This is a genomic window from Pseudonocardia nematodicida (assembly GCF_040105385.1).
Taxonomy (GTDB): domain Bacteria; phylum Actinomycetota; class Actinomycetes; order Mycobacteriales; family Pseudonocardiaceae; genus Pseudonocardia; species Pseudonocardia nematodicida.
The window spans coordinates 460,000-572,006 of record NZ_JBEDNQ010000002.1; the positions used below are offsets into that span (position 1 = coordinate 460,000).

114 protein-coding genes (2 of these 114 only partly in view) are annotated in these 112,007 nt (G+C 73.3%); 71 read left to right on the top strand and 43 right to left on the bottom strand.

The annotated features are described in order from the left end of the window. Both WIS52_RS06385 and recD read left to right on the top strand, forming a co-directional pair. On the top strand, positions 1-1,196 hold the end of the coding sequence (locus WIS52_RS06385; RefSeq protein WP_349297176.1) for a UvrD-helicase domain-containing protein. Its footprint begins 2,314 nt before the window's first position; the window shows 1,196 of its 3,510 coding nt (coding positions 2,315-3,510); the start codon falls outside the window, past its left edge; it ends in the stop codon at positions 1,194-1,196. Then, positions 1,193-3,190 (top strand): exodeoxyribonuclease V subunit alpha, encoded by a 1,998-nt coding sequence (recD, locus tag WIS52_RS06390; RefSeq protein WP_349297177.1) that lies wholly within the window; start codon positions 1,193-1,195, stop codon positions 3,188-3,190. Before WIS52_RS06385 ends, recD begins: the two co-directional genes overlap by 4 nt. A gap of 12 nt (positions 3,191-3,202) precedes the next feature. On the opposite strand, the gene WIS52_RS06395 is transcribed toward recD, so the two are convergent. Together WIS52_RS06395 and WIS52_RS06400 are read right to left on the bottom strand one after the other, a co-directional pair. Continuing rightward, positions 3,203-3,985, bottom strand: a complete 783-nt coding sequence (locus WIS52_RS06395; RefSeq protein WP_349297178.1) for an IclR family transcriptional regulator — start codon at positions 3,983-3,985, stop codon at positions 3,203-3,205. Then, positions 3,985-4,728 carry an IclR family transcriptional regulator gene (locus tag WIS52_RS06400; RefSeq protein ID WP_349297179.1) on the bottom strand — a complete coding sequence of 248 codons (744 nt, stop codon included), beginning with the start codon at positions 4,726-4,728 and terminating at the stop codon, positions 3,985-3,987. The genes WIS52_RS06395 and WIS52_RS06400 overlap by 1 nt, the downstream gene beginning before the upstream one ends. Before the next feature lie 78 nt (positions 4,729-4,806). Between WIS52_RS06400 and WIS52_RS06405 the strand changes: the two genes are divergently transcribed. From WIS52_RS06405 to WIS52_RS06415, 3 genes are read left to right on the top strand one after another with little or no spacing between them, the layout of a single operon-like run. Next, positions 4,807-6,114 (top strand): MFS transporter, encoded by a 1,308-nt coding sequence (locus tag WIS52_RS06405; protein ID WP_349297180.1) that lies wholly within the window; start codon positions 4,807-4,809, stop codon positions 6,112-6,114. Continuing rightward, complete coding sequence (locus WIS52_RS06410) at positions 6,111-6,812, top strand: SDR family NAD(P)-dependent oxidoreductase (RefSeq protein WP_349297181.1); 702 nt, start codon at positions 6,111-6,113, stop codon at positions 6,810-6,812. Before WIS52_RS06405 ends, WIS52_RS06410 begins: the two co-directional genes overlap by 4 nt. Next, entirely contained in the window at positions 6,809-7,804 is a 996-nt protein-coding gene (locus tag WIS52_RS06415; protein WP_349297182.1) for an amidohydrolase family protein, read from the top strand. Before WIS52_RS06410 ends, WIS52_RS06415 begins: the two co-directional genes overlap by 4 nt. Before the next feature lie 52 nt (positions 7,805-7,856). On the opposite strand, the gene WIS52_RS06420 is transcribed toward WIS52_RS06415, so the two are convergent. Genes WIS52_RS06420 through WIS52_RS06445 form a run of 6 tightly spaced genes read right to left on the bottom strand, consistent with a single transcriptional unit; the run spans position 7,857 to position 15,614 of the window. Next, entirely contained in the window at positions 7,857-8,966 is a 1,110-nt protein-coding gene (locus tag WIS52_RS06420) for an LLM class flavin-dependent oxidoreductase (RefSeq protein ID WP_349297183.1), read from the bottom strand. A gap of 3 nt (positions 8,967-8,969) precedes the next feature. Further along, positions 8,970-10,658 carry a thiamine pyrophosphate-binding protein gene (locus WIS52_RS06425; protein ID WP_349297184.1) on the bottom strand — a complete coding sequence of 563 codons (1,689 nt, stop codon included), beginning with the start codon at positions 10,656-10,658 and terminating at the stop codon, positions 8,970-8,972. Between the two features lie 14 nt (positions 10,659-10,672). Further along, on the bottom strand, positions 10,673-12,256 hold the full coding sequence (locus WIS52_RS06430; protein WP_349297185.1) for a carboxylesterase/lipase family protein: 1,584 nt from the start codon (positions 12,254-12,256) through the stop codon (positions 10,673-10,675). Then, on the bottom strand, positions 12,253-13,410 hold the full coding sequence (locus WIS52_RS06435) for an LLM class flavin-dependent oxidoreductase (protein WP_349297186.1): 1,158 nt from the start codon (positions 13,408-13,410) through the stop codon (positions 12,253-12,255). The genes WIS52_RS06430 and WIS52_RS06435 overlap by 4 nt, the downstream gene beginning before the upstream one ends. Positions 13,411-13,437: 27 nt before the next feature. Then, entirely contained in the window at positions 13,438-14,127 is a 690-nt protein-coding gene (locus WIS52_RS06440) for a class II aldolase/adducin family protein (RefSeq protein ID WP_349297187.1), read from the bottom strand. An 8-nt stretch (positions 14,128-14,135) separates the two neighbouring features. Beyond that, positions 14,136-15,614 (bottom strand): aldehyde dehydrogenase family protein, encoded by a 1,479-nt coding sequence (locus WIS52_RS06445; RefSeq protein ID WP_349297188.1) that lies wholly within the window; start codon positions 15,612-15,614, stop codon positions 14,136-14,138. Positions 15,615-15,800: 186 nt separating this feature from the next. On the opposite strand from WIS52_RS06445, the gene WIS52_RS06450 reads away from it, so the two are divergent. From WIS52_RS06450 to WIS52_RS06460, 3 genes are read left to right on the top strand one after another with little or no spacing between them, the layout of a single operon-like run. Then, positions 15,801-17,579, top strand: coding sequence for an FAD-dependent monooxygenase (locus tag WIS52_RS06450; protein WP_349297189.1), 1,779 nt, complete (start codon positions 15,801-15,803; stop codon positions 17,577-17,579). Between the two features lie 44 nt (positions 17,580-17,623). Continuing rightward, positions 17,624-18,052 (top strand): hypothetical protein, encoded by a 429-nt coding sequence (locus WIS52_RS06455; RefSeq protein WP_349297190.1) that lies wholly within the window; start codon positions 17,624-17,626, stop codon positions 18,050-18,052. Further along, positions 18,049-18,549: a flavin reductase family protein gene (locus tag WIS52_RS06460; RefSeq protein ID WP_349297191.1), complete on the top strand. Its 501-nt coding sequence runs from the start codon at positions 18,049-18,051 to the stop codon at positions 18,547-18,549. The genes WIS52_RS06455 and WIS52_RS06460 overlap by 4 nt, the downstream gene beginning before the upstream one ends. A gap of 7 nt (positions 18,550-18,556) precedes the next feature. Here the strand turns inward: WIS52_RS06460 and WIS52_RS06465 are convergent, their stop codons facing one another. After that, positions 18,557-19,426: a DedA family protein gene (locus WIS52_RS06465; protein ID WP_349297192.1), complete on the bottom strand. Its 870-nt coding sequence runs from the start codon at positions 19,424-19,426 to the stop codon at positions 18,557-18,559. Between the two features lie 259 nt (positions 19,427-19,685). On the opposite strand from WIS52_RS06465, the gene WIS52_RS06470 reads away from it, so the two are divergent. From WIS52_RS06470 to WIS52_RS06500, 7 genes are read left to right on the top strand one after another with little or no spacing between them, the layout of a single operon-like run. Continuing rightward, positions 19,686-20,276, top strand: a complete 591-nt coding sequence (locus tag WIS52_RS06470) for a GNAT family N-acetyltransferase (RefSeq protein ID WP_349297193.1) — start codon at positions 19,686-19,688, stop codon at positions 20,274-20,276. Continuing rightward, positions 20,273-20,749 carry an NUDIX domain-containing protein gene (locus tag WIS52_RS06475; protein WP_379611520.1) on the top strand — a complete coding sequence of 159 codons (477 nt, stop codon included), beginning with the start codon at positions 20,273-20,275 and terminating at the stop codon, positions 20,747-20,749. Before WIS52_RS06470 ends, WIS52_RS06475 begins: the two co-directional genes overlap by 4 nt. Before the next feature lie 9 nt (positions 20,750-20,758). Continuing rightward, a complete protein-coding gene (locus tag WIS52_RS06480) occupies positions 20,759-21,013 on the top strand; it encodes a DUF7218 family protein (RefSeq protein ID WP_349297195.1) in 255 nt (84 codons plus the stop codon). A 16-nt stretch (positions 21,014-21,029) separates the two neighbouring features. Next, positions 21,030-21,800 carry a 5-formyltetrahydrofolate cyclo-ligase gene (locus WIS52_RS06485; RefSeq protein ID WP_349297196.1) on the top strand — a complete coding sequence of 257 codons (771 nt, stop codon included), beginning with the start codon at positions 21,030-21,032 and terminating at the stop codon, positions 21,798-21,800. Continuing rightward, positions 21,797-22,312: an O-acetyl-ADP-ribose deacetylase gene (locus WIS52_RS06490; protein WP_349297197.1), complete on the top strand. Its 516-nt coding sequence runs from the start codon at positions 21,797-21,799 to the stop codon at positions 22,310-22,312. Before WIS52_RS06485 ends, WIS52_RS06490 begins: the two co-directional genes overlap by 4 nt. A 1-nt stretch (position 22,313) precedes the next feature. Further along, positions 22,314-23,282: a D-2-hydroxyacid dehydrogenase family protein gene (locus WIS52_RS06495; RefSeq protein ID WP_349297198.1), complete on the top strand. Its 969-nt coding sequence runs from the start codon at positions 22,314-22,316 to the stop codon at positions 23,280-23,282. Then, positions 23,279-23,815: a gamma carbonic anhydrase family protein gene (locus tag WIS52_RS06500; RefSeq protein ID WP_349297199.1), complete on the top strand. Its 537-nt coding sequence runs from the start codon at positions 23,279-23,281 to the stop codon at positions 23,813-23,815. The genes WIS52_RS06495 and WIS52_RS06500 overlap by 4 nt, the downstream gene beginning before the upstream one ends. Positions 23,816-23,827: 12 nt before the next feature. Here WIS52_RS06500 and WIS52_RS06505 read toward each other — a convergent pair whose 3' ends face one another. Both WIS52_RS06505 and WIS52_RS06510 read right to left on the bottom strand, forming a co-directional pair. Continuing rightward, entirely contained in the window at positions 23,828-24,481 is a 654-nt protein-coding gene (locus WIS52_RS06505; protein WP_349297200.1) for a maleylpyruvate isomerase family mycothiol-dependent enzyme, read from the bottom strand. Between the two features lie 83 nt (positions 24,482-24,564). Continuing rightward, positions 24,565-25,260: a FadR/GntR family transcriptional regulator gene (locus WIS52_RS06510; protein WP_349297201.1), complete on the bottom strand. Its 696-nt coding sequence runs from the start codon at positions 25,258-25,260 to the stop codon at positions 24,565-24,567. Between the two features lie 105 nt (positions 25,261-25,365). Here WIS52_RS06510 and WIS52_RS06515 point away from each other — a divergent pair, with 105 nt between their 5' ends. The 3 genes from WIS52_RS06515 to WIS52_RS06525 are packed head-to-tail and all read left to right on the top strand — an operon-like array spanning position 25,366 to position 28,306. Continuing rightward, positions 25,366-26,160, top strand: coding sequence for a (Fe-S)-binding protein (locus WIS52_RS06515; protein WP_349297202.1), 795 nt, complete (start codon positions 25,366-25,368; stop codon positions 26,158-26,160). Then, positions 26,157-27,644 carry a LutB/LldF family L-lactate oxidation iron-sulfur protein gene (locus WIS52_RS06520; protein WP_349297203.1) on the top strand — a complete coding sequence of 496 codons (1,488 nt, stop codon included), beginning with the start codon at positions 26,157-26,159 and terminating at the stop codon, positions 27,642-27,644. Before WIS52_RS06515 ends, WIS52_RS06520 begins: the two co-directional genes overlap by 4 nt. Then, entirely contained in the window at positions 27,641-28,306 is a 666-nt protein-coding gene (locus WIS52_RS06525) for a LutC/YkgG family protein (RefSeq protein WP_349297204.1), read from the top strand. The genes WIS52_RS06520 and WIS52_RS06525 overlap by 4 nt, the downstream gene beginning before the upstream one ends. Before the next feature lie 228 nt (positions 28,307-28,534). Here WIS52_RS06525 and WIS52_RS06530 read toward each other — a convergent pair whose 3' ends face one another. Next, on the bottom strand, positions 28,535-28,735 hold the full coding sequence (locus tag WIS52_RS06530) for a hypothetical protein (RefSeq protein WP_349297205.1): 201 nt from the start codon (positions 28,733-28,735) through the stop codon (positions 28,535-28,537). Positions 28,736-28,800: 65 nt separating this feature from the next. Between WIS52_RS06530 and WIS52_RS06535 the strand changes: the two genes are divergently transcribed. The 3 genes from WIS52_RS06535 to WIS52_RS06545 are packed head-to-tail and all read left to right on the top strand — an operon-like array spanning position 28,801 to position 31,336. Then, a complete protein-coding gene (locus WIS52_RS06535) occupies positions 28,801-30,201 on the top strand; it encodes a xylulokinase (RefSeq protein ID WP_349297206.1) in 1,401 nt (466 codons plus the stop codon). Next, complete coding sequence (locus WIS52_RS06540) at positions 30,198-30,971, top strand: IclR family transcriptional regulator (protein ID WP_349297207.1); 774 nt, start codon at positions 30,198-30,200, stop codon at positions 30,969-30,971. Before WIS52_RS06535 ends, WIS52_RS06540 begins: the two co-directional genes overlap by 4 nt. A 5-nt stretch (positions 30,972-30,976) precedes the next feature. Continuing rightward, positions 30,977-31,336: a hypothetical protein gene (locus WIS52_RS06545; RefSeq protein WP_349297208.1), complete on the top strand. Its 360-nt coding sequence runs from the start codon at positions 30,977-30,979 to the stop codon at positions 31,334-31,336. Here WIS52_RS06545 and WIS52_RS06550 read toward each other — a convergent pair. Beyond that, a complete protein-coding gene (locus WIS52_RS06550; RefSeq protein WP_349297209.1) occupies positions 31,333-32,349 on the bottom strand; it encodes an HNH endonuclease signature motif containing protein in 1,017 nt (338 codons plus the stop codon). The genes WIS52_RS06545 and WIS52_RS06550 overlap by 4 nt on opposite strands. 236 nt (positions 32,350-32,585) lie before the next feature. Here WIS52_RS06550 and WIS52_RS06555 point away from each other — a divergent pair, with 236 nt between their 5' ends. Together WIS52_RS06555 and WIS52_RS06560 are read left to right on the top strand one after the other, a co-directional pair. Then, positions 32,586-33,164 carry a hypothetical protein gene (locus tag WIS52_RS06555; protein ID WP_349297210.1) on the top strand — a complete coding sequence of 193 codons (579 nt, stop codon included), beginning with the start codon at positions 32,586-32,588 and terminating at the stop codon, positions 33,162-33,164. Then, the gene (locus WIS52_RS06560; RefSeq protein ID WP_349297211.1) at positions 33,157-34,119 is read left to right on the top strand and encodes a hypothetical protein; all 963 of its coding nucleotides are present in this window, start codon (positions 33,157-33,159) and stop codon (positions 34,117-34,119) included. Before WIS52_RS06555 ends, WIS52_RS06560 begins: the two co-directional genes overlap by 8 nt. 127 nt (positions 34,120-34,246) lie before the next feature. On the opposite strand, the gene WIS52_RS06565 is transcribed toward WIS52_RS06560, so the two are convergent. From WIS52_RS06565 to WIS52_RS06580, 4 genes are all read right to left on the bottom strand, one after another. Continuing rightward, positions 34,247-35,167: a beta/alpha barrel domain-containing protein gene (locus WIS52_RS06565; protein WP_349297212.1), complete on the bottom strand. Its 921-nt coding sequence runs from the start codon at positions 35,165-35,167 to the stop codon at positions 34,247-34,249. Beyond that, positions 35,164-36,384 carry a CaiB/BaiF CoA transferase family protein gene (locus WIS52_RS06570; protein WP_349297213.1) on the bottom strand — a complete coding sequence of 407 codons (1,221 nt, stop codon included), beginning with the start codon at positions 36,382-36,384 and terminating at the stop codon, positions 35,164-35,166. Before WIS52_RS06570 ends, WIS52_RS06565 begins: the two co-directional genes overlap by 4 nt. A 70-nt stretch (positions 36,385-36,454) precedes the next feature. Next, positions 36,455-37,255 (bottom strand): hypothetical protein, encoded by an 801-nt coding sequence (locus tag WIS52_RS06575; protein WP_349297214.1) that lies wholly within the window; start codon positions 37,253-37,255, stop codon positions 36,455-36,457. A 9-nt stretch (positions 37,256-37,264) separates the two neighbouring features. Then, complete coding sequence (locus WIS52_RS06580) at positions 37,265-37,888, bottom strand: LysE family translocator (RefSeq protein WP_349297215.1); 624 nt, start codon at positions 37,886-37,888, stop codon at positions 37,265-37,267. A 110-nt stretch (positions 37,889-37,998) separates the two neighbouring features. Here WIS52_RS06580 and WIS52_RS06585 point away from each other — a divergent pair, with 110 nt between their 5' ends. Next, positions 37,999-38,904: a pseudouridine synthase gene (locus tag WIS52_RS06585; RefSeq protein WP_349297378.1), complete on the top strand. Its 906-nt coding sequence runs from the start codon at positions 37,999-38,001 to the stop codon at positions 38,902-38,904. Here the strand turns inward: WIS52_RS06585 and WIS52_RS06590 are convergent. Then, positions 38,901-40,829 carry a hypothetical protein gene (locus tag WIS52_RS06590; RefSeq protein ID WP_349297216.1) on the bottom strand — a complete coding sequence of 643 codons (1,929 nt, stop codon included), beginning with the start codon at positions 40,827-40,829 and terminating at the stop codon, positions 38,901-38,903. The genes WIS52_RS06585 and WIS52_RS06590 overlap by 4 nt on opposite strands. Before the next feature lie 212 nt (positions 40,830-41,041). Further along, positions 41,042-41,662, bottom strand: a complete 621-nt coding sequence (locus WIS52_RS06595; RefSeq protein ID WP_349297217.1) for an L-threonylcarbamoyladenylate synthase — start codon at positions 41,660-41,662, stop codon at positions 41,042-41,044. A gap of 112 nt (positions 41,663-41,774) precedes the next feature. Here WIS52_RS06595 and WIS52_RS06600 point away from each other — a divergent pair, with 112 nt between their 5' ends. The 5 genes from WIS52_RS06600 to WIS52_RS06620 are packed head-to-tail and all read left to right on the top strand — an operon-like array spanning position 41,775 to position 45,840. After that, a complete protein-coding gene (locus WIS52_RS06600; protein WP_349297218.1) occupies positions 41,775-42,593 on the top strand; it encodes an N-acyl homoserine lactonase family protein in 819 nt (272 codons plus the stop codon). Between the two features lie 5 nt (positions 42,594-42,598). Continuing rightward, a complete protein-coding gene (locus WIS52_RS06605; protein ID WP_349297219.1) occupies positions 42,599-43,039 on the top strand; it encodes an FmdB family zinc ribbon protein in 441 nt (146 codons plus the stop codon). A gap of 58 nt (positions 43,040-43,097) precedes the next feature. Further along, a complete protein-coding gene (locus WIS52_RS06610; RefSeq protein ID WP_349297220.1) occupies positions 43,098-44,099 on the top strand; it encodes an acetamidase/formamidase family protein in 1,002 nt (333 codons plus the stop codon). Positions 44,100-44,123: 24 nt separating this feature from the next. After that, positions 44,124-44,870, top strand: a complete 747-nt coding sequence (locus WIS52_RS06615; RefSeq protein WP_349297379.1) for an SDR family NAD(P)-dependent oxidoreductase — start codon at positions 44,124-44,126, stop codon at positions 44,868-44,870. Between the two features lie 52 nt (positions 44,871-44,922). Beyond that, positions 44,923-45,840 carry an iron-siderophore ABC transporter substrate-binding protein gene (locus tag WIS52_RS06620; protein ID WP_349297221.1) on the top strand — a complete coding sequence of 306 codons (918 nt, stop codon included), beginning with the start codon at positions 44,923-44,925 and terminating at the stop codon, positions 45,838-45,840. 53 nt (positions 45,841-45,893) lie between these two features. On the opposite strand, the gene WIS52_RS06625 is transcribed toward WIS52_RS06620, so the two are convergent. Both WIS52_RS06625 and WIS52_RS06630 read right to left on the bottom strand, forming a co-directional pair. Continuing rightward, on the bottom strand, positions 45,894-46,112 hold the full coding sequence (locus tag WIS52_RS06625; RefSeq protein WP_349297222.1) for a DUF397 domain-containing protein: 219 nt from the start codon (positions 46,110-46,112) through the stop codon (positions 45,894-45,896). A gap of 133 nt (positions 46,113-46,245) precedes the next feature. Next, positions 46,246-47,139, bottom strand: a complete 894-nt coding sequence (locus WIS52_RS06630; RefSeq protein ID WP_349297223.1) for a helix-turn-helix domain-containing protein — start codon at positions 47,137-47,139, stop codon at positions 46,246-46,248. Between the two features lie 204 nt (positions 47,140-47,343). On the opposite strand from WIS52_RS06630, the gene WIS52_RS06635 reads away from it, so the two are divergent. From WIS52_RS06635 to WIS52_RS06645, 3 genes are read left to right on the top strand one after another with little or no spacing between them, the layout of a single operon-like run. Further along, the gene (locus tag WIS52_RS06635; RefSeq protein WP_349297224.1) at positions 47,344-48,168 is read left to right on the top strand and encodes an SAM-dependent methyltransferase; all 825 of its coding nucleotides are present in this window, start codon (positions 47,344-47,346) and stop codon (positions 48,166-48,168) included. 45 nt (positions 48,169-48,213) lie between these two features. Beyond that, positions 48,214-49,347 (top strand): serine hydrolase domain-containing protein, encoded by a 1,134-nt coding sequence (locus tag WIS52_RS06640; RefSeq protein ID WP_349297225.1) that lies wholly within the window; start codon positions 48,214-48,216, stop codon positions 49,345-49,347. A 30-nt stretch (positions 49,348-49,377) separates the two neighbouring features. Next, positions 49,378-50,628 (top strand): FAD-dependent oxidoreductase, encoded by a 1,251-nt coding sequence (locus WIS52_RS06645; RefSeq protein WP_349297226.1) that lies wholly within the window; start codon positions 49,378-49,380, stop codon positions 50,626-50,628. Here WIS52_RS06645 and WIS52_RS06650 read toward each other — a convergent pair. Then, the gene (locus WIS52_RS06650) at positions 50,618-51,571 is read right to left on the bottom strand and encodes a sugar kinase (RefSeq protein WP_349297227.1); all 954 of its coding nucleotides are present in this window, start codon (positions 51,569-51,571) and stop codon (positions 50,618-50,620) included. The genes WIS52_RS06645 and WIS52_RS06650 overlap by 11 nt on opposite strands. Positions 51,572-51,600: 29 nt before the next feature. Here WIS52_RS06650 and WIS52_RS06655 point away from each other — a divergent pair, with 29 nt between their 5' ends. Further along, a complete protein-coding gene (locus tag WIS52_RS06655; RefSeq protein ID WP_379611531.1) occupies positions 51,601-52,110 on the top strand; it encodes an Lrp/AsnC family transcriptional regulator in 510 nt (169 codons plus the stop codon). A gap of 10 nt (positions 52,111-52,120) precedes the next feature. Here the strand turns inward: WIS52_RS06655 and WIS52_RS06660 are convergent, their stop codons facing one another. Beyond that, entirely contained in the window at positions 52,121-53,260 is a 1,140-nt protein-coding gene (locus WIS52_RS06660; protein WP_349297229.1) for a DUF3500 domain-containing protein, read from the bottom strand. 16 nt (positions 53,261-53,276) lie between these two features. Further along, the gene (locus WIS52_RS06665) at positions 53,277-54,380 is read right to left on the bottom strand and encodes a DUF3500 domain-containing protein (protein WP_349297230.1); all 1,104 of its coding nucleotides are present in this window, start codon (positions 54,378-54,380) and stop codon (positions 53,277-53,279) included. A gap of 70 nt (positions 54,381-54,450) precedes the next feature. Here WIS52_RS06665 and WIS52_RS06670 point away from each other — a divergent pair, with 70 nt between their 5' ends. The 7 genes from WIS52_RS06670 to WIS52_RS06700 all read left to right on the top strand — a co-directional run bounded on the left by WIS52_RS06670 (position 54,451) and on the right by WIS52_RS06700 (position 61,605). Next, the gene (locus WIS52_RS06670; protein ID WP_349297231.1) at positions 54,451-55,167 is read left to right on the top strand and encodes a DUF3152 domain-containing protein; all 717 of its coding nucleotides are present in this window, start codon (positions 54,451-54,453) and stop codon (positions 55,165-55,167) included. 31 nt (positions 55,168-55,198) lie between these two features. Further along, a complete protein-coding gene (locus WIS52_RS06675) occupies positions 55,199-55,456 on the top strand; it encodes a hypothetical protein (RefSeq protein ID WP_349297232.1) in 258 nt (85 codons plus the stop codon). 85 nt (positions 55,457-55,541) lie between these two features. Next, a complete protein-coding gene (locus WIS52_RS06680) occupies positions 55,542-56,534 on the top strand; it encodes a phosphotransferase family protein (RefSeq protein WP_349297233.1) in 993 nt (330 codons plus the stop codon). Between the two features lie 70 nt (positions 56,535-56,604). Next, positions 56,605-58,287 carry a cytochrome bc1 complex cytochrome b subunit gene (gene qcrB, locus WIS52_RS06685; protein ID WP_349297234.1) on the top strand — a complete coding sequence of 561 codons (1,683 nt, stop codon included), beginning with the start codon at positions 56,605-56,607 and terminating at the stop codon, positions 58,285-58,287. A 130-nt stretch (positions 58,288-58,417) separates the two neighbouring features. Further along, positions 58,418-60,418 carry a DUF262 domain-containing protein gene (locus WIS52_RS06690; RefSeq protein WP_349297235.1) on the top strand — a complete coding sequence of 667 codons (2,001 nt, stop codon included), beginning with the start codon at positions 58,418-58,420 and terminating at the stop codon, positions 60,416-60,418. Next, positions 60,415-60,687, top strand: a complete 273-nt coding sequence (locus WIS52_RS06695) for a hypothetical protein (protein ID WP_349297236.1) — start codon at positions 60,415-60,417, stop codon at positions 60,685-60,687. Before WIS52_RS06690 ends, WIS52_RS06695 begins: the two co-directional genes overlap by 4 nt. A gap of 144 nt (positions 60,688-60,831) precedes the next feature. After that, on the top strand, positions 60,832-61,605 hold the full coding sequence (locus WIS52_RS06700; RefSeq protein ID WP_349297237.1) for a hypothetical protein: 774 nt from the start codon (positions 60,832-60,834) through the stop codon (positions 61,603-61,605). A gap of 6 nt (positions 61,606-61,611) precedes the next feature. On the opposite strand, the gene WIS52_RS06705 is transcribed toward WIS52_RS06700, so the two are convergent. From WIS52_RS06705 to WIS52_RS06730, 6 genes are all read right to left on the bottom strand, one after another. Next, entirely contained in the window at positions 61,612-62,037 is a 426-nt protein-coding gene (locus WIS52_RS06705; RefSeq protein ID WP_349297238.1) for a hypothetical protein, read from the bottom strand. Then, positions 62,034-62,915 carry a ParA family protein gene (locus tag WIS52_RS06710; protein WP_349297239.1) on the bottom strand — a complete coding sequence of 294 codons (882 nt, stop codon included), beginning with the start codon at positions 62,913-62,915 and terminating at the stop codon, positions 62,034-62,036. Before WIS52_RS06710 ends, WIS52_RS06705 begins: the two co-directional genes overlap by 4 nt. Positions 62,916-63,087: 172 nt before the next feature. Beyond that, positions 63,088-65,445, bottom strand: coding sequence for an excinuclease ABC subunit UvrA (locus tag WIS52_RS06715; RefSeq protein ID WP_349297240.1), 2,358 nt, complete (start codon positions 65,443-65,445; stop codon positions 63,088-63,090). Positions 65,446-65,500: 55 nt separating this feature from the next. Then, complete coding sequence (locus WIS52_RS06720; RefSeq protein WP_349297241.1) at positions 65,501-65,914, bottom strand: VOC family protein; 414 nt, start codon at positions 65,912-65,914, stop codon at positions 65,501-65,503. Between the two features lie 5 nt (positions 65,915-65,919). Then, positions 65,920-66,363: a helix-turn-helix transcriptional regulator gene (locus WIS52_RS06725; RefSeq protein WP_349297242.1), complete on the bottom strand. Its 444-nt coding sequence runs from the start codon at positions 66,361-66,363 to the stop codon at positions 65,920-65,922. A gap of 22 nt (positions 66,364-66,385) precedes the next feature. Continuing rightward, positions 66,386-67,108: an Rv1476 family membrane protein gene (locus WIS52_RS06730; RefSeq protein WP_349297243.1), complete on the bottom strand. Its 723-nt coding sequence runs from the start codon at positions 67,106-67,108 to the stop codon at positions 66,386-66,388. 54 nt (positions 67,109-67,162) lie between these two features. On the opposite strand from WIS52_RS06730, the gene WIS52_RS06735 reads away from it, so the two are divergent. Together WIS52_RS06735 and WIS52_RS06740 are read left to right on the top strand one after the other, a co-directional pair. Continuing rightward, positions 67,163-67,984: a hypothetical protein gene (locus tag WIS52_RS06735; protein WP_349297244.1), complete on the top strand. Its 822-nt coding sequence runs from the start codon at positions 67,163-67,165 to the stop codon at positions 67,982-67,984. A 115-nt stretch (positions 67,985-68,099) separates the two neighbouring features. Continuing rightward, entirely contained in the window at positions 68,100-69,401 is a 1,302-nt protein-coding gene (locus tag WIS52_RS06740; RefSeq protein WP_349297245.1) for a DUF222 domain-containing protein, read from the top strand. A gap of 15 nt (positions 69,402-69,416) precedes the next feature. Here the strand turns inward: WIS52_RS06740 and WIS52_RS06745 are convergent, their stop codons facing one another. The 4 genes from WIS52_RS06745 to WIS52_RS06760 all read right to left on the bottom strand — a co-directional run bounded on the left by WIS52_RS06745 (position 69,417) and on the right by WIS52_RS06760 (position 74,774). After that, the gene (locus WIS52_RS06745) at positions 69,417-70,166 is read right to left on the bottom strand and encodes an alpha/beta fold hydrolase (RefSeq protein WP_349297246.1); all 750 of its coding nucleotides are present in this window, start codon (positions 70,164-70,166) and stop codon (positions 69,417-69,419) included. A gap of 97 nt (positions 70,167-70,263) precedes the next feature. Then, entirely contained in the window at positions 70,264-70,509 is a 246-nt protein-coding gene (locus WIS52_RS06750; RefSeq protein WP_349297247.1) for a biotin/lipoyl-binding carrier protein, read from the bottom strand. After that, positions 70,506-71,858 (bottom strand): acyl-CoA carboxylase subunit beta, encoded by a 1,353-nt coding sequence (locus WIS52_RS06755; protein WP_379611844.1) that lies wholly within the window; start codon positions 71,856-71,858, stop codon positions 70,506-70,508. The genes WIS52_RS06750 and WIS52_RS06755 overlap by 4 nt, the downstream gene beginning before the upstream one ends. A gap of 156 nt (positions 71,859-72,014) precedes the next feature. Beyond that, entirely contained in the window at positions 72,015-74,774 is a 2,760-nt protein-coding gene (locus WIS52_RS06760) for an AAA family ATPase (protein ID WP_349297249.1), read from the bottom strand. 637 nt (positions 74,775-75,411) lie between these two features. On the opposite strand from WIS52_RS06760, the gene rfbA reads away from it, so the two are divergent. The 3 genes from rfbA to WIS52_RS06775 are packed head-to-tail and all read left to right on the top strand — an operon-like array spanning position 75,412 to position 78,323. Further along, the gene (gene rfbA / locus WIS52_RS06765; protein WP_349297250.1) at positions 75,412-76,311 is read left to right on the top strand and encodes a glucose-1-phosphate thymidylyltransferase RfbA; all 900 of its coding nucleotides are present in this window, start codon (positions 75,412-75,414) and stop codon (positions 76,309-76,311) included. Then, entirely contained in the window at positions 76,298-76,921 is a 624-nt protein-coding gene (locus WIS52_RS06770) for a dTDP-4-dehydrorhamnose 3,5-epimerase family protein (RefSeq protein WP_349297251.1), read from the top strand. The genes rfbA and WIS52_RS06770 overlap by 14 nt, the downstream gene beginning before the upstream one ends. Continuing rightward, entirely contained in the window at positions 76,896-78,323 is a 1,428-nt protein-coding gene (locus tag WIS52_RS06775) for an NDP-hexose 2,3-dehydratase family protein (protein ID WP_349297252.1), read from the top strand. Before WIS52_RS06770 ends, WIS52_RS06775 begins: the two co-directional genes overlap by 26 nt. 71 nt (positions 78,324-78,394) lie before the next feature. On the opposite strand, the gene WIS52_RS06780 is transcribed toward WIS52_RS06775, so the two are convergent. Further along, positions 78,395-79,504, bottom strand: coding sequence for a DegT/DnrJ/EryC1/StrS family aminotransferase (locus tag WIS52_RS06780; RefSeq protein ID WP_349297253.1), 1,110 nt, complete (start codon positions 79,502-79,504; stop codon positions 78,395-78,397). A gap of 138 nt (positions 79,505-79,642) precedes the next feature. On the opposite strand from WIS52_RS06780, the gene WIS52_RS06785 reads away from it, so the two are divergent. The 5 genes from WIS52_RS06785 (at position 79,643) to WIS52_RS06805 (ending at position 85,288) form a co-directional block, all read left to right on the top strand. Beyond that, positions 79,643-80,860 carry a class I SAM-dependent methyltransferase gene (locus WIS52_RS06785; RefSeq protein WP_349297254.1) on the top strand — a complete coding sequence of 406 codons (1,218 nt, stop codon included), beginning with the start codon at positions 79,643-79,645 and terminating at the stop codon, positions 80,858-80,860. Continuing rightward, positions 80,860-81,831: an NAD-dependent epimerase/dehydratase family protein gene (locus WIS52_RS06790; protein ID WP_349297255.1), complete on the top strand. Its 972-nt coding sequence runs from the start codon at positions 80,860-80,862 to the stop codon at positions 81,829-81,831. The genes WIS52_RS06785 and WIS52_RS06790 overlap by 1 nt, the downstream gene beginning before the upstream one ends. 8 nt (positions 81,832-81,839) lie before the next feature. Beyond that, the gene (locus tag WIS52_RS06795; protein ID WP_349297256.1) at positions 81,840-82,559 is read left to right on the top strand and encodes a class I SAM-dependent DNA methyltransferase; all 720 of its coding nucleotides are present in this window, start codon (positions 81,840-81,842) and stop codon (positions 82,557-82,559) included. Positions 82,560-82,637: 78 nt separating this feature from the next. After that, positions 82,638-83,825 (top strand): macrolide family glycosyltransferase, encoded by a 1,188-nt coding sequence (locus WIS52_RS06800; protein WP_349297257.1) that lies wholly within the window; start codon positions 82,638-82,640, stop codon positions 83,823-83,825. Beyond that, on the top strand, positions 83,822-85,288 hold the full coding sequence (locus WIS52_RS06805; RefSeq protein WP_349297258.1) for an AfsR/SARP family transcriptional regulator: 1,467 nt from the start codon (positions 83,822-83,824) through the stop codon (positions 85,286-85,288). Before WIS52_RS06800 ends, WIS52_RS06805 begins: the two co-directional genes overlap by 4 nt. 88 nt (positions 85,289-85,376) lie before the next feature. Here WIS52_RS06805 and WIS52_RS06810 read toward each other — a convergent pair whose 3' ends face one another. Continuing rightward, entirely contained in the window at positions 85,377-86,945 is a 1,569-nt protein-coding gene (locus WIS52_RS06810; RefSeq protein ID WP_349297259.1) for an FAD-dependent monooxygenase, read from the bottom strand. Positions 86,946-87,105: 160 nt separating this feature from the next. Between WIS52_RS06810 and fabG the strand changes: the two genes are divergently transcribed. From fabG to WIS52_RS06895, 17 genes are read left to right on the top strand one after another with little or no spacing between them, the layout of a single operon-like run. Next, a complete protein-coding gene (gene fabG / locus WIS52_RS06815) occupies positions 87,106-87,834 on the top strand; it encodes a 3-oxoacyl-ACP reductase FabG (RefSeq protein WP_349297260.1) in 729 nt (242 codons plus the stop codon). A gap of 30 nt (positions 87,835-87,864) precedes the next feature. Continuing rightward, on the top strand, positions 87,865-88,164 hold the full coding sequence (locus WIS52_RS06820) for an acyl carrier protein (protein ID WP_349297261.1): 300 nt from the start codon (positions 87,865-87,867) through the stop codon (positions 88,162-88,164). Next, positions 88,161-88,637 (top strand): 3-hydroxyacyl-ACP dehydratase FabZ, encoded by a 477-nt coding sequence (gene fabZ / locus WIS52_RS06825; RefSeq protein ID WP_349297262.1) that lies wholly within the window; start codon positions 88,161-88,163, stop codon positions 88,635-88,637. The genes WIS52_RS06820 and fabZ overlap by 4 nt, the downstream gene beginning before the upstream one ends. Position 88,638: 1 nt before the next feature. Next, positions 88,639-89,694 carry an aminomethyl transferase family protein gene (locus WIS52_RS06830; protein ID WP_349297263.1) on the top strand — a complete coding sequence of 352 codons (1,056 nt, stop codon included), beginning with the start codon at positions 88,639-88,641 and terminating at the stop codon, positions 89,692-89,694. A 29-nt stretch (positions 89,695-89,723) separates the two neighbouring features. Further along, positions 89,724-92,009 carry a beta-ketoacyl-[acyl-carrier-protein] synthase family protein gene (locus WIS52_RS06835; protein WP_349297264.1) on the top strand — a complete coding sequence of 762 codons (2,286 nt, stop codon included), beginning with the start codon at positions 89,724-89,726 and terminating at the stop codon, positions 92,007-92,009. Then, the gene (locus tag WIS52_RS06840; RefSeq protein ID WP_349297265.1) at positions 92,006-92,737 is read left to right on the top strand and encodes a nitroreductase family protein; all 732 of its coding nucleotides are present in this window, start codon (positions 92,006-92,008) and stop codon (positions 92,735-92,737) included. The genes WIS52_RS06835 and WIS52_RS06840 overlap by 4 nt, the downstream gene beginning before the upstream one ends. After that, positions 92,734-93,984 (top strand): FAD-dependent oxidoreductase, encoded by a 1,251-nt coding sequence (locus tag WIS52_RS06845; protein WP_349297266.1) that lies wholly within the window; start codon positions 92,734-92,736, stop codon positions 93,982-93,984. Before WIS52_RS06840 ends, WIS52_RS06845 begins: the two co-directional genes overlap by 4 nt. Further along, a complete protein-coding gene (locus tag WIS52_RS06850; RefSeq protein ID WP_349297267.1) occupies positions 93,981-94,856 on the top strand; it encodes an alpha/beta fold hydrolase in 876 nt (291 codons plus the stop codon). The genes WIS52_RS06845 and WIS52_RS06850 overlap by 4 nt, the downstream gene beginning before the upstream one ends. A gap of 9 nt (positions 94,857-94,865) precedes the next feature. Further along, the gene (locus WIS52_RS06855; protein ID WP_349297268.1) at positions 94,866-95,774 is read left to right on the top strand and encodes an ACP S-malonyltransferase; all 909 of its coding nucleotides are present in this window, start codon (positions 94,866-94,868) and stop codon (positions 95,772-95,774) included. Continuing rightward, a complete protein-coding gene (locus WIS52_RS06860) occupies positions 95,771-96,238 on the top strand; it encodes a holo-ACP synthase (protein ID WP_349297269.1) in 468 nt (155 codons plus the stop codon). The genes WIS52_RS06855 and WIS52_RS06860 overlap by 4 nt, the downstream gene beginning before the upstream one ends. Next, complete coding sequence (locus tag WIS52_RS06865) at positions 96,235-97,059, top strand: nuclear transport factor 2 family protein (RefSeq protein ID WP_349297270.1); 825 nt, start codon at positions 96,235-96,237, stop codon at positions 97,057-97,059. The genes WIS52_RS06860 and WIS52_RS06865 overlap by 4 nt, the downstream gene beginning before the upstream one ends. A gap of 17 nt (positions 97,060-97,076) precedes the next feature. Further along, complete coding sequence (locus WIS52_RS06870; protein WP_349297271.1) at positions 97,077-97,856, top strand: alpha/beta fold hydrolase; 780 nt, start codon at positions 97,077-97,079, stop codon at positions 97,854-97,856. Next, positions 97,853-98,422 (top strand): holo-ACP synthase, encoded by a 570-nt coding sequence (locus WIS52_RS06875; protein ID WP_349297272.1) that lies wholly within the window; start codon positions 97,853-97,855, stop codon positions 98,420-98,422. Before WIS52_RS06870 ends, WIS52_RS06875 begins: the two co-directional genes overlap by 4 nt. Continuing rightward, positions 98,419-99,426, top strand: coding sequence for a right-handed parallel beta-helix repeat-containing protein (locus tag WIS52_RS06880; protein WP_349297273.1), 1,008 nt, complete (start codon positions 98,419-98,421; stop codon positions 99,424-99,426). Before WIS52_RS06875 ends, WIS52_RS06880 begins: the two co-directional genes overlap by 4 nt. Then, positions 99,423-100,361, top strand: coding sequence for an ABC transporter ATP-binding protein (locus tag WIS52_RS06885; protein WP_349297274.1), 939 nt, complete (start codon positions 99,423-99,425; stop codon positions 100,359-100,361). Before WIS52_RS06880 ends, WIS52_RS06885 begins: the two co-directional genes overlap by 4 nt. Positions 100,362-100,366: 5 nt before the next feature. Then, entirely contained in the window at positions 100,367-101,542 is a 1,176-nt protein-coding gene (locus WIS52_RS06890; protein ID WP_349297275.1) for an ABC transporter permease, read from the top strand. Positions 101,543-101,556: 14 nt separating this feature from the next. Next, entirely contained in the window at positions 101,557-102,696 is a 1,140-nt protein-coding gene (locus tag WIS52_RS06895) for an ABC transporter permease (RefSeq protein WP_349297276.1), read from the top strand. Between the two features lie 68 nt (positions 102,697-102,764). Here WIS52_RS06895 and WIS52_RS06900 read toward each other — a convergent pair whose 3' ends face one another. The 4 genes from WIS52_RS06900 to WIS52_RS06915 form a co-directional block, all read right to left on the bottom strand. After that, positions 102,765-104,051, bottom strand: coding sequence for a chloride channel protein (locus WIS52_RS06900; protein ID WP_349297277.1), 1,287 nt, complete (start codon positions 104,049-104,051; stop codon positions 102,765-102,767). A gap of 4 nt (positions 104,052-104,055) precedes the next feature. Further along, positions 104,056-105,429 (bottom strand): MFS transporter, encoded by a 1,374-nt coding sequence (locus tag WIS52_RS06905; RefSeq protein ID WP_349297278.1) that lies wholly within the window; start codon positions 105,427-105,429, stop codon positions 104,056-104,058. Beyond that, entirely contained in the window at positions 105,429-106,790 is a 1,362-nt protein-coding gene (gene guaD, locus WIS52_RS06910) for a guanine deaminase (RefSeq protein WP_349297279.1), read from the bottom strand. The genes WIS52_RS06905 and guaD overlap by 1 nt, the downstream gene beginning before the upstream one ends. Before the next feature lie 227 nt (positions 106,791-107,017). Further along, complete coding sequence (locus WIS52_RS06915; protein WP_349297280.1) at positions 107,018-107,446, bottom strand: pyridoxamine 5'-phosphate oxidase family protein; 429 nt, start codon at positions 107,444-107,446, stop codon at positions 107,018-107,020. A gap of 81 nt (positions 107,447-107,527) precedes the next feature. Here WIS52_RS06915 and WIS52_RS06920 point away from each other — a divergent pair, with 81 nt between their 5' ends. The 3 genes from WIS52_RS06920 (at position 107,528) to WIS52_RS06930 (ending at position 109,714) form a co-directional block, all read left to right on the top strand. Next, positions 107,528-108,496: an AraC family transcriptional regulator gene (locus WIS52_RS06920; RefSeq protein WP_349297281.1), complete on the top strand. Its 969-nt coding sequence runs from the start codon at positions 107,528-107,530 to the stop codon at positions 108,494-108,496. 223 nt (positions 108,497-108,719) lie between these two features. Continuing rightward, the gene (locus WIS52_RS06925; RefSeq protein ID WP_349297282.1) at positions 108,720-109,064 is read left to right on the top strand and encodes an ArsR/SmtB family transcription factor; all 345 of its coding nucleotides are present in this window, start codon (positions 108,720-108,722) and stop codon (positions 109,062-109,064) included. After that, a complete protein-coding gene (locus WIS52_RS06930; protein WP_349297283.1) occupies positions 109,064-109,714 on the top strand; it encodes an SRPBCC family protein in 651 nt (216 codons plus the stop codon). Before WIS52_RS06925 ends, WIS52_RS06930 begins: the two co-directional genes overlap by 1 nt. Positions 109,715-109,744: 30 nt before the next feature. Here WIS52_RS06930 and WIS52_RS06935 read toward each other — a convergent pair whose 3' ends face one another. The 3 genes from WIS52_RS06935 to WIS52_RS06945 form a co-directional block, all read right to left on the bottom strand. After that, complete coding sequence (locus tag WIS52_RS06935; protein WP_349297284.1) at positions 109,745-111,064, bottom strand: glucuronyl esterase domain-containing protein; 1,320 nt, start codon at positions 111,062-111,064, stop codon at positions 109,745-109,747. Positions 111,065-111,202: 138 nt separating this feature from the next. After that, a complete protein-coding gene (locus WIS52_RS06940) occupies positions 111,203-111,586 on the bottom strand; it encodes a hypothetical protein (protein ID WP_349297285.1) in 384 nt (127 codons plus the stop codon). Positions 111,587-111,662: 76 nt separating this feature from the next. Further along, positions 111,663-111,980, bottom strand: coding sequence for a rhodanese-like domain-containing protein (locus WIS52_RS06945; protein ID WP_349297286.1), 318 nt, complete (start codon positions 111,978-111,980; stop codon positions 111,663-111,665). On the opposite strand from WIS52_RS06945, the gene WIS52_RS06950 reads away from it, so the two are divergent. Next, positions 111,954-112,007: the 5' portion of an Lrp/AsnC family transcriptional regulator gene (locus tag WIS52_RS06950; RefSeq protein WP_379611857.1), read on the top strand. It continues 441 nt past the right edge of the window; the window shows 54 of its 495 coding nt (coding positions 1-54); the start codon lies at positions 111,954-111,956; its stop codon lies off the right edge, out of view. The genes WIS52_RS06945 and WIS52_RS06950 overlap by 27 nt on opposite strands.

Sequence of the window (112,007 nt, forward strand, 5' to 3'; positions counted from 1 at the left end):
CGGTGTCCCGGCCCGCCGAGCCCGCGGGCGGGGTGCCGGTGGTCGCCGAGTTCCGGCGGAGCCTGGACACCGCCTGGCGGCGCACCTCCTACACCGCGCTGACCGCGTCCGCGCACGCCTCCCACCGGACCCCCACCGACGGCGCGGGCAGCGCCGACGTCGACGAGCAGCCCGCCAGGCCGCCCGGGGTGCTCAGCGAGCCCGAGGACGAGGGGATCACCGACGAGCCGGGCGCCGTCGCCTCCGGTGCCGCCCCCGGCGCCGGCGGCCCCGCCGGCCGCGGCGCCACGGCCGGGACCGGCGACGCCTCGCTCGGCGGCCCGGCGGTCGATCCGGCCCTGGTCCCGTCGCCGATGGCCGACCTGCCCGCCGGCGCGGGCTTCGGCACCCTGGTGCACGCCGTCCTCGAGAACCTCGACACCCGCGTCGCCGCGGACGGGGACACCGCGCTGCGGACCGAGCTCGTGGACCACGTGACCGCGGAGCTGCGCCGCCAGCCCGCCGACGTCGACCCCGAGCAGCTCGCCGACGCGCTGCTCCCGGTGCTGCGCACCCCGCTCGGCCCGCTGGGCGACGGACGGTCGCTGGCCGAGATCACCCCGGAGGACCGGCTCTCCGAGCTCGACTTCGAGCTGCCGCTGTGCGGGGGTGACACCCCGACCGGCCGGCTGACGCTGGCCGGGCTGTCCGCGGCGGTGCGCCGGCACCTGGGCCCCGGCGACCCGCTGCACGGCTACGCCGACCACCTCGACTCCCCCGACCTCGCCGGCCAGCAGCTGCGCGGCTACCTGACCGGGAGCATCGACTCCGTGCTGCGCATCGGGGACCGCTTCCTGGTCGTCGACTACAAGACCAACTGGCTCGGCCCGACCGGCCCGGCCGGGCGGGAACCGCTCACCGCCGCGCACTACACCGCGCCGCGGATGACCGACGCGATGATCGACTCCCACTACCCGCTGCAGGCGCTGCTCTACGCGGTCGCCCTGCACCGCTACCTGCGCTGGCGGCTGCCCGGCTACGACCCCGGGACCCACCTCGGCGGGGTCGGCTACCTGTTCCTGCGCGGGATGTGCGGGCCGGGCACCCCGGTCACCGGGGACGGCCTTCTCGCCTCGCCGTGCGGGGTGTTCGCCTGGCGGCCGCCGGCGGCGCTGGTGGAGGAGCTGTCGGATCTGCTGGACGGAGGTGCGGCATGACCGGCGCCGCTGCGGTGGACCGTGATCTCTTCGGACCCCTCGCCGCCCGCACCGCCACCGGCGTGCTGGCCGCGTTCAACGAGGCCGACGTGCTCGCGCCCGGCGACGTGCACGTCGCACGCCGGCTGGCCGCCCTCGGCGGCCGCGGCGACCCGACGGCGACCGCCGCTCCGTCCACATCGGAGCCGGAGGAGGTGGTGCTCGCCGCGGCGCTGGCCGTGCGCGCCATCCGCAACGGCTCGGTCTGCGTCGACCTCGGCACGGTCGCGACCACGACCGCCGGCGAGGGGGAGGTCGCCGTCGACGTCTCCGACCTGCCGTGGCCGGACCCCGCCCGCTGGCGGGACGCGTGCGCGGCGAGCCCGCTGGTCGCCGACGGGGCCTCGGCGCCCGCGGGGCGCCCCCTGCGGCTGCTCGGCCCGCTGCTCTACCTCGAGCGGTACTGGCAGGAGGAGGAGCTGGTCCGCCGCGAGTTCCTCACCCGGGCGGGCCCGGTCGCCCGGGTCGACCCGCAGCGGCTGTGCGCCGCGCTCGACCGGCTGCTCGGCGACCCCGGGGCGGAGCGCCAGCGTCTCGCCGCCGCCGTCGCCGCGTTGCGGCCGGTCAGCGTGATCGCCGGCGGGCCGGGCACCGGCAAGACGACGACGGTCGCCCGGCTGCTCGGCGTGCTGCACGACCTGCACGACGCCCGCCGCGCCCCCGGAGGCCCCGGCCTGCGGGTGGCGCTCGCCGCGCCGACCGGGAAGGCCGCCGCCCGGCTGACCCAGTCGGTGGCCGACGCGCGCGACCGGATGCCGCCCGGTGACCGGGACGCCGTGGCCGGGGCGACCGCCTCGACGTTGCACCGGCTGCTCGGCTCCCGGGGCGCGTCGGGCCGGTTCCGGCATCACCGCGGGAACCGGCTGCCGCACGACGTCGTGGTCGTCGACGAGACGTCGATGGTGTCGCTCACGATGATGGCCCGGCTGCTGGAGGCGGTCCGCCCGGACGCCCGGCTGGTGCTGGTCGGCGACCCGGAGCAGCTCGCCTCGGTGGAGGCCGGCGCCGTGCTCGGCGACCTCGCCGCGGCCGGCGGGCGGGCCGAGCCGGAGCTGCAGGCGGCGCTGGAGGCCGGCGGCGCGTTCCGAGCCCCGCGCCCGGTGCCCTCGACCGACGAGGCCGTCCGCGACACCGGTGCCGGCGAGCCCGGGGAGCCGGTCGTGGTCCGCAACGGTGTGGTGCGGCTGGAACGGAACTGGCGCTTCGGCGGCACGATCGCCGAGTTCGCGGCCGCGGTCCAGGCCGGTGACGCCGACGCCGCCACCGCGCTGCTCGACCGGGGCTCGGCCGACCTCGTCCTGGTCCGGGCCGATCCGGCGGAGGTCGCGGCCGCCGAGCTGGACACATTGCGGTCCGACGTCCTCATCGCCGCGACCGACCTGATCGGTGCCGCCGACGGCGGGGACGTCGACCGGGCGCTGCGGGTGCTCGACGACCACCGGGTGCTGTGCGGGCACCGCCGCGGCCCCTACGGCGTGGCCCGGTGGACCGCGGAGATCGAGCGGTGGCTCGCCGCGGCCCGGCCCGGGTACGACGCCGAGGCGCCCTGGTACCCGGGGCGGCCGCTGCTGGTGACCGCGAACGACTACGACCTGGGGCTGTTCAACGGCGACACCGGCGTCGTCGTCCGCACCGGATCCGGTCGCCGGGCCGTGTTCACCCGCGAGGGCAGGCCCACCGAGTTCGAGCCGGCCCGGCTCGGCGGGGTCGGCACCGTCTACGCGATGACCGTGCACCGCAGTCAGGGCAGCCAGTTCCGCCGGATCACCGTGGTGCTGCCGCCGGCCGACTCGCCGCTGATGACCCGCGAGCTGCTCTACACCGCCGTCACCCGGGCCCGGGAGGCCGTGCGGATCATCGGCACCGAGGACGCGGTGCGGGCGGCGATCGCCCGGCCCGCGGGGCGGGCCAGCGGGCTGAAGGAACGGCTGGGCGAGGGGCCGGACCGGCGGTAGCCGGCGGCGCGGTCAGGGGATCCCGTCGAGGATCTCGGCCGCGGCGCGCCGTAGTGCGGCCACGTGCTCCCGCTCGGTCGCGGCGCTCCAGCGCGCCTCCGGTGTCGCGACGCTGAGCCCGCCGAGCAGGCCCCGCGCCGGGTGCGCGATCGCGACCCCCACCGAGCACACCCCCGGCTCGACCTCGCCGCGGTTACGCGCGTACCCGCGTGAGCGGGAGCGGCGGAGCTCGGCGAGCAGCGCGTCGAGCTCGGTGACCGTGCGGGCGGTCTCGGCGGGGAGCCTCCCGCCGGGGTAGAGCGTCCGCACGGTGTCGGCGTCGAGGGCGGCGAGCATGGCCTTGCCGATGCTCGTGGCGTGAGCCGGCCGGGTCTGGCCCACCCGGCTCGCCACACGCAGCGTGGACGCGCTCTCCAGGACGTCGAGGTAGTGGACCTCGGTACGCACCAGGGCACCGAGATGGACGGTCTCCCCGGTCTCCCCGGCGAGCGCGGCGAGGACCGGGCGCGCCGTCCCGACGAGGTCGAGGGCCGCGTCGGCCGCCCGCCCGAGCTCGGCGAAGGCGGGTCCGGGCCGGTAGCGCCGCGTGCCGGGGTCCTGCACCGCGAACTCGCGGTAGACCAGCATGGCGAGCAGCCGGTGCGCCGTCGACTGGCCGACGCCGAGGTGGACGCGCACGTCGGCGAGGGTCACCTCGCGCCGGTCCGCCAGCTGCCGCAGCAGGGACAGGGTCCGGTCGACCGACTCCAGCGGATATCGCGGGGCGGGTGGCTCCGCCCGTTCCGGCCCGGCCATCAGTCCGCCTCCCCGGTACGACGCTCCTCGGCGATGCGGGCGGCGGTGGTGGTGAGCTCACGGACCCATTCACCGAGCCGGTGCCGGTCGTAGCGGACCGTGGGCATGGCGAGGGAGATGGCGGCGCTCGGGGCGCCGGGCGGGCCGTCGACCACGCAGCCGATCGCCGTCACCCCGGTCTCGGTCTTCTGGTCGTTCACCGCGAACCCCTGGCGGCGGATCCGCGCCAGGTCCCGCAGCAGCGCCTCCACGTCCACACCGGACTCATCGTAGAGCTCACGGACCGCATCGGGATCCCGCGCCGCCAGCGCGGCCCGCCCACCCGACGCCAGGTGCGCGGGCAGCGCCCGGCTCTCCCGGTCCCCGACCCGCAGCGTCTTGTCGCATTCCACGGTGGCGGCGAACCGGGCTTCGTCCGCGACGACCAGCACCAGGTTGCTGGTCTCACCGGTGCGCTCGGTGAGCCGCTGCAGATGGGGCAGGGCGGCCCGGCGCAGCAGGGCCGCCGGTTCGGGCACCGTGGCCCGGCGCAGGACGGCCCCGGCCACGTAGCGCCGGTCCGGTTGCTGCTCGGCGAAGTCCCGGTAGACGAGCATCGTCAGCAGCCGGTGTGCCGTGGACCGGGCGACGCCGAGCCGCTGGGCGGCGTCGGTGACCCGCAGCGCCCCCTCCTGCTGCAGCAGGAGGGCCAGGTGCAGCGCGTGATCGACCGAGTCGATCCCGTAGGCCGGCTTGTTCTTCACGTCAGAACTATAACTGCCGCGGTGCGGAATCGTCGTACCGTCGTTCCGGCTTTCAACGACACCCGCAGGAGACCCTCGATGACGAGTACGTCACCCGTGCACTCCCCCGCCGCCGATCCCGCCCGCACCCGCCGGCGCTCCGCGACGCTCGGCACCCTCGGCAATGTCATGGAGTGGTACGACTTCACGGTCTACGGCTTCCTGGCCGCGGCGATCGCCGCCAACTTCTTCCCGGGCACGGACCCGGTGGCCGCGCTGCTGGCCTCGTTCGCGGTGTTCGCCGTCGGGTTCGTCGCCCGACCGGTCGGCGCGATCGTCCTCGGGCCGATCGCCGACCGTCGCGGCCGTCGGTTCGTGATGCTGCTGTCCATGCTGCTGATGGCGGCGGGATCGCTCGTGATCGGGCTGAGCCCGACCCACGCGAGCATCGGGGTCCTCGCCCCGGCCCTGATCGTGTTCGGCCGGCTGCTGCAGGGCTTCTCGGCGGGCGGCGAGTTCGGCAGCGCCGCGGTGTTCCTCACCGAGTGGGCCAGCACGGGCCGGCGCGGGCTGTTCGGCAGCCTGCACCAGGTCGGCACCTACGGTGGCCTGCTGCTGGGCCTGCTCGTGGTGTCGGTGCTGACCTCGGTGGCCGGTTCCGACGCCGTGCGCGAGTGGGCCTGGCGCATCCCGTTCATCCTCGGCGGCCTGCTCGCGATCGTCGTGCTGTACCTGCGCCGCACGATCGGCGAGACCCCGGAGTTCGCGGAGCTGGACCAGGCCCGCCGGGCCGGCGACGCGTCCGCCGCGACCGACACCGGCCCGGGGATCGGCGCCGTGCGCGGCTTCGTCCTGGCCGTCGGTGTGGTGGCCCTGTGGGCGGTCACCTCCTTCGTGACGATCAACTACATGCCCACGTTCGCCTCCACCTTCGCCGGGGTCGAGGCCGGCTCCGCGCTGTGGGCGACCGCGATCGGCTGCGTGCTCGCCGTCGGGATGATCCCGGTCTTCGGACACGTCTCGGACCGGATCGGTCGCCGGCCCCTCATCATCGGCGCCGCGGTCGGCTACCTGGTGCTGCCGATCCCGCTCTTCGCCCTGCTGGTCGCGGTCCCCTCGTTCGGCACCCTCGTCGGGGTCCAGATCGTGTTCGCGGTACCGACCGCCATGATCGCGGGCGCGGGTACCGCGACGATCAGCGAGCTGTTCGACACGCAGCGCCGGGGCGCACTCGTGTCGATCGCCGCGGCGCTCTCGGTGTCTGTGTTCGGCGGCGCGGGCGCGTACATCGCCACGCTCCTGGTCAGCACGACCGGGCTCGCGATCTCACCCGCCTTCTACATCGTCGCCGTCGCCCTGATCACCCTGGTCGCGGGCATCGCGCTGCCACGGCGGGCGCACACGTGAGCGTCGCACTGGTGACGGGCGGCACCGGCTCCCTGGGTGCCGCCCTCGCCGTGCGTCTGCGGGCGGAGGGGTCCGTCGTGGTCGCCGCCGACCGCTCGGGCGCCGGCGCGGTCCCGGACGGCGTGCACCACCGTCGCCTCGACGTCACCGACCGGGCGAGCGTCGAGACCTGTCTGGACTCCGTCCTGGAGCTCGGTCCGCTGCACACGGTGGTCGTGGCGCACGGCGTGCTCGTGCCGGCCGCCGGCGTCGAGGCGGCCGGGGAGAAGATGGAGCAGACCCTGGAGGTCAATCTCGCGGGGGCGGCCCGGGTCGCCGCGCTGGCGGCCGACCGGATGCGGGCGGGCAGCATCGTGCTGCTCAGCAGCCACGCCTCCCGCTTCGGCCGGATGCCCGGAGCCGCCGCCTACTCGGCCAGCAAGGCCGGGGTGGAGGCGCTGGCCCGCGGGCTGGCCTGCGAGTACGCCCCCCGGATCCGGGTCAACGCGGTAGGCGTCGGGTTCGTGGAGACGCCGATGCGCGGCGCGGGCGCCGAGGCGCGGCGCAACGCCCCGGGCAACCTCCTCGACCAGGTGCCGATGGGCCGGTTCGCGACGCACGCCGACATCGCCGACGCCGTGGCGTTCCTGGCCTCGGACCGGGCCGGCTACATCACCGGGACCACCCTCATGGTCGACGGCGGGGTCACCGCCCGGTGAGCGGCGAGGCCCCGCTCGCGCCCGGCCTGAGGATCGTCGACGCCCACCACCACCTCTTCGCCGACGCCGACGACCGGCTGGCCGCGCTGTGGGGCCGGCGCAGCCTGACGGCCGCCGGGTACGCCGACCTGGTCGGCGGCGGCTACGACGTCGTCGCCACGGTGGCGGTCGAGGGCCACACGCGGTACCGCACCACCGGCCCCGAGCACCTGCGTCCCGTCGGCGAGACCGAGTTCCTCGCGGCCCAGTCGGACGGGCGGATCGCTGCGGCGATCGTCGGCGCGGCCGACCTGCGCCGTGGGGCCGCGGTCCGCGAGGTGCTGGAGGCACACCTCGCGGCGGCTCCCGGCCGGTTCCGCGGCATCCGTCAGGCCGCGCTCTGGGACGAGGATCCGGCCGTACTCGGTGGGCTGTTCGACATCCCCCGCCACCTCTACGCCGACCCCGGCTTCCGGGCCGGGTTCGCCCAGCTCGCGCCGCTGGGGCTGAGCTTCGACGCCTTCGTCCTCGCCCCGCAGCTCGGCGACGTCGTCGCGCTCGCCCGGGACTTCCCCGGTACCCGGATCGTGCTCGGCCACCTCGGCAACCCGGTCGGCATCGGCCGGCACGCGGGCCGGGCCGCACAGGACTTCCCGGCCTGGCGCGCGCACATGGCCGAGCTCGCCCGGTGCGACGACGTCGTGGTGAAGATGGGGGGCCTGGGTACGTTCCTGTCGGGCTCCCCGGCCTACCGCGCCGACCCGCCCGCGTCCTCCGAGGCACTCGCCGGGGAGTGGCGGCCCTACGCCGAGGAGACGATCGCCCTGTTCGGCGCGGACCGGGTGATGTTCGAGAGCAACGTGCCGACCGACGCCGTCGGCTCGTTCACCACCGTCTGCAACGCCTACCTCCGGATCACCGGCGGCTGCTCACGCTCCGAGCGCCACGCGGTGTTCGCCGGAACCGCGGCACGGGTCTACGCGCTCGACATCGGCGACACGGCATCCGGATGAGAGAAGGGCGGGGCCACCCGATCCGGTGGCCCCGCCCTTTCTCACACGCCTCTCACCAGGGGCGGCCGCTCGGGCGGGACCACACACCGGCGTCGGCGAGCAGGTCCAGCACCTTCCCGAACCCGCGCAGCTCGGCCGGGCTCCACAGCGGGAAGTTGACCAGGATGTTCCGGATGTCGATCTCGGACGTGAGCCGGGTCAGCCGCTCCGCGACCTGCTCCGGGGTCCCGACCAGCTGGATCATCGCCTCGCCACTGCCGAGCGCCCGCACGGCCTTGTCCTCGCCGAGCTTGTCGAACATCGCCCTGGCGGACTCGATGGAGCCGAGGATGTCGCCCGCGATCTCCCAGGCGGCGTCGTGGTTGAGCGACTCCAGCAGTCGCGCGTACTCCTCCTCCGCCTCGCCCTCGTTCTCGCGGACCAGGGCGATGGCGAACGGGGTGACCGAGACGTTCCGGCCGGTCCCGGCGGTGAGCCCGGCGAGCCGGGACTCCACGCCGCGCAGCCCGTCGTCGTCCTTGGCGAGGGTGACCAGCTCGTCGCAGTACCTCGCCGCGAACGCGGTCCCCGCCTCGGAGGCGCCCGCGCTGACCAGCCGCGGCCGGGCCGCCGGCCGGGGCGCCTTGATCCGCCCCTTCATGCGGTAGTAGCGGCCGTCGTGGTCGAACGGCTCCTGCTCGGTCCAGAGCCGGTCGACGACGTCCACGAACTCCGCGGCCATCTCGTAGCGCTCGTCGTGCGGGACGAACTCCTCGCCGAACAGGGCGGCCTCGGCGTCGGAGAACCCGGTGACGACGTTCCACCCCCACCGCCCGGAGCTGAAGTCCGCGAGGGTGGCGCCCATCCGGGCCACGTGCGCCGGCTTGTGGTGGGTGGTGTGGAAGGTGGAGACGACGCCGATCCGCTCGGTGACGGCGAAGATGCCCATGGCCAGCAGCGGGGCGTGGTAGGCGGGCGACTGGTGGCCGGCCAGCTCGGCGGCGCGCTGGTGGCCGGACCAGTTGTCCGCGATGAACAGCGAGTCGAAGCCGACGTCCTCGGCGGTGCGCGCGAGCTCGAGCAGGTTCTCCCGGTTGAGCCGCGGGGTGCGGCGGGCGGCCTCGTCCGACCAGACGTGGTTCGTCTGGCCCGCGGGGAAGAAGTACCCGATGGACAGTGACATGGTTCAGTCCTCCGACGACTGGGTGAAGACGCGGGAGAACTCGTGCGCGTCCTCGGGTGAGTTCATGACCTCGATCAACGTGGCGCGCCCCTGGGCGAACGCCTTGTCCAGTGCCTCGCGCAGCTCACCCGGTGTGGCGACCCGGCGGCTCTCCAGGCCGAGGCTGGCGGCGAACGCCGCATGGTCGATGGGTGGGTCGGCGAACGTCCAGCCCATCACGCCCTCGGCGTCGGCCAGCGGGCTCTTCGCGACCGTGGCCAGCGCGCCGATGTCGCGCCAGCCGCCGTTGTTCAGGATGACGAAAACGACGGGAAGGTCCTGCTGGGCGGCCGCGTAGATCGCCGTCGAGCTGAACATGAAGCCGCCGTCGCCGAGCAGCGCGACGACCCGTGCGTCGGGCCGGGCCAGCTGGATGCCGATGGAGGCGGGTCCACCCCAGCCCTGCGCGCTCGCCTTGCTGGAGATGCCGAAGAACCTGTCGGTGTCCGGATAGGGGATGAGGTCCTCGACGAACGGCTCACCGGACGCGCAGTGGTTGACGATGATCGTGCCCTCGGGCATGGCCGCTTCGAGCTCGGCGAGGATCCGGCCGATGGCCAGCTCGTCGGCGTCGTAGCGGATGGCGCGGATCCGGTCGTTGCGCGCGTCCCGCGTCGCGTGCAGCTCGGCCGCCGCGGCGGCGCGTGTCTCCCGCTGCGGTATCGGTCCGAGCGCCGCGGTCACCGCCTCCAGGGTGGGTCTCGGTGCGCCGAGGACGGCCAGGTCCGGCCGGATCTGCCGGGTCAGCAGCAGCGGATCCGGACTGAGCACGACGGTCGTCGCGTCCCCGAAGTCCATCGGCCTCGTGAGACCGGACTCGGTCAGTTCGACGCCGAGCAGCAGGACGAGATCCGCCCCCTCGACGACCGCGCGGTGCGCGCCGAGCTTGCCCGCGTACTGCGGGTGGGTGGTGGGGAAGCCGAGATCGGCGACCTTGTCCTCGTGCAGCACGGTGCACCCGAGCGCCTCGGCGAGGGCCACGGCGGCCCCGACCGCGCCGTAGCGCGCGACCTCGGCCCCGGTGACGATCACCGGGCGCTCGCTGCCACGCAGCAGCTGCGCCAGCCGCTCGACGGCGGCGGGCGCGGCGGCGAAGTCCGCCAGCACCTCGGTGGGGCTCACACCGGTGTCCTCGGCCTGTTCCAGCCAGACGTCCATCGGGAAGGCCAGGTGGACCGGCCCGTAGGGCGCGGTGTTCGCGATCTGGAAGGCCCGCTCCAGGAACTCCGGGATCCGGTCCGCGGACGGGACCTCCGCGCTCCACTTGGTGAACTGGTCGCTCATCTCGGTGACCGCGCGCGGGACGGCGGCGTACTGGTCGCGCCCTGCCAGGGCCCGGCTCGAGGTGGTGCTGGTGAAGACCAGCGGCACACCGTCCGCCCACGCGGTGGTCAGTGCCATCATCCCGAGCCCGGTGCCGGAGGCGTGGTAGACGTTCACGAACGCCGCCGACCGGTTCGCCCTGGCATAGCCCGCGGCCATCAGCCCGAGGTTGGTCTCGTTCAGCGCGGTCACGTACCGCAGCTCGTCCCGGTGCGCGTAGAACGCCTCGGCCAGCGGGAACAACCCCAGCCCGACGATGTTGAACGCGTCCCGCACGCCGAGGCGCACGAGCGTGCGGACCAGCAGTTCCGCGCCGTTGACCCGTGTCATGTCCGCTCCTCCCGTCATGCGAGCTCACCCGCCACTCCGTGGTATCTGTCCCAGAACGCCATCCGGGCCGGGTCCGGCGGGTCGGCCGGACCGGGCTCGGAGTCGATGCCGAGCACCCCGCCTGCGAGCGCCGGCCAGTCCACCGCGCCGGACGCCGTGGGGTCGCCCGTGCGGGCGAAGTCGATCCAGACCTGCTGCAGCCGGCGGGACAGCGCGCGGTCGGCGTCGGTCCAGTCCCAGTCCCACGCGTCGAGGGTCCCGAAGACGTAGGGCACCTCGCCGCCGTGGAAGGCCCCCGCGTAGTCCCGCTCGATCAGGTCCGAGGTCGCGGGGATCGGTGGCCTGCGCAGGAACCGGAAGTAGTGCACGGGCGTGGTCAGCCTGCGCTCGTGCAGCCGCGCGGCCGTCCACGTCGACCAGACGAAGACCTGGTCGCCCAGCAGCGCCCAGCTCGCGGTGCGGGCCTCGGCGTCCGTGCCGGCGGGGTAGAGCTCCAGCACCTCGGCGGCGTACTCGCCGAAGCCCTCCTCGACGGCCGCCCGGTACGCGGCCAGGCTCCCGACGTACGGCAGCCCGGACGCCTCGTTCTCCGCGTTCCCCGCGAGCATCGGCACGTCCGCGACCTCACCCGCGAGGAACGCGGCGAGCGGGTCCTTCGGCAGAACGTGCCCGTCGATCACGGGATAGCCGGTGTCGAACAGGGCCAGCCCGATCTCGGCGCCCGGGACGAGGTCGAACGACCAGCGACCCGCCGCCCGCGGCAGCTGCGCGGCCATGAGCTGCTCCACCGGCAGGGCCCGCAGCTCGGCCGGCGTCGATGCCCCGAGCAGCGCCGCGAGCTCGGTGCCTGCCTGCTCGGCGGCGGAGAGGGTGCTGGGGTTGGCGGGGTGGCCCGGCCCGTCGAGGGCGGGGGCGACGCCGGGCGCACTCTCGGCGATGACCTTGTGGAACAGCCCGGCCGCCAGCGGGGAACTGCGCAGGTTGTGCACGCTGTTGCCGCCTGCCGAGACCCCGAACAGGGTGACGTTGCCCGGATCGCCACCGAACGCGGAGATGTTGCGGCGCACCCACTCCAGTGCGGCGATCTGGTCCATCAGGCCGTAGTTGCCCGACCCGCCGTAGCCGGACTCGGCGGTGAGGCCGGGGTGTGCCAGGAACCCGAGCCTGCCCAGCCGGTGGTTGACCGACACGACCGTGACGCCCGACGCGGCGAGCGCCCCGCCGTCGTACATCGGGTTGCCGGCCGAGCCGAACTGGTAGGCGCCGAAGTGCAGCCACACCATGACCGGCCGGCCGGAGTCGCCCTCGGTCCCGGTCCAGACGTTGAGGTGCAGGCAGTCCTCGGAGAACCGCTGCTCCCCGCCGGAGTACAGCGAGTTCGCGGGCGGCGCGAACTGGGGCGCCGCGGGTCCGTGCTCCTGCGCCGTGCGGGTACCGGTCCAGGGCACGACGGGCTGCGGCGGCCGCCAGCGCAGGTCCCCGACCGGCGGGGCGGCATACGGCACGCCGAGGAAGGCCCGGACGCCGTCGGCGCGGGTCAGGCCGGCCAGCTCGCCGCTGTCGACCGCGACCACCGGAGTGGTCTGTTCGGTGCTCACCACGAGTAGCTCCGTTCGCTGGGCGGGAGCCAGATCCCGGCGTCCCGGCAGTGGTCGAGGACGCTGCGGAAGGACCGGACCTCGCCGGGGTTCCACAGCGGGAAGTTCACGAGCAGGTTCTGCGTCGCGGTCTCCTTCTTCAGCTCCACGAGCTGCTCGGTGACCTGCTCCGCGGTGCCGAGGAGCTTCAGGATTCCCCGGCCGCTCCCCCACGCCTTCGCGGCCTCGTGCGGGTCCTGCCCCGCGAAGGCAGCCTTGATCGACTCGACCCCGCCGAGGATGTCGGCGGCGAGCTCCCGGGTGGCTTCGACGTTGAGCGTCTCGGTGAGCCGCTCGTACTCCGCCTCCGCCTCGCCCTCCCCCTCGCGGACGATGACGATCGCGAACGGCGCCGTCGTCACCTCCCGCCGGGCGGGGGCGGCGCCGAGGAGCTCGTCGAGCCGGTGGTCGACCGCCTGGATCTTGTCGATCGTGTTGCCCGCCACCACCAGCTGGTCACAGTGCTCGGCGGCGAACGCCATGCCCGCAGGCGAGGCACCCGCGCTGACCAGCAGCGGTGTCGGCTGTTGCACCGGCCGTGGGGCCTTCATCCGGCCCTGGGCGGTGTGGAAACGACCCCGGTGGTCGATCGGCTCGTCCTCGGTCCAGAACCCCTTCACCACCTCGACGAACTCGGCAGCCGCGGCGTAACGGTCGTCGTGCCCGGCCAGCCCGGTCTCCCCGAACAGCCGAGCCTCGACGTCCCCGAAACCGGTGACGACGTTCCAGCCCCACCGGCCGCCGCTGAACGCGTCGAGCGTGGCGCCCGCCCGGGCCACATGGGCCGGCCGGTGGTGGCTGGTGTGCATCGTCGTGATCACACCGAGGTGCTCGGTGACCGCGAACAGCCCCATCGCGAGGTACGTGGCCAGGTACTTCGGGGACTGGTGCCCCGCCCGCTCGGCCTCCCGCTGGTGGCCGGACCAGGTGTCGGCGATGAACAGCGAGTCGAACCCGGCCTCCTCGGCGGCCCTGGCCATCTCGAGGAACACGCCCTTGTCCAGCAGCGGAGTGGCTGCGGCGGCCTCGTCCGACCAGATGTGGTCGGTCTGCCCGGTCGGGAAGAAGTAGGAGAAGCTGAGCAGGTCGGGGTCGTGCGCACGTGGCTTGGCCATGAACATCCTTGTTCTCTGTGCGGGGGCTCAGTGGGGCAGCTGTCGGACCAGGTAGTCCCAGGCGGTGTGGACCGCGGCGTCGTTGTAGATGCGCTCGCGCTTGACCAGCGCCTCGTCGTCGTCGGTCCAGACGGGGTCGCCGCGGTAGGCGATCGTCCGCAGCATCTGCTCGGCGGCGGTCTCGAGCAGGAGCGCGGCGAAGGCCGCGGTCTGCAGGTCCGGGCCGACGGTGACGATGCCGTGGTTGACCAGGAACACCCCGGACGAGTCACCGAGGGTCTTGGCGACCGACCGGCCCAGCTCGGGGGTGGTGATCAGGTCGGTGGTCTCGGTGAACCGGGGCACGCTCGGCGGCACGAAGTAGGTCGCCGCGTGGCTGACCGGGCGCAGCTCCACATCGGCCGCGGCGAGCGCGACGGCGTGCGGCGAGTGCGCGTGGACCACGCCGCCGACGTCCGGGCGGGCCAGCATGATCTCGGTGTGGATCGGGAACTCGAGATGGCGCGGGCCCTCCCCGGAGAGCACCTCGCCGTCGGGGGACACGAGGTGCACCTGGTCCGGCCCGACCTCGGACAGCCCGATGCCGCTGCGCTTGATCCACACGCCCCGGTCGTCGGGGTCGCGGGCCGAGGCGTGGCCCCAGATGAAGTCGCCCTGGTCGGCCTGGCCGAGGACGCGGGAGGCGAGCGACACGAGCTCGCGGATGTCGTCGGTCATGACGCCCTTCAGTAGGAGATGTTGATCGACTTGAGCTCGGTGTAGGAGAGGAGCTCCTCGAGGCTCTCCTCGCGACCGACCCCGGAGGCCTTCACCCCGCCGTAGGGAACGTTCGGGAAGTGCTTGGCCGAGTCGTTCACCCAGGTGAAGCCCGCTTCGAGCTCGTGGGCCATGCGCAGTGCCCGGCTGACGTCGCGGGTCCAGACCGCCGCCGTCAGGCCGTAGGGCGAGTCGTTGGCGATCCGGACCGCCTCGTCCTCGTCGGCGAACTCCAGGACCGACAGCACCGGTCCGAAGATCTCCTCGCGGGCGACGACGTGGTCCTCGCGCACGCCGGTCAGCACGGTCGGGGCGATGAACAGCCCGTGCGCGAACTCGGCGGGACGCCCGCCGCCGGTGACGACCGTGGCGCCCTCGCGCCGCGCGGTGTCCAGGTAACCGAGCACCGTGTCGTACTGCCGCTGGTCGATCATCGTGCCCTGCTGGGACGCCGGGTCCAGGGGATCCCCCATACGGTGCTCACGCAGCCGCGCGGCGATCCGCGCCACCACCTCGTCGTGCACGGAACGCTCGACGAGCAGCCGCGAGTTCGACCCGCAGGACTGGCCGGACCAGGTGAAGTTCATGCCCCGGATCGCGGCGTCCGCGGCGGCGTCGAGATCCGCGTCGGCGAACACGACCATCGCGTTCTTCCCGCCGAGCTCGAGACTGACCTCCTTGATCCCCGACTCGGCCGCGGCCCGCTGGATCGCCATTCCGGTGCGCTCGGAGCCGATGAACCCGATCCGGCGGACGTCCGGGTGCCGGACCAGGCGGTCCGGGACGGTGGGCCCGTTCCCGACGACGATGTTCAGCACGCCGGGTGGGAAGACGTCCCGGAGCAGCTCGCCGAGCCGCAGCGCCGACAGCGGCGCCACCTCCGGCGGCTTGAGGATCGTCGGGTTGCCGGCCACCAGCGGCGCGAACACCTTGCCCGCGAACATCAGCGGGTGGTTGAAGGGCACGATCCGCACGACCACGCCGACCGGCTGGCGCACGGTGAGGTGCAGGCCGGCGCTCGCGGGAATGGTGTCGCCCTTCATCTCCAGTGCCAGGCCCGCGAACAGCCTCGCCTGGCTCAGGGTGATCTGGACGTCCATCCGGGAGTTCGCCAGCGGCGAGCCCGCGTCGATGGTGTCCAGCAGCGCCAGCTCCTCGCCGTGCTGCTCGATGATCCGCGCGGCCTCGGTGACCGCGGCCGCCCGCTGCGGAGCCGGGGTGAGCCGCCACTCCCGGCGGGCGGCGTGCGCCGCGGCGACCGCGGCGTCGGCGTCCTCCGGCCCGGCGTCCGGGACGGTGGCGATCGGCTCCCCCAGGAACGGGCTGATCCGCTCGTAGGTCCGCCCGCTCGCCGCGGGCCGCAGCTCACCGCCGATCAGCAGGTTCCAGGTGCGGTCCCGCACGGCCAGGTGACCGCGCTCCTCCGCCGACGTGTCCACGGCGTTCATCAGGCTCGCTCCTCACGTCGTTGTCCCGGCGAGACTCACCATCCGCGGTCTCCGCGGACAAGAAAATTCTTGACAGAGGAACACCGGGTCCGCTCAGAGGTTGTTCCTCAGCGCAGAAAAACGTGTCCCTCCCCGCAGAAAGGCAACCAGGATGCGCGGAGCAGTCCGAGACGAGGAGCCGACCGCATGCAGTTCTACCTCGACGGCTACGAGCCCGGGGATCCGTTGATCGAGAAGCCCGTGCGCGACCACCCCTCCGAGCTGCCCGCGACCGCGGACGTGGTGATCATCGGCAGCGGGCCGGCCGGGCTCGTCCTCGCGGCCCAGCTCGCGGCCTTCCCCGAACTGCACACCGTCGTCGTCGAGCGGCGGGAGGGACCGCTCGCGGTCGGCCAGGCCGACGGCGTCGCGTGCCGGACCGTCGAGATGTTCGAGGCGTTCGGCCTGGCCGACCGGCTGATCGGCGAGGGCTACCAGGTCAACGAGGTCACCTTCTGGCGACCGGATCCGGAGGATCCGGCGTCGATCGTGCGTACCGGCCGGGTGGACGACGTGGAGGAGGGCATCTCGGAGATGCCCCACATGATCGTCAACCAGGCGCGGATGCTCGCCTACCTGCGCGAGCACATGGCGCGTTCCGCCACCCGCGCCGAGCCCTACTACGGCCTGCACGTCACCGACGTGCGGGTCGAGGCCGGCGAGTACCCGGTCGTCGTCGAGCTGGACGGGAGGACGATCCGGGCGAAGTACGTCGTGGGATGCGACGGCTCGCGCAGCGTCACCCGGGAGGCCATGGGCCTGCGCCTGCGCGGCGACGCCACCCACCAGTCCTGGGGCGTGCTCGACGTGCTCGCCGTGACCGACTTCCCCGACATCCGGCTGAAGTCCGCCATCGCCTCCGAGCAGGGCAGCATCCTGGTCATCCCCCGCGAGGGCGGCTACCTCGTCCGCCTCTACATCGAGCTCGAGCCCGGGGTGAGCCGCGGCGACGTCACACCCGAGCATCTCGCCGCCGTCGCGAACCGGATCCTGCACCCCTACGAGATCGACGTGCGATCCGTCGGCTGGTGGGCGGTGTACGAGATCGCCCAGCGCGTCTGCGACCGGTTCGACGACGGCGACGATCCGCGGGTCTTCATCGCCGGGGACGCCTGCCACACCCACAGCGCCAAGGCGGGCCAGGGCATGAACGTGTCCATGGCGGACGCCTGGAACCTCGGCTGGAAGCTCGGGACCGTGCTGCGCGGCACCGCACGCCCGGAGATCCTCCGCACCTACTCCACCGAGCGGCAGGCGGTGGCGCGGCGGCTGATCGAGTTCGACAAGGAGTTCGCCGCGCTGTTCAGCGACCGGGACGCCGAGCCGGAGAAGTTCCAGCACTACTTCCGCGAACAGGGTCGCTACACCGCCGGCGTCGCGGTCCGGTACGGGCCGTCGCTGCTGACCGGCGAGCCCACGTACCAGGAGCTCGCCGAGGGCTTCCCGGTCGGGATGCGGTTCCAGTCCGCCCCGGTGGTCCGGCTCGCCGACGCCAAGCCGATGCATCTCGGGCACGCGGCCCGCGCCGACGGCGCGTGGCGGCTCTACGTCTTCGCCGACCGCTCCCGGGCCGGGCTGGAGTCGCTGTGCGCCACGCTCCCCGACCTGCTGGCGCGGTTCACCCCGGACGGCGCCGAACCCGACTCGGTGATCGACGTCCGGGCGATCCTCCAGCAGGGCCACCGGGACCTGAGCGTGCCCGACGTGCCATCGGTCCTGTTGCCGCGCAAGGGCCGCTTCGGCCTGACCGACTACGAGAAGGTGTTCTGCCCGGAGCCCGGGCAGGACGTCTTCGACCTCCGGGGGGTCGACCGCACGCGGGGCGCCGTCGTGGTGGTCCGGCCGGACCAGTACGTGGCACAGGTCCTTCCGCTCGACGGCGACGTCGCCGGGTTCCTCGCCGACGTCCTCGTGCCCCTGCGGTGACGCCCGTCCGATACCAGAACCTCCGACACCAGAATCGAGGAAGCGTGTCCGCAGCCATCGCATCGTGTGCACCCGACGACCGCCTCGCCACCCGGGCCGGTCAGCTCGCCGCCGGTCTGCGCCGGTTCCGGATCGGCCGGAACCAGCGGGTCACCGTGTTCGTGTCCGACCTCTCCGGCGAGACGGAGATCGCGGTCCGCTCGCTGCGATCACTGGAGTGCGAGGTCACCATCGTTGGGGTACCGGCGGCCGACGCCGAGGTGGCCGCCGCGGCGGCCACGATCGTCGCCGGACGTCCGGACGCCGTGTTCACCTGTGCACAGGGCGCCGCGGCGCTGCGTGCCGCCGGAGTGCGGGCTCCGCTCTTCGGGGACTGTCCGGGCGTCCTGTGGACCCGCGCGATCGAGCTGCACGAGGCGCACGCCGCACGGTCCGGCCCGTCCGTCGCCCAGCCGTGGGAGAACGTGTCATGACCGGGCAGAACCCACCGGACGCCCGGCTCCAGGACAGCTTCGTCGAGGTGATGGGAGGTGTGTGCACGCCGGTCGCGGTGGTGACCACCCTGAACGGGGGGCGTCCGCACGGGACGACCGTCAGTGCCTTCAGCTCCCTGTCCCGCCGGCCCCCGATGATCATCGTCGCGCTCGACGAGACGTCGGAGCTCCTCCGCATCGTGCGCGACACCGGAATCCTGGGTGTCAATGTGCTCACCGACCGGCAGAGCGGGCTGGCGACCCGGTTCGCCGGCAAGGGCGCGGACAAGTTCGACGGCATCGACTGGGACGAGTGCGACCGGCTGCCGCGGCTGGCGGCGGCGTCCGGCTGGCTCGCCTGTGAGGCGACCGACCTCGTGCCGGGCGGGGACCACACGATCGTGCTGGGGCGTGTGCTCAGCGCCGACGGCGGTCCCGGGAACCCGCTCGTCTACCACCGCCGGACGTTCGGCACCCACCAACCCCTGCGCCTCTGAGCGTCGGCTACCCGGCCGGAGCTCCACCGGGCCCGGCCTGCGTGGGGTTCCGCCGGCCGGACTTCCAGGCGACGAACACGATCAGCGCCAGGCTGATCCACAACGCGTACCGGTCGATGGTGAGCACGACGTCGACCGCGTTCTGCCCGAGACCGAAACCCAGCCCGGCGACCAGCCCGGTGATCAGCGCGGCGCCGATCGCGTCGACGAGCAGGAACGTCGCGAGCCGCATCCGGCCGAGGCCGGCGACCGCGAAGACCGCGGCCGACGGGATGCCGGGCAGGGCGGCCGCGACGACCGCGAGCGGCAGCGCCCACGGCGGCCAGGACCGGACCCGGGAGACGAACCCCTGCGCCCGCTCCCCCGGCGCGAACAGCGTCACGATCTTCTCGCCCCAGCGCCGGCCGGCGAGCCAGAACAGCCAGTCGAACTTGATCATCCCGAACACGCCGGCCAGGACGACCAGCCACAGCTCGGTCTCGCCGATCCGGGCGAAGGCCGCACCGGCACCGATCGCCGAGAGGCTGCCGGTCACCGCGCTGAGCGCCACCGGGTGCGACGCCAGCAGGAACGGCCGCAACGGCAGCGACACCAGCATCAGCACGAGCACGCCCAGCGTGCTGAACACGAGGATCTTGTCGCCCCGGGTCATCGGGCCGTCCCAGGGACGGACGTCGCGCCAGGCCTGCTTGGCGGCCTCGACCTCCTCCGGGCTGTACTCCCGGCGCCGGAACGGTCCGCGCCGGCGCGGGTGCTCCGCCTCGCGCGACGGCTCCCCGGTCGGTGCGCCGGCCTCGTTCCCAGCGCTCGGGTCCCCAGCGCTCGGGTCCGGTCGCGGCGTGCCGGTGTCGTCGCCGGTCGTGGTCTCCCCGGTCATCGCTCTCCCCCAGCGGCGATCGGTGTTCCACCGCGACATCGAGGCTATGCCGCGCGTTCCTGGCCCGCGTCGGCGCCGCGGACGAGATCACCCCGCCGCTCGCCTCGTCCGCAGGGACGATGCGGGTCCGGCTGCCGCGACCCGCCGCACCCACCGCGGCGGTCGGGGCGGGTGGTCACGGGTCGCGGCAGGGCCCGGTCCGGCGGGTGGCGCCGAACTCGCTCGCTCCCCGGCGGCGTCGCTCGCTACCGTTCCGGCCGTGCCCGACCCGCAGGACGTCCCGGACGGGCCGATCACATTCCGTCCGCTCACCCCCACCGACCTCCCGATGCTGCGCGACTGGCTCGCCGAGCCGCACGTGGCGCGCTGGTGGAACCACGAGACCACCCTCGACGCCGTCGAGCGCGACTTCGGCCCCGCGATGCGCGGCGAGGACCCGTCCGAGGACCTGGTGGTGTCGGCCGGCGGCGTCCCGGTCGGTCTGCTGCAGCGCTGCCGCTGGCACGACTTCCCCGAGTACGTGGTGGAGATCGCGCCGATCCTCACCGTCCCGGACGGCGCGGTCACGATCGACTACCTGATCGGCCCACCCGGGCTCACCGGCCGCGGCCTCGGGACGAGGATCCTCGCCGCCGCGGCAGCAGGGGTCTGGGAGCGCTACCCCGACGCACCCGCCATCATCGTCCCGGTGAGCGCGGGCAACCGGGCGTCCTGGCGGGCGCTGGAGAAGGCGGGGTTCCGGCGGGTCGCGTCCGGCGACCTGCCACCGGACAACCCGATCGACCCGCCGCTGAGCCACGTCCACCGGCTCGACCGACCGACGACCGAGGAGCCCGCGTGCCGCCCGTGACCAGCGCCGGACTGCTGCTGTACCGCTCGGGTACCGACGGCGTCGAGGTCCTGCTCGGACACATGGGCGGCCCGTTCTGGGCCCGCAAGGACGCCCACGCCTGGTCGGTGCCGAAGGGCGAGCACGGCCCGGAAGAGACCCCGCTGGACGCCGCGCGCCGGGAGTTCACCGAGGAGATCGGCGTCCCGCCCCCGGACGGCGATCCGGTCGACCTCGGCTCGGTCCGGCAGTCCCGCAAGGTCGTCACCGCGTTCGCGCTGGACGGCTCCGGCTTCACCGGCGCCGAGGGGGTCGCCGCCCGGACCGACGACGGCAGCTGGGTCGAGCTGGAGTGGCCGCCCCGCTCCGGGCGGACCGTCCGGTTCCCGGAGATCGACCGTGCGGAGTGGTTCGACCTCGCCACCGCCCGGGAGAAGATCGTGAAGGGGCAGCTGCCGCTGCTCAACAGGTTGGAGGCCCTGGTCGGCGGGTAGTCGCCTCCCATGGCGAGCAGCATCAAGGACGAGGAGATGTACGAGCGGCTCCGCGAGGAGGGCAACTCGAAGGAGAAGTCCGCGCGGATCGCGAACGCCGCCGCGGCGGAGGGCCGGAAGACCGTCGGCAGGCGCGGCGGCGAGTCCGGCGACTACGAGGACATGACCAAGGACGACCTGTACGCGCAGGCGCAGAAGGTCGGCATCACGGGTCGCTCGGACATGAGCAAGGACGAGCTGATCGAGGCCCTCCGGAACCACTAGGGCAGAGTCGGCGCCCATGAGCCGCCGTCACGACCACGACGCCGGGGGCGACCCCGAGATCCTGGCCCGCAAGGCCGCACTGCGCGACGAGGTGTGGACGGCGCTGACCGAACAGAAGGCGTCCCGGTTCCCCGGCGCACGCAACCGGATCTCCAACTTCATCGGCGCCGAGGCCGCCGCGCGCCGGCTGCGCGAGCTCGACGTCTGGCGCACCGCCCGCACCGTGAAGTCCAATCCGGACTCCGCGCAGCTGCCGGTGCGCCGGTACGCGTTGGAGGACGGCAAGACCGTCTACATGGCCGTCCCGAAGCTGGCCGAGGACGACCCGTTCTTCCTGCTCGACCCCGATCATCTGGCCGACCCGCCGCGCAAGGCCGTGTCCATCGCGAACGCGACCCGCTCGGCCCGCCGGGTCGCCGTCGACGACCTGGAGCCGGTCGACCTGGTGGTGACCGGCTGCGTCGCCGTCGGGGCCGACGGGGCCCGGCTCGGCAAGGGTGGCGGGTTCGCCGACCTCGAGTTCGCCCTGGCCCGCGAGGCCGGACTGATCTCCGACGACACCCTGGTCGTCACCACCGTGCATGAGCTGCAGCTGCACGACGCCGGCGTCATCCCGTGGGCCGGGCACGACGCCCCCGTCGATCTGGTCGTCACCCCGGATCGTGTGGTCGACTGTCGGGAGCACCGCCGCACCCGTCCCGACGGCGGCATCGTGTGGGACTCGCTGACCGACGAGAAGATCGACGCCATCCCGCTGCTCGGGAGGTTGCGGAAGGAGAAGCGGTGAGCACCGAGATCGTCATCGAGCGCGGCGACATCACCGGATCGACCGTCGACGCGGTGGTCAACGCGGCGAACTCGTCGCTGCTGGGCGGCGGGGGCGTCGACGGCGCGATCCACCGCCGGGGCGGGCCCGAGATCCTCGCCGAGTGCCGGGCACTACGGGAGAGCCGGTACCCGGACGGTCTGCCGACCGGCCGGGCCGTCGCCACCACCGCCGGAGACCTCCCGGCCCGCTGGGTGATCCACACCGTCGGCCCGGTGTACGCGACGTCCGAGGACCGCGCGCACCTGCTGGCGAGCTGCTACCGCGAGTCGCTACGGGTCGCCGACGAGCTCGGCGCCCGGTCGGTCGCCTTCCCCGCCGTCTCCGCCGGCGTCTACGGCTGGCCGGTCCCGGACGCCGCGCGGATCGCCGTCGGGACCGTCCGAGACACCGGCACCGCCGTCGAGCAGGTCCGGTTCGTCCTGTTCAGCGACGACGTGCTGCAGGCCTTCGAGACCGCCGCGGGGACGTGACGTGCCCTTCCGCGTCGCCCTGCTCGACGACTACCAGGACGTGGCGCTCCCGCTGACAGCCTTCGGCGACGACGTCGAGGCCGTCGCCTTCGCCGACCACGTCGCCGACCCGGCCCGGCTGGTCGCGCGGCTACGGGGGTTCGACGCCGTCGTCTGCATGCGGGAGCGCACCCCGATCACCGCCGGGATCCTCGACGGGCTCCCTGATCTGCGGCTGGTGGTCACCACCGGCATGCGCAACGCCTCGATCGACCTCGCGGCCGCCGCGGCCCGCGGGGTGACGGTGTGCGGCACCGGGGGTGCCGGCGGGCGGGCGAGCACCACCGAGCACACCTGGGCGCTGCTGCTGGCGCTGGCCCGCAACCTGCCCGCGCAGGACGCCGCGGTCCGCGCCGGGGGCTGGCAGCTCGGTCTCGGTACCGTCCTGGCCGGGTCGACGCTGGGCCTGCTCGGGCTGGGCAACCTGGGCGCGGCGATGGTGCCGGTCGCCCGCGCGCTCGGCATGCACGTCACCGCATGGAGCCCGAACCTGACTTCCGAGCGGGCGGCCGAGATCGGGGTCGAGGCCCCCGACCGGGAGACGTTCTTCCGGACCGCCGACGTGCTCAGCGTCCACCTGGTGCTGTCCCCGCGGTCGGTCGGCACCATCGGCGCCGGCGAGTTCTCGCTGATGAAGCCGACCGCGCTGCTGGTCAACACCTCGCGCGGCCCGATCGTCGACGAGGCCGCACTCGTCATGGCGCTCCACTCGGGACGCATCGCCGGCGCCGCCCTCGACGTGTTCGACACCGAGCCGCTCCCCGCCGACCATCCACTGCGGACGGCGCCGCGCACCGTGCTCGCGCCGCACACCGGCTACGTCGCCCGGCAGTCCTACGCCGAGTACTTCGCCGACGTCACCGACGACGTCGCCGCGTTCCGGGCCGGCCGCCCGGTGCGCGTCCTCACCTCCCCGGAAGGAACCCCGTGAGCGCAGCGTCGCACCTCCACACCGCCATCGAGATCGACGGCAGCCGACCGGACGTCCACCCGACCGCCTGGATCGCCCCCGGCGCGATCCTGGCCGGCGCCGTCACCATCGGCGCGGACACCGGGATCTGGTACACCGCCGTGCTCCGCGGCGACTTCTCCACGATCACCGTCGGGGCGGGCTCGAACGTGCAGGACGGCAGCGTGATGCACGCCGATCCGGGCTTCCCGCTGGTCGTCGGTGACAACGTGACGATCGGCCACCGCGCCGTCGTCCACGGGTGCACCGTCGAGAACGACGTGCTGATCGGCATGGGCGCGGTGCTGATGAACGGCGTACACGTGGGCGCCGGCTCGCTCATCGCGGCCGGCGCCGTGCTGACCCAGGGCACCGTCGTCCCGCCCGGCTCACTGGTCGCGGGCCTGCCCGGAAAGGTACGCCGCGAGCTCACCGACGACGAGCGGGCCACGATCACCGCGTCGTCGGCGGCCTACGTGCACCTGATGGGCCAGCACCGGGACGCGACGGCCTGAGACCTCCGCGGGTCAGCCGATCCGGCTGCGCAGCACCGCGACGCCGTCACCGGTCAGCCGGTCCAGCACCGCGGGCCGCCCGCACGCGGCCATCAGCACGTCGATCCCCCGGCCCCGGACCTCCGTGCCCTCTCCGTCGGCGAACCCCGCGTCGTCGGCGACCAGCCGAAGCCCGTCCAGCCGGCCCTTCGCCACGAACGCCGTGGGCCGGGCGCCGGCCACGAAGTCCAGCGCGAGCCGGACGTCGGCGGGGTCGGGCTCGTGCGGCAGCCCGAGCGGGACGGCGATGTCGCCGGTGTGCACCAGCGCGTCGGTCATCGGCCCGCGCGGCCCGACGCCCGGTGGCGAGGCCCGGTGCCCGGCGTGCTCCCGCAGGTCGGAGACCAGCTCGGCCACCGGTCGTCGCGCGGACTCCCGGGAGCTGCGGTCGATCATCGCGGTGATGTCGCCGCGCGCCTTCACCAGCTCGAACAGCAGCCGGGGCGTCGACGGCATCGTCGCGCCGGCGGCGAGGTGCCCGGCGACGACCCGCACCGGCCACTCGGTGCACAGGCTCGGCGCGTCGAGCTGCGCCTCGTCGAGCGACTCGATCAGGTCCGCGGCCGCCCGCCGCCCCCGCGCCGTCGCCGCATGTACGGCCTCGACATCGACCCCCGGTTTCGCCACGACGCGCAGCGTACGAACGCGCGCCGTTCCCGGCAACGCTCACGCGATCGCACGAGCAGCGCCGGAACCGGTGAGCGTCGGCCTCAGGTGAGGCGGCCGTGGAAGGCGCGGATGTGGGCCTCGATGCGGTCGGCGGCCAGCTCGCCGTCGCCGTCGGACAGCGCGGCGTGGATCGCCCGGTGCTCGGCCCGCAGCCGGTCCCGCAGCGCGATCCAGTCGCCCTGGTCGTGCATCGCGCCGAGCAGCACCCCGCGCACCGACTCCCGGATCGCCACGGTCAGCTCGTTGACGAGCTTGTTCCCGGCGGCAGCCGCGATCGCGACGTGGAAGGCGATGTCGGCGTCGCTGAACGCCTCCGGCCCCAGGTCGGCGTCCATCGCGTCCAGCTCGGCGGTCATCGCGAGCAGCTCCGCCGCCGTCGCGCGGCCGGCCGCCAGCCCCGCGGAGAACCGCTCCAGCATCACCCGGGCCTCGGTGACGTCGTCGACCGGGAACGAGTCGACGGCCAGGTGCAGCTGCAGCACCCGGCCCAGCGCCCGCGCCGGGGCAGCGACGACGACGGTGCCCGACCCGTCCCCCGTCCCCACCTGGGAGCGGATCACGCCCTGGGCCTGCAGCACCCGTAGCGCCTCCCGGACCGCCTGCCGGGACGCGCCGAGCTGCGCCGCCAGCTCCCGTTCCGGGGGCAGCCGGTCCCCGGGCCGCAGCTCACCGGACGTCAGGCGCTTCTCGACGTGAGCGAGCACCATCTCGTAGGTGAGGCCACGGGTGGACGTCATCGGGCCTCCTCTGTCGGCTCCGCCGCACTTGCTCTTGGTCCGACCATACCGCTAGCTTGGTCGGACCACACGCTTCCGCCCACCACAGCGATTCTCGGAGGCATCATGACCCGGGTCGGCCTGATGGTCACCTGCATCAACGACGCCCTGTTCCCGGATACCGGCAAGGCAGTGGTCACGCTGCTGCGCCGGCTGGGCGTCGACGTCGAGTTCCCGGCCGCGCAGACCTGCTGCGGGCAGCCGATGGTCAACACCGGCTACTTCGCCGAGGCCGTCCCGCTGGTGCGCAACCACCTGGAGGCGTTCGCCGGCTGTGACGCGATCATCGCGCCGTCCGGGTCCTGCGCCGGTTCGGTGCGCCACCAGCACGGACTGGTCGCCGAGCGCTCCGGCGATCCCGGCCTGGTCCGCGCCGTCGAGGGCGCGCCGCCGGTGTACGAGCTGACCGAGTACCTGGTCGACGTGCTGGGCGTGACCGACGTCGGCGCCTACTTCCCGCACCGGGTCACCTACCACCCGACGTGCCACTCGCTGCGGATGCTCGGCGTCGGCGACCGGCCGACCCGGCTGCTGCGGGCCGTCCGCGGGCTCACCCTGCTCGACCTGCCGGGCGCGGCCGAGTGCTGCGGCTTCGGCGGCACGTTCGCGATGAAGAACTCCGAGACCTCGATCGCGATGGGCAACGACAAGGCCCGCCACGTCCGCGGGACCGGGGCCGAGGTGCTGGTCGCGGGCGACAACTCGTGCCTGATGCACGTCGGCGGGCTGCTGTCGCGGCAGCGCTCCGGGGTGCGGGTCATGCACCTCGCCGAGATCCTCGCCCAGACCGAGCCGGTGATCGAGGGACCGGGCCGGGCCGCCGATGAGCGCAGCGTGGGGACCGCGGAGGTGGCCCGGTGAGCGGCACGTTCCTCGGCACCCCGAAGTTCCCCGACGCCGCGCGCGCCGCGCTGGAGGACTCCCAGCTGCGCCGCAACCTCGCCCACGCCACGTCCACGATCCGCACCAAGCGGGGCACCGTCGTCGGCGAGGTCGAGGAGTGGGAGCAGCTCCGGCTGGCCGGTGAGGCGATCAAGGACCGGGTGCTGCGGCATCTGCCGGACTACCTCGAGCAGCTGGAGCGCTCGCTGACCGCAGCGGGGGCGACGGTGCACTGGGCCCGCGACGCCGCGGAGGCGAACGCGATCGTCGTCGACATCGCCCGCCGCCACGAGGCCGACGAGGTCGTCAAGGTCAAGTCGATGGCGACCCAGGAGATCGACCTCAACGGCGCGCTCGAGGCGGCCGGGATCCACGCCTGGGAGACCGACCTGGCCGAGCTGATCGTCCAGCTCGGCGACGACCTGCCCAGCCACATCCTCGTCCCGGCCATCCACCGCAACCGCGCGGAGATCCGGGAGATCTTCCTGCGCGAGATGGGCAAGGCCGGCAAGGCGGCGCCGGCCGACCTCACCGACGAGCCGCGCCGGCTCGCCGCGGCGGCGCGGGAGCACCTGCGGGAGAAGTTCCTGCGGGCCAAGGTCGCGATCTCCGGGGCCAACTTCGCCGTCGCCGAGACCGGGACGCTGACCGTCGTCGAGTCCGAGGGCAACGGCCGGATGTGCCTGACCCTGCCCGAGGTGCTGGTGTCGGTCGTCGGCATCGAGAAGGTGCTGCCGACCTTCGCCGACCTCGACGTGATGCTGCAACTGCTCCCCCGCTCCTCCACCGGCGAGCGGATGAACCCCTACACCTCCACCTGGACCGGGGTCACCCCCGGCGACGGGCCGCAGGAGGTGCACGTGGTGCTGCTCGACAACGGGCGCACCGACGTGCTCGCCGACCCGACCGGACGGCAGGCGCTGCGCTGCATCCGCTGCTCGGCCTGCCTCAACGTCTGCCCGGTCTACGAGCGCACCGGCGGGCACTCCTACGGCTCGGTCTACCCGGGCCCGATCGGCGCGATCCTCACCCCGCAGCTGCGCGGCGTCGGCTCGGACCCGCAGTCGGACTCGCTGCCCTACGCCTCGAGCCTGTGCGGGGCCTGCTTCGAGGTGTGCCCGGTCCGGATCGACATCCCCGAGGTGCTGGTGCACCTGCGCGGCGAGGTCGTGGAGGCGCACAAGCAGGCGTCGCGGATCCCGTCGGTGCAGGACATGGCGATGAAGGCCGCCTCGTGGACGCTGTCGTCGTCGGCCCGCACCGGCGCGGCCGAGAAGGCCGCCGGGATCGGCGGGCGGCTCGCCTCGAAGCTCACCCGGACCGCGCCCGGCGGGCACAGCGTGCTCGGCGCGGTGCCCGGCCCGGCGAGTGGCTGGTCGGACTCCCGCGACGTGCCGGTACCGGCACCGGAGTCGTTCCGGCAGTGGTGGGCACGAACCAACGGTGGAAGGGACGAGGCGTGAGCGCGCGCGAGGCGATCCTGAACAGGGCCCGCCGGGCCCTGGCCGACGTACCCGATGTCGAACCGGTGATCGACGTGCCGGTGGTCCGTCCGGCCCCGGCCCACGACCGCCCGCACGACGAGGTGGTGGACCTCTTCCACGAGCGGGTCGCCGACTACCGGGCGGTGGTCACACGGGCGGCACCGCCCGGCGCCGCGGCGGCGGTCACCGCCGCACTCGAGGGCCGCACCCCGATCGCCGGCGACGGCCCGCTGCGGATCCTCGTCCCCCCGGGCTTCCCGGACGCGCTGGTCCCGGCCGACGTCGAGATCGTCCACGACGGACCGGACGTCGCACTGTCCGAACTGGATCGCTGCGACGGCGTGCTGTCGACGGCGACGGTCGGCGTCGCCGAGACCGGCACGATCATCCTCGACCACGGTGCGGGCCAGGGGCGCCGGGCGGCGACGCTGGTGCCGGACCTGCACGTGTGCGTCGTGCGGGCCGACCAGGTCGTGCCCGGGGTTCCGGAGGCGGTCGCCGCGCTGGACCCGGCCCGTCCGTGCACCTGGATCAGCGGGCCGAGCGCGACGAGTGACATCGAGCTGGACCGGGTCGAGGGGGTGCACGGTCCGCGGACCCTGCACGTGGTGATCGTGGGGGCCGAGCCGGACCCGCGCTGACCGCGGCGCCGCCGGCGCCGGCATCGGTCGCGCCGGCGGACACGAGCCGGCGGGTCGGACCGGTCCGGAGCAACGCCCGAGCCCGGTGATCATCAGCCGGGATCCTGCCGGTGCCATCCGTGACACCATCCGGAACCCGGACAATGATCACGGGTGCGCGGGTCGCCGCCACGGCCGACGTCGGGCAGGTGGCGCACGACGTGCTGCGCGGAACACCCCCGTGACGCCTCAGCCGTCCTCGTCGTCGTCGAACTTGTTCCAGTCCTTGTCCTTGCGGTCCTCGGCCTCGGTCCGCTCGCGCGCGATCTCCAGCGCCCGCGCCGCGGTCTCCCGGTCCGGGTAGGGGCCGAGCCGGTCGGCCGAGCGGCACCCGGCCTCGGGCTCCACGGTGTTGTGGAGCAGGCAGAAATACCATTGCTCGTCGCTCATGGGTCCACCCTGGCACGCGGGCGGACGGGGTGGGTGGATGGACACCGCATGGCAGGGTAGGGGCCATGGCACTGGTGCTCGGGGTGGACTCCTCCACCCAGTCGTGCAAGGTCGTCGTCCGGGACGCCGACACCGGCGAGCTGGTCCGGTCCGGCCGGGCGTCCCATCCGGACGGTACGGAGATCGATCCGCGGCACTGGTGGGACGCGCTGCAGCAGGCCCTGGAGGACGCCGGCGGGCTCGACGGCGTCGAGGCGCTCGCCGTCGGCGGCCAGCAGCACGGCATGGTCTGCCTCGACGGGTCCGGGGCGGTGGTGCGCGACGCGCTGTTGTGGAACGACACCCGGTCCGCGCAGGCCGCCGCCGAGATGGTCGACGAGCTGGGCGCCGAGGGCTGGGCGGAGGCGACCGGCGTCGTCCCGGTCGCGTCGATCACGCTGACCAAGCTGCGCTGGCTGGCGCAGAACGAACCGGAGAACGCCCGCAGGACGGCGGCGGTGTGCCTGCCGCACGACTGGCTGACCTGGCGGCTGCGCGGCGGCCCGGACTCGCTGGGGTTCGACGAGCTGGTCACCGACCGGTCCGACGCGTCCGGCACCGGCTACTTCGACGGCGCGACATACCGGCTCGACCTGCTCGAACGCTTCTTCGGCGCGACCCCGGCGGTCCCGCGGGTGCTCGGCCCGGCCGAGTGGGTCGACGGTCCGGACGGGATCCGGGTCGGCGCCGGGGCCGGCGACAACGCCGCGGCGGGGCTGGGCGTGGACGCCGGTGACGACGTCGTCGTCTCGCTGGGCACATCGGGGACGGTGTTCGCGCGGGCCGGGCAGCGCTCGCAGGACGCGAGCGGGCTCGTCGCCGGATTCTCCGACGCGACCGGCGCCTACCTGCCGCTGACGGCCACCCTGAACGCGTCACGGGTGCTCGACGCGACCCGACGGCTGCTCGGCGTGGACCACGACGAGCTGGGCCGCCTCGCCCTGGCGGCGGAGCCGGGCGCGGGCGGCCTGGTCGTCGTCCCGTACCTGGAGGGCGAGCGGACGCCGAACCTGCCGGATGCGACCGGCGCGCTGCACGGCTGGACGCTCAGGTCCGGCACCCGGGAGAACCTGGCCCGGGCCGCGGTCGAGGGGATGCTCTACGCCCAGCGGTTCGCGCTGGAGGCGATGCGCGCCCAGGGCGTGTCCGCGACCGGGGTGACGCTGATCGGCGGCGCGGCGCAGTCCGAGGCGGTGTGCCGGATCGCGGCGCAGGTGTTCGAGGTGCCGGTGAGCGTGCCCGAGCCGGGCGAGTACGTCGCCGACGGCGCCGCCCGGCAGGCGGCGTGGGCGCTGCGCGGTGGCGACACCCCGCCGTCGTGGACGCACGCCGGTGCACCCGAGCGGTACGAGGCGGAGCCGGCGCCGGCGGCGTGGGAACGGTTCCAGGAGGCGGCGCAGCGGCATCTGGACCGGGTACCGGAGTGAGCGCCGGGGCGGCGGGACCGACACCGCTGCTCGTCCTGGGGAAGATCACCGCGATCCTGGACGCCTTCACCCTGCAGCGACCGGTGCTCGGCCTCGGCGAGCTCCAGCGGCAGACCGGCCTGCCGGCGTCCACCGTGCAGCGGCTGGTGTCCAACATGGTCGCCGAGGGGCTGCTGGACCGGGCCGGGGACGGTGTCCGGATCGGGGTGCGGATGGCCTACTGGGCGGGCGCCGCCGCCCGCGGGGTGGACCTGCTGGACCTGGCCGGCCCGGTGCTGCGCGAGCTGCGCGACGTCACCGGGGAGACCGCGGCACTGTTCCGGGCCGAGAGCGGGTTCCGGGTGTGCGTCGCCGTGGCCGAGACCGCGCACGCGCTGCGCCGGGAGATGCACGTCGGCAAGATCGCCCCGTTGCACACCGGCTCGGCGGGACGGGTGCTGCTGGCCTGGGACCCGGCGCTGGCCGAGCGGGTGCTCGCGGGTCCGCTGGAGCCGGTCACCGATCACACCGTGACCGATCCCGATCGGCTGCGCGGGCTGCTGGAACAGACCCACCGGGACGGCTTCGCGATCACCGCCGCCGAGCGGGACGACGGCGGGTCGGGCCTGGCCGCGCCGGTCTTCGACCACGCCGGCGAGGTGGCCGCGGCGCTGACGGTCAGCGGACCGACGATCCGGTTGTCCCGGCAGCGGTGCGAGCAGTGGGTGGACGTCCTCGTGGACCAGGCCGACCGGCTCACCCGCACGCTCGGGGGCCGGCCACCGGAATGATCACCATGAACCTTCCCGCCGGGACCCTGCCCTCGCTCGACGGCCGCACCCTCGTCGGGGTCACCAACAGCCCCGACGGCGAGGTCGACGACAGCACCGAGTTCACCTACCACGAGGACGACGGCGTGCTCTGGGCCGAGTACTCCGGCGGAGCCATCGTCCGCGGGCGGCTCGTGGGCACCCGTCGTGGTGACTCGCTCGACTTCCGCTACGTGCACGTCTCGCAGGACGGGTCGACGAGCTCCGGGCACTGCCAGGCACAGCTCGAGCAGCTCCCGGACGGGCGGCTGCGCTCGCACGAGGCGTGGCGGTGGGAGTCACGCCCAGGCGAGGGGCAGAGCATCGTCGAGGAGCGACCCCGCTAGGCGACGTCGACGGGCCGGGGTCTGCGGCGTGGCAGCTGTTGCGGGTCGATCCACTTCGGAGGAATGAACTCCGGGATCCCGTCGCGGATGCGGACGGTCCAGGCGGAGTGGTGCAGCAGCCGGTGATGGACCTTGCACAACATCACGCAGTTGCTCAACTTCGTCTCACCGTCGAGTTCCCACGGGTCGATGTGGTGGACCTCGCACCACGACGGGGGCCGGTCGCAGCCCGGGTGCGCACAGCCACGGTCGCGGACGGCGACGGCCCGGCGGATCCCGTCGGGGATGGTGCGCTTGACCCGGCCGACATCGAGGGGCTGACCGGCGCCGTTCATCACGATCGGCACGACCGCGGCATCACAGGCCAGCATCCGCAGGCTCTCGGGGGTGCACTGGCCGCCGAAGTCCAGCAGCGCCCCGCGGGCGCGGTTCTGTAGATCCTCGAGCCCGATGACTACGTGGATGACCGGGCGGCGTCCGCCGACCTCCGGGGTGAGTGAGGTGGGTCCGTGGTCGAGGGTGTGGGAGCAGATCTCGGCCAACGCGTCGGCGGTGCGTTCGTCCCAGGACCGGTCGTCGAGGTTGTCCTTGGGCGTACTCAGCGCATCCAACGCGGTGGCGATGGCGTCGACGTGGCGCAGACTGAGCCGGCCGTCGGCGAACCGCTCCGCGGTCGCGGGGAGCGTGGCCGGCAACTCGGTGCCGTCGAGCTGGGTCCGGGCGTGCACGTGCTCGGCGGCCCGGGCCCGGCGCTTGGCGTCGGCGCGGTCGAAGTTCAGCAGATCGGCCAGCGCGAGCGCGGGATTCCGGTAGCCGCGATCGGCGAACGCCCCACGCCGATCCAGGTCGGCCACCGTCGCGACGGTGGTGCGGTCCAGTTTCCGGATCGCGCCCTCGCACAGCGGGAGCAGTGACATCAGGTCGGTGTCGGTGCCGGTCTCGCGGATCTCGTCCAGCGCGGCGAAGGCCTCCGTGAGGAGGCGGTGCGCGGTGGCGACCGGGCCGGCGGGCATGACTTTATGATACCCGAACGCTAGTTCGAGCGACGGTCCTTCGTCGCAGGTCAGCGACCACTCGGCGCCGAGACAGGGTGCGAGATCCGGAGACGGAGTGCGAGGCCGACGCGCCGGCATCGACCGGGCATGATCGGCCTTCCGTGCCCCGACCGATCAAACGATACCGGCGTTCCTGAACCCGACAGGCTGTAGCAAACCACCATGCGGTGGACGCACTCGGTCATCATGTGCGGATGGAACCGCCCATCGGGGACGAGACGGAAGGTTCGGCCGGTGCCGAGCCTGATGACCTGGATGCACGCGCGGCACGTCAACGCCTCGAGCTACTGGCGATCCACACAGGACTGACAGCCGATGCCGAGGTGTCCGCGGAACTGGTGGAGCAGGTCGTCTCGATGACCGACGAGGTCCTCGATCTCGAACACTCCGCAGCCGATCATCGCGAAGAACTGGCCCACCGACGAAGCACCCGAATGATCTACCTTTCCGCGACGGTGCTGACCGCCGGATCCGCTGTCGTCCTCGTGGCCGGCTTGCTCCTCGGCTGGCTCGGAGGCTGGGGAATTGCGCTGCTGGTCAGCAATGTCCTGCTCGGACTCGGCCTGCCCCTGGCCCACCGCTACGCGACTCGGGCCGGACATTCGCGAAGGCGTCACCAGATGGCCGTCGCCCTGGTCGTCGGTGCCGTAGCGACCCTCGCGGCCGTCGGGTGGATGCCCTGGTGGGTCGGGCTACTCACGCTCGTCGCATCGGGAAGCACGGTGCTGGCCTCCATCTACACGGTGACCGAGGAGACCACTCACAATGGATGACCGCGCAGAGGAGCGGCTTCGCGGCGAGATCGCCGGCCTCCGGGCTCGAGTCGAAGATCTCCCCGAGAATCATGAAGTCGGTCAGCTCACCCGCAAGGTCGACGCGGTCACCCGTGACCTGGAAGCGACCACCGAAACACTCGACGCGCTCCGCATCCGCACCGACGAACTCGATGACGATCTCGCCGACGGCCTCCGCGACATCCGCGACGAGCACACCCGCGCGCTCGACTCCATACGCCGGCAGATGCAGCATCTCGAGCGCCACATCCGAAGCTCTGCGGGAGCAGTCGCTGCGGAGCTGGTCACGAGCCCGGAACTCCGTGACCTCGCCGAGCGGGCCGAGCGTGGGAAGGGCCTCGAGTCCCAGCAACTCGGACCGGCAGGCCGCGCGACCAGGCAGCGAACGGTCCAGGCCTGGACAGACTGGCAGGACCGTCGTGATCAGACGCGCCAGAAGATCCTCGCTGCGAGCCGCCGGATCGCCGAGACCTCGCCGCTGGCTTCGGACCGCCGAGGCGCTCTGCACAGCTACCGGACCGCGCACTCCGAGCTCGCGGAACTGCAGGATCGCCGGGACCGGACGCGGGCCGCGGCGGACATCGCCCGATCCGAACTGGACGACGACGCGGACCAGGCCGACCGGGCATCGGCCGACATCATGCGCGGCCAGCAGGCCGAGACCGCACTGAGGGCCGAACTTCGCACCCAACTCGTTGACGCCATCGAGCGCGGCCACCTGCTGCCGGTTTGGTTCACCACCGTTCTCGGGCTGGGCCCGCCGGCGGATGGCGAGCACTGGCTGCAGACCGGCGTCGAACTGCTCGCCTACCGCGTGACCCACGCGATCACCGACCCCGTGGTCGCGCTCGGAGCGGCCCCTGGGCCGAAGGCCTCCGGCCGGCGCCGGGAGCGGCACAGGGCGCTCGCGATCCGGTTGCAGCGCTATCAGTGACCGGGGCCGGCCGCCGCTACGGCTCCCGGAGCCAGACCTCTACTCCCCCGTGGCCGACCCGCCGAGTTCACGTCAGAGCTGCCATCGGAGCATCTGCGTGACACTCGGCGATCCGGGCCGGGACCGGTCAGCAGCGCGGCCGCGCCGTCCACGGGAACGCCCCGGCCCTGGACCGCACCCCCTGCGCCGCCCGGGACCGGTTCGGCTCCCCCAGCTCCGCGAGCAGGTCCTCCGACGACTCGACCAGCCCCGCGAGCACGTCCGGCGTCAACCACGACGGCCGCAACGCGAACAGCAGGTCCTCCGACGCGGTGTTCCCGCTCGCCCCCGGCGCGAACGGGCACCCGCCGAGCCCGCCCAGCGCGCCGTCGAGCAGCGTCGCCCCGGCCGCGACCGCGGCGAGCGCGTTCGCCACGCCCTGCCCCCAGGTGTCGTGCCCGTGGAAGGCGACCCGGCGATCGTCCAGATCGGACACCGCGCGCACCAGGGATCCGACCTCGGACGGCACGGCCTGCCCGAGCGTGTCGCAGACGACGACGTCGCACGAGCCCGCGGTGCGCGGGTCGGCGACGATCTCCAGCACGCGCCCGGGGTCCACCGGCCCGTCGAACGGGCAGGTGAACGACGTCGCCAGGCACAGCTGGATCCGTCCGCCGGCCTCGCGCGCGTAACCGACCGCCTCGGGCATCGCGTCCAGCGAGACCGCGGTGTCCCGGCCGATGTTGGCGTTGTTGTGCGCGTCGGAGACCGAGAAGCAGTACTGGACGTTGCGCGCGCCGGCCGCGACGGCCTTCTGCACGTGCCGCGGCGTCGCCACCCACACCCAGCACCGCTCCAGCTCGTCGGGGGTGAGCGCGGCGACGACGTCGAGGGTGTCGGCCAGCGGCGGCACCAGGTCCCCGCGGGCCAGCGACCCGATCTCCAGCTCCGGCACCCCGGCCGCGAGCAGCGACCGCACCAGCGCGACTTTCTGCTCCGTCGGCAGCGGCTTGCCGGTGAGCTGCAGTCCGTCCCGCAGCGTCACGTCCCGCAGCAGTACCTCGGTCATGACGTCTCCTCCCCCGCCGCGGCGGCGATCTTCCCGGCCGGGTAGCCCAGCAGGCCGCCCAGTACGTCGTGGGTGTCGGCGCCCAGGTCGGGACCGACGTGGCGGACCGGCACCGACCGGCCGTCCAGCACCGGGACGACGCCCGGGAACCCGACCCGTGCCGGCTCGTCGCCGCCGGTGTCGACGTCGAAGAACTGCACCATGTCCCGGGCCGCGAACTGCGGGTCGGCGACGATGTCGGCCGCGGAGTGGATCGGCCCGGCCGGCACGCCCGCCTCCTCCAGCTGCGCAAGCGCCTCGTCACGGGGCAGCGAACGGGTCCACTCCTCGATCGCGCCGTCCAGCTCGTCGCGCCGCGCCCAGCGGCCCGCGTTGGACGCGAGGTCGGGCTCCGACGCCAGCTCCGGACGCCCGATGACCTGCATGAACCGCCCGTAGATCGAGTCGCCGTTCCCGGCGATGACGACGCTGCCGCCGTCGCCGCACACGTACGCGTTCGACGGGGCGATGCCCTCCATCCGCCCGCCGACCCGGCGCCTCTCGACGCCGTAGGCGAGGTGGTCGGGCACCAGCGACTCCATCATCGAGAACACCGCCTCGTTCAGTGCGATGTCCATCGACCGCCGGTCCAGCGGGACCCGCCCGGCGACCGCGCCGCGCTGGTAGAGCCCCATCACCGCGGAGAACGCGCCGTAGAGCCCGGCGATCGAGTCACCGATCGACACCCCGGTCCGCGACGGCGGCCGGTCCTCCTCCCCCACCAGCGCGCGCAGCCCGCCCATCGCCTCGGCGACGGCGGCGAACCCCGGCCGGCCTGCCAGCGGCCCGGTCTGTCCGAACGCCGAGATCCGCACCAGCACGACGTCCGGGTTCACCGCGTCCAGTTCGGATGGACCGAGCCCCCACTTCTCCAGCGTGCCGGGACGGAAGTTCTCCAGCACGACGTCCGACGCGGCGGTCAGGTCGAGCACCGCCTGCTTCCCGGCGTCGGTCTTCATGTCCAGGGTGATCGAACGTTTGCTGCGGTTCAGCGTCCGGTAGAGCATCGAGGTGTCCCCGGCGTAGAGCCGCCAGCTCCGCAGCTCGTCACCGGTGCCCGGGCGCTCCACCTTGATCACGTCGGCGCCGAAGTCGGCGAGCAGCCGGCCCGCGGTCGGAGCCGCGATGTAGTTCCCGAGCTCGAGCACACGGACGCCGGACAGCGGCAGGTCGCTCACGGGTCGTCCCTCCATCGAAGACGAGCGGCAGATGCACCCCGACCCTGCCACATCCTCATATCCTGAGCACTCACCCACCATGCGAGCAGACGTCGGTGGCGAAGTCGAGGAGCGCCCCGCGATCCGCGTCGTCGGGTGCGACGGTCAACCGGGTGGGTGGGCCGGACCCGACCGCGGCCACGGCGACGAACGCCGTCGCCCGCTTGCTCTCGGCGAGCGCGTGCGGGTCACACCGGGTCGCCTCGACGACGACGGGCAGCGCGGCGTCGGCCGCCCCGGCCGGCAGGACGAGCGGGAGGGCCGTACCCGCCGCCGGGTTCAGCCCGAAGATCGTCGTTCCGCCGAGCTCGCCGACCGTGACCGGATCGGCGCCACCGGTCCGTCGCAGGTGCAGCATGCCGCGGAGCAGGTCGCCGTCGCGTTCCCAGGTCCGGTCGAACCCGATCACGGCCACGGCGCGGATCGCCCGCTCGGCGCACTCGGCCCGGTGCAGGGCGCCGATCGCGTCGTGGTCGTCGGCGAGCGTGACGACCTGATCGGCACCGGACACCGTGGTCACGACCGCGGTGCTCGGACCGGCCGCGGTCCCGTCGCAGCGCGGCGGGCCGAAGCCGACCCGGACGTCGGCGGTCCGCCCGGCCCCGAGATCCCGGCCCACCGGCACCGGCGCCACCGGGTCGAACCCGCCGGGCCGCAGTTCCAGCCGGTCGATCCGTACGTCGCCGGAGGCCCGCAGCCGGACCGTCAGGATGCGGGAGGCGATGTCGGAGCGGTACTGCATCACCGCGCCGGAGAGCCCCGCACCGTCGTCCGGAGTGGATCCACAGCCGGCGGCCAGGAGCACCACCACCAGGACGAGTGCGCGACGCATCGCACGATGCTAGGCCCCCGCGGCCAGCGCCCCGCCGAACCCGAGCAGCGCCACCCCGGCCACCGCGTCGCCGGTCCGGCGCACCCGGCGCCGGGAGAACCAGGCGCGCGCCCGGTGCACCGCGACCACCATCCCGACCTGCCAGAACCCGCCCAGCACGGCCACGGTGAGCGCGAGCAGCAGCGCGTCGGCCGTCGTCGTCACCCCGGGCACCAGGAACTGCGGCAGGACCGACAGGTACATGATCAGAATCTTCGGGTTGGTCACGTTGGACAGGAACCCGAGCCCGATCGCCCGGTGCGCGCGGGGGCGCGGACCGCCGCCCACGACCTCCGGGTAGTCACCGCGGCGCGCGGCCCGCAGCGCCTGCACCCCGAGCACGCAGAGATACACCACCCCGGCCCAGCGGATCACGGTGAAGGCGGTGTGCGACTGCGCGATCAGCACGCCGAGCCCGAACGCGGCCGCGGAACCCTGCAGCGCGTTCCCGGCGAACACCCCGCTCGCGGTGAGCATCCCGGAACGGCGGCCGCCGGCCAGCGAGGACCGCAGCAGCACGAAGGTGTCCGGGCCGGGCATCAGCACCAGCCCGACGACGATCAGCAGGTACGCACCGTACGACGCCCAGGTCACGGCCGGGCACGCTACCCGTCCCCGTACCGTGATGGCCCGTGAGTTCCCGCACCCGGTCCGGCCGGGGCCGCGGCGCCCGCCGGCGGGCCGCGTCCCGCGAGGTCCCGCCGCTGCCGCCGCGCGACGGGCTGGCGCCCGCCCGGCTGCGCACTCCGTCGTCCGGGGACTGGACGACGATGCGCGCGCACCTGCTCGACCGCATCCCGCGGGCCACCCCGGAGCGGCTGGACGCGATGCTGGCCGCCGGGGAGATCGTCACCGCCGCCGGCCCGCTGACCGCGGACACCCCGTTCACCCCGTCGACGACGCTGTGGCTCCACCGCTCCGAGCCCGACGAGGCGCGGGTCCCGTTCCCGATCGAGGTGCTGCACGCCGACGACGACCTGGTGGTCGTCGACAAGCCGCACTTCCTGGCGACCATCCCGCGCGGCAGCCACATCCGGCAGACGGTGCTGGTGCGGCTGCGGCACGAGCTGGGTCTGCCCGAGCTCAGCCCCGCGCACCGGCTGGACCGCGCGACGGCCGGGGTGCTGCTGCTGGTCGCGCGACCCGAGCTGCGCGGGGCGTACCAGACCCTGTTCGCCGACGGTCTGGTCGCCAAGACCTACGAGGCGATCGCGCGGCACGACCCGGACCTGGAACTGCCCCGCACGATCCGGTCGCGCATCGTCAAGCGGCCCGGGGTGTTCGCCGCCGTCACCGAGCCCGGGGAACCGAACGCCGAGACCCGGGTCGAGCTCGACACCCACCGCGACGGCCTCGCCCGCTACCGGCTGTTCCCGCGCACCGGCCGCACCCACCAGCTGCGGGTGCACCTGCACGGGCTGGGCGTGCCGATCCTGGGCGACGACGTGTACCCCGAGCTGCGGCAGCGGCCGGACGGCGACTTCACCCGCCCGCTGCAGCTGCTCTCCCGCTCGCTGGAGTTCGACGACCCGGTCACCGGCGCGCGACGGCGCTTCACGAGCGGGCGCACGCTGCAGGCGTGGGACGACCCGGACGGCTGGGCCGGCTAACCGGCGTTGCGCCCGCCCTCGCCGTGCATGCCGTGCCCGTTGACGCCGTGCGCCGGGCTCCCGTTCACCGGGCTGCCGTTCACCGGAGCCCCGTTCGCCGGCGGCGGGTCCTCGTTGGCGCGGTGCCGGCCCTCCCGCAGGCCGCGCTGGTAGCTCGCGAGCCGGCTGCGGACCCGGTCCGGCTGCCGCTCCCGGGAGCCGCTCGGCGCGGAGCCGTTCGTGGTCTCCCGCCACGACGGCGGCACCATCGCCTGCCCGGGGAGGCGCTGTGGCAGGCCCTGCGCGGTCGTCGGGAGGTCGACGACGCGGTCGGCGCGGATCCGGGCGGCGTCGAACTCCTCGTCGCCGGGCGTGCGCCAGTTGTCGGACTGCGGTGCGGGAGCCGAGCCGTCCGAGACCGGCAGCGCCGTCGTCTCCGGGGTGGCGACGGGATCGCGGAACCATGCCGACGCGACCGCGGCGAAGATCGGTGTGTCGTGCACGTCGTCCACCGGCACCGGAACCTCCGAGTCGAACGGGCCGAAGAGCTCGACCGGCGGGGTGGTGCCGGCGGCGGGGAGCGCCTCGGTCACCGGGTGGACGTCACCGGGCCGCGGTCCGGGCGGAACCGGCTGCGGGCCGGGGCGCGGCGTCCGCGGTCCGGGACCGGCGCCGTTCGGCGAACGGGTCGGCAGCGGGCCGGGAGGCGGTCCGCCGGGTCGGGGGCCGGGCGGGATCGCACCAGAACCGTTCCCGTTCCCGTTGCTGTGGAGCGGGTCCTCGGCCGCGCCGAACGGGACGGCCGCCGCGATCCCGTGCGCCCGGCCGCGCTGCGGCAGGTCACCGCCACGCTGGGGCAGCTCGCCGTTGCGCTGGGGTAGATCGCCGCCCCGCTGCGGCAGCTCGCCGTTGCGGCGCGCGTCCGGTGCACCGTGCGCGGCCGGTGCCGAGGGCGGCCAGCTGCGGGCGGGATCCTCCGCGGGCTCCCGGGCCTCCGGCTGCTGCGCGGGCTGCGCAGCCTGCGAGAGCGGCGACGGCGGGAACTGCGGCTGCGGCGGCGGCCACGGCGCGTCCCCTGCGGGATCGAGGGTGTCGGCGGGCCGGTTCAGCCCGGCGGTCGATCCGGGCTCCTCCGACGCGGACGCCGCCGGGGCGACCTGCTCCGGCTGCCTCCCCCCGCCGATCAGCGAGGACGGCAGGTGCAGCACCGCGATCGGCGCGACCCCGGTGTTCCCGGCCGGCCCGCGCACGCCGAGGCGGGCACCAATGGCGCTCGCCAGCCGCGCCGCGACGTGCAGGCCGATCTCCTGCGGCGCGACCGGGCCGCCGGGACGGGCGCTGGTCAGCGCGCGGTCGAGCTCGTCGAGTGGGGTCTGGTGCCGGGGCGGCTGGGCGCACTGCAGCTCGACGACGACGCCGCCGTCCGGCCCCCAGCGGGTGTGCAGCTCGAGCCGCTCCCCCGGCGGGGTCGCGCCGGCGGCGTGCGCGAGCAGCTCGGCGAGGATCTGGCCGAAGACCGGTTCGGCGACGGCGTCGAGCGAGACGCTCGGCGTGGGCGGCACGACGGTCCGCGACGCGGCCTCGCTGGCGGCCACCACGGTCGACAGCGCCTGGCCGAGCGGCGTCGGCGGGGCGGCCAGCCGGGGTCCGCGCGGGGCACCGGCGAGCACCAGGATGTGGTCGCCGTCCCGGGCGCCGCGGCGGGCGGCGGCGGCCAGCTCGGCGAGGTCGGCCAGCGCGCCCGGGCGCAGCTCGCCGGTGCGCAGACGTTCGGTCAGCAGCTGCTGGCGCTCGGACCGCGCGCGCAGCCGGTGCGCGATGGCGGCGAGCACGGCGTCGCCGGATCCGGCACCGCCGTCACCGCCGTCGTCACCACCCGGCCCACCGGTCCGTGCGCCGGCGGCGCCCGGCCCGGGCGGGCTGTGCGGCGGGTCGTCTCGCGCCACGCGATCGTCCTCCGAACGGCTGGGTCGGTGCCGGGTAGCGGCGAACCGGGCAGGGTCGGACACGAAGACTACTCAACGGTTGCGCCTTCGCCCGACGTGATGCGGTGGGCGGTGGACCTCGGAGGGGCGGGCGGCGCCGGGCCGGTCACGGACCCCCGGGATGCGCGATCTGCAACGACCGGCGGGCATCGTGCCGCGGTGAACCGCCCAGGTCATTCGAAACGGGAAGGATCCCCCGCCCCGGTCCGGATGATCTCCGCTTCGTCGCCGGACAGATCGACCACCGTCGTCGGCTCGGTCCCGCAGTCCCCGGAGTCGATCACCGCGTCGACCTGGTTCTCCAGCTCCTCCTTGATCTCCCAGCCCTGCGTCATCGGCTCGTCGTGGTCGGGCAGCAGCAGGGTCGACGACAGCAGCGGCTCGCCCAGCTCGGCGAGCAGCGCCTGGGTGGTGGCGTGGTCCGGGATCCGGACGCCGACCGTCTTCTTCTTCGGGTGCAGCAGCTGGCGGGGCACCTCCTTGGTCGCCGGGAGGATGAACGTGTAGCTGCCCGGGGTGGACGCCTTCACCGCCCGGAACACCGAGTTGGAGATCTGCACGAACTGTCCGAGCTGCGCGAACTCGGCGCAGACCAGGGTGAAGTGGTGCTTGTCGTCGAGCTTGCGGATCTGCCGGATCCGCTCGAGCCCCTCCCGGTTGCCCAGCGAGCAGCCCAGCGCGAAGCACGAGTCGGTCGGGTACGCGATCAGGCCGCCGTCGCGGACGAGATCGACGACCTGCCGGATGCTGCGCGGCTGCGGGTTCTGCGGATGCACGTCGTAGTACCTCGCCATTCCGGCAGCCTGCCACTCCGGTCACCGGTTGTCCCGCTCCCGGGGGTGGGGCACGCTGACCCGTGGCCGATGTGATCGCCGTCACCTGCGCCCGCACTCGACGAGGAGAGCGATGTCCGACACAGACAAGATCAAGGTCACCATCCTCCCGACCGGCACCATGCACGCCGACCTCACCTGGCTGCTGATCGACCCGTCCCGGATGGCGACGTACCAGCAGCCGGAGAAGCAGCGCGAGTGGGTGGAGGTGCCCACCCACGTCGTCTACCTGGAGCACCCGAACGGCCAGAAGCTGATGTGGGACGCCGGCGTCCCCCGGGACTGGGAGACCCGCTGGGCCCCGTCCGGGCTCGGGCAGTTCTTCCCGGTCGACGCGGCCACCGAGGACGACTGGCTGGACTCCCGGCTGAAGCAGCTGAACCTGGAGCCGAACGACATCGACTACCTGGTCCTCTCGCACCTGCACCTGGACCACGCGGCGAACGCGAAGCTCTGGGAGAAGGCCGACACGACGATCATTGTCGACGAGAAGGAGAAGGAGGGCGCGTTCTCCTTCGACGGCCACAACAAGGGCGCGCACATCAAGTCGGACTACGACACGCTGGCGCTGGACACGATCTCGGAGGACACCGAGCTGATGCCCGGAGTGACGATCCTGCGGACCCCCGGCCACACCTGGGGGACGATGAGCCTGCAGGTCGACCTGGCCGACTCCGGAACGATGATCTTCGCGTCGGACTCGCTGTACCTGAAGGAGTCCTACGGCCCGCCGCCGATCGCCGCCGGGATCGTCTACGACACCGTCGCCTGGTTCGAGTCCGTGGAGAAGATCCGCGGCATCCAGGAGCGGACCGACGCGACGGTGGTGTTCGGGCACGACGCGAACCAGATCCGGGAGCTCCGCACCGGCCCCGGCAACTCCTACACCTGATCACGATGCCGGTCTACGACTACGCGTGTTCCTGCGGGACACGGTTCGAGCTGATGGTCCCGTCCTGGTCCTCCCCCGCGCCTGCCTGCCCGGACTGCGGTGCGACGACGGCGCGTCGCCCACCGTCGCCGGCGATGCGCGGCCGGGCCGCGCCGCCGCCGTCGATGTCGGCGGCGCCGAAGTCCTGGGAGGGGGTGAACCGCGGGGACCGGGACACGATCACGCACTGGCGGCGGACGGTGGAGGCGCGCCGCGACTTCGAGGAGCGCCACCCCGAGCACCGTGAGCAGCGCGACGCCGTCGCCGCGCACGAGGGCCGGTTCGAGCGGAAGCCGCTGACCTACCGCGAGCTGGCGGCGCGGGCGGGGACGGGCGGGGACGCGACGCAGGCCGCCGCGGAGGCGAGCCGGGAGCGGCGCACCGGAGCTCCCCAGGCCCCGTCGTAGCGGACGCTGCGCACCGCAACCGTTGCCGTGCCCGGGCGGGACCGACAGGATCGGCTCGGTGCAGATCGTCGAGTACCGCCCCGAACGGCACGAGTTCGCGTGGACCTTCGGCGGCGCCGCGCCCGCCCGGCGGGTCGTCCCCGGTACCTGCCTGCGGCTCTGGACCGAGGACGCGTTCTCCGGGCGGATCACCTCGACCGCCGACCGGCCGACCGACGTGCTCGACATGACCGAGGTCAACCCGCAGACCGGGCCCTTCTTCGTCGAGGGCGCCGAGCCCGGTGACACGCTCGCGATCCACCTCGTCGAGCTGACCCCGGCCCGGGACTGGGGCGCGTCGACGACGATCCCGTTCTTCGGCGCGTTGTCGGTGACCGACCGGACGGCGCTGCTGCACGAGCCACTGCCCGAGCGGACCTGGATCTACCAGCTCGACCGGGCCGCCGGCACCGTGCTGTTCGAGGCGACCAGCACGGACCTGCGCCTGGAGCTGCCGTGCAACCCGATGCTGGGCACCGTCGGTGTCGCCCCGCCGGGCCGCGAGGTCCGCAGCTCGCTGGTGCCCGACGTGTTCGGCGGCAACATGGACACCCCCGAGATGCGCGCCGGCGCCACCTGCTACCTGCAGGTCAACCAGCCCGGGGCGCTCTTCTCGGTCGGCGACGGGCACTACCGCCAGGGCGAGGGTGAGAGCTGCGGGACCGCCGTCGAGGGTGCGATGGACGTGGTGCTGATCGTCGAGCTGATCAAGAACGCTCCGCCGCCGGCGTGGCCGCGGATCGAGACCGACACGCACTACGTCGTCGTCGGGTCGTCCCGCCCGCTGGAGGACGCCTGGCGGGCCAGCCAGATCGGGATGATCGCCTGGCTGGGCGAGCTGTACGGGCTCGATCGCCTGGACGCCTACCAGCTGCTCACCCAGGTCGCGGAGTCGCCGCTGGCCAACGTCGTCGACACCAACTACAGCGCCGTCACCAAGATCGCGAAGGCGCTGCTGCCGGACGCGGCGGCCTACGACGGCGTGCACCGTCACCTCCGGGAGCAGGCCCGGACCCTCTGACGACAACGGGAGACCACCGTGGACATGCTGTTGCAGGACCGGGTCGTGCTGGTCACCGGCGGCTCGCGCGGGATCGGCCGCGCGGTCGTCGAGGCCCTGGTGACGGAGGGCGCGCGGGTCGCGTTCTGCGCCCGCGACGCCGACGGGGTCCGGGCCGTCGCCGGCGAGCTCGGGAACGCCGTGGCGGGCACGGCGGTCGACGTCGCGGACGGTGACGCGCTCGCGGCCTGGGTGGCGGCGACCGCGGAACGGTTCGGGGCCATCGACGCCGTCGTCGCGAACGTGAGCGCGCTGGCGATCGGGCCCGGCGACCAGAACTGGCGGTCCAGCTTCGACGTCGACCTGATGCACACCGTCCGGCTGGTCGAGGCGGCCCTGCCGCACCTGGAGCGCAGCGACGCGGCGTCGATCACCGCCGTCTCCAGCGTGTCCGGCCGGGAGATCGACTTCGCGCACGGGTCGTACGGCGTGATGAAGGCCGCCCTGGTCCACTACGTCTCCGGACTCGCGGTCGACCTGGCGGGAAAGGGGATCCGCGCGAACGCCGTCTCCCCGGGCAACGTGTACTTCCCGGGCGGGGTCTGGGCGAACACCGAGCGGGACCGCCCGGAGTTCTTCGCGGAGAAGGTGGCCCTCAACCCGACCGGCCGGATGGGGACGCCGGAGGAGACCGCCTATGCGGTCGTCACCCTGGTCAGTCCGCGCGCGAGCCGGATCAGCGGGGCGAACCTGGTCGTCGACGGGGCGCTCACCCGCGGCGTGCAACTGTAGAGAGGTTAGGCTCACCTCCTTCCGAGAGAACCGACGAAGGAGAGAGCTGAACGTGTCCGCTCCCCGGGCCGTGCTCCCCGCACTGGCCACCCTGGCCGCCCTGCTCCTCACCGCCTGCGGCGGAACGGCCGGGGGCGACGGCGGCGACGGCGGCGACGCCGCCGAGACCCGCACCGTCCCGACAGCGCGCGGGGACGTGGAGGTCCCGGCCGACCCGCAGCGGGTCGTCGTGCTGGAGCCGGTCCAGCTCGACACCGCGGTCGCGCTCGGCGCGGTGCCCGCCGGCGCGGCGGTGCTCACCGAGGCGAGCGGCGTGCCGGACTATCTCGGCGCCATGGCGCAGGACGTGTCGGTCGTCGGCACGGTCACCGAGCCGGATCTGGAGCGGATCGCCGCGCTCTCCCCGGACCTGGTGCTGGGCACCGACTCCCGGCACGCCGAGCTGTACGACCGCCTCTCCGCCATCGCCCCGACCGCGTTCATGACTACCCAGACCGACCCGTGGCGGGACAACGCCGCGTTCGTCGGGCGGGTGCTGGGCCGCGAGGACGAGACCGCGACCCTCCTGGCCGACCTCGACGCGCGGTGCGCCGAGGTCGCCGGCACGCACGACTCCGGGACCGCCCAGATGATCCGGCCGCGGGACGGCCTGCTCACCCTCTACGGGCCGACGTCGTTCGCCGGCAGCGTGATGGAGTGCGCCGGGTTCACCATCCCGGAGCGCGACTGGGAGGACTCGATCTCGGTCGACCTCTCCCCCGAGCTCGTCCTGGAGGCCCGCGCCGACGAGGTGTTCGTGACCGCGGCCGACCCGTCGTCGCCGGACGCGGTCCCGCCGGCGCTCACCGACGTCCGGGACGAGGCCTTCCCGCGGCTGCACGTCGTCGACCAGTCGTACTGGATCTCCGGCGTCGGGCCGCTGGGCGGGCAGCGGGTGCTCGACGATGTCGAGCGGGTCCTGTCCGGCTGACGGACAGGGGTCACCGCGGGCGGCCGAGGTCGGGCCGGCCGCCCGCGGGAGTCTCAGGCGAGGTCGTCGAGCTCGCCGCTCTTGATCGCACCGAGGAACGCCGCCATCTCCGGGGAGGAGAAGGCCAGCACGGTGCCGTGCGGGTCGCGCGAGTTGCGGACCGCGATCGCGCCGGCGGTCACCGCCAGCTCCACACAGTTGCCCTGGTAGCCGCTACGGACGCTCTTCCGCCAGTCCAGCGCGTCGATCTCCGCGGGACCGTGAACAGGCATCTGATCCATGCGAACGCTCACCTCATCTGCACGTGCATTTTCCCTTGCGCAGAAGGTAACAGGATCCGGACAGACCGGTCGTGCAACACCGTTCTTCGGCGCCCGGCGGTCGCTCCGGCGCGCCCGGGGGCCGTCAGAGCTCGGCGAGCAGTTTGGAGAGGTGTTGGCGGGACCGCTCCGGGTCCATCGCGTCGACCGTGAGCCGGTCCATCGACTGGCCGTACCGCTCGACGTCGGCCCGCTTGTCCAGGTAGGTCGCCCCGGTCATCTCCTCGAGGTAGACCAGGTCGGGCAGCTCCGGCTCGGCGAAACGCAGCATCGCGAAGGCGTGCTCCGCGGCGTAGCCGGAGAGCCCGAACGGCAGGATCTGCACGATCACGTTGGGCAGCGCGGACAGCTCGAGGAGGTGGTCGATCTGCTCCCGGAGCACCGCCGGGCCACCGACCGGGCGGCGCAGGACCGACTCGTCGAGGACCACCCAGAATGTCGGCGCGTCCCTGCGGTGCAGGATCCGCTGACGCCGCAGCCGGACCTCGAGCTTCTTGTTGACCTGCTCGCGGTCGGCGGGAGGCAGGTCCGCACGGCCCCCGGAGAGCACCGCCCGCGCGTAGCGCTCGGTCTGCAGCAGGCCGGGGACGAAGAGCAGCTCGTAGGACAGGATCCGGGACGCCGAGGCCTCCAGCCCGACGAAGTCCTCGAACCAGCCGGGAAGCACGTCGTTGAACCGGGCCCACCAGCCGCTCTCGTTGCTGTCCGCGGCCATGGCGAGGACCTGGTCACGCTCCGGCCCCTGACCGATGCCGTACATCGTCAGCAGGTCGGCGACGTCGCGCTCCTTGAACCCGACCTTGCCCGACTCCAGGCGGCTCATCTTCGAGTCCGAGCCGCGGATGTTGTACGCCGCGTCGGCCCGCTTGACCCCGGCCCGCTCGCGCAGGCGCTTGAGATGCGCGCCGAGGACGATCCGCCGGGCGGTCGGCCCGCGGTCGGCACCGGGCGGGGTGGGGGTGTTCGGACTCGAGACCACCGGAGCGGCTCCTGCGGGTTCGACGGGCAGACGGTGATCCAGCGTACACACACGGCCACGACCGGTCTGCGACGGCGATCACTACCGCCTGGTGGGACCCGGTGCCGCGATGTACACCGTGTGACCGACCGGCCCGCTAGGGTGGCCGCACCGGTGATCGAGAACACCGGAGCCGATCGACCACGACGCCTGTGAGGACCGCCGATGAACCGGCCGACCGAGGAAAGCGCTCCCGCCTACATCGACACGTCGAAGGCGAGCATCGCGCGGGTCTATGACTACGCCATCGGCGGCAAGGACAACTACGAGATCGACCGGGAGATCGTCGAGCTCGTCCGCAAGCTCGCACCGGAGGCCTCCCAGGCCGCGCTGGACAACCGCGCCTTCCTCATCCGGGTGGCCCGGTACCTGGCCACCCGGACCCCGATCACCCAGTTCCTCGACTGCGGCTCCGGCCTGCCGACGGCCGAGAACACCCACCAGGTCGTGCAGCGGCTGCGTCCCGAGGCCAAGGTCGTCTACGTCGACAACGACCCGACCGTGATCGCCCACGGTCAGGCGCTGCTCGAGGACAGCGAGCGGACGATCTTCTCCTCGGCCGACATCCGCAAGCCCGACGCGGTTCTCGGCGACCCCGCCACCGCCGCGTTCCTCGACCTCGACCAACCGGTCGCGCTGTTCCACGTCAGCACGCTGCACCACTTCGCCGACTCCGACGAGCCGGCCCGGGTGATGGCGGAGTACATCGACCGGCTCCCGGTGGGCAGCGCCGTGGTGATCGCGCACTTCTTCGACCCGGAGAACGAGGACACCGCGCTCGCCCGCCGGCTGGAGGAGATCCTCTCCAGGAGCCCGATGGGCAGCGGGTACTTCCGGACGCTGGCGCAGCTCGAGAGCTTCTTCGCCGGCCTGGAGATGCTCGAGCCGGGCATCGTGCCGTGCTACCGGTGGTGGCCGGACGGCCCGCAGCTCGACCCCGAACAGCCCATGCAGCGCTGCGTGGCGGGTGGCGTGGGCTTCAAGCGCTGACGGATCCGGCGATCAGTTCCGGGCGGCCGCCCGGTCGACCGTCGTGTGAACACAACCGAGGTCCTGGCCGGCGCCGTCCGGAAGGGCGCCGTTCCCGGCCTGATCGCCGCTGTCGACCGTCCGGGACGTGATCCGGAGCTGCACGTCCTGGGCGACGACGGCGCGACCGGGACGCCCTTGCGCCGGGACACGATCGTCCGGATCGCCTCGATCACCAAACCGGTCGTCGCGGTCGCCGCGCTGAGCCTGGTCGAGGAGGGACTGCTCGACCTCGACTCCCCGGTCACCCGCTGGCTGCCCGAGCTCGCCGGGCCCCGGGTGCTCCGGGACGAGGCTGCGGAGCTCACCGACACCGTCCCGGCCCGGCGCGCGATCACGGTCGCCGACCTCCTCACCTTCCGCACCGGCGTCGGGATGCTCCCCCGGCCGTCGTTCGACCTGCCGGTCCAGCGTGCCCACGCCGACGCCCTGCTGGGCAGCGACGGGCCGCCCGGCCGCTACCCGCTGCCCGCCCCCGACGAGTGGCTGCGCCGCCTCGCGGCCATCCCGCTGATCGCCCAGCCGGGCGGGCGCTGGCTCTACCAGACCTCGGCGGACCTGCTCGGCGTGCTGCTGGCCCGCGCCGCCGGCCACGACCTCCCCGCCCTGCTCGACGAGCGCGTGTTCGGCCCGCTCGGCATGCGCGACACCGGCTTCTGCGTCCCGCCGGGGTCCCGGGACCGGTTCGTCCCCCAGCTCGTGGCGGCCTCCGGCGACGGCGTCGAGGTGTTCGACCCGGTGGACGGCGCCTGGGCCACCCCGCCGGAGTTCCCGTCCGGCGCGGCCGGCCTGGTCTCCACCCTCGACGACCTGGTGGCCTTCACCCGCATGCTGCGCGACGGCGGCGGACCGGTCCTGTCCGCCGGCACGGTCGCCGAGCTGACCACCGACCACTTGACCGCCGCGCAGCGCACCGACGCCCGGATGTTCCTCGACGGCGCCGGATGGGGACTCGGTCTCTGCGTCGGTCCGGACGGCCGCTACGGCTGGGACGGCGGCCTGGGCACCGGGTGGCGGTCCGACCCGCGGACCGGGGTGACCAGCCTGCTGCTGACCCAGGTCATGTGGACCGGCCCGGAGGGCCCCGGCCTGCTGCACGCGTTCCGGGCTGCGGCCCACGGCGGGACGGGAGTACGCTAATTCAACACCAGTTGAAATGAGGTGGTCGCGATGGAGCGGACGACGTGCTGTGTGGTCGGGGGCGGACCGGCCGGGATGATGCTCGGGCTGCTGCTCGCCCGGGCCGGCGTCGAGGTGACGGTGCTGGAGAAGCACGGTGACTTCCTGCGCGACTTCCGCGGGGACACCGTGCACCCGACGACGCTGCAACTGCTCGACGACCTCGGGCTCGGCCCGCGGTTCGCCGCGCTGCCGCAGAGCCGGATCACCCAGGTCCAGATCCCTGTCGGCGACGGCCGGAACTACGGGACCGTCGGCGAGTTCTCCCGGCTGGCCCGCCTCGGCGTGCGCCACCCGTACATCGCGATGGTCCCGCAGTGGGACCTGCTCGACCTGCTCGCCGACGCCGGCCGCGCGGAACCCACGCTCACCGTCCGGATGGACACCGAGGTGACCGGCGCGCTGCACGACGGGCTTCGGGTCGTCGGGGTCCGCTACCGGACCGCCGACGGGACCGAGGGCGAGCTGCGGGCCGACCTCACCGTGGCCTGCGACGGCCGGCACTCGGTGCTGCGCGCGGCCTCCGGGCTGCCGATGACCGAGTACGAGGTCCCGATCGACACCTGGTGGTTCCGGCTGCCCCGGCACGCGCACGAGACCTCCGAGGCGCTCACCCCGCGGATCGGGAAGGGCCGGTTCGCCGTCGTCATCCCGCGCGAGGGCTACTTCCAGATCGCCTACCTGGGCCGCAAGGGCACCGACGCCGAGCTGCGCGCCCGCGGCCTGGACGCCTTCCGGGCCGACGTCGCCGAGCTGATCCCGCAGTTCGCCGACCGGATGGACGCGCTGGAGTCGATGGACGAGGTCAAGCATCTCGACGTGCGGCTGAACCGGCTCCGCCGCTGGAACATCGACGGGCTGCTGTGCATCGGCGACGCCGCGCACGCCATGTCCCCGATCGGCGGGGTCGGTATCAACCTGGCCGTGCAGGACGCCGTCGCCACCGCGACCCTGCTCGCCGCGCCGCTGGCCCGCGGCTCGGTCTCGGCCGACGACCTGGCGGGGGTGCGCCGCCGCCGGCTGCTGCCGACCCTGGTGGTGCAGGGGCTGCAGCGGCTCATGCACCGCGCCGTCGCGGCCCCCGCGCTGGCCGGGGAGGGCGGCCCTCCGACGACGATCCTGCGGCTCACCACGCGGTTCCCGGCGCTGCGGATCGTGCCGGCCTACATCGTCGGCGTCGGGGTCCGCCCGGAGCGCGCGCCCGGGTTCGCCCGGCGCGAGCCGGTGCCGGTCAGCGGGTGACGTCCGGCCCGCCGAAGGCCGCCAGGTCGTCGGGGAAGGGCAGCGCCTCCCAGTCGCCGGGCACCGTGCACAGCAGTGCCCCGGCGGTGACGGCGGCCCGCAGCCGGGCGGCCGGCCCGTCGCCGGCCAGCCGCCCGGCCAGGTGCGCGCCGACGAAGGCGTCCCCGGCACCGACCGGGTCGACCACCTCCACCGGCACGGCCGGCTCGGCCAGGACGGTGCCGCCGTGCAGCGCCAGCGCACCCTCGGCACCCTGCTTGATCACGACCTCGGACGGCCCCAGCTCGGCCAGCCCGCGGGCGAGGCGCTCCGGGTCGGTCCAGGCCACACCCAGGGTCAGGCGTGCCTCGTCGTCGCCGGCGTAGAGCAGGTCGGCCGAGGCGGCCAGCGCGCGCAGCGCGGGCGCGGCGGCCTCGTCGGACCACAGCGCGGAGCGGTGGTTGACGTCCACCGAGACCAGCGTGCCGGCCTCGTGGGCGAGCGCGACGGCGTGCCGCGCGGCGGCACCGGGCCCCTCCCCCAGCGCCGGGGAGATCCCGGTGACGTGCAGCAGCTCGGCACCTGCGACCAGCTCGGCGTCCACATCGGACGGAACGAGCCGGGCCCCGGAGGCGTGCTTCCGGTGGTACCAGACGCGGACCCGCCCGCCCGGCAGCCGCTCCTTGAGCATCAGCCCGGTGGGCGCGTCCGGGTCGCGGACGGCGTGCACCACGATCCCCTCGGCGGTCAGCTCGCGCACCACCCGGTCGCCGATCGCGTCGGCGCCGAGCCGGCCGGTCCAGGCCGTCGGCACCCCGAGCCGGGACAGCGCGACCGCCACGTTGCTCTCCGCGCCGCCGATGCCCAGGGCCATCTCGCCGACGTGCGAGAGCCGGCCGACCGAGGTCGCGGCGAGCAGGCCCATGGTCTCGCCGAGGCAGACGGCGCGCGCAGAGGTGATCACGGTGGGCCATGCTCCTACACTCGCCCACCGTGGCCGAGCAGATCGCGCTGGACGCCCTCGACGTCGACCTGCTCGGCGCCGTCGCCGACCATCCGCGGGCCGGGGTGCTGGAGCTCTCCCGCCGGCTGCGGGTCGCCCGGGGCACGGTGCAGGCGCGGCTGGACCGGCTGGAGCGGGCCGGCGTCGTCACCGGCTACGGCCCGGACGTCGACCTCCCGGCGGCCGGCTTCGGGGTGCAGGCGTTCGTGACCCTGGAGATCGCCCAGGGCGAGCTCGACGACGTCGCCGAGGCGCTGGCCGCGCTGCCGGCGGTCATCGAGGCGTACGCGACGACCGGGTCGTCGGACGTGCTGTGCCGGCTGGCCGCGTCGTCGCACGAGGACCTGCAGGCGACCCTGCTCGCGCTCGGACGCTCCCCGCTGGTGGCCCGCTCGACCAGCGTCGTCGTGCTGTCCACCCTGGTCGCGCCGCGGTGGCGTCCGCTGCTGGCGGACCGCCGGCGGGAGACACCGAGCCGGGCACCGGCCTACCGGGACTGACCGGCACGACTCACCGCAGGTGGTGCGCCCTCCGGTGCGCGCCCAGCAGGTCGAGCCCGAAGTCCCGCGACGGGTCCCGCCAGACCGAGTGCGCGTGGTTCGCGTCGCGCTGGGTGTTGTCCCACTCGATCAGCAGTTCCGGGCCCTGCAGGCGGTAGTAGTGCCCGGCACCGGGCTCGGTGGGCCCGGCCCAGGCCAGGTGGACGGCGTCGAGCGCGGCATCGTCGTCGTAGCGGGCGATCGGCGAGAGCGCGTCCGGGACCCGCCGCAGGTAGCTGCCGAGCAGGGCGCGCAGCAGCTCGCGCTGCCCGGTGTCCAGATCGGACCCCGGCACACCCCGCGGACGGTGGCTGAGCAGCACGGCGTCCTTCTCGGTGCCGGTGAACCCGGCCTGCTCCTCGATGCCGTCGCTCGTCGCCTCGAGCGCCGCCTGTTGCTCGTCGCTCGAGAACCTCCCCCGCCAGATCCCGTCGAGCGGGACCCAGCTGTCCCCCTCCGCCGGATCGGTGCGGTTGCCGGCGATCAGGTCCGGGGGTGCCTTGCCGAGCAGCACCGCCCGGTCGCGCAGCTCGGCGGGCAGCGAGCGGACGAGCTCACGGGCCAGGTCCTCGGCCCGGCCCAGCGGGCGCAGCGTGGCGTCCCCCAGCAGCTCGGAGGTGGCCGGGTCGGCGCCGAGGAAGGACGGCGTCGTCGCGACCACCTCGCCGTCGAGGACCAGCACGTTGACCGACACGTGGTGCCCGCCGAACCGCCAGCCCCAGGTCCCCGACCCCGGGTCGCCGAACACCCGCAGGTAGTACATCTGCGGGTCCCTGCCCCGGGTGCGGTCGAACATCACCGCGAAGCCCTCGGTGTGGTCGAGGACGTTCTCCAGGCCCATCACGGTCGCGACCGTGACGTAGCCGGCCCGGGACAGGCCGGTCGAGAGCAGCCGCATCGCGGCCCGCTGCTGCGGCGGCAACTGCTCGTGGAAGGACAGTCCACCGTGGTCGGTCGGGGTGTAGAACCAGCGGCGGCGTTCGGCGTCGGTGCCGGCGTCGGCCGCCGGGACGTGCCCGGTGGCGGTCTCCAGCTGGCCGGCGGTCAGCGTGTCGAGCCAGGCGGCGGCCGCCTCGGCCATCGCGTTCGCGGTCTCCCGGGAGTCCACCATGGTGCAGAAGGGTAGGTCAGCGGTGCGCGAAGGCCACGTGCTCGCCGAGCGAGTCCAGCCCGAAGTCCGACTCCGGGTCCCGCCACACCGAGTGCGCGTGGTTCGCGTCGGACTGGGTGTTGTCCCACTCGATCAGCAGCCGCGGGCCCTGCAGCCGGTAGTAGTGCGGGGCACCGGGTTCGGTCGACCCGGCCCAGGCCAGGTGCACCTCGTCGAGGGCGGCGTCGTCGTCGTAGCGGGCCGACGGCGACACCCCGGCGGGGACGCGGTCCAGGTAGGCGGACAGCAGCAGCCGCAGCCGCTCGCGTCCGGCGTCGTCGAGTGCGCTGGCCGGGACGCCCTGCGGGGTCGCGGTCAGCGCGACGGCGTCGGCGACCGGACCCTCGGCCGGGGGCCGCTGCTCGGCGGTGCTCTCCCGCCGGCCGGGCACCGGGATCGGCCGGTCGCCGGGGGCCACCAGCGTCCGGTTCGAGGTCACCAGGTCCGACGGTGCCCGTTCCAGCAGCACGGCACGCTCGGCCAGCTCCGCGGGCAGCCCCCGGACGATGTCGCGGGCGAGGTCCTCGGCGGTGCCGAGCGGGCGTTGCACACCACCACCGAGCAGCGGGGACGTCGCCGGGTTGGCGCCGAGGAAACACGGCGTCGTCGCGACCACCTCGCCGTCGACGACGAGATTGTTCAGCGACACGTGGTGCCCGCCGAACCGCCAGCCCCAGACCCGCGATCCGGGGTCGCCGAACACCCGCAGGTGGTAGAGCCCCGGGTCGCGGAACCGCTCCCGGTACGGCCGCGAGCCGAAGCCCTCGGCCAGGTCGAGCACGTTCTCCAGCCCCATGATCCCGGCGACGGTGACGTAGCCGGCGGTGGACAGCCCGCTCGCGACCAGCCGCATGGCGCGCTGCTGCTGGGCCGGGGCCTGGTCGTGCAGCGTCAGCCCGCCGTGGTCGGTCGGGGTGTAGAACCAGCGCCGCCGCTCGGCGTCGGTCGCGGTGTCGGCGCCGGGACCGGCGGCGTGCGCGGTGCCGAGCAGGTCCGGGCCCAGGGCACCCAGCCAGTCCGTCGCGGCCTCGGCCATCGCCCCGGCCGCCGTGGCGCGCCCCGCCCCCACCTCCGTCGTCACCCGCCCGACGGTAGTCGCCCGTTCGGCGTCAGCGGTCGAGCAGGGCGGCGATCTCTGCGACTCTGGCGCGATGGGACGGCGGGGGGCCGTGCGGTACGCGGTGGCGACGGCGGTGGCCGGGATGCTGTGCGCCTGCGGCCCCCCGGCACCGGTGCCCGCCCCGGGACCGCCCGCCGGTGAGGCGACCGCCGCACCCGAGCCTCCCCCGCCGCCGCCGGTCGCCGAGGCCGACCGCACCGCGGGCCTGCGCGGGCACGACGTCCCGCAGTCCGGCGCCGGGGAGACCGTGCCGGTGCCCGAGCCCGAGCAGGCCCCCACGCCACCGGACCGGGAGCGCACGGTGCCGATGCGGGTCGAGATCGAGCAGGGGATCGACGTCGACGGAGCGGCCTTCGCGAGCTACGTCGCCGCCGTGCTGAACGACCCACGGTCCTGGGGCGGCGACGGCTCGATGGGGTTCGTCCACACCGAGGGGCCCGCGCCGCTGCAGGTCCTGCTGGTCACACCGGCGCTGGCGGACGAGCTGTGCGCCCCGCTGGACACGGCGGGGAGGCTGTCCTGCCGCAACGGTGAGAAGGTCGTGGTCAACCTGGAGCGCTGGGTGACCGGCACCCCGGACTACGCCGACGACCTCACCGGCTACCGGCGCTACCTGGTCAACCACGAGGTCGGGCACTGGCTGGGGCACCGCCACGAGCCCTGCCCCGGACCGGGTGAGCCGGCGCCGGTGATGCAGCAGCAGACCCTCGGTCTGGACGGGTGCACGCCGTACTCCTGGCCACGCTGACCGTTCACCCGAAATGGGTACGATCGCCCGCATGCCCGAACCGCAGAGTCACCGCGAGAGCGGTCAGCACGTCATCGAGCACGCTCTCGACCTGCTCACCGCGGCCGACCGGGCGAAGGACTACCCCGAGGCGACCGACGGGCACACCGCCGCGACCGCCTACGCCGTCAGCGCGCTGTACCAGGAGATGCGGCACGGCGACGACCAGATCACCGCGCTGATCGGTGCGGTGCGCGACCAGACCGTGGTGCTCGAGCAGATCCGGGACGCGCTGCGCGGCGGGGCCTGAGCCGGTACAGGACCTGACCCGGTACATCGCCCGACCCGGTAATCGGCTGGGTGCCGGCCTCCCGGCTCTGCCAGCATGCCCGGCCATGGAGAACCGCCCGGCCGGCTTCACCGACGACGACCTGCGCGCCGGCCTGCGCCGGCACCACGGCATCGAGGCCTCCGCCCTGCGGTACCGCGCCGTCGGCTTCGGCGACTACCACTGGGAGGCGACCGGCACCGACGGCCGGCAGTGGTTCGTGAAGGTGTCCGACCTCGCGGACAAACCGCAGTGCGGCGACACCCCGGCGACGGCGCTGGCCGGCTACCGGGCCGCGCTGCGGACCGCGACCGAGCTGCGCGACGCCGGCGGGCTGGAGTTCGTCGTCGCGCCGCGGCCGTCGCTCGACGGGGAACCGGTCGCCGACCTGGACGGGCGCTGGGCGCTCACCGTGTTCGACCGGATCGACGCCGCGACGTTCGACTTCTACACGGAACTGCCGGCCACCGACCGCGACGACGTGCTCACCCTGCTCGCCCGGCTGCACGAGGCGCCCCCGCCCGCGTCGACGCCGTCGCACTCGCCCGAGGTCGGAGACCGCAAGGAGATCGAGGACGCGCTGGCCGAGCTCGGCACCCCGTGGACCGCCGGACGGTTCTCCGAACCGGCCCGGGAGGCGCTGACCACCTACGTGGCGGCCGTCCGCGCCCGGCTGGCGGAGGCCGACGAGCTCATCGGCCGGGTGCACGCGGCCGGGCGGCCCCGGGTCGTCACGCACGGGGAGCCGCACCCGGGGAACCTGCTGCGCCGCGACGACGGGTTCGCGCTGGTCGACTGGGACACCGTCGGGCTCGGCGTGCCCGAACGGGACCTGGCGGTGGTCGGCAGCGACCCGGACGTGGTCGAGGGCTACGCCGGACTCACCGGCGTCGTACCCGACCCGGCCGCGCTGCGGCTCTACCGGCTGCGCTGGCGGCTGACCGACCTCGGGGAGTTCCTGCTCTGGTTCCGCGGCCCGCACGCCGACGACGGCGACAGCGTCACCGCCTGGGACGGGCTCCGGCAGACCCTCGCCGACCTGGAGGACTTCCCGGGCTGAGTTGCGATCTACCCCCGGTAGAAGGACCATCGGCGGTGCAACCTGCAACGTTGCACCGTGAGGGGGCAGGATGAGTCCGGCCACGAACTCCACCCCGGGCCATCGACCGGGGCGCCTCGCCGGTGCGCTGGACGAGCTCGACCAGCGCGTCCACCCCGCGGCCGGGCTGCGCAAGCAGTTCAACAAGGTCTTCCCGACGCACTGGTCGTTCATGCTGGGCGAGGTCGCCCTGTACAGCTTCATCATCCTGCTGCTGTCGGGGACCTACCTGGCGCTGTTCTTCGACCCGTCGATGGCCGAGGTCGTCTACAACGGGCCGTACGACCCGCTGCGGGGCGTGTCGATGTCCCGGGCGTACGAGTCCGCGCTGCAGATCTCGTTCGAGGTCCGCGGCGGGCTGTTCATGCGGCAACTGCACCACTGGTCGGCGCTGCTGTTCATGGCCGCGATGGTCGTGCACATGTTCCGGGTGTTCTTCACCGGGGCCTTCCGCAAGCCGCGGGAGACGAACTGGCTGATCGGGATCGCGCTGATCCTGCTCGGGACGTTCGAGGGGTTCAGCGGCTACTCGCTGCCCGACGACCTGCTCTCCGGCGTGGGGCTCCGCATCGCCTCGGGCATCACGATGTCCGTGCCGATCATGGGCACCTGGGTGCAGTGGGCGCTGTTCGGCGGCGAGTTCCCCGGGACGGAGATCATCCCGCGGTTCTACATCATCCACGTGCTGATCCTGCCCGGGCTGATCCTGGCGCTGATCGCCGTGCACCTCGGGCTGGTCTGGTACCAGAAGCACACCCAGTTCCCGGCGGCCGGCCGGACCGAGCGCAACGTCGTCGGGGTGCGGATCATGCCGCAGTTCGCGGCGAAGGGCGGCGCGTTCTTCGCCGTCGTCGCCGGTGTGCTGGCGGTGATCTCGGGGCTGTTCCAGATCAACCCGATCTGGCACCTCGGCCCCTACGACGCCTCCCAGGTCTCGGCCGGCTCCCAGCCGGACTTCTACATGATGTGGTCCGACGGCATGGCGCGGATCTTCCCGCCGTGGGAGTTCTACCTGTTCGGCACCTACACGATCCCCTCGCCGTTCCTGCCGACGGCGGCCTTCCTGCTGGTGCTGTTCGTGCTGGCCGCGTCGTACCCGTCCATCGAGCGACGGTTCACCGGGGACGACGCACTGCACAACCTGCTCCAGCGGCCCCGCGACGTGCCCGTCCGGACCAGCTTCGGCGCGATGGCGATCGCCTTCTACCTGGTCCTGGTGATCTCGAGCTTCAACGACTGGGTCGCCTACTTCTTCCACGTCTCGCTCAACGCCACCACCTGGGCCGGACGCCTGCTGCTGCTCCTGCTGCCGCCGATCGTCTACTTCGTGGCCTACCGCTGGTGCCTGAGCCTGCAGAAGTCGGACCGTGCGGTGCTGGAGCACGGCATGGAGACCGGCATCATCCGGCGGCTGCCGCACGGCGAGTTCATCGAGGTGCACCAGCCGCTGGCCGGGATCGACGAGCACGGCCACGCCATCCCGCTGGAGTACCAGGGCACCTCGGTGCCGAAGCGGATGAACCAGCTGGGGCTGGCCGGCACGTCGGTGCCGGGGTCGCTGTTCCGCCCGGACCCGGCCGAGGAGACCCGGGCGCTGGACGAGGCGCGGCACGAGGCGTACGACCAGGAGCTCGCCGAGAGCGAGGAGCGGCACGCCGCGCCCCGGGAGCTGGCCGGTCGGCCCGACGACGGCGGGCGGCCGCAGCAGCCCTGACGGTGACGCGGCGGCCCGACACTTGATCGAGCTACTCCGGACGGGTCCACTGTGCGCGCGCCGGTGACGTCAGGTTCATACACGACCGTAAAGTGCGCGACGACGTTCGCCGACGTCACGCTCACGAGTCGTGGAGTTGCCCGCTGTCATGCACGTCGAGAAGACCGAGCGCCAGATCAGCGAGTTGATGTCTCAGATCTCGGCTGGGGAAATCCGGCTGCCCGAACTCCAGCGGGACTATGTCTGGAAGCCACCGCACGTGGCGAAGCTCGTCGACTCGCTCTACCGCGGGTACCCGCTGGGTTCACTGCTGTTCTGGCAGACCGACAGCGATCCCGCGCGCCGGAGCATGGCGGTGAAGGCACCTCAACATGCTGCGATGCGCGCCCCGCTGTATCTGCTCGACGGCCAGCAACGCCTAACGTCCCTACACCGGGTGTTCACCGACCAGCGGGACGCACAGGTCGTCTTCCACGTCGGCGAGCAGCGATTTCAGAACCAGTCCGCAACCACGCGTGCTGATGCTCGCTGGGTGAAGGTCTACGACCTCGTCAGCCCCGACTCGAGCATGCTCGGCATCCTGAGAGGGCTGCTGGACGCCGGCCTTGAGCTCGACGAGCGTGAGATCGAGCGACGCATCACCCGGGTCCGCAATCTCGGTGAGCGCTCGTTCCATCTGGAGATCCTCAAGGACTTTCCCTACGAAGAGATCGCCGAGATCTTCGTCCGGGTCAATAGCGCCGGGCGGCGCCTGAACACCCTGGACCTCGCGACCGCCACGTTGTCGTCGCGGCGGCGGGGCACACTGCGTCAGTTGGAGGCGGAGGCCGACCGCTGGCGGGAGATGGGGTTCGGCGGGATCGACGTGAACTTCCTTTCCCGGGCCTTTACCGGAGCTGTACTGGGCCGGGGACTGTCGGCCTGGTCGCACGGCAAGCTCGCAGGGGCGACCGATGCCCAGCTCGACGACGGGTGGGAGACCGTCCGGACCGGATTGGCCCGGCTCATCCCGTTACTGCGCGACACGCTCGGGGTGACCCGCTCGGACGTGCTGCCTTCGATGATCGCTCTGATACCGCTGGTCGTACTGCTCGGCGAGCGGCCTGCGGACCGCCTCGACGAGCAGACCACGGACGGCATCCTCTACTGGCTGTTGGTCGCGATGGCGACCTCGCGCTACAGCGGTTCGACCGACACCCTGCTCGGACGCGACATCCAGGCGGCACGCGAAGCCGATCCGGTCCGGGCACTACTCGGCCGGCTCCTAATACACCAGGGGCGCCCTCGCGTGACCGCCGAGACACTGAGCGGCCGGACCAAGGATGGTCGGCACGCTTTCCTCGCCCTGCTGGCGGTACGCCGTCGGGGAGCCCGCGACTGGTGGCACGGGACCGAGCTGTTGTCGCCGAACCTGCCGCACGCCATGGCCCAGCACCGACTTCATCCCACCCGGGCCCTGGCCTCACGGCACCGACCGCTGGCCGCAGAGCTCGCCAATCACGTCTTCGTCTCCATGGAATCGGCGGCAGCGCTCTCCGCCGCCGCCTCCACCGCCGATCATCTTGCCGAGCTGGGCACCCCAGCCCTCTCGGCACACTGCATCCCGACCGACCCGGAACTGCACGGACCGGAGCGGGTCGAGGACTTCCTCGCCGCCCGCCGGGCCGAGCTCGCGGGGGCGATCAACGACCTTCTCGACCACTTCGAACCGGAATGGGTGGGACGGTTCCCCGATGCGGGAGGTTCCGGTGGCCCCACGCTGACGGCGGTCCACTACGGCAGTGCGTGGGATCCCGGTGTGCTGCGGTTCGTGGCGGCCGGTCCCGGACTCGAGTGGAGCGGCGTGACCGACGCCGGCGAGCTCGACGCCGCGATCTCGGCCGTCGTGGACACGCGGGTGGCCAGCGACATCGAGATCGCCGGCCAGAGCGTCCCGGTCGACGTGGCCGTCGAGGGCGACGCCGTCACCGTCGCCATCGGACCCTACGACGTGACCGGTCCCGCCGATCTGTGGCGCCGGGTACTGGAGGACCGGCGCCGGAGCGCCCGAGCTCCGGGCCGGATGCCCGACACGGTGCACACGCCGTGGAACGGTGAGCGTGCGCCGCTCGACCTGGCGGTGTGCCGGTGAGCGCCCCGCACGAGCCCACCGCGTGGGCGCTCCGTGCCGGGGCCGGCGACGCCTTCTTCACCGCCGAGATGCGCCGTGGTCTCGTCGGTCTGGGCTGGCGGCGGATCGGCGACCTCGGCGAGGTGAGCGGGGAGAAGGAGATCCGCGCCGTTGTCGACCGTGTATACCCCGACCAGTCTCCCCGTACCCGCAAGGCGACGGCTGTACAGCTACGCGCGTTCCGCGACCTGGTACGCCCCGGTGACGTGATCGCCCTGCACCGCGAATAGTCGCAGGACATCGCGATCGGAGTCGTCACCGGCGATTACCGGCACGAGGCCGGCGCGGGTCCGGGTACTCCACCACATTCCCGGACCGTCCAGTGGCTGTCGGGAGGGGTCCCACGGCGCGCGGTCGACGACGACCTGCTCCCCATGCCTGCGTTCTCGGTGATCGCGAAGATCGGCGCGCCTGGATCCGCCGACCGCCTGCGGGAGATCGGTCGGGCTCCCGCCACACGCCGTGAGCCGGACAACGTCGCCCATGCGTTCGCCACGACCGGCGATGGGCCGGCCGACAACCTCCGTCGCAACCTCGAGTACGCGCGCAGTCTCGCCGAAGCGGGAAACCTTCTGAACAGGCTGCAGGCCGGCTCGTTCGATCCCGACGACATGTTCCGCGCGGCGTGGACGCAGGCCGTCACCGCCCTGGACTGGTGGGTGGCCCAGGAGGTCCGGGCCCGCATCTTGGACCTCGTCGCAGAGGACGGCACGGCAGTGCCGGACCGATTGCGCAGGAAGGAGATACCGTTCGCCGTCCTCGACGACGTGCGGTCCGGAACCCGGTCGGTGGCTGAGGCCGTCGCGGAGCACTTCCTGGACGGCAAGTTCAGCCGGCAGTCCTACCAGGGGCACGAGGCGATCGGTGAGGGCTTCGGCCTCGTGCTGCCCTCCACGACGAAGCTGTGGCCGAGTGTGGTCAAGGTTCTCAACGAGCAGGCACCGGGGGGCACGGACTCCACCCTCGCGAGCGTGAAGGACCGGCTGACGGAGGTCGCGCAGCGCCGCCACAAGATCGTCCACGAGTACGACAGTGCCCCGGACCAGCCCAGCGGGCGGAACCCGATCAACTATAAGGAAACTCTCGACGCGATCCAGTGGATCGATACGCTGACCAGCGCGATCAACGAGGTGATCACCCGATCCTGACGGCGGTCAGGCCCAGGAGTCCCCCGCCATCGCAGCGACCCGATGACGGTGCCCCGCCGTACCCTCGGCGATATTGCGGAGGATCTGCTCCTTGGTGCGGCCGGAGCTCGACACCCGCGGCCCGATCGCCGTCGCGATCCGGCGTAGCACCGGCACGGTGAATTTGCGGCCGACGAGGTGGTCGTACACCTGATCGGCGGTGTCGAGGGCCTCGATCGCCGCGAGCTCGACCGGGAGGTCCAGTTCCGGCGTCGGCTTCGACCGGGCCCCGGTCTGCCGCGTCCGGCCGGACGCCACGACCTTGTCGCCTGACTGGAAGACCAGCCGGCCGCGGCCTTCGACGAGATCGACGAGCTGCTCCACGGTCAGCGCGGCCAGCAGTTCCGACGCCTTCTTCAGGGCGGAGGAGGCCAGGAGTACGGGGGACGTCACGGGACCAGGTTCTCCAGTCGTTCGGTGAGCTCGGTGACGATCTCACGGAGTTCACGGGTCTGCGCACGGCCGAGCCCACCGAGGACCACGGGAACCCCGTGGTTCGGAGCTGGGCCGTACACCGACTTGCTGTCACTCATCATGCTCTCGAAGGCGGGCAGGTTTGGTGTCACCACCTGGGCCATGTACGGACGCTGGTCGGCGATCGGCCGTCCCCCGTACATCTGCACCATGGTGAACACGATGGACGGCGCCGGGCGACGTACCGGAGACAGCTTCCCGCGGTGGCTGTTGAAGGTGGCGACGAAATCGACGATCTTCTTTCCGAGGGACTGGATCCCGTTGGTCGACAGGTAGTCGGGCCGGGTCGGGATCAGCAGCAGATCGCACGCGGCGACGGCGGACCGTCCGAGCGCGTCGAACCCCGGCGAGCAATCGAGCAGAACGATGTCGTATTCCGCCATCGCCGGCATCGACAGACCGTGCCGCAACCGGTCGTGGACCTCGGCGAACGTCGACGGGTCAGCCGCTGTGCGCGCGATTGCCCGTTCGTTGAACTGATCGAGATCATTATCGGCAACGATCATGTCGAGGTACCCGGACGAGAAGCCGAGGCGATCGTTGACCCGCGGCGGACTGGAGATAAGGGGCTTCATGTCGTCCAGGCCGCTGTCGGGGACGAGCCAGTCCTTGATCGTGCGGCCGGCAAGAACCGACCACTCCTCACTGGTGAAGAACGAGAGGCTCAGGCTGGCCTGGGGGTCGAGGTCGATCAGGAGGACCTTCTTACCGCGTGCAGCCAGACCTGCCCCGAGATTCGCCGTCAAGGTGGTCTTTCCGACGCCCCCCTTGTGGTTGAGCACCGAGACGATCTGCACTGCTGCTCCTCCAGGGTACGGACGGGGCGGTGCCACGATGATCTCCGCCGTGCGGATCACCGCGGCACCGCTGACCGAGGGACTGCGCGAACCGACTCCCGGCCCGGCAACCTCCCTGTCGTCCTGTCCCGGATCGGCGTTTCGTCGTCTCCTCAGTAATGAGGAACGGAGATCACGCCCCCACGTACTCGGCCAGGTGCTGCCCGGTCAGCGTCGACCGGTCGGCCACGAGCTCGGCCGGGGTGCCCTCGAAGACCAGCTTCCCGCCGTCGTGCCCGGCCCCGGGTCCGAGGTCGATGATCCGGTCGGCGTGCGCCATGACAGCCTGGTGGTGCTCGATCACGATCACCGACTTGCCGGAGTCGACGAGCCGGTCCAGCAGCGCGAGGAGCTGCTCGACGTCGGCCAGGTGCAGCCCCGTCGTCGGCTCGTCGAGGACGTAGACCCCGCCCTTCTCCCCCATGTGCACGGCGAGCTTGAGCCGCTGCCGCTCCCCGCCGGACAGCGTGGTCAGCGGCTGGCCGAGCTTGAGGTAGCCGAGCCCGACGTCGGCGAGCCGCTCGAGGATCTTGTGCGCGGCCGGGGTACGGGCCTCCCCCGCACCGAAGAACTTCTCGGCCTCGGCGACCGACATGCCGAGCACCTCCGAGATGTCCCTCCCGCCGAACTTGTACTCCAGCACCGAGGCGTCGAACCGCTTGCCCTCGCACACCTCGCACGGGGTGGCGACGCCGGCCATCATCGCCAGGTCCGTGTAGACGACGCCGGCGCCGTTGCAGTTCGGGCAGGCACCCTCGGAGTTCGCGCTGAACAGCGCGGGCTTGACCCCGTTGGCCTTGGCGAACGCCTTGCGGATCGGCTCCAGCAGCCCGGTGTAGGTGGCCGGGTTGCTGCGCCGGGACCCCTTGATCGCGCCCTGGTCGACCACCACGACGCCGTCCCGGCCGGCCACCGAGCCGTGGATCAACGAGCTCTTGCCCGACCCGGCCACCCCGGTGACGACGCACAGCACGCCGAGCGGGACGTCGACGTCGACGCCGGTCAGGTTGTGCAGGTCCGCGCCGCGGATCTCCATCGCCTCGCTCGGGGTCCGCACCGTCTCCTTGAGCGCGGCGCGGTCGTCGTAGTGCCGGCCGGTGAGCGTTCCCGAGGACCGCAGCCCCTCGACGGTGCCCTCGAACACGACGTGGCCACCGTCGGAACCGGCCCGCGGGCCGAGGTCGACGACGTGGTCGGCGATCGCGATCGTCTCCGGCTTGTGCTCGACGACGAGCACGGTGTTGCCCTTGTCCCGCAGCCGCAGCAGCAGGTCGTTCATCCGGGCGATGTCGTGCGGGTGCAGCCCGATGGTGGGCTCGTCGAAGACGTAGGTGACGTCGGTGAGCGACGACCCGAGGTGCCGGATCATCTTGGTGCGCTGGGCCTCGCCGCCGGACAGCGTGCCCGACGGCCGGTCCAGGCTCAGGTAGCCGAGCCCGATCTCGACGAACGAGTCGAGGGTGTCCCGCAACGACGTGAGCAGCGGCGCCACGGACGGTTCCTCCAGGTCCCGCACCCAGTCCGCGAGGTCCGAGATCTGCATCGCGCAGGCGTCGGCGATGGAGATGCCGTTGATCTTCGACGACCGGGCCAGCTCGGACAGCCGGGTGCCGTCGCAGTCGGGGCAGGTCCGGAACACGATCGCCCGGTCGACGAAGGCCCGGATGTGCGGCTGCATCGCCTCCCGGTCCTTGGACAGGAACGACTTCTCGATCCGCGGGATCAGGCCCTCGAAGGTGACGTTGATGCCGTCGACCTTGATCCGGGTCTGCTCCTTGTGGAGCAGGGCGTCCAGCTGCGGCTTGGTGAAGGTGTTGATCGGCTTGTCGCCGGGGAAGAAGCCGGAGTTGGCGAAGATCCGGCCGTACCAGCCGTCGACCGAGTAGTTCGGGATCGTCAGCGCGCCCTCGGAGATCGACTTGGTGTCGTCGTACAGGGCGGTGAGGTCGAAGTCGGAGACGTTGCCCCGGCCCTCGCAGCGCGGGCAGGCACCGCCGATGATCTCGAACGACCGGCGTTCCTTGGTCTGCCGGCCGCCCTTCTCGATCGTCACCGCGCCGGACCCGCTGATCGAGGCGACGTTGAACGAGAACGCCTTCGCCGAGCCGACGTAGGGCTGCCCGACCCGGCTGAACAGGATCCGCAGCAGCGCGCCGACGTCGGTCGCGGTGCCGACCGTGGAGCGGACGTCGCCGCCCATCCGCTCCTGGTCGACGATGATCGCGGTGGTCAGGCCGTCGAGCAGGTCGACGTCCGGCCGGGCCAGCGTCGGCATGAAGCCCTGGACGAAGGTGCTGTAGGTCTCGTTGATCATCCGCTGGGACTCGGCGGCGATCGTGGCGAAGACCAGCGAGCTCTTTCCGGAGCCGGAGACACCGGTGAACACCGTCAGCCGCCGCTTCGGCAGCTCGACGCTCACGTCGGCGAGGTTGTTCTCCCGCGCTCCGTGCACGCGGATGAGGTCGTGGCTGTCGGCGGCGTGACTGGTCATCGGCTCTCCCTGGGGTCGCGACGCATCATCGTACGGCGTACTGAGAACGTTACCGTCACCGCTGCTCGTTGATCCGGACGTGGTTGCCCGAGGGGTCCCGGAACGCGCAGTCCCGCACCCCCCAGGGCTGGTCGGTCGGCTCCTGGACCACCTCGACGCCGTCGGCCGCCTGCATCCGGTCGAACACCGCGTCGAGGTCCGGGGTGGCCAGTACGACGGTGGCGTAGGTCCCCTTGGCCATCATCTCGCTGATCGTGCGCCGCTCGTCGTCGGTGATGCCGGGGTCGGCGCCGGGCGGGGCGAGCACGATCGACGTCCCCGGCTGCCCGGCCGGGCCGACGGTGATCCAGTGCAGGCCGCCGTACTCGACGTCGTTGCGGACCTCGAACCCGAGGGCGTCGCGGTAGAAGGCGAGTGCGGCGGCCGGGTCGTCGTGCGGGAGGAACGTGGTGTGGATGCTGATGTCCATGGCGTTCACGCTAGGACCGATCCGCCGCCCCGGACTTCTCGATTCCTGACCGGTCGGGCGATCTTCTTGGCCACGCAGGCCGGGATGCCCTCGGTCGCTCCGCCCGGTCGCCGGGCGAACACGCTCGGTGGGACGCCGACCAGCTCGGAGAACCGGGTGCTGAATGTCCCGAGCGACGAGCAGCCGACGGCGAAGCACACCTCGGTGACCGACAGCTCGCCGCGCTGCAGCAACGCCATCGCCCGCTCGATCCGCCGCGTCATGAGGTAGCTGTAGGGCGACTCGCCGTAGGCCCGCCGGAACTCCCGGGACAGGTGCCCGGCCGACATGTGCTCGCCGCGGGCCAGCGACTCGACATCCAGCGGGTGCGCGTACTCGCGGTCGATCCGGTCCCGCACCCGGCGCAGGCGTGCCAGATCACGCAGGCGCACGTCATCCCTGCTGGTCACGCGGGTGATGGTGCCACACGGGTCAGGTGCGGGTCGCGACGTCCAGTGCCCGGACCCGCTCGTGCGCCGCACGCACCCGGGCCGCCAGCGCGTCGGCGGCCCGCCGGGTCGCCGGGTCGCGCTCGACCGCGTGGATCAGGTCGCGGTACTCGACGGCCAGCGAGCTGTACTCGGTCCCCAGCCTCTCGTCCTGCAGCAGGGCGGTCCGCGACTCGATGTCGAGCATCTCGTCGGCCATGTCGGCGACCTCGTCGCGCATGACCGCGCCCTCCTCGGCGAGCGCCGCGGCGTCCCGGCGACGCCGGCGGCGCTGCTCCCACCAGCGGCCGGCGACCAACGCGACCCCGAGCAGGAGCACGACGGTGACGGTGATCCCGAGGATCGGCGGACCGGGGTCGGTCAGCTCGGCGACGAACGTCTCGGCCGCCGCCACGTCCCCGAGGGGCAGTCCCTCGACCGCGTCCCCCGCGTCGGGGTAGCTGTCGCTCGCGGCGGCGCTGTTCTCCGGGCCGAGCACCAGCACGGTGCCGCCGCGTTCCTCGAGCAGCGACCTGGCCATCGCGAACAGCTCGTCCCCGCCGGCCGGCTCCGGCACGACCACCACCGACAGCGCCAGATCGTGATCGGCCGCGGCGGAGTCGACGACGGCGGCGAGTCCACTCTGGTCACCCGGCGCGGCGACACCGTTGTCGGCGAGGTCGGTCACGATCGCGTCGACGTCGGGCCCGGGCTGCAGGGTCGGCATGAGATCCTCTCCGACGGTCGGCGAAGCGGAGGTCGGGCGATGCGGGAACGGTACGTGAGGGACCCGGACGGCATGCAGTGGGTCATCGGCCGGAAATTCCTCTTCGGACCGCCGCGGTACCGGGGGTTCCGGTTCGGCATGGGTGGGGGCGAGCAGTTCTACGAACCCGCCGTGCGCCGGCCCGTCGCCGCATCCGAGCCACCGAGCGAGACCGAGCGGCACCGCGTCGTCCGTGATCGCCCGGTGCCCGACCGGACGGTCCTGCGCGAGCCACCAGCCCGCTACCGCGACGTCGACAGCCACTGGCACCGTCCCCGCAGCCGGTACAGCGGGCCGATCGTGCTGCCGACCGGCGGACGCGGCTGGAGCGGCGGCTCGTGGGGTTCCGGCGGCTCGGGCTCGGGCGGGTCCGGCGGCTCCGTGTTCGGCGGGAGCGGTGCGCGCTCCGGCGGCGGGAGCGGCACCCGCGGCGGGGGCGGCAGCGGAAGCCGCGGCGGGGGTGGCGGTGGCGCGGCGGGCGGTCTGCTGGCCGGCGTCGGCGCCGGTGGGTCACTGCTGGTCAAGGTGTTCTGGTGGGTCCTGATCGCCATCGCGATCGGCGTCGCCGTGTTCCTCACCGTGTTCGTCGTCCTCCCCGGGCTGCTGCTGGCGCTGCAGTTCGTCGTCATCGGCGTCGTGATCGGCTGGCGGGCGATGACCGGACGGCCGTGGGTGGTGGAGGCGCGGCAGAACCGCGCGGCCCCACTGGTGCACGCCTGGGAGGTGACCGGCTGGTCGGAGAGCGGCCGGGTGCGCGACGACGTCGCCGAGGCGTTGCGGCGTGGGAACGAGCCCGAGCCCACCGGCGCGGAGCGGGTCGACGTCGAGGGAGCCTGAGGGGCGCGCTCCGGACGCCGATGGCTTTCGAGACACCGAATAGAGCGGCGCTAAGAAATTTGCACGTGCAAATAATTCTGTGACAACGAACACGTGTTCGAGTAGGATGGGGCGTATGACCGCGGTCCTCGAACCCCCGATCTGGGCACTCGACCCGGACGACGAGGAGCTGCCCACCTTCCCCGACGACGACCTCGACCTGGTCTTCGTCGAAGCAGCCCTCGATCGGCTCCTGGCCTCGACCGGCACCGGGCGCACCGCCCCCGAGAGCATCGACCGGATCCGCCGGATCAAGACCCAGCTCAACCGCCTCGACGCCGCCCTGCACGACACCGCCCACGACTTCGCCCGCACCCACGTCGCCGCGCGCCTCGACACACCCGGCGCCCAGGCCGCCGAAACACTCGACCCGGACAAGCTCGAACGCAGTGTCGCCGCCCAGATCGCCCTCGCCTGCCGCACCTCGGTCCACCAGGGCCGCACCCGGATGCGCGTCGCCCGCGACCTGCACAACGGGTTCGACCACCTCCACGCCCTGTTCCTCGCCGGCGAACTCGACGCCGACAAGATCGCGGCCATCGTCACCGCCGCCGACACCTTGACCCCCGACCAGCGCGCCGAACTCGACCGGCGCCTGGCCGAACACGACCTGACCCGGCTCGGGATCGGGCGGCTGCGGGATCTGGCCCGGCGGTTGGTCGCCGAGATCGCCCCGGCCGACTTCGCCCAGCGCTGCGAGGCCGCGAAGAACACGCGCCGGGTCACCGTGCGCCCCGCCGCCGACGGGATGGCGTTCCTGACCGCCCACCTGCCCGTCGAGCAGGCCGTCGGCTGCGTGGCCGCGTTGGACAAGGCTCACCGCGACCTCTCGGCCAGCCCCGAGCCGCTGCCCCGCACCCGGGGGCAGGTCATGGCCGACACCCTCGTCGAACGCCTCACCGGCAAGACCCACGCCACCGACATCGACCTGCACGTCCAGGTCATCGTGCCGGTCGAGGCACTGATCGACCCGGACAGCCCACTTCCCGCCGAGATCCCCGGCTACGGGCCCGTCCCGGCCGACCTGCTCGCCACCAACAAAGGCCGCACGACGCTACGCCGGCTCATCACCCGCAAGGGCGTCGTCATCGGCGGAGACACCCGGCAACGCCGCTTCACCCGCTTCCTCGACGAACTCATCCGCGCCCGAACCCGCAACCGCTGCACCGAGGCCTACTGCGACGCCCCCATCCGCCACATCGACCACATCACCCGCGCCGCCGACCACGGCACCACCACCCTCGACCAGGGCCGCGGAACCTGCGAGTTCCACAACTACCTGCGCGAACAACCCGGATGGACCGTCGAACACACCCCCGACGGCGTCCAGACCACCACGCCCACCGGACACACCTACCCGAACGCACCGCCCGGATAGCCGGTCGTGCGGCGTTCAGCCGAGGAACTCCTTCAGCAGCGCGGCCACCTCGTCCGGACGCTCCAGGTACACCATGTGCCCGGTGTCCATCGGCGACACGGTCAGCTCCTCCCCCAGTTCCGCACGGCAGGCGGCGAGCCAGTCGTCGGAGACGAAGTCCGCTCTCGTCGCCGGAATGATCAACATCGGCACTCCCGGGACGACGGCCGGGCGCGCCATCTCCGACCAGGCCGCGACCACCGAGGCGCGGGAATAGCGCCAGCGCCACTTGTCGCCGGAGGCCTCGAGGTGGGCCTCGACCTCGGCGTCGACCAGCGCGCCGTCCACCCCGGCCCAGTCACCGGCCTTGGCCGCGCGGGCGTCGTCCGGCGTGGTCCAGACCTCGTCGCGGCGGGTGTCCTCGGCCCGGTCGAGCATGTCGTGAGGGTCCAGGCCGAGGGCGGGGTCGAGCAGGACCAGCCGGCGGACCCTGCCCGTCCCCGCCAGGTGCGCCGCGATCGCACCACCGAAGGAGTGCGCGACCACGTCGGCCCGCTCGATCCCCTCCCGGTCGAGGACCTCCACGGCGTCGGCGACGTGCTGTTCCAGGCTCCACGGCGGCGTCCACGGCGAGTGGCCGTGTCCGCGCAGGTCGGGCGCGATCCAGCGCCGGTGACCGAGAGCATCGACCAGTGGACGGAAGCGGGCGCCATGACCGGTGACACCGTGCAGCGCGAGAACGGGCGCACCGTCGGGCGCGCCACCCCGATGGACGTGCAGAGGCATGAAGAGATCGTCGCAAGCGCCCCATGGAGCCGCGAGGGGTACCTGAGGGTCGTCGCCGCATGATCGAACTACCCCCACGTGCCCCTCGAGGCCGCCCCTAGAGCTGCACCACGACCGCACCCGTCGCGACCGCGTCACCGGGACGCACGAGCACCCGGGTCACCGTCCCCGCCGCCGGCGCCAGCACCGGGATCTCCATCTTCATCGACTCCAGCAGGCACACCTCGTCGCCGGCGTCGACCCGGTCGCCGGGTGCGACGGCGACCGTCAGCACCGTTCCGGGCAGCTCGGACCGCACGACGGCGGCGGCGGTCTGCGGGCCGCTCCCGTTCGTCGTGCTCACAACGGGATGTTCCGCTGGTCGGAGCGGCCGCCGCCGGCCTGCTCGAGGGCGCGGAAGAGCACTGCCGGGGTCTCCTCGGGTTCGATCACGCCGTCCAGCACCCCGTGCGCGGCCAGCCGCTCCAGGGTCCCGGTGTCGCGCTGCTCGGCGACCAGCCCGGCCCGCAGCCCGGGCCGATCCTCGTCGGTCGCCGCCGCGAGCTTGCGCCGGTGCAGGATGTCCACCGCCGCCTCCGCGCCCATCACGGCGACCTCGGCCGTCGGCCAGGCGTAGACCGCGGTCGCCCCCATCGAGCGGGCGTTCATCGCCAGGTAGGCCCCGCCGAACGCCTTGCGGGTCACCAGCGTCACCCGCGGCACCCGGGCACCGGCGAACGCGTGCAGCAGCTTGGCGCCGTGCCGCAGCACGCCGGTGTGCTCCTCGGCGACGCCGGGCAGGTAGCCGGGCACGTCCACGACGACCACCAGCGGGATCCCGAGCGCGTCGCACATCCGCACGAACCGGGCGCCCTTCTCCGAGGCGGCCGCATTGAGGCAGCCGCCCAGCCGGATCGGATTGTTCGCGACGACGCCGACCGGGCGGCCGCCGAGGCGGCCGAGGCGGGTCACCAGGTTCGGCGCCCGGCCTGGCTGCAGCTCCACGCCCGGGTCGTCGAGCAGGCCGTCCAGCAGGGGTCCGACGTCGTAGGCCCGCACGGCGCGTTCCGGCAGGGCCGTACGCAGCGCGGGGCGCGGACCAGGCTCGGCGGTGCGGCCGGGGGTCCCGGCGAGCAGCGTCGTCAGCTCCCGGGCCACCGACAGGGCCTCCAGCGACGACCCGGTCGTCACGTGCGCGACGCCGGAGCGCTCGTCGTGGACCTCCGGTCCGCCGAGGTCGCGCATCCCGACCACCTCGCCGGTCACCTGCCGGATGACGTCCGGTCCGGTGACGAACATCCGGCCGGCGTCGGCCTGGATCACGACGTCGGTCAGCGCCGCCCCGTAGGCCGCGCCGCCCGCGGCCGGCCCGAGGATCACCGAGATCTGCGGCACCCGGCCCGAGGCGCGCACCATAGCCGAGAAGATCGACCCGACGCCCTCCAGTGACCGGACGCCCTCGTCGAGCCGGGCACCGCCGGAGTGCCAGAGCCCGATCACCGGAGCGCCGGCGTCGCACGCGTCGTCGATCGCGCCGGCGATCACCGCGCACTCCGCGCTGCCGACGGCGCCGCCGCGCCGGGCGGGTTCGGTGCCGAACGCGTACGCCGGCGTCCCGGCCACGAGACCGCGGGCGGCACGGGCGCCGACGCCGTCGTCGGGGGTCAGCAGCTCGCAGCTACCCGGATCGAAGAAGAGCTCCAGACGGTGCACGGCATCGGTGGGCGCGACCCCGGTAGCTTCACGGGACGCAGTAGCGTCCGGGGACGCGGTGGCTTCCGGAGACGCAGGGGCTTCCAGGGACATGTGACGAGCCTCCCAGTGCGGCGGGCCCCGGCCATCCCCTGCCCGGCCCCTGAAAACCGCCCCCTATACCTCCGCGACCAGCGCCGCCGGACCGTGCCCGGGCTCCATGGCGATCACCTCGCGCAGCCCCACCCGGCCGCGGACCTCGAGCTTGCGGTACACCCGGGTCAGGTGCTGCTCGACGGTGCTCACCGTGATGTAGAGGGCCCGGCTGATCTCCCGGTTACTCTTGCCCTGAGCCGCCAGCAGGGCGACCCGTTGCTCGGCGTCGCTCAGCGCGTCCGGGGAGGACAGGGGAGCGATGTCGATCGCGTCCGCGGGAACCGGGGCCGCCCCGGCCCGGTCCTCGACCGCGCCGGCGGGGAGCCGGGCCAGGCAGGCCCGCTCCGCCCGGCACTCCCGCGCCGCGTCCATCGCGCGCCGGGCCGTCGACCGCGACCGCTCGGGATCCCCGAGGTCGTGGTGTGCCGAGCTCAGCGCGGCCAGCGCGAGCATCTCGTCGAACCGGGCTCCGACCCGGTGGGCCAGGCCGGCCGACTCCCGCAACAGCTCCGGACGGGCTCCCGGCTCGCGGGCGCCGGCCAGCACCCGCAGGGCGACCGCGCGCACCATCGGGGCCTCCCCGGTGGGCCGGGCCTGCTGGGCGGCGATCAGGTCCACGGCGACGTCGTGCCGCCCGAGCTCGAGCTGGGTCCGGGCGAGGTCGCCCCGCCAGGGCAGCCAGGCCGGCAGGTCGAGGTCCCACCGCGCGGCCAGCTCACCGCAGGCGTTGAAGTCGGCCTCGGCGGCTGCCGGGCGGCCCGCCGCGAGGCGCGCCTGACCGCGGGCACGCAGGTAGCCGAGCCAGTGCGAGGTCCGCCGGGTCTCCCTCGGCACCGGGATCTCCAGCAGCGACTCCGCGGTGTCCACCCGGCCGAGGGCGGCCGCGGATCCGACCGCGACCGACAGCGGAGTCGCGAGCGCCACCCCCCAGTGCTGCTCGGGCATCTCCTCGAGGGCCCGCGTGGCGATCTCGCCGGCCTCGACCAGGTGTCCGCGATGGACCGCGATCTCGGCCTTCACGGTGTGCAGCACGGCCAGCGTCCGCTGTGCACCGGCCTCACGGGCGTGCGCGATCAGCACGGCGCACCAGTGCTCGGCGCGGTTGAGCCGCCCCAGGCGCACCAGCGAGACCAGGCTCATCGCCAGCAGCTCCGGCGGGGTCGGCGTGAGCAGCGCCGCGCGCAGCGGACGCTCGGCGGCCAGGCCGGGGACCATGTCCGGCACGGCACCCTGCGCGGACCGCCCGGCGGCCCCCGCCGCCGCCAGCCGTCCGATCGCGACGTCGGACGTGACGGCCTCGGAGCCGGGCAGGTCCGGGTGCACGACCCGGATCCAGCCGCGCAGCGCACGGCGGTCGGCCCGGCGGGCGTCGGCGAGCTCCTGCTCGTCGAGCAACCGGCGGGTCCGCGCGGCGGCGCTCTCCCTGCCGTGCCACAGCTGGCACCACAGCAGGGTGAGCAGGTCGCCCGGCCGCAGCCGGTCGGCGACGGCCTCGAGCTCGGGGAGCAGCGGCAGGACGCAGGCCGGCGAGGTGCTGAACCGCACCGTGGCGAGCTCCGCGAGCACCGCGGCCCGCTCCGGGTCGCCCGGCGCCAGCGCGGAGAGGGCGAGGTCGAGCGCCTCGGCCGCGCGATGGCGCTCCCCCTGGGAGACCAGCTGGACGGCCGCCTCCCGGAGCAGGTGCACCGCGTCCTCCGGGCACGGCTCGCCCGCCTCGACCAGGAGCTCGGCCACCCGGGAGACCGGGATGCCGTCGCGGTAGAGCAGCATCGCGCTGGCCTGCCGCCCCTCGGCCAGCTCGTCGTGCGGGGCCTGCTCGAGCACGGCGTCGCGCGCGTCGGGATGACGGAACCGCAGGTCGACGAGCAGGCCGGCCTGCCCCAGCGCGACCAGCGCCCGCTGCACGACGGTCGGGCGCTCGTCGAGCAGCCGGATCACGCGTTCGCAGGTCGCTTCCTCGCCGAGCAGGGCGACCGCGCGGGCCACCGCCGGCAGCGTGGGGTCGCCGCGGTGCAGGCAGGACAGGACGGCGTCGTGGAAGGCCTCGCCCGTCGTCACGCCCTCCCCCGGGCTGTGCAGGTGGTCGGCGACGAGCGCCCGCACCAGCCTGGGGTTGCCGCCGGTCGTCTGGTGGTAGCTGGGGGCCTGCTCACGGGCGTAGGCGTCGCCCAGGTCCGTCGCGACGAGCTCGCGCACGCCGCCCAGCGTCAGCGGTGAGAGCCGGATCCGGGCGAAGCCCACCTGCCGGCTGACCTCGGTACGCAGCAGGTCCTGGGCCGGCGGTGACGGATCGGTGACCGCGAGCACGATCATGATCGGGACGGCGTCGGCGCGACGCTGCAGGTAGAGCAGCGCCCGGGTGCTGAAGTCGTCCGCGAGCTCCAGGTCGTCGACCACGAGCACGATCGGCCGGCGCGCGGCCAGCTCGACGAGACCGACGCAGAGCCGGCGGATCTCCGGCAGTCGCTCCGGCCCGTGCGGGTCGGACCGGTCGGTCAGCACGAGGTCGTCGACGACCCCGGCGATACCCGGCGGCAGCGTCGCGCCGGTCACCAGCTGGCAGAGCAGACCGCCGCTGACGTCCTGTTCCATCCGCGAGCCGGTCGCGGTCAGGACCAGCGCACCCTTCTCCTCGACCTGCTCGGCGAAACGGCGCACGACCGTGGTCCGCCCGCTCGACCGTGGGCCACTGACGAGCACGAGCCGGCCTCGGCCGGCCAGGACGTCGTCGTAGGCCGAGTGCAGCGCACGGAACTCCGCTGCGCGCTCGACGACCGCCATGATCCTCTCCCCCCGGAGACCTCATGAATTCGACACCCCGGCGCAGTGCACAGAGAAGAATCGGAATCACGAATTCCGGGGCCGTGTCTCGTCACGAGACTAACCGGGTCAATGGGGACGATCAACTCCACGACGGACATTCCGGCCGATCTCACCAGGGATTCCACCGGTCGTCGCAGGTCCCTGATGGACAGACACCTGCCGTGGGGGCGCGATTTCACCAGGAATTCACCCGTCTGCACTTGAGCGCCCCTCTTTGCAACCTCCTATCAAGTGAGACGTAGATCATAGTAAACGCTTGCCGAGTGGCGGTTGCTCACGGCCGTGGCGGACAGTGTCACCCGATCCAGGGTGGGATCACACGCATCGTGACCGGCTCGGAGACCGTCCGACGCCTTCCGTCACCCACACCCGGCCGATCCGTCCGGGTCGCCGGCGTGCCATTTTTCCAGCATTTTCGGCACGACGGAGAAAATGGCGGCGAATCGCTCCGGCGGCAATGCCGGCATGCCGCCGGCGCCGGGCCCCTAGCATTCGCGATCCCCTATCCCGTTCGGGCGACGAACCCCTGTCGGGCCCCTGAAGGGCCGTCTCCGGGGGTCCGCGCGGGGCGAGGGGGTTCCTAGGCTTCACTCTCGTGAAGGGGATCGTGCTCGCCGGCGGTGCCGGGACGCGGCTGCACCCGGTGACCTTGTCCGTGTCCAAGCAGCTGCTGCCGGTCTACGACAAGCCGATGGTCTACTACCCGCTGTCGGTGCTGATGCTCGCCGGGGTCCGGGAGATCCTGCTGATCTCCACCCCGGACCACCTGCCGCAGTTCCGCAGCCTGCTCGGCGACGGGAGCCGGCTCGGCCTCGAGCTGACCTACGCCGAGCAGCCAGAGCCCCGCGGCCTGGCCGACGCCTTCGTCATCGGCGCGGACCACGTCGGAGACGACACCGCGGCGCTGGTGCTCGGCGACAACATCTTCCACGGACCGCGGTTCGCCGAGATCCTCGAGCGCACCGCCGCCGACGTCGAGGGCTGCGTCCTGTTCGGCTACCCGGTCGGTGACCCGGAGCGCTACGGCGTCGCCGTCACCGACGCCGGCGGCCGGCTGGTCGACATCGAGGAGAAGCCGGCCCGTCCGAGGTCCAACCGGGCCATCACCGGGCTGTACTTCTACGACAACGACGTCGTCGACATCGCCAAGAACATCCGCCCGTCCCCCCGGGGCGAGCTGGAGATCACCGACGTCAACCGGGTCTACCTGGAGCGCGGCGACGCGCAGCTGGTGGACCTGGGGCGGGGGTTCGCCTGGCTGGACACCGGCACGCACGACTCGCTGCTGGCGGCCGGCCAGTACCTGCAGACCCTCGAGCACCGGCAAGGGGTGCGGATCGCGTGCCTGGAGGAGGTGGCGCTGCGGATGGGCTTCATCGACGCCGCGCACTGCTACACGCTCGGGGAGCAGCTCGGCGACACCGGTTACGGGCGCTACGTGCGGGCGATCGCGGTCGAGCACGGCCATCCGGGGGTGTCCGATGACCTCTTCTGAGATCGAGCTGCCCGGTGGCGTCCGGGGCCGCCCACTGGCCGTCGAGGGGGCGTGGGAGTTCGCGCCGCCGGTGCACGGCGACGCCCGCGGGGTGTTCGTCTCCCCGTACCAGGAGCCGGCCTTCGTCGAGGCCGTCGGCCACCCACTGCCGGTGGTCCAGACCAACCAGAACCGGTCCGCCGCCGGGGTGATCCGGGGCGTCCACTTCGTACTCGGCCAGGAGAAGCTGGTGCACTGCTCGCGCGGCCGGGCCCTGGACCTGGTCGTCGACCTGCGCGTCGGGTCGCCGACCTTCGGGGCCTGGGACGCCGTCGAGATGGACGACGAGTCCTTCCGCGCCCTCTACTTCCCCCCGGGCACCGGCCACGCGTTCGCGGCCCGCGCCGACGACACCGTCATGTCCTATCTGGTCTCGACGAGCTACGACCCGGAGGCCGAACGGACGGTGCACCCGCTCGACGCCGAGCTCGCGCTGCCCTGGCCGGCCGGCGCCGACCCGATCCTGTCCGCCCGCGACCGCGATGCCCCGACGCTGCGCGGCGCCGCCGAGCGCGGGCTGCTGCCCCACTACCCGGAGGTGCCGCATGTCGCTCGCCCTGCCCGCCAGTAGCGATCTCCGGATCGCACGGTCGGCCTCCGCCGGCTCCGGGCTCACCTCCGACGCGGAGTACCGGCGCTGGTACGACGACTGCGCGCAGCGCAACCACACCGTCGTCGAGCGGGTGCCGCTGGACGACCTGGACGGCTGGACGGTGCACCGCGGCACCGGCAACATCGGCCACGTCTCCGGCAAGTTCTTCACCGTCGAGGGCCTCGACGTGCAGTACCCGGCCGGACCAGTCCCGCACTGGTCGCAGCCGATCATCAACCAGCCCGAGGTCGGGATCCTGGGCCTGCTGGTGCGCGAGTTCGACGGCGTCCTGCACTGCCTGGTGCAGGGCAAGGTCGAGCCGGGCAACTGCAACGGCGTGCAGCTCTCCCCGACCGTCCAGGCCACCCGGAGCAACTACACCCAGGTCCACAAGGGACGCTCGGTGCCCTATCTGGAGTTCTTCCGGGACCTGGACGGGCGCCGGGTCGTGGCCGACGTCCGGCAGTCCGAGCAGGGCGCCTGGTTCCTGCAGAAGCGCAACCGGAACATGATCGTCGACGTGACCGGCGAGCCGGTCCCGGAACCGCACGAGGACTTCTGCTGGCTGACCCTGGCCCAGGTGCACGCGCTGCTCGCCGAGACCGACACGGTGAACATGGACCTGCGGACCGTACTGTCCTGCCTGCCGATCGCGGGCCCGGGCGCGGCGGACCTGCTCGGATCCGGCGCCGACCCCTTCACCGCCGCGGTCGCACGGTCCTGTGACTCCGGCGCCACGACACGGCACGAACCCGCCGAGATCCTCAGCTGGATCACCGACGCGCGCACCCGGCACGAGATCGTCGCGACCCCGGTGCCGCTCAACCAGCTCGAGCGCTGGGTGCGCCGCGACGGCGAGATCTCCCACGAGCAGGGCCGGCACTTCCGGGTCGTCGGGATCGACGTCCGCGCCGGCGGACGGGAGGTGAAGCGCTGGGCCCAGCCGATGTTCGAACCGGTGGGCGACGGGCTCGCCGCGCTGCTGGTCAAGCGGATCGACGGCGTCCTGCACGCGCTGGTGCACGCCCGGGTGGAGCCGGGCCTGCTCGACGTCGTGGAGCTCGCCCCGACCGTGCAGTGCACGGTGGACAACTACCTGCCCGGCCCGCCGGAGCGACGCCCGCGTTTCCTGGACCGGGTGCTCGCCGCCGGCCCCGAGGAGGTCCGGTTCGACACCGTGCTGTCCGAGGAGGGCGGGCGCTTCCAGGAGGCCCGGGTGCGCTACCTGATCGTCGAGGAGCCGGAGACGACCCCCGACGGCGCGCACCCCGACCACCGGTGGCTGGCGCTGCACCAGCTGGTGGGCCTGCTCCAGCACAGCCACTACGTCAACGTGCAGGCCCGCACCCTGGTGGCCTGCCTGCACAGCCTGGCCGTCTAGTCACCCCAGCACACGGAAGGGCCCCTCACCGAGGATCGGTGAGGGGCCCTTCCGCGGTCGGGGGACCGTTCTCAACCCGCGCCGAGGACCTCGCGCAGCGCCGCGATCACGCGGTCCTGCACCGAGGTCGGCAGGCTCGGGTACATCGGCAGCGAGAAGATCTCGCCGGCCAGCTTCTCGGTGACCGGCAGGTCGCCGGCGCCGTAGCCGAGGTGGGCGAAGCCCTTCATCGTGTGCACCGGCCACGGGTAGCTGATGTTCAACGCGATGTCGTGGGCCTTGAGTGCGGTGAGGATCCGGTCCCGTTCCGGGTGCCGGACGACGTAGACGTAGTGCACGTGCTCGTTGCCCGGGTTCACCGTGGGGAGCACCAGCTCGGTGTCCCCGAGCGCCTCGGCGTAGCGGGCGGCGACGGCGCGCCGGCCCTCGGTGTAGGAGTCGAGCCGGGTCAGCTTGCGCCGCAGGATCTCCGCCTGCACCGCGTCGAGCCGCGCGTTGTACCCGGGAGTCTCGACGACGTAGTAGACGTCCTCCATGCCGTAGAAGCGCAGCCGGCGCAGCGCGGCGTCGGTCTCCGGCCGCGCCGAGATCGTGGCGCCGCCGTCGCCGTAGGCCCCCAGCACCTTCGTCGGGTAGAAGGAGAACGCCGCGGCGTCGCCGAACGTGCCGGCCAGCCGGCCGTCCTGCCGGGCGCCGTGTGCCTGGGCGCAGTCCTCGAACACCGGGATCCCGGCCTCGTCGGCGACCGCGCGCAGCGGCGCCATGTCGACGCACTGGCCGTAGAGGTGCACCGGCAGCAGGCACTTCGTGCGCTCGGTGATGGCGTCGCGGACGGCGCCGACGTCCATCAAGTAGTCGTCCTCGCGCACGTCGACGAACCGCGGGACGGCGCCGATCTGGTCGATCGCGATGACGGTCGGCGCCGCGGTGTTGGACACCGTCACGACCTCGTCACCGGGGCCGACGCCGAGCGCGCGCAGGCCCAGCACGATCGCGTTCGTGCCGTTGTCCACGCCCACGCAGTGCGGCATGCCGTGGTAGGCCGCGAACTCCTCCTCGAAGCCGGCCACACTCGGTCCGAGGATCAGCTGACCGGACTCGAACACCGTGCGGACCGCGTCCAGGATGTCCTCGGACTCCTCTGCGTACTCGGGCAGGTAGTCCCATACGCGCGTCGTCACGTGCCAATCCTCCTCGTCCGGGAAGATCCAGCACAGGCCATCGGCGCGGGGCCCGACAACCCCTAGCACTCCCCTGCTGCGGTGCGGGCGACGTTCAGGGGTTGGCCCGCGCGCGGGGTCTCCCTAGCGTCGGCGCCCATGACCGGATGCCGAACGTGCGGTGGCGCCGTGACCGAGCTCGTCGACTTCGGACGGCAGCCGCTGTCCGACGCGTTCCGCCTGCCGGACGACGGGTCGGAGGAGTTCTTCTTCCGGCTCGCCGTCGGCATGTGCGGGAGCTGCACCATGACGCAGCTCGTCGAAGAGGTGCCGCGCGAGGCGATGTTCCACGAGGACTACCCGTACTTCTCCTCGGGGTCGGCGGTGATGCGCAAGCACTTCGAGCTCACCGCCCGGCACTTCCTGGAGACCGAGCTGACCGGCGACGACCCGTTCGTCGTCGAGATCGGCTGCAACGACGGCATCATGCTGTCCACCATCGGCGACGCCGGTGTCCGCCACCTCGGCGTCGACCCCTCCGGCGGGGTCGCCGACGTCGCCCGCTCGAAGGGTGTCCGGGTCCGGACCGCGTTCTTCGAGGAGGCCACCGCGGCCGAGATCGCCGAGGCGGACGGGCCGGCCGACGTCGTCTACGCGGCGAACACGATCTGCCACATCCCCTACCTCGACTCGATCTTCCGCGGGCTCGACGCGCTGCTCGGCCCGAACGGGATCTTCGTCTTCGAGGACCCCTACCTCGGCGACATCGTCGAGCGCACCTCGTTCGACCAGATCTACGACGAGCACTTCTACCTGTTCACCGCCCGCTCGGTCCGCGCGCTGGCCCGGAAGTTCGGCTTCGACCTGGTCGACGTCGAGCGGCTGCCGGTGCACGGCGGCGAGGTCCGCTACACCGTCGCCCGCGCCGGGTCCCGCCCGGTGTCCCCGGCCGTCGGCGCGCTGCTGGCCGAGGAGGAGCAGCGCCGGCTCGGCGAGCCGGAGACGGTGCGCGAGTTCGGCGAGGCCGTCGGGCGGATCCGGGACGACCTGCGGAGTCTGCTCACCGAGCTGAAGGCCGACGGCAAGCGGGTGGTCGGCTACGGCGCGACCGCGAAGAGCGCCACCGTGGCGAACTTCTGCGGGCTGGGCCCGGACCTGGTCGAGTTCGTGTCCGACACGACCCCGGCCAAGCAGGACCGGCTCACCCCCGGATCGCACATCCCGGTGCGCGCCCCGGAGGCGTTCCGCGCCGACTACCCGGACTACGCGCTGCTGTTCGCCTGGAACCACGCCGAGGAGATCATGGCGAACGAGCGGGAGTTCCGGGACGCCGGCGGCCGCTGGATCCTCTACGTCCCCGACGTGCACGTGGTCTGATGCACGCCCCGGTCGTGGTGCTGGGTGCCTCCGGCTTCCTGGGCTCGCACCTGGTGCGGGCGCTGCGGGCCGGCGGGCACCCGGTCCGTGCGGTGTCCCGCACCCCCGCCCGCGTTCCCGAGGACTGCGGCGTCGAGGTCGTGCTCGCCGATCTGAGCGTGCCCGGCGCCGCCGCGGTCGCGCTCGAGGGCGCCTCTGCGGTGGTCCACCTGGTGGCCGACATCGACACCGTCGGCGGCCGCGGCTGGCGCACCGCGGAGGGCGCGGCGGGGGCCGCCACCCCACCGGACCGGGTCCTGACCGAGGTCGTCGAGGCGCTGGCCGCCGCACCCGACCCGCTGCCGGTGGTGTGGACGGGCTCGGTCGCCCAGGTCGGTGAGCGCGAGTCCACACTGGTCACCGGCACCGAGCCGGACCATCCGGAGACCGCCTACGACCGCGGCAAGTGCGCCGCCGAGGCGATCCTGCTCGACGCCGGCCGCCGGGGCGTGCTGCGGCCGGTGCCGGTCCGGCTCCCGACGCTCTACGGGCCGCCCGCCGCCCCCGGCTGCTCGGCCGGCGGCGGCGTGGTCACCGCGATGGTGCGCCGCGCGCTCGCCGGTGACCCGCTGACCATGTGGAACGACGGCCGGATCGACCGCGACCTGCTGCACGTCGCCGACACCGCGGCGGCTCTGGTGCACGCGCTGTCCCTGCCCGGCCCGCGCGACGGCCGCGCGTGGCTGGTCGGCGGGGACGCGCCCGTCGAGCTGGGCACGCTGTTCGAGCGGATCTCCGCGACCTGCGCGGCCGTCACCGGGAAACCCCCCGTCCCGGTGCAGCGGGTGCCCGCCCCCGACTACGCGACCGCGGCCGACCTGCGCGGGATCGCGGTGGACTCGACGCCCTTCCGCCTGGCCACCGGCTGGACCCCGCGCGTGGGGCTGGCGGACGGCCTGCGGGAGACCGTCGCCCACGTCGCCCGGAACTAGGAGAGCGCTTGTTCACCCGCAACCACGCCGACGTCTACGAGACGATCTACCGCAGCCGCGGCAAGGACTGGGAGGCCGAGGCCCGCGAGGTGCTCGGCCACATCCACGCCGCGCGGCCGGACACCCGCTCGCTGCTCGACGTCGCCTGCGGCACCGGCATCCACCTGCAGCAGTTCGGGAAGTTCGTCGAGCACTGCGAGGGCGTGGAGATCGCCGAGCCGATGATCGAGATGGCCGCCGAGCGGGTCCCCGGGGTCCCGCTGCACCGCGGCGACATGCGCTCCTTCGACCTGGGCCGCACCTTCGACGCGGTCACCTGCATGTTCTGCTCGATCGGCTATCTCGACACGGTCGACGACATGCGCGACGCCGTCGCGACGATGGCGGCCCACCTCTCCCCGGGAGGCGTGCTGGCGATCGAGCCGTGGTGGTTCCCGGAGAAGTTCATCGACGGCTACGTCGCCGGCGACGTCAGCCGTGCGCCCGACCGCACGATCACCCGGCTCTCGCACTCCACACTGGTCGGCGGGAAGACCCGGATGGAGCTGCGGTTCGTGATCGGCGAGGCGAGCGGGATCACCGAGTTCACCGAGATCGAACTGCTGAGCCTGTGGACCGAACAGGACTACCTCACGGCCTTCGACGACGCCGGCTGCCCGGCCCGCTACCTGCCCGGGGGCCCTACCGGACGCGGCCTGTTCGTCGGGGTCCGGGCAGGGGTCCGTTAGGGGTGTCCGGGGGGTTCGCGGCGGTCATACCGTCCCCGTGACCAGTCCACCACCGAGGCATCCCCGGGGACGTCACTCATGCCGCGCCACATCCTGTTCCTCTGCCACCCGGACCACGGCCACGTGATCCCGAGCCTGGCCGTGGTCACCGAGCTCGCCGGTCGGGGGCACCGCGTCAGCTACCTCACCGCGCCGAGCATGGTCGAGATCGTGAGCGGCGCCGGCGCCACCGCCGCCACCTACCCCTCGCGCTACCGCGAGACCGTGCAGGGCTCGGCCGCCGAGGACCCCGGCTTCCTGATCGACCTGCTGCTCTCGGAGAGCGCGGCGATGGTGTCCGCGGCACTGGAGCTGCCGGAGCCACCCGACGTCGTCGTCTACGACACCTCGGTCCTGTTCGCCGGCCGCGTGCTGGCCCACCGCCTCGGGGTGCCCGCGGTCCAGCACATCCCGGTGTTCGCCTCCAACGAGCACTTCTCCTACCTCAAGGCCGCCTACAACCCGGACGCCCCCGCCGCCTTCTCCCGGCCCGCCGCCCCGCCGTCCTGGATGGAGCGGGCGCTGGGCCGGTTCGGGGAGCTCTGCGCGCAGCACGGCGTCGACGTCCCGGCGGCGCAGCTCTGGTTCGACGTCCCGCCGTGCAACCTGGTCACCTCCCCCCGCGAGTTCCAGTACGCCGGCGACACCTTCGACGACCGGTTCGTGTTCGTCGGGCCGTGCGTGGCCGACCGGAGCTTCCTGGGGACCTGGACCCCGCCGGAGACCGACCTGCCGATCGTGCTGATCTCGCTGGGCGCGGTGTTCACCGGGCACCCGGACTTCTTCGCCGACTGCATCGCGGCGATCCGCGACGAACCGGTGCACGCGGTGCTCAGCGTCGCCGACGCCCTCGACCCCGCGACGCTCGGCGAGCTGCCGCCGAACGTCGAGGTGCACCGGTTCGTCCCGCACACCGCGGTCCTGGAACACGCCGCGCTGTGCGTGTCGCACGGCGGCATGGGCACCGTGCTGGAGGCGCTGCGGTCCGGCACCCCGGTGATCGGCGTGCCGTGGTCCTCGTTGGACGGACCGGCGGTGCGCCGGACCGCCGAGCTGGGCGCGGGCACCGTGCTCGACCCGGCGACGCTCACCGCGGAGATCCTCGGCAAGGAGATCGTCCGGGTGCTGGCGGAGCCGACCTACACCGAGCGGGCCGCCGGGCTGGCGACCGCGATCGCCGCGGCCGGTGGTGCGGTGCGGGCCGCCGACGAGATCGAGCGCCGGTGACCCCGGTCTACCGCGTCCTGGGACGCGTCCGGGTGGAGCGCGGCGGCGCCGAGCTGCCGGTCGGCGGGCCGCGGGAACGCGCGGTCCTGGCGAAGCTGCTGCTCGAGGCCGACCGCGTGGTGAGCGTGGACCGGCTGATCGACGCCGTGTGGCAGGGACGGCCGCCGGCCAGCGCCCGCTGCCAGGTCGCGATCTGCGTGTCCAAGCTGCGCAAGGCCATCGGGCCGGACGTGATCGTCACCGAGAACCCCGGCTACGTCATCCGGGTCACCGCGAGCGAGTCGGACTGGTCGCTGTTCAACCGGCTCGTCGCCGAGGCCCGCGTGCACGTCGCGGCCGGGGCGCGGGCCGACGCCGCGGCGCGGATGCGCGAGGCGCTCGCCCTGTGGCAGGGCGTCCCGTTCGCCGACGTGCCCGGCCTGGCCGACGACACCGAGCGGCTGCAGGCCGTCCGGGTGGACACCGCCGAGGCGCTCGCCGAGGTCGAGCTCGAGCTCGGCCTGCACGACCAGGTCAGCACGGACCTCACCGCACTCGTCGCCGAGCACCCGCTGCGCGAGCGCGCCCGCGCCCGGCTGATGCTCGCCCACCACCGGGCCGGCCGCCGCTCCGAGGCGCTGCAGGTCTACCGGGACGGGCACCGGGCGCTCGTCGAGCAGCTCGGTATCGAGCCCGGCGCGCAGCTGCGCGAGGTGCACGACATCGTGCTGCAGGGCGGCTCCGCCGGCTCGGCGCCCGCGCCCGCCGCCCCGGGCGCTCCGGCCGCTCCCGCCGGGGAGATCCCCTCCCAGCTGCCCCGCCGCCCGCTGCCGTTCGCCGGGCGGGAGGCCGAGCTGGCCGCGCTCGACGACATGCTCGCCGACGGGCCGGACTCGCTCGGCGCCGTCGTGCTGTGCGGGCCGCGCGAGATGGGCAAGTCCGCGCTCGCGCTGCACTGGGCACACGACCGGACCGACCGCTTCCCGGACGGCCAGCTGCACGCCGTGCTGACCACCGAGGACGGCGGGCCGGTACCGGCCACGGTCGTGCTCGACCGGTTCCTGCGCGCCCTCGGGGTGCGCGACATCCCGGCGGACCCGGCCGAGAAGACCGCGCTCTACCGCAGCACGGTGGCCCGCCGCCGGCTGCTGGTCGTGCTCGACGGCGCCGTGGACGAGTCCCAGATCGCGCCGCTGGTGCCGGGCGGCCCGCACACCCGGCTGATCGTCACCAGCCGCGACCCGCTCGAGGAGTTCGTGATCCGCTCGGGCGCCGACCAGCTGCCGGTGGGGCCGCTGCACCACGAGGACAGCCTGGAGCTGCTGAGCCTGCTGCTCGGTGGCGACTGGTCGCGGACCAACCCGCGCGAGGCCGTCCGGATCGCGCGGAAGGCGCAGGGGCAGCCACTGCCGTTGCGGCGCAGCGCGGCCCGGCTGCGCAGACCGGCCGTCGCGCTACCGCGCCCGGCCGCGGTCCCGGCCTGAGCCCCGCCGGCGGGCTGATCCGATCACGATCTCGGCGCGGTTCCGGCCGTTCGTGGCCGGTTCCGCGCCGAGGACGTGATCTCCGCGCTCAGGGTCGTCGGATCGACGGGCGCGCCAGCACCCGGTCCAGCGCCCCACGCAGGACGGCGGCGTCCGCCGGACCGCCGGCGTCCCGCCAGGCGACGTGCCCGTCCGGCCGGACCAGCACCGCGCCGTCCGACCCGATCTCGTACTCCTTGGCCCACGCCTCGCCGGGGACCTCCCGCACGCGGACTCCGTCGATCTCGACGGCCGGCCAGCCGGAGCCCTCGGGGCAGAGCAGGGTGAAGCCCGGACCGAGCAGGTCCAGAGTGGACAGGTTCTCGGCGAGCGGGACGTGCGGCGCCCGGTGCCCGGGCCGGGCGGCCGGGACGAAGGTCTTGTAGGGGTCCGCCGGCGCGGGCGCCGGGGTGCCGTCCGGGACGACGGCGGCGGAGTCGTAGGAGAAGCCCAGGACCAGCCCCTCCGAGCTGCGCCGGCCGGCCTGCTGCTCGATGGACTCCTGCAGCGTCAGCTGCCCCTCCATCATCGCGTAGGTGATCATCGCGTTGTTCAGGCTCTCGGCCACCGTCCAGACGCCGATCGGGTGCCGCTCGGCCTCGTAGGTGTCGAGCAGCCCCTCCCCCGCCCGTCCCTCGAGGACCGCGGCGAGCTTCCAGACCAGGTTGTGCGCGTCCTGGATGCCGCAGTTCATGCCGAACCCGCCCTGCGGGGTCGACACGTGCGCGGAGTCGCCGGCCAGGAAGATCCGCCCCGACCGGTACGACCGCGCCGTCACGGTCTGCTGCAGCCAGGGCATGATCCCGATGAGCCGCACGTCGAGCTCGGGGTCGCCGACCGCGGCCTTCACGATCTCGACGCACACCTCGGGCGTGAAGTCGTCGACGCTGCCGCCCTTGTCGGGCTCGAAGCCGCTCTGCACCATCCAGCGCCGGTTGTCCACGGCCTCGACCGCGCACGGGACCTCGCCGCGGATGAAGTACAGCGCGCAGCGGCGGCCCTCGAGGCGCGGCGCCAGGTCGGCCTCGACCATGATGCTGACCATGTGGCCGATCGGCGGCGGCCCGTCCACCTCGATGCCCAGCGACCGCCGGATCGGGCTGCGCCCGCCGTCCGCGGCGACGCAGTAGCGGGCCCGCACGGTCTCGCCGGTGGAGAGCTCGGCGGTGACCCCGTCCGCGTCCTGCACCGGGATCGTCGCGCGCGTGCCGAAGCGGACGTCGACGCCGGGCTGCGCCTCGGCGTGCGCCTTCAGGATCACCTCGAACTCGTCCTGCGCGCAGATGTAGGCATACGTCGGGCTGTGCGGGGCGTCGTCCTCGATGGACGCGGCGGCGCGGTGGAAGTCGTCGGCGAGCAGCGACGACGCCACCCCCACCGCGAGGCTGTCCTCGCGGGGCAGCCCGGCGCGCTCGACCGCGTCCTGCAGCCCCCAGGACCGCACCAGCTCCATGGTCCGGGTGGTGATCAGACGGGCCTTGGGGAAGATCGAGGTGCCCGGATGGCGCTCGGCGACCAGGCACGTCAGCCCGTTGCGCGAGCACTCCACGGCGGTCGCCAACCCGACCGGCCCGCCCCCCACGATCAGTACGTCGACCTCGATCACGGGATCCAGCATCATCCATTCCCGTCGCAGGGGTCAATGCCGGTCGGACCCATGGATAACCGACGGATAAGAGACCGAAATAGCCCGCCGATAACGTCCGTCCCGCACAACCTGAGAACGATATTGCGATACGGCGACACTTCGGAGGACGACCATGTTCAGTGAGGGCGCAGTGGCTCTGGTCACCGGCGGCTCACGCGGTATCGGCCGCGCGGTGTCGCTCGATCTGGCCGCGCACGGGGTGCACGTCGTCGTCAACTACTCGCGGTCCGAGGAGAAGGCCAAGGAGGTCGTCGCGGAGATCGAGGCGGCCGGCGGCAGCGCGAGCACCGCACACGCCGACGTCACCGACGAGGCCGCGGTCAAGGAGATGTTCCGCGCCCTGCGCGCCGAGCACGGCCGGCTGGACGTGCTGGTCACCAGCGCCGGGGTCACCCGGGACAAGCACCTGATCATGATGCCGACCGAGGTCTTCGACGAGACCATGGACATCAACGTGCGCGGCACCTTCCTCGCCTGCCGCGAGGCGATGCGCATCATGCAGCACCAGCGCCGCGGCGCGATCGTCAACGTCAGCTCGTCGAGCGGGATCGACGGCGGATTCCCGGGGCAGACCAACTACGTCGCCTCGAAGGGCGCCATCATCGCGTTCGCGAAGGCGTTGTCGAACGAGGCCGCCCCGCACGGTATCCGGGTCAATGTCGTCGCGCCCGGATTCGTGCGCACCGACATGATCAAGGGCATTCCGGAGAAGCTGCGCAACGACTACGCGTCGCGTATCCGCATCGGCCGCATGGGCGAGCCGGAAGAGGTCGCGCACGCGGTCACCTTCCTCGCCTCCGACAAGGCCTCCTACATCTCCGCCGCCACCATCGTCGCCAACGGCGGCGGGCTGAGCTGAGCAGTCCCACCGACCCGACAGGGAGCACCCGTGACCATCGAAGACCTTCGCGCCACCGCCGCGGCCCGCAAGGAGACCTGCGACCGGATCAAGAAGATGATCGTGTCCCGGCTCGACCTGCCGATCGAGCCGGACTGGATCACCGACGACCAGCCGCTGTTCGGCCGCGGCCTGGAGCTCGACAGCCTCGACGTGCTGGAGCTCTACGTGGCGATCGAGGCCGAGTTCGGCGTCGCGCTCTACGACAGCGACATGTCGGTGTTCGGTTCGGTCGCCCGGCTCGCCACGCACGTCGACCCGGCCCGGGCCGGCGCCGGGGTCGCGGCGTGACCGCAACCCTTCCCGCGAAGAAGGTCCGCACCGGCCTGACCCACGACGAGGTGCGGGCGATCCTCCCGCACCGGTGGCCGATGCTGCTGCTCGACCGGGTCGACGAGGTCGAACCGGGCAAGCGCGCCGTCGCGACGAAGAACGTGGCCGGCACCGAGCTGTGGTTCCAGGGCCACTTCCCGGACCAGGCCGTCCTGCCCGGCGTCGTGATGATCGAGGCGCTGGCCCAGCTGTCCGGCGTGGTCTCCGCACTCGAGGGCGGAGCGGACGAAACCAAGATCATTTATCTGGCGGGGGTGCGGTCGATCCGCTTCCGCCGCCCCGTGCTCCCGGGTGACCGGCTCGTGCTCACCGCCGAGCGGACCGCCGGGGGCGGCGGCATCAGCGAGTACAAGGTGAGCGCCAAGGTCGACGGCCAGGTCGCGGCCGAGGGCGCACTGAGCATCGCAGACCCTGCACACGGAAAGGCCTGACATGGAATCCCCGATCTCCCACCCCGACTCGGCCCAGCGCGGCACGGTCGCGGAGTCCACCGTGGTACGCACCTACTCGACGCTGGACGAGGAGTACACCGCGATCCGCGAGCGGGCCGCCGTGCTGGACCTGTCCGGCTCGCGCGTCATCGAGATCGCCGGCGACGACGCCGTCGACTTCGCCCAGAAGGTCCTCGCCCGCGACGTGGAGTACCTGACCGCCGAGCGCTGCATGACCAGCCTGGTGCTCGACGAGGCCGGCCTGGTCATCGACCAGGTCGTCGTCTGGGGCCGGGAGACCGGCATGCTCGTCGAGAGCTCGGTCGGTGGCGGCGGACGGCTGCTGGAGCACCTGCAGGGCCAGGTCGGCGACCTATCCGTGGAGCTCACCGACCGCTCCGGCGAGTCGACGCTGTTCTCCCTGGAGGGTCCCTACGCCTGGGGCGTGGTCGGCCGCCTGATCGACTCGGAGCTGGCCGCGCTGCCGTTCGAGTCCGTCGTGGACACCGAGTGGGACGGCGTGCCGATCCTGTTCGCCCGCACCGGCGCCACCGGCGAGTACGGCTACAAGGTCATGGTGCCGCGCGCCGAGGCGCAGAAGCTGTGGGACGCCGCGGCCGCCGAGGCCACCCCGGCCGGCCAGGACGCCCTGGAGCTGGCGATGCTCGAGGTGCGCCAGCCGCTGGTGCACCACGAGGCCGGCGACGCGGACGTCCTGACCATGGGCGCGAACTGGCTGGTCGACATCACCAAGGCCGAGTTCGTCGGCCGCGACGCGGTGCAGGCGGCGTTCGAGGCCCCGGCCGGGCTGCGCACCGTCGGCTTCACCTCGACGGGCGTCCCCGCCGCCGGCACCGCCGTGACGGTGGACGGCGAGACGGTCGGCGAGGTCGTGCACGCGGTGCACAGCGTCGGTCTCGGCTCGGGCCTGGGCCTGCTCCGGGTGCCCGCCGACCTGGCGTCGGCCGGCCTGACCTTCACCGTCGACGAGGCCGACGCGACCACCCTGACCAGCCCGTACATCACGCCGAAGTCGTGGAGCACGCCGATCATCTGATCGGCCTCGCAGCGAGGAGGAGACGGACCATGGCGCAGCGCACGGTCGTCGTGACGGGGCTCGGTGTCATCTGTGCGGCCGGCCGCGACCCCGGGGAGTTCTGGGAGCGGCTGACCGCCGGCGAGAGCGGGATCACCGCGATCGCCGACGAGCGGTTCGCGGCGTTCGAGGCCCGCTACGCGGGCCAGGTGCCCGAGGAGTGGATCACCGATCAGCTCCCCGAGGCCGACACCGGACTGGAGCGGACCGCGCGCCTCGCCCTGGTCGCGGCCCGCCAGGCGCTGGGCCAGGCCGGGCTCGACGGTGACTCCGTCGAGGGCGACCGGTTCGGCCTGGTGCTCGGCAAGTGCCAGGCCACCACCGACGCGTCCGGGGCCTACGAGGCCATCCACACCACCGGCGACGTCGTCGCCGGCCGGTTCGGGATGCTCGGGCCGCGCATCCTGGTTTCCACCGCCTGCGCGGCGGGCGGCAACGCGGTGGGCCTGGCCAAGGACAAGATCCTCACCGGCGAGGCGGACGTCGTCCTCGCCGGTGGGGTGGACCCCCTGCAGTTCGGCACCTACGCCGGCTTCGCCGGGCTGCAGGCGCTGGCCACGAACCCGTGCCGGCCCTACAGCCACTCCGACGGGCTCAACCTCGGCGAGGGCGCGGCCTTCCTGGTGATCGAGCCGCTGGACCGGGTCCTGGAGCGGGGCGGCACCCCGCTGGCCGAGGTCGCGGGCTACGGCCTGTCCGCGGACGCCTACCACGCCACCGCGCCCGACCCGACCGGTCGCGGCGGGGTGAGCGCGATGCGCCGCGCGCTGGCCGACGCCGGGCTGGGCGCCGAGCACATCGACTACGTCAACGGGCACGGCACCGGCACCCCGGCCAACGACTCGATGGAGCGCAAGGTCATGCGCACGGTGTTCGGCGAGCGCGCCGCCACCGTGCCGACCAGCAGCATCAAGTCCTTCATCGGGCACACCCTCGGTGCCGCGGGCGCGGTCGAGGCGGTCGCCAGCGTGCTGGCGCTGACCACCGACACCGCTCCCCCGACGATCGGCTTCACCGACGAGACCGTCGAGGCCGCGACGCTGGACTACGTGCCGAACACGGCCCGGCCGATGCCGATGCAGACGGTCGTGTCGAACAACTACGCCTTCGGCGGCAACAACGCCGCGCTGGTGCTGCGCAGCCCCGGCGAGTCGGTCGACTACACCGAGGGCACCGCCGGCACCGGTATGCCGCAGCGGGACGTGGTCGTCACCGGGCTCGGCCCGGTCACCGGGGTGGGCACCGGCATCGCCGAGGTCGCGGAGGCGATCACCGCGGGCCAGGGCTCGGCGGGCGCACCCGAGCTGGGTGGCCGCACCTACGCGCCGCGCTCGCTGTGGCGGCACATGAACACGCTGTCCAAGATGGCCATCGCGGCCTCCCGGCTGGCCTGGGAGGACGCCGGGCTGAAGCTGTCCCGCTCCGACAGCGACAACGTCGGGCTCATCTTCGCCACCGCGGCCGGCTCGGTCGAGGCCTCCGGCGGGTTCGACGAGAGTGTGCTGGCCAACCCGAACAAGCCGGCGGTGCTGAGCTTCTCCAACGTGGTGCTCAACGCCACCGGCGGCGCGGTCTGCCAGACCCTGGGCCTGCGCGGCCCGACGACGACGATCTGCAACGGCGGCGCGTCGGCCTCGATCGCCCTGGACTGCGCGGTGGAGACGATCCGCGCGGGCAAGGCCGAGGTGGTCGTGGTCGTCGCCGCCGACGACACCGCACCCGGCGAGGCCGGCGACCTGACCGGCGTCACCCCCTACGACCGCGCCTCGGCACCGGCACCGCGCGGCTCGGCGTCGGTCGCCATCGTCGTCGAGTCCGCCGAGCACGCCGCCGCCCGCGGGGCCACCCCGTACTGCAAGGTCGCCTCCGGCACGCACGCCGGGCTCGGCCCGGACGGCGAGCGCGAGGTGCTCGACCGGGTCCTGCGCGGCGTCTCCGGCGACGTCGACCTGGTGATCGGGTCCGCGACCGGCGTGGCGGCCGACGCCGACGAGGCGGCGGCCGTACTGGACGCGCTGCCCGGCACGGCGCTCACCGCGTCGACCGGACTGACCGGGAACTGCGGGTCGGCCACCGGCGCGCTGAACCTGGCGCTCGCGGCCCTGGCCGTGCGCGACGGCGTGGTCACCGCACTGCCCGGCCTGACCGACCCGTACGCCGGCGCCGCCGAGTCCTACGTGGACAAGCCGACGCTGGACGGCCCGGTGCGGCAGGCACTGGTGCTGAGCGCCGCCCACGGTTCGGTGCGAGGCAGGACGCTGCTGGAGTCGGTGTGACGGCCGCCCCGTTCGATCTCGCCGAGACCGACCGGCTGCTGACCACCACCCGGTCGGTACGCCGGCGGCTCGACCTCGACCGGGACGTTCCCCGGCAGGTCGTCACCGACGCGCTCGAGGTCGCGATGCAGGCGCCGACCGCCAACAACGAGCAGAAGTGGCGCTGGCTGGTCATCACCGAGCCGGAGACACGCAAGCAGATCGCGGCCTGGGCCTACGAGGCCTGGCGCTTCCACGAGCGCGAGGTGTGGGCCCGCTCCGGGCGCCGCCGCACCGACCCGGCCGCGCGGCGCAACCACGAGTCCGCGGCGGCGCTGGTCGAGTCGCTGGCCCGGGTGCCGGTGCTGGTGATGCCGTGCGTGCTGGGGAAGCCGCCGGACATCGGTGAGATCGACCGGCAGTGGGCCGGCTCGTTCAGCGGCAAGCGGCTGGTCGGCACGTGGGAGGAGGGCGCCAGCATCGGCCCGCTGCGGGCCAGCAACTTCTACGGATCGATCTACCCGGCGATCTGGTCGTTCCAGCTGGCCCTGCGCAGCCGGGGGCTGGGCTCCACGATCACCTGCCTGCACCTGCCGCACCAGCACCTGGTCGCCGACCTGCTCGGCATCCCCGCCGGGGTGAGCCAGATCTGCCTGATCCCGGTCGCCTACACGATCGGGACCGATTTCCGGCCCGCGAAGCGCCACCCGGCCGCGGACCGCACCTACTGGGAGAGGTGGGAGGCATGAGGACCGAGCACACCGACGTCGTCGTCGTCGGCGGCGGGATCTCCGGCGCCTCGGCCGCGGCGTACCTCGCCGCGAACGGACTGTCGGTCACGATGCTGGAGAAGCAGGAGACCTACACCGACATCGTCCGCGGCGAGTGGATCGCGCCGTGGGGGGTCCGGGAGGCCCAGCACCTCGGCGTCGAGGACGCCTTCGGGCTCGGCGGCGCCTGGGAGATCCGCGAGTGGACCCAGTGGGACGAGACCACCGACGACCCGCACACCGCCGAGACCGTCGACATGACGCGCTTCGTGCCCGGCGTCGGCGGACCGCTCTCGTTCCCGCACCACACCGTCTGCGAGCTGATGACCGAGCAGGCCGCCGAGACCGGCGCGACCGTGGTCATGGGCATCAAGAAGATGCAGGTCAGCCACGGCATCGCACCGACGGTCCGGTACACCGGCGCGGACGGCGGCGAGGTCGAGCTGCACGCCCGGATGGTCATCGGCGCCACCGGCCGCGGCTGCACGGTGGGCCGCCAGATCGGCGTCAGCATGGCCACCTCGGTGCACCACTGGGGCGGCGGGCTGCGGGTCGAGGGCATCGACGACTGGCCGATGGACGTCCAGGCGATGGGCACCGAGGCCGACAAGATGTTCATGGTCTTCCCGCAGGGCGACGGGACGGCGCGGCTCTACATCAACTTCCCGACGAAGAACAAGCACCGCTACCGCGGGCCCGAGGGCGTCGAGACGTTCATCGGCGACTTCGAGCTGGACTGCCTGCCCGACCGGGGCGAGAACGTCTACAAGGCCGCGAAGCCGATCGGCCCGCTCAAGGTGTGGCCGTCGGTGTCGATGTTCCCCGAGCAGTCGATCGTCACCGACGGCGTGGTGCTCGTCGGGGACGAGGCCGGCAACGCCGACACCGTGCTGGGCACCGGGCTGTCCTGCAGCCTGCGCGACACCCGGACCGTCTGCGACATCCTCCTGGAGTCCGACGACTGGTCGCCGCCGGCGTTCGAGCCCTACCTCGCCGAGCGCAAGTTCCGGATGGACCGGCTGCACTTCGGCGCCGGGATCATCGCCAAGCTGCACTGCGAGTTCGGCCCGGAGGCGGCCGAGCGGCGGCGCCGGGTGCGCGACCTGATGGCGGACAACTTCGCGGCCCAGGTCACCGGGCTGCTGAACATGGTCCCGCCGGAGGACGTGCCGGAGTTCGGCTTCAGCGAGTTCTTCGCCGAGCGACTGTTCAGGGAGAAGGTATGAGCGACAGCCTGCTGACCGACACGGTCGAGGTCAACGGCATCGAGATCGCCTACGTCGACAAGGGCGAGGGCGACCCGGTGCTGCTGCTGCACGGCTTCCCGGACTCGCACTACCTGTGGCGCAACCAGATCGACCCGCTGGTCGAGGCGGGTTTCCGGGTCATCGCCCCGGACCTGCGCGGCTTCGGCGGCTCGAGCAAGCCGCAGGAGGCCGAGGCCTACGACATGCGGACGATCGTCAACGACATCGTCGCGCTGACCATGAAGCTCGGCATCCAGAAAGCACACGTGGTGGGCCACGACTGGGGTGCGGCGATCGCGTGGATGTACGCGTTCCTCATGCCGCGCCGGGTGGACCACCTGGTGGTGCTGTCCGTCGGGCACCCCGGGGTGTTCTCCACTCCGTCGCTCGAGCAGCGCCGCGCCAGCTGGTACATGCTCTTCTACCAGTTCCCCGGGGTCTCCGAGCAGCTGCTGCGCCGCAACGGCTGGCGGCTGTTCAAGGAGATCATGGGCAAGGAGGGCGACTACCAGCGCTACCCGCGCGAGCTCGCCAAGCCGGGCGCGCTGACCGCGGCGCTGAACTACTACCGCGCCAACCGCTCCCCCGAGGCCGAGCTGCGGGTGGAGAGCAACTTCCCGCCGGTGCTGTCCCCGACGATGGGCGTCTGGTCCACCGGTGACCAGGCGATGCTCGAGGAGGGCATGACGGGCTCGCAGAAGTTCGTCAAGGGCACCTGGCGCTACGAGCGCGTCGAGGACGCCAGCCACTGGATCCCGCTGGACCAGCCCGAGATCGTCAGCAAGCTGCTGGTCGACTTCCTCGGCAGCGAGCAGCCCGCGGCCATCCCCACCCGGCGTCGCCGGCTGTAGGGGGTCGACGTGATCGCATTCGTCTTCCCCGGCCAGGGCACCGTGCGGGTCGGCATGGGCGGCTGGCTGCGCCGCGACACGGTCGCCTCGCCCGTGCTGGCCCGCGCCGAGGAGGTGCTCGGGATCCCGCTGGCGGAGCTCTGCACTCGCGGCCCGCTGGACCGCCTGGTGTCCACCGAGGTCGCCCAGCTCGCGGTGACCAGCTGCAATCTCGCCGCGCTGGCGGTGCTGCGCGAGCGCGGCGTCTCCCCGGACCTGGTCGCCGGGCACAGCGTCGGCGAGCTCAGCGCGCTGTGTGCGGCGGGCGTGCTCGACGTGGACGCCACCCTGGAACTGGTCGCGGTCCGGTCGCGGCTGATGGCCGGCGTGCCCGACCACGGCGGGATGACCGCGGTCCTCGGCCCGAGGCCCGACGTCGTCGCGACGTGGGCCGCGAAGGTGTCCACACCGGACGAACCGCTCGTCGTCGGGCTGGCGAACGCGCCGGACCACACGGTCGTCTCCGGGTCGTTCCGCGCGATCGAACGGCTGTCCGATGTGGCCGGTGCCGACCCGGCGACGCGGAAGGTGGTGCCGCTGAGCGTCGGCAACGCCTTCCACTCGCCACTGATGGAGCCCGCCGCCGCGGCGTGGGCCGAGGCGGTCGCCGCGGTTCCCATGGCGGCGCCGCGGGTCCCGGTGGTCCCGAACACGACCGCGGAGCCGACCACCGACGCCGGCGTGCTGCGCACCGCGCTGATCGAGCAGCTGACCGCCCCGGTCCGGTGGACCGAGACCATGGGCCACCTGACCGGCGCCGACCGGTGCGTCGAGGTCGGCGACTCGAAGGTGCTCAGCGGGCTGCTGCGCGGGGTCGGGGTGCGGTGCGCGAGCCTCGCCGACCCGGCCGCGCTGCGTCAGGTGGTGCGCGCCGGATGAACGCGCGGGGCGGGGCGGGGCCGGCGGAGGGCTCGGTCGGAGCGGACCGGGCCGGCGCCTGGGGCGGAGCGGTGGTGCCCTACGGCGGCCTGACCGATCCCGCGGCGCTGGTGGCCCCGATGCCGGTGAACGGGGTCTTCTCCCGCTCCGAGCGCCTGCGCAGCGGCGCGGGCCGGACCCTCCAGCACTGGGCCGGACGGCTCGCGGCCAAGCGGGCCGTGCTGCGGGCGCTCGGCGTCGAACCCGGTGTCACCGCGCTGGGGGCCGTCGAGGTGCTCCCCCGGCCCACTCCGACGTGCGCGCGCGACACCGCCTGCGGCCACGGCCACCCACCCGGGGTGACGCTGCACCCCCCGCTGACCGGTGACCCCGCGAGCACCGTCCGGGTCTCGATCAGCCACACCGACGACCTCGCCGTCGCCGTCGCCGTGACCGGCCCCGCCCTGGAGGAGGACGCACGATGATCGACGACTCGACGATCGAGGCCTACCTGGCGGCGTGGAGCGACGGCGACCCGGACGCGGTCGCCGCCGCGTGCGCGTCGTTCACCGACCCGGACACCGGCGGGCCCGTCTCCGGGACCGCGCTGGCCGGGCACGCGGCCGTGTTCCTCGCCCGCTTCCCCGGGAAGTTCGAGTTCGAGCGCCACGGTCCGGTCCTGACCTGGCGGCTGACCGCCGCGCACCGCGGGGCCTACCTCGGCATCCCGGCCACCGGCGGCGAGATCGTCGTCGACGGCGTCGACGTGCTGACCCCGACCGCCGGCGGCGTCGTCGTGCGCCGGAGCTTCGACCGGCTCGCGGTCGCCGAGGCGCTCGGCCAGTCCCCCCGCTTCGTGCCCGCGGACACCCAGGGCGAGACCGCGTTCGGCGTCTCCTCGCGCACCCCCGGAAGACCCGGCGAGCCCGGGGCACTGACGCTGACCTGGCTGGAGGTCCGCGACGACGCCGAGAGCGCCGAGGTCGACCTGCTCAGCGTCGAGATCGTGAAGAGCCTGCGCGCGTCGTCGGGGTTCCTCGGCGCCGCCACGCTCGACATCGGCTCGCGCAAGTACACCCTGTCCGCGTTCGACAGGCCGGAGTCGGTCCGGGCGGTGCACGCCCGGCCGCACCAGCGGGCCATGCGGAAGTTCTTCCGCGGTGGCCTGTGCACCGGCGCCTACACCGGCGTGTGGGCCCCGGTCCGCGAGTCGCACTACGGCCGCTGCCCGGACTGCGCCGCGATGACGGCCGCCGGCACGGCCTGCGACTGCGGGCGCCGGCCGGAAGCGCAGCCCCTGTTCTGATGACGAGGAGTACTCCCATGCCGGATGTAGGTTCCGAGTTCAGCGTCGAGCACAAGCCCGGCGACGACGGCCGCCCCACGGTCGCGTTCATGTCCGCGCTGTTCGCGGGCGGCTGGCTGTGGGAGCGGCAGTTCCAGGCGCTGACCGCGCAGGGCTGGCCGGTGCTGCGCACCGTCGAGCCGATCTGCGGGCTGGAGAGCCGGATCACCGGCTCGATCCAGCGGCTCGGCGACGTGTTCATGGAGGCGTGCGCGGACGCCGACCGGCTCGTGGTCTGCGCGAACTCGCTCGGCGGGCTGGTCGGCCTCGACCTGGCCGCGCGCTACCCGGACCGGATCGCCGGCGTCGTGCTCAGCGGGGCGCCCGGCCTGACCCCGGACCCGGACGTCGGGCTGAGCGTCGACCGCCGCTCCGGCGTGCTGCCGTCCGGCCCGGCGTTCCAGAAGGCGATGCTCGGCGCGCTGTTCCACGGCGACCCGCTGTTCACCCAGGAGCAGATCGACATGGTCGCCTCCGCGCTGTCGACCGGGCCGGCGATGCTCTCGGTCGCCCGCAGCCTCCGGGCCACCCAGGGCTACCCGGTGGAGAAGACCATGGACCAGGTCGGCTGCCCGTCGCTCTACGTCTGGGGCGCGCACGACCGCATGACCCCGCCGGAGCCGTGGGAGGAGATGGTGTCGGGCAAGGACAACGGCGAGTTCGTCGGCGTCCCCGAGTGCGGCCACATCCCGATGATCGAGGCCCCCGACGCCTACGACGCGCACCTGCTGCGGTTCCTGGAGCGGGTCGCGGGATGATCCCGGCCCAGGTCCCCCTCGCCGCCGCGCCGGTCCTGGTCGGCGTGGACGTGCTCGAGGTGGACCGGGTCCGCCGCGCGCTGGACCGCGACGGCACCGTCTACACCCGGCACGTGCTCGCCGCCGGCGAGCATCCGCTGGACCCCGACCCGGTGCTCGCCGTCGCGGCGGGCGTCGCGGTCAAGGAGAGCCTGGTCAAGGCGGTCGGCGGCCGGCCGGCCGGGTTCAGCTGGCACGACTTCGCGGCGGCCGGGCCGGTCGCGCTGTCCGGCGACGCCGGCGTCCTGCCCCCGGACGCCGACGCGCTCCTCTCCGGTGCCGGCGCCCTGTCCGACGGCGCGGCGCGTGCGCTCGCGGCCGGGCTCGGCGTCGAGCTCGGCCCCCCGCTGGCCTACGCGGTCCGCGGCGCGAGCGCGGCCGCGGCGCGGTCCCGTCTCACCGCCGGATCGGACGCGGTGGCCGGCGCGGCCCGGTGGGGTCTGCGGGACTCGGCCCTGGTCGCCGTCGCGGTACTCGTCCCCGCACCGACCCCCCTCGCACTCGCAGCGGAAGGACCGACCTCATGACCACCCCGGCCCCGACCGAGCGCGTCGACGCGACCGTCATCGACCCCGGCGGTTCCATCCAGGCCGCCTTCGACGCCGGCGCGCGGACCGTGCAGCTGCGCGCCGGGAGCTACCCCGGCGGCGTCGTGCTGCCCTCCGGCGCCCGGCTGGTCGGCGCGGGCGCCGGCCGGACCGAGCTGGTGCCCGGGAGGGTCGCCGCGAGCGACGTCCCGCCGTTGCACGACGCCCCGGACGCCGTCGACCACGGCGTCGTCGCGCACCGGGTGTCCGATGTGGCCGTCGAGGGCCTGACGATCCGCGGATTCTCCGGCGCGGCGCTCTACGCGCACACCGTGCGCGGCGTGCACCTGCGTGACGTCGAGGCCGCCGACAACACCGTCTGGGGCATCTACCTGCGCGAGTCGACCGACCTGGACGTGCGGGACTGCCGGGCGAGCGGGAGCCGCTACGCCGGGATCGCGCTGGCGTTCTGCCACGGATCCGACTGCGAGGTCGCCGACTGCGAGACCTCCGGCAACGCCTACGGGGTGTTCGTCGACAACTCCTCGCGCACCCGGGTGCGCCGGGTCCGGGCGCACGGCAACGCGGCCGGGGTGCTGATGCTGCACCAGACCTACCCCGGCGAGCCCGAGGGCGGGGTGACCGACTGCGCCGTCGCCGACTGCGAGCTGACCGGGAACGGGCTGTCCGCGGGTATCGACGACGAGCCGGAGACGCTCGGCGCGGCCGGCCCGCCGATGTCCGGGATCGGCCTGGCGATGATCGGGGTCCAGCGGGTCACGGTGACCGGGAACCGGATCACCGGCAACCACCCGGGCGGCTTCAGCGTGATGGGCGCCGCACTCGTCGTCGGCTCGTCAGCCGACTGGGGCGGATCGGACCCGGCGGACATCTCGGTCGAACGGAATATCATCCGCGACAACAGTCCGGCCGACATCGACGTCGACCCGGACGCCGCACACCTGTGCGACAACACGATCGGCACTTCCGAGGGGACATCATGACCGCCGCACTGGTGTGCGAGAACCTGGTCAAGCGCTACGGCGACCGCACCGTCGTCGACGACGTCGGGTTCCGGATCGAGGCCGGCGAGGCCTACGGCCTGCTCGGCCCGAACGGCGCGGGCAAGTCGACGACGATCTCGATGCTGGTCGGCCTGCTCCCGCCGGACGCCGGCACGGTCACCGTCGGCGGCCTCGACATGGCCACCGACCCGCGCGCGGCCAAGCAGCTGATCGGATTCGTGCCGCAGGACATCGCGCTCTACCCCGAGCTGACCGCGCGGGAGAACCTGACCTTCTTCGGGCGGCTCTACGGGCTGCCCCGGCGCGAGCTCGGCACCCGGGTCGAGGAGGTCCTGGACCTGGTCGGGCTCGTCGACCGCGGCAACGACAAGGTCGCCACCTACTCCGGCGGCATGAAGCGCCGCACCAACATCGCCGCGGCGCTGCTGCACCGCCCGCAGCTGCTGGTGCTCGACGAGCCGACCGTCGGCGTCGACCCGCAGAGCCGCACCGCGATCCTGGACGGGGTCGAGGCGCTGGTCGCCGACGGGATGAGCCTGCTCTACGTCTCGCACTACATGGAGGAGGTCGAGCGGGTCTGCACCCGGGTCGGGATCATCGACCACGGGAAGATCATGGCCGACGGCAGCAAGCGCGAGCTGGTCGCCGAGCTCGGCGGCAGCGACAAGGTCGAGCTGGTGATCGACGGCGACGTCACGGCCACCGTGGAGAAGCTCAGCGCCCTGGAGGGCGTCGAGTCCGCCGTCGCCGCCGGGTCGCAGACCGTCCGGCTGGTCGCCACCGGGAGCCGCCACCTGCTGCCGCAGATCATCGCCGCGGCGTCGAGCTGTGCGGCCGTCACCGGCGTGGAGGTCGTCGAACCCGACCTCGAGGCCGCGTTCCTGCACCTGACCGGCAACACCCTGCGGGACTGAGGCTGATGCGACCCCTCCTCGTCGTCGGGGGCCGGGAACTGGCCGCCCGACTGCGCGACGGCACGGCTCTGCTCGTCGCCGTCGTCGCCCCGATCGTCCTCGCGACGCTGTTCGGCTTCGCCCTCGGCGGGGACGACGACCCACCCCTGACCGCCACCATCGGCATCGTCGACGACGACGGCGGGCAGTTCCCGGCCAGCGTGCAGCGCGAGGCGCTGCAGACCGAGGAGCTGCGCGACGTCCTGACCTTCGCCCAGTACCCGGACGAGGCCGCCGCCCAGGCCGCGGTCGACTCCGGCGCGGCCGGCGCGGCGATCCTGTTCCCGGCCGGGTTCAGCGACAGCGTCGGCGAGGGCAACGGCGGCTCGGTGAATGTGATCGAGTCCGACGAGTCCCCGCTCGCCGGCGTCGTCGCACGGTCCATGGTGGACCGGATCTCCTCGCTGGTCGAGGCCCGGACCTACGCCGTGCGCGCCTCGCTGGAGGCCGGGGTGCCCGGTGACCAGGTGCAGGAGTTCGTCGAGGCCAACGGCGCCGCCGGCCCGTCGCTGACGCTGGCCGACGACCCGGTCAGCGGCGGCCAGGTGGACCTCGCGATGTACTACGGCTCCGGCATGGCGGCGATGTTCGCCTTCTTCGTCGTCGGGGCCTCGGCGCGCAGCCTGCTCGTCGAGCGCCGGCTCGGGACGCTGTCCCGGATCCGGGCCGCACCGATCCCGGGCTGGACGCCGGTGGTCGGCAAGATGATGGTCGGGTTCGGCCTGGCGCTGGTGAGCATGTGCGCCACCTGGCTGTCCTCGGTGCTGATCTTCGGGATCACCTGGGGCGACCCGCTGGGGGTGTTCACGCTGATCCTCGGGCACGCCTTCGCCGCCACCATGATCATCATGCTGCTGGCCAGCCGGGCGCAGACCGACTCGCAGGCCGACGGCTACACCCTCGCCGTCGCGTTCGTGTTCGCCTTCCTCGGCGGCAGCATCGTCCCGGTCTACAACCTGCCCGACTTCCTGCAGTCGCTGTCGCTGATCACCCCGAACGGCTGGATCTCGGCCGGGCTGACCGAGCTGGCCGCCGGGGCCGGGATCGGCACCGTCGTCGTGCCGGCGCTCGTCCTGTTCGGGATCGGCTCCGTCGCCGGCGTCCTCGCCGCCCTGCGTCTCCGGAAGGGACTGCTCTCATGAAGGGCTCTGCTGTCATGAGGCCCCGGCCGATCGCCGCCCTGGTCGTCGCCAACCTGAAGCGTCAGGTCCGCGACCGCGTCGGCATGTTCTTCATGGTGGTCATGCCGTTCGTGGTGATCCTGTTCGTCGGTCTGGCGATCGGCGGTGGCGACGACAAGATCCCGGTGGGCGTGGTCGCCGACGACGCCGACCCGGTCGCCGTCGCGGTGCTCGAGCGGCTCGAGCAGAGCCCGAGCCTCGAGGTGGCCCGGGTCGACGACGGCGACACGCTGCGCGCCGACGTCCGCCGCGGCGGCCTGGCCGCCGGGCTGATCATCCCGCCCGGGGCGACCGAGCTCGACCTGGTGATGTCGCAGGCCAGCGGCAGCGGGCTGGCTGCGCGCGGCGAGATCGACGTCGCGATCGGGCACGTCGCCGCGATCCAGGAGGCCACCCGGGCCGCCGAGGCCGCCGGGGCGACCCCGGAGCAGGCCGCGCAGTACGTCGCGAACGCCCAGGCCGACGGCGGCGCCGTCGCGATCACCAACTCGGGCGCCGAGGACGGCACACCGACCGGGTTCGCCTACACCGCACCCGCCAACCTGCTGCTGTTCACCTTCATCAACTCGATGGCGGTGGCCGCGGCGCTGGTGGAGAGCAAGCGGCTCGGGATGGTGCGGCGCGCCGTCGCCGGCCCGGTGACCAAGGCCGGGGTGCTGATGGGTGAGGCGGTGAGCCGGTTCCTGGTCGCCGCCGTCCAGGCGGTGCTGATCATCTCGGTGAGCGCGCTGCTGTTCGGGGTGAGCTGGGGCTCGCCGGTGGTCGTCGCGGTGATCGTCGGGCTGTTCTGCCTGATCGCCACGGGCGCGGCGATGCTGGTCGGGGCGCTGGTGGACAACCCGTCGCAGGCGCCGGCGATCGGCCCGATCCTGGGCACCGTGCTCGGCATGCTCGGCGGCTGCCTGTGGCCGCGGGAGGCCGCCGGCGAGGTGATGGCCACGATCGGCTACCTGTTCCCGCACGCCTGGGCGCTCGACGGCCTGCTCGCCGCGACCCGGCCGGGCGCAGGGCTGGGCACTGTCTGGCTGGAGGCGCTGGTGCTGGCCGGGATGGCCGTCGCGATCCTCGGGATCGCCGTCTACGCCTTCGGACGCCGGGCGCTGCGGACCGTGTAGGCGCTGGACCGTGTAGGCGGTGCGCGCTCGTGGGTGGTGGTCATCGCGGTTCCGACCGCGACGAGCACTCACGAGCGCGCAGCGTCCGAGCCGGCCCGTCCGTTCAGCGCGGCCCGCGTCAGCCAGGCCGCGGTCGCGGCGAGCACGGCCGCGGGCACGACATCGTGGCCGGCGTAGCCGACGAGCAGGGCCGCGAACAGCACCGGCGAGATGAGCAGGCCGGTGGACGCCGCCATCCCGGCCGCGGTGCCGACGGCGACCGCGAGCGTCGGCGAGACCCCCAGCCCGATCACCGCGGGCATGGCCAGCGCGATCCCGAGGAAGATCGCCGGGAAGATCGGGCCGCCGCGGAAGCCGCCGCCGAGGCAGAGCGTGTAGCCGATCCCCTTGGCCACCAACACGACCAGGACGACACCGATCGAGGTCTCCGCGACCAGCCCCGGCATCGCGGCCTGCCCGGAGAACAGCACGTCGCGCGGTTCGGCGCCGAGCGCGCCGGCGAGCAGTGCGAGCAGCCCGGTCACCAGACCGGCAGCGAGCAGTGCCCCCGTTCCCGTTGCTGTCCCGGCCCCGGCCCTGCCCGCGAGCCGGGCCGCGGCCAGGCGGATCCCGTTGACGAGCAGCCCGGTGAGCACTCCGACCACGATCGCGACGAGCAGGTCCAGCAGGTGCACCCCGCCGTAGTCGGGCAGGCCGGGCACCGAGAGCGCGGTCCGGTCCAGCCCGCCCCAGTCGCCGAGACCGGTGAACAGCAGGTACCCGACGGCGGCGGCGACGAGCCCGGGCAGCAGCGTCGGGAGCAGTGCCGCGCCGGCCGCCAGACCGCCCTCGACCAGCAGCATCCCGGCGACCAGCGGGCCGCCGAACAGGGCGGAGATCGCCGAGAACGATCCGGCGGTACCGAGCACGCCGCGCCCGGCCGGCGCCGTCCGGACCAGGGCCGCCACCGAGGTGCCGACGGTCGACCCGAGCGCGATCAGCGGCATCTCCGGCCCCAGCACCGCGCCGAAGGCCAGCGCGCCGAGCGCGGCGAGCGCGATGCCCGGGGCGTAGGACGGCGGGACGGGTGTCGCGCTGAGACCGTCCAACGGGGACTCGCCGCCGCCGCCGGGCAGCAGCCGCCGGGCCGCGAGCGTCACCGCGGCCCCGGCGAGCGGCAGGCCCACGACCAGGTACCAGGGCGGGGAGTCCTGCCCGAGCAGCGCGGGCAGGTCGTCCCACAGCAGGCGCTCGACCGCGTGCGCGGCGGCCAGGAACAGTGCCGCGACCAGCGCGGCCGGGATCCCGATCAGCGCCCCCAGCCCGACCAGGCGCAGGTAGGCGATGCCGGTCGCGCCGGGCCCCGCGGCCGTCATCGGGTCAGGACGTGGCGGCGGCAGTGGCCTGCTCCCCCACCCCGGTGGCCGGCCGTGGCTCGCGCATCAGCAGCGCCGCGACCGCGCCCAGCACGAGCACGGCGGGCATCAGCCAGAGCGCCGCGCGGAAGTCGTCCAGCGTCGGGTTCTCCGGCAGCAGCGCGCCGGGCACCGCCTGCAGCACCCCGCCGATGATGAAGCAGACGCCGTTGACGATCGCCGCCGAGCTCCCGATCAACGCTCCGGACACCGACTCGCCGGCGACGGTGAACCCCAGCATGTGCGCCCCGGCGAACAGGCCGACGCAGAACATCAGCACGATCGACGCCCCGTTGGAGGCGGTCGGCAGGTAGATCACCAGCGCCACGGCCAGGGCCTGCAGCAGGGTCCCGGCCGCGGCGGGCATCCGCCGGCTGTTCCAGCGGTTGGACACCACGTTCGCCAGCGGCGCGCCGACCGCCAGGCCCAGCCACGCGGCGGCGGTCAGCACGGCGGCGAAACCGGGCCCGGCGCCGCGGGCCTCCATCACCCGCGGCCCCCACAGCACGCCCAGCGCGAGCATGGTGCCGAACGACGCACCGGCCATCAGCGCGGCCAGGTTCACGTTCCAGGTGGTGAAGCAGCGACCGAGGTCGCGGACGATCTCGCCGAACACGTTGCCGTGCGCGCCCGCGCGGGCGGCCCGCTCGGCCGGGGTGTCCGGGTTCCGCACGAAGATCGCGAACAGCACGACGAGCAGCACCCCGAGCCCGCCGAACCCGCCGAGGAGCTGCTGCCAGGTCACGACGCCGAGCATCGCCGCGATCGCCGGCTGACCGACCGCCGAGCCGAGCGAGGCGAACGTCTGCACCAGCCCGAACATCAGCCCGTAGCGGGCCGGCTCGAACCAGTGCCCGCCGATGTAGCCGGCCCCGACGAACCCGAACGCGGCCCCGAGTGCCATCACGGCCTGGGCCAGGACCAGCGACCCGAACCCGGTGGTGCCCGCGAACAGGAACGCCCCGATGGTCACCAGCGCGACGCCGACGGTCATCAGCGGCCGGCTGCCGTAGCGGTCCAGCAGCGATCCGGAGAAGAACTGGCAGATCGCGAAGACCCAGGTGTAGACCGACGCGGCCAGGCTGATCTGGGCGACCGACAACCCGGCGCTCTGCTGGATGTCCGGCGACACGATGCCGTAGCCGGTCTGCAGGGAGAACAGCCAGACCACGAACACCGTGGCGAGCGTCCAGATCAGCAGCGCCTCCGGGCCGCCGAGCCGGGAGACCGGCGAGGGCCCCCGGTCGGCCGGGGCGGTCGGCGCCGGGGTGGTCGTCGTCGTGGCGCGGTGTGCGGTGCCCGTCGCCGCGTGCACGTAGTGGGCGTGTGCGGTGGACATCAGGGCTGCGTCCTCTCGATCTCTCGCGTCCTGTCCCGGCTGTGCGCGAGCTCCCCGGCGACGTAGGTCGCCTCGACCGCGCGGTCGTCGCCGAGCACCGCCAGGACGAACATGAGCTCCTGCACCGACCCGGCGCGGGCACTGCGCTCGGCCATCAGCGCCGTCGCCCGCGGGTCCAGGACGACCAGGTCGGCCTCCTTCCCGACGGCGACGGATCCGATGTGGCCGGCCAGGTCGAGGGCCTCGGCGCCACCGAGGGTGGCCAGGTGGAAGGCCTTCACCGCGTCGAGCGGGTAGGAGTTCAGCTCGGCGACCTTGTAGGCCTCCCCCATCGTGTTCAGCAGCGAGAAGCTGGTCCCCGCCCCGATGTCGGTACCGAGCCCGACGTGCACCGGGTGGTGCGGGTCCTTGGCCTGCCGCACGTGGAACAGCCCGCTGCCCAGGAACAGGTTCGACGTCGGGCAGTGCGCGATCGCGGTACCGGTGTCGTGGCAGCGGCGCCGCTCCTGCCCGGTGAGGTGCACGCCGTGCGCGAGCACCGCGCGCCGGCCGAGCAGCCCGTAGTGGTCGTAGACGTCGAGGTAGCCGTCCCGTTCCGGGAACAGCGACCGCACCCAGGAGATCTCGCCGCGGTTCTCCGAGACGTGGGTGTGCACGAACGCGTCCGGATGGGACTTCCACAGCTCCCCGGCGGCGGCGAGCTGCTCCGGCGTGCTGGTCGGCGCGAACCGCGGGGTGATCGCGTAGTGGTTGCGGCCGGTGCCGTCCCAGCGCCGCAGCAGCTCCTCGGAGTCGCGCGCGCCCTGCTCGGCGGTGTCGAGCAGGCCGTCCGGGGCGTTGCGGTCCATCAGGACCTTGCCGCCGATCATCCGCATGTTGCGCCGGGTCGCCTCGGCGAAGAACGCCTCGACCGAGGCCGGGTAGGTCGCGCAGAACGTCAGCGCGGTCGTCGTGCCGTTGAGTACCAGCTGGTCGAAGAACGAGGTGGCGACGGCCGCGGCGTGCGCCGGGTCGGCGAAGCGCTGCTCCTCGACGAAGGTGTAGGTGTTCAGCCAGTCGATCAGCTGGGCGCCGAACGCCGCGACGATCTCGGTCTGGACGTAGTGCACGTGGGTGTCGACGAACCCGGCGGTGATCAGCGAACCGGGGTGGTGCGCCACCTCGACGCCGTCCGGGACGCGGTCGCGCAGGGCCGGGTACGGTCCGACCCCCGTGATCAAGCCGTCCTCGATGAGGACGAGGCCGTCCGGCTCGTCGACCAGGACGTTCTCCGAGCCCTCCAGGAAGGGGTCGCCGGTGAGCGTGACGACGTGGCCGCGGATCGCCGCAGCCGTCGTCCCGCCTGTCGGATCAGCCTGCATCGGCACCGCCCCCGGTGGTCGTCGGTCACCGGCTGTCGGCCTGCCGGACCGGCGACGCTAGGAGCCGGGACGACGCGGCGGGCTCACCTGATGCGGGTGAGCCCACCTGCTGCCGCGGGGACGAACCACTCAGGCGACGCATCCCGCCCGGGTGATCATGACGTCGTCCGGTCCAGCTCGCGGACGCTGTCGGGAGGGTGTCGGGATGCAGCCGGAACCGTGCGTCCTCAGAAGACCAGCCGGCGCACGGACTCCGGCTGGAGGACGACCCGGAGATGCTCACCGGCCTGGATCGCCGCGAGATCCGCGGCCCGGGTCGGATCGTCGAGGTCCCAGTAGCGGGCGGCGAGCCGGGCGGCCAGCTCGTTGGCACCGTCGGCCTCCACGGTGGCCCGCCCGGCGACCGACACCCAGCGCTCGCGCTCACCGACCGGGGCGGCGACGACGATCGACGCGCGCGGGTCGCGACGCAGCCGCCGCACCTTCAGCGCGTCCGGCTCGGTGAACAGCTGGATCGTCCCGTCGGCGGTGGCCTCGAACCACACCGGCCGGGGCTGCGGCGGCTGCGGCCCCTCGGCCAGGGTCAGGAACCCGTGCAGCGGGCGGGCGAGGAACGCGAGGTCGTCGTCGGTCAGGGTGCTGGTCGCGGTGGTCATGGCACTCATTCCACCGCGACGGTCCGGACGAATCCATGGGCGAGGAGCCGGTTCACCTGTCCGATCGTCTACCGTGGCGGGGTGGATGCCTTCGGTGACCTGTTCCGGGGGGTGCGCGCCCAGGGCTCGCTGTTCGGCAGTTCGACCCTGACCGCGCCCTGGTCGCTGCGCTTCGTGGACGGCGCCCCGCTGACGCTGTGCACGGTGATCGACGGGGCCGGGTGGGTGGTCGCCGAGGGCGGTCCGCCCGAACACCTCTCCCCCGGCGACACGGTGATCGTGCGGGGTCCGGCCGCATTCTCCTTCGTCGACGAGATCGGGACGACGGCCGAGCCGGTCGACTGCGGCGAGTTCTGCGCGGTCCCCGACCTGGGCGGCACCACGCACCGGCTCGGCTGGAACGACCCCGCGCCCGAGGACGACGCAGGCGCGACGACGCTGGTCGTCGGCGCGTACCCGGTCCGCGGGGAGATCGGCCGTCGGCTGCTGGACGCGCTGCCCGGCGTGCTGCGGGTCGGGCCCGGTGGCACCGCGGGGGCCGTGCGCGACCTGCTGGCCGCGGAGGTCGCGGTCGACGAGCCGGGTCAGCAGGTCGTGCTCGACCGGCTGCTGGACTGGATGCTGGTGTGCTCGCTGCGCGAGTGGTTCGACCGGCCCGGCGGCACACCGCCCGCGTGGTACACCGCGCACCGGGATCCGGTGGTCGGCCAGGCGTTGCGCCTGCTGCACGCCGAACCGGCGGCGCCGTGGACGGTCGCCTCGCTGGCCGCCCGCGCCGGGGTGTCCCGGGCGACGCTGGCCAAGCGGTTCGGCGACCGCGTCGGGGAACCGCCGCTGTCCTACCTGACCCACTGGCGCATGACGCTGGCGGCGGACCTGCTCGCCGGGCGGGAGACGGCCACGATCGCCGAGGTCGCCCGCGCCGTGGGCTATGCCGACGCCTTCGGGTTCAGCGCGGCGTTCAAGCGGGTCCGTGGCGTGACCCCCAGCGCGTTCCGGCGCTCATCGCTGGACGGGGACGCCGTGCTCGAGGTAGCGAGCCGGGCCTGACGTGGAGCGGAGACGGCGCGCGAGCCGCGGGATCACGTACCGGTCAAGCGTCGACCCCACGGCGGCGCGCCCGGCGCACCCCGGCACCGTTCCCGCACCCTGGCGTCGCCCCCGCACCGGCTGCAGTACGTGCGACCTGCCCCGCCGGGGTGCGGGAACGGACACGGAGCGCTCGCCAGCTTAATTCTTGACTTATATTAGTTTTCACTGAGAGAGTCCCGCCGTGCACGCGCTCGACGTCCTCGGCGACCCGGTCCGCCGCCGGCTGCTCGAGCTCCTCGCGGACGGGGAGCAGCCCGCCGGTGGGCTCGGCGCGGTCGTCGGCGACGAGTTCGGCATCTCCCAGCCCGGGGTCTCCCAGCACCTGCGGGTCCTGCGCGAGCAGGGCTTCGTCTCCGTCCGCGCGGAGGGCACGCGGCGGCTGTACTCGGTGAACGCCGCCCCGCTGCGCGAGGCCGACGACTGGCTCGGGCGCTTCCGCGGGTTCTGGGAGCCACACCTCGACGCCCTCGCCACCGAGATCGCGCGCGGGAAGCGCGCCCGGCGCCACGACCAGAAGGAGACCTGATGGACATCCGCCGCGAGATCGACGCGACCGAACGCGTGGTGGGCGGCCCCACCGCCGGAACCACCGACCTGCACGGTGTCACCGACCTGCACAGCGTCACGGTGGCGCGCACCTACCCCACCGACGTCGACGACCTGTGGGAGGCCTGCACCACCGCGGACCGCCTCGCCCGCTGGCTGCTCCCCGTCGAGGGCGACCTGCGCGAGGGCGGCCGATACCAGCTCGAGGGTCAGGCCGGCGGCACGATCCTGGCCTGCCGGGCGCCGTACGCATTCGACGCGACCTGGGAGTACGGCGGCGAGACGAGCTGGATCGAGGTCCGGCTGCATCCCGAGGCCGACGACCGGTCCCGCCTGGAGCTCACCCACCGCTACCGGATCGCCGACGACCACCACTGGCTCCGGTACGGCCCGGCCGCCACCGGGGTCGGCTGGGACCTGGCCATGGTCGGCCTGGCGCACCACCTCGGCGACGGCGGCACCCCGCACGGCGAGTCCGACGACTGGGCCTCCTCCGCCGAGGGCCGCGCCTTCCTCGCCGCCGCCGGGGAGGCCTGGCTCGCGCCGATCGTCGCCGGCGGCCTCGACCCGGACGACGCGCGCGCCCGCACCGACCGGACGGTCGCGTTCTTCACCGGAGCCGCACACTGACGCCCGACGACCACGGGGGGGGTCGCGGCGTCACCGTTCGAACAGGTTCCCGTCCAGGTAGATGTCCCAGTCGGCGCCCTGCAGCCCGTGCCCGCCGGAGCGCAGGTGATAGCTCATCGCCGGTCCGCGGAAACCCTGGTCGGTATCGGGCTGCCAGTCGTCGGAGGGCAGGCCGGTGTCGCCCAGCCCGTAGAGGTCGTACACCTGCGCGGCGCCCACATAGGACAGGAACTCGCCCTGCGGATCGGCGTTGCCGTCCTCGGTGGCGCTGCCGACGACGATCCGCCGGGGCGCGACCAGCGCCATCAGCTCGTGCTGGTCGACCGGCAGGGCGTCCTCGTTGTCGTTGTACTCCCGGTAGGTCTCCGGGAACCAGTGCGGGAACTGGCCGTTGATGGCCGAGACCGTCTCGCCCTCGCCGCGGCGGGCCATCTTCGCGCCGGTCGAGCCCGAGTTGTTGGTGATCGCCGCCGCGAAGCGGGTGTCCTGGGCCCCGGCCCACAGCGAGGCCTTGCCGCTGCGGGAGTGGCCGATCACCGCGACCTTCGCCGGATCGATGTCCGGGTCGGTCTCCAGGTAGTCCATCGCCCGGCTGGCGCCCCAGGCCCAGGCACTGATCGTGCGACCCGCGTTCTCGGGCAGGTCCTCCCCGGACGGGTGGAACAGGTCGATCACGCCGTCGCGGTAGCTGCCGCTGTCGTCGGGCGCGATCCCGTTCGCGTCGATGTGGGCGAAGGCGTACCCGGCCTCGGTGACCTTGCCGACCGGGGCGTAGTCGGACGAGTCGCCCGGGTCGTCCCCGACCGAACCGCGGTGGTCGATCATCAGGAACGTGCCACGCGGGGTCTGGCCGTCGGGGACGAAGAGCTTCATCTCGAAGCTCCCGCTGCCCTCCGGGCCGGTGATACCGATCTCGACGTTCTTGCGGGTCACGCCGCCGGCGTCGTTCTCGGAGACGTCGAAGGTCTGCTCGACCGGGGCGGGCAGGCTCTCGCCGTAGACGTGCTGCCGGAAGTCGGCCAGCAGCTCCTCGCGGCGCACGCCCTCCCACACCTCCGTACTGCCGGCGCAGTTCCCGTCGCCCAGCCGCAGCGGGTTGGGGACGTCCAGGCCACCGATCGACACGAGCGGCTCGGCCGGCTCCTGGGCGGACAGCTGCGAGGTGATCGTGCCGACGAGACCACGCTCCACACCCGACACCGGACCGCAGGCCTCCGCGTTCTGCACCGTCTGCGGCAGGGACACGTCACCGGCGGCGAGGGCGGCCGTGACGAGCAGCGCCGAGCGGCTGTTCGTGGCGAACGCACGCAACCGGCCGGGACGGCCGTGGTGGTGACGGGAGGTACGCATGTGGCGGAACGTACCCAGAGATCGTCACGCTCCACACGCCGTTCGACCCGGCACGACCGGATGGGGTGACGGAATCCCACCACCGGCCGGATGACGCCCGCCCATCGGACACCACGCGCGGTGACCTCGTGCGCGTCCTCAGAAGCGTTCCGGGACCGGCAACGGCGCGAGCGCGCGGGCCCGGGCGAAGGCGGCCGCGTCGCCGTCCGCCCCGGGCGCGTCGATCACCCGGGTGCGCAGGTCGTGCCTGAGGTCGTGAGCCTCCTGCCGGTACACCGCCGCGAGCAGTTCGACGGCCCGGGCCGACATCGGCATCCCGTCGGCGCGCTGGGTCCCGGCCAGAGCGGGGAGACCGCCGGCCTCGCCGTCCAGCCAGGCCACCCGGCAGGCGTCCCGGAAGGCCTCGCGGCTGCGCTTCCGGGCCCGGCGGGAGCGGTGGACGTGGCGCACGACGCGGGCCCCGATCAGCACGAGCACCACGCCCAGCACGGCGAGCAGGTTCTCGAGCACGGTCTCCACCACGCTCGACAGCCTGCCGTGGATCCGGTCACGGGGCGAGCGGTCGGCGACGGTCCGGCTGCGGAGCACATCGGCCCGCTCAGCACTCGCAGCCTGCCGCCGCGGGGACGACGGTGAGGTCGTCCGGGGTCCGCGCGACCCGGCCGCCGGCGGTGTCCACCGGGAGCCCTTCGCGCACCCAGTACTCGAACCCGCCGATCATCTCGCGGACGTCGTAGCCGAGCTCGGCCAGCGCGAGCGCCGCCTTCGTCGCGCCGTTGCAGCCGGGGCCCCAGCAGTGGACGACGACCCGCGCGTCGGGGTCGATCTCGGTCGCGGCGCGCGAGCGGATCGTCGCCGCCGGCATGTGCAGCGCCCCCGGCAGCCGGCCGTGCGCCCACGCGGCGTCGCCGCGCACGTCGAGGACGACGACGTCGTCGCCGGC

What these genes read in the sequence shown, in the direction of transcription:
- recD (WP_349297177.1), top strand. Translation starts at nt 1,193, where the DNA reads ATGACCGGCGCCGCTGCGGTGGACCGTGATCTCTTCGGACCCCTCGCC.
- WIS52_RS06435 (WP_349297186.1), bottom strand. Translation starts at nt 13,410, where the DNA reads ATGGCCAAGCCACGTGCGCACGACCCCGACCTGCTCAGCTTCTCCTAC.
- WIS52_RS06790 (WP_349297255.1), top strand. Translation starts at nt 80,860, where the DNA reads ATGCACGCCCCGGTCGTGGTGCTGGGTGCCTCCGGCTTCCTGGGCTCG.
- WIS52_RS06700 (WP_349297237.1), top strand. Translation starts at nt 60,832, where the DNA reads ATGCCTGCGTTCTCGGTGATCGCGAAGATCGGCGCGCCTGGATCCGCC.
- qcrB (WP_349297234.1), top strand. Translation starts at nt 56,605, where the DNA reads ATGAGTCCGGCCACGAACTCCACCCCGGGCCATCGACCGGGGCGCCTC.
- WIS52_RS06515 (WP_349297202.1), top strand. Translation starts at nt 25,366, where the DNA reads ATGACCCGGGTCGGCCTGATGGTCACCTGCATCAACGACGCCCTGTTC.
- WIS52_RS06740 (WP_349297245.1), top strand. Translation starts at nt 68,100, where the DNA reads ATGACCGCGGTCCTCGAACCCCCGATCTGGGCACTCGACCCGGACGAC.
- WIS52_RS06880 (WP_349297273.1), top strand. Translation starts at nt 98,419, where the DNA reads ATGACCACCCCGGCCCCGACCGAGCGCGTCGACGCGACCGTCATCGAC.
- WIS52_RS06530 (WP_349297205.1), bottom strand. Translation starts at nt 28,735, where the DNA reads ATGAGCGACGAGCAATGGTATTTCTGCCTGCTCCACAACACCGTGGAG.
- WIS52_RS06660 (WP_349297229.1), bottom strand. Translation starts at nt 53,260, where the DNA reads ATGGTGGACTCCCGGGAGACCGCGAACGCGATGGCCGAGGCGGCCGCC.
- WIS52_RS06510 (WP_349297201.1), bottom strand. Translation starts at nt 25,260, where the DNA reads ATGACGTCCACCCGTGGCCTCACCTACGAGATGGTGCTCGCTCACGTC.
- WIS52_RS06535 (WP_349297206.1), top strand. Translation starts at nt 28,801, where the DNA reads ATGGCACTGGTGCTCGGGGTGGACTCCTCCACCCAGTCGTGCAAGGTC.
- WIS52_RS06875 (WP_349297272.1), top strand. Translation starts at nt 97,853, where the DNA reads ATGATCCCGGCCCAGGTCCCCCTCGCCGCCGCGCCGGTCCTGGTCGGC.
- WIS52_RS06565 (WP_349297212.1), bottom strand. Translation starts at nt 35,167, where the DNA reads ATGACCGAGGTACTGCTGCGGGACGTGACGCTGCGGGACGGACTGCAG.
- WIS52_RS06915 (WP_349297280.1), bottom strand. Translation starts at nt 107,446, where the DNA reads ATGACCACCGCGACCAGCACCCTGACCGACGACGACCTCGCGTTCCTC.
- WIS52_RS06935 (WP_349297284.1), bottom strand. Translation starts at nt 111,064, where the DNA reads ATGCGTACCTCCCGTCACCACCACGGCCGTCCCGGCCGGTTGCGTGCG.
- WIS52_RS06450 (WP_349297189.1), top strand. Translation starts at nt 15,801, where the DNA reads ATGCAGTTCTACCTCGACGGCTACGAGCCCGGGGATCCGTTGATCGAG.
- WIS52_RS06605 (WP_349297219.1), top strand. Translation starts at nt 42,599, where the DNA reads ATGCCGGTCTACGACTACGCGTGTTCCTGCGGGACACGGTTCGAGCTG.
- WIS52_RS06465 (WP_349297192.1), bottom strand. Translation starts at nt 19,426, where the DNA reads ATGACCGGGGAGACCACGACCGGCGACGACACCGGCACGCCGCGACCG.
- WIS52_RS06600 (WP_349297218.1), top strand. Translation starts at nt 41,775, where the DNA reads ATGTCCGACACAGACAAGATCAAGGTCACCATCCTCCCGACCGGCACC.
- WIS52_RS06900 (WP_349297277.1), bottom strand. Translation starts at nt 104,051, where the DNA reads ATGACGGCCGCGGGGCCCGGCGCGACCGGCATCGCCTACCTGCGCCTG.
- WIS52_RS06905 (WP_349297278.1), bottom strand. Translation starts at nt 105,429, where the DNA reads ATGTCCACCGCACACGCCCACTACGTGCACGCGGCGACGGGCACCGCA.
- WIS52_RS06775 (WP_349297252.1), top strand. Translation starts at nt 76,896, where the DNA reads ATGTCGCTCGCCCTGCCCGCCAGTAGCGATCTCCGGATCGCACGGTCG.
- WIS52_RS06645 (WP_349297226.1), top strand. Translation starts at nt 49,378, where the DNA reads ATGGAGCGGACGACGTGCTGTGTGGTCGGGGGCGGACCGGCCGGGATG.
- WIS52_RS06425 (WP_349297184.1), bottom strand. Translation starts at nt 10,658, where the DNA reads ATGACACGGGTCAACGGCGCGGAACTGCTGGTCCGCACGCTCGTGCGC.
- WIS52_RS06555 (WP_349297210.1), top strand. Translation starts at nt 32,586, where the DNA reads ATGGAACCGCCCATCGGGGACGAGACGGAAGGTTCGGCCGGTGCCGAG.
- WIS52_RS06865 (WP_349297270.1), top strand. Translation starts at nt 96,235, where the DNA reads ATGATCGACGACTCGACGATCGAGGCCTACCTGGCGGCGTGGAGCGAC.
- WIS52_RS06405 (WP_349297180.1), top strand. Translation starts at nt 4,807, where the DNA reads ATGACGAGTACGTCACCCGTGCACTCCCCCGCCGCCGATCCCGCCCGC.
- WIS52_RS06545 (WP_349297208.1), top strand. Translation starts at nt 30,977, where the DNA reads ATGAACCTTCCCGCCGGGACCCTGCCCTCGCTCGACGGCCGCACCCTC.
- WIS52_RS06720 (WP_349297241.1), bottom strand. Translation starts at nt 65,914, where the DNA reads ATGGACATCAGCATCCACACCACGTTCCTCCCGCACGACGACCCGGCC.
- WIS52_RS06395 (WP_349297178.1), bottom strand. Translation starts at nt 3,985, where the DNA reads ATGGCCGGGCCGGAACGGGCGGAGCCACCCGCCCCGCGATATCCGCTG.
- WIS52_RS06485 (WP_349297196.1), top strand. Translation starts at nt 21,030, where the DNA reads ATGAGCCGCCGTCACGACCACGACGCCGGGGGCGACCCCGAGATCCTG.
- WIS52_RS06440 (WP_349297187.1), bottom strand. Translation starts at nt 14,127, where the DNA reads ATGACCGACGACATCCGCGAGCTCGTGTCGCTCGCCTCCCGCGTCCTC.
- WIS52_RS06445 (WP_349297188.1), bottom strand. Translation starts at nt 15,614, where the DNA reads ATGAACGCCGTGGACACGTCGGCGGAGGAGCGCGGTCACCTGGCCGTG.
- WIS52_RS06830 (WP_349297263.1), top strand. Translation starts at nt 88,639, where the DNA reads ATGGAATCCCCGATCTCCCACCCCGACTCGGCCCAGCGCGGCACGGTC.
- WIS52_RS06860 (WP_349297269.1), top strand. Translation starts at nt 95,771, where the DNA reads ATGAACGCGCGGGGCGGGGCGGGGCCGGCGGAGGGCTCGGTCGGAGCG.
- WIS52_RS06670 (WP_349297231.1), top strand. Translation starts at nt 54,451, where the DNA reads ATGGGACGGCGGGGGGCCGTGCGGTACGCGGTGGCGACGGCGGTGGCC.
- WIS52_RS06810 (WP_349297259.1), bottom strand. Translation starts at nt 86,945, where the DNA reads ATGCTGGATCCCGTGATCGAGGTCGACGTACTGATCGTGGGGGGCGGG.
- WIS52_RS06460 (WP_349297191.1), top strand. Translation starts at nt 18,049, where the DNA reads ATGACCGGGCAGAACCCACCGGACGCCCGGCTCCAGGACAGCTTCGTC.
- WIS52_RS06890 (WP_349297275.1), top strand. Translation starts at nt 100,367, where the DNA reads ATGCGACCCCTCCTCGTCGTCGGGGGCCGGGAACTGGCCGCCCGACTG.
- WIS52_RS06480 (WP_349297195.1), top strand. Translation starts at nt 20,759, where the DNA reads ATGGCGAGCAGCATCAAGGACGAGGAGATGTACGAGCGGCTCCGCGAG.
- WIS52_RS06845 (WP_349297266.1), top strand. Translation starts at nt 92,734, where the DNA reads ATGAGGACCGAGCACACCGACGTCGTCGTCGTCGGCGGCGGGATCTCC.
- WIS52_RS06770 (WP_349297251.1), top strand. Translation starts at nt 76,298, where the DNA reads ATGACCTCTTCTGAGATCGAGCTGCCCGGTGGCGTCCGGGGCCGCCCA.
- WIS52_RS06420 (WP_349297183.1), bottom strand. Translation starts at nt 8,966, where the DNA reads ATGTCACTGTCCATCGGGTACTTCTTCCCCGCGGGCCAGACGAACCAC.
- WIS52_RS06615 (WP_349297379.1), top strand. Translation starts at nt 44,124, where the DNA reads ATGCTGTTGCAGGACCGGGTCGTGCTGGTCACCGGCGGCTCGCGCGGG.
- WIS52_RS06760 (WP_349297249.1), bottom strand. Translation starts at nt 74,774, where the DNA reads ATGGCGGTCGTCGAGCGCGCAGCGGAGTTCCGTGCGCTGCACTCGGCC.
- WIS52_RS06835 (WP_349297264.1), top strand. Translation starts at nt 89,724, where the DNA reads ATGGCGCAGCGCACGGTCGTCGTGACGGGGCTCGGTGTCATCTGTGCG.
- WIS52_RS06800 (WP_349297257.1), top strand. Translation starts at nt 82,638, where the DNA reads ATGCCGCGCCACATCCTGTTCCTCTGCCACCCGGACCACGGCCACGTG.
- guaD (WP_349297279.1), bottom strand. Translation starts at nt 106,790, where the DNA reads ATGCAGGCTGATCCGACAGGCGGGACGACGGCTGCGGCGATCCGCGGC.
- WIS52_RS06625 (WP_349297222.1), bottom strand. Translation starts at nt 46,112, where the DNA reads ATGCCTGTTCACGGTCCCGCGGAGATCGACGCGCTGGACTGGCGGAAG.
- WIS52_RS06895 (WP_349297276.1), top strand. Translation starts at nt 101,557, where the DNA reads ATGAGGCCCCGGCCGATCGCCGCCCTGGTCGTCGCCAACCTGAAGCGT.
- WIS52_RS06745 (WP_349297246.1), bottom strand. Translation starts at nt 70,166, where the DNA reads ATGCCTCTGCACGTCCATCGGGGTGGCGCGCCCGACGGTGCGCCCGTT.
- WIS52_RS06850 (WP_349297267.1), top strand. Translation starts at nt 93,981, where the DNA reads ATGAGCGACAGCCTGCTGACCGACACGGTCGAGGTCAACGGCATCGAG.
- WIS52_RS06550 (WP_349297209.1), bottom strand. Translation starts at nt 32,349, where the DNA reads ATGCCCGCCGGCCCGGTCGCCACCGCGCACCGCCTCCTCACGGAGGCC.
- WIS52_RS06575 (WP_349297214.1), bottom strand. Translation starts at nt 37,255, where the DNA reads ATGCGTCGCGCACTCGTCCTGGTGGTGGTGCTCCTGGCCGCCGGCTGT.
- WIS52_RS06785 (WP_349297254.1), top strand. Translation starts at nt 79,643, where the DNA reads ATGACCGGATGCCGAACGTGCGGTGGCGCCGTGACCGAGCTCGTCGAC.
- WIS52_RS06930 (WP_349297283.1), top strand. Translation starts at nt 109,064, where the DNA reads ATGGACATCCGCCGCGAGATCGACGCGACCGAACGCGTGGTGGGCGGC.
- WIS52_RS06595 (WP_349297217.1), bottom strand. Translation starts at nt 41,662, where the DNA reads ATGGCGAGGTACTACGACGTGCATCCGCAGAACCCGCAGCCGCGCAGC.
- WIS52_RS06680 (WP_349297233.1), top strand. Translation starts at nt 55,542, where the DNA reads ATGGAGAACCGCCCGGCCGGCTTCACCGACGACGACCTGCGCGCCGGC.
- WIS52_RS06730 (WP_349297243.1), bottom strand. Translation starts at nt 67,108, where the DNA reads ATGCCGACCCTGCAGCCCGGGCCCGACGTCGACGCGATCGTGACCGAC.
- WIS52_RS06885 (WP_349297274.1), top strand. Translation starts at nt 99,423, where the DNA reads ATGACCGCCGCACTGGTGTGCGAGAACCTGGTCAAGCGCTACGGCGAC.
- WIS52_RS06675 (WP_349297232.1), top strand. Translation starts at nt 55,199, where the DNA reads ATGCCCGAACCGCAGAGTCACCGCGAGAGCGGTCAGCACGTCATCGAG.
- WIS52_RS06715 (WP_349297240.1), bottom strand. Translation starts at nt 65,445, where the DNA reads ATGACCAGTCACGCCGCCGACAGCCACGACCTCATCCGCGTGCACGGA.
- WIS52_RS06635 (WP_349297224.1), top strand. Translation starts at nt 47,344, where the DNA reads ATGAACCGGCCGACCGAGGAAAGCGCTCCCGCCTACATCGACACGTCG.
- WIS52_RS06870 (WP_349297271.1), top strand. Translation starts at nt 97,077, where the DNA reads ATGCCGGATGTAGGTTCCGAGTTCAGCGTCGAGCACAAGCCCGGCGAC.
- WIS52_RS06560 (WP_349297211.1), top strand. Translation starts at nt 33,157, where the DNA reads ATGGATGACCGCGCAGAGGAGCGGCTTCGCGGCGAGATCGCCGGCCTC.